Origin of the sequence: Natronomonas sp. CBA1123 (assembly GCF_009741925.1) — an archaeon.
Classification (GTDB): Archaea; Halobacteriota; Halobacteria; order Halobacteriales; family Haloarculaceae; genus Natronomonas.
Genome location: NZ_WPCC01000001.1, coordinates 55,860 through 169,619 on the forward strand (window position 1 = coordinate 55,860; position 113,760 = coordinate 169,619).

Annotated in this window: 114 protein-coding genes, 1 tRNA gene and 4 pseudogenes (2 of these 119 running past the window's edge); 50 read left to right on the top strand and 69 right to left on the bottom strand. The window is 58.5% G+C overall.

The window, feature by feature from the left end:
• Positions 1-38 carry the 5' portion of a prolyl oligopeptidase family serine peptidase gene (locus GJ631_RS00270; RefSeq protein ID WP_156707223.1) on the bottom strand. The gene continues 1,876 nt to the left of window position 1, outside the view, so the window shows 38 of its 1,914 coding nt (coding positions 1-38); its start codon is at positions 36-38; the stop codon falls past the left edge of the window.
• A gap of 131 nt (positions 39-169) precedes the next feature.
• Between GJ631_RS00270 and GJ631_RS00275 the strand changes: the two genes are divergently transcribed.
• Positions 170-1,252: an SDR family oxidoreductase gene (locus tag GJ631_RS00275; RefSeq protein ID WP_156707224.1), complete on the top strand. Its 1,083-nt coding sequence runs from the start codon at positions 170-172 to the stop codon at positions 1,250-1,252.
• Between the two features lie 120 nt (positions 1,253-1,372).
• On the opposite strand, the gene GJ631_RS00280 is transcribed toward GJ631_RS00275, so the two are convergent.
• From GJ631_RS00280 to GJ631_RS00290, 3 genes are all read right to left on the bottom strand, one after another.
• A complete protein-coding gene (locus GJ631_RS00280) occupies positions 1,373-1,816 on the bottom strand; it encodes a hypothetical protein (protein ID WP_197424680.1) in 444 nt (147 codons plus the stop codon).
• A gap of 132 nt (positions 1,817-1,948) precedes the next feature.
• On the bottom strand, positions 1,949-2,344 hold the full coding sequence (locus GJ631_RS00285) for a helix-turn-helix domain-containing protein (RefSeq protein WP_231753827.1): 396 nt from the start codon (positions 2,342-2,344) through the stop codon (positions 1,949-1,951).
• Between the two features lie 119 nt (positions 2,345-2,463).
• Positions 2,464-3,015, bottom strand: a complete 552-nt coding sequence (locus GJ631_RS00290; protein WP_156707225.1) for an NUDIX hydrolase — start codon at positions 3,013-3,015, stop codon at positions 2,464-2,466.
• 90 nt (positions 3,016-3,105) lie between these two features.
• On the opposite strand from GJ631_RS00290, the gene GJ631_RS00295 reads away from it, so the two are divergent.
• Positions 3,106-3,618, top strand: coding sequence for a sugar-specific transcriptional regulator TrmB (locus GJ631_RS00295; RefSeq protein ID WP_156707226.1), 513 nt, complete (start codon positions 3,106-3,108; stop codon positions 3,616-3,618).
• Positions 3,619-3,950: 332 nt separating this feature from the next.
• Here the strand turns inward: GJ631_RS00295 and GJ631_RS00300 are convergent, their stop codons facing one another.
• From GJ631_RS00300 to GJ631_RS00315, 4 genes are all read right to left on the bottom strand, one after another.
• The gene (locus GJ631_RS00300; protein ID WP_156707227.1) at positions 3,951-5,207 is read right to left on the bottom strand and encodes an RNA-guided endonuclease TnpB family protein; all 1,257 of its coding nucleotides are present in this window, start codon (positions 5,205-5,207) and stop codon (positions 3,951-3,953) included.
• A gap of 1 nt (position 5,208) precedes the next feature.
• Positions 5,209-5,601: an IS200/IS605-like element ISNph5 family transposase gene (gene tnpA, locus GJ631_RS00305; protein WP_156707228.1), complete on the bottom strand. Its 393-nt coding sequence runs from the start codon at positions 5,599-5,601 to the stop codon at positions 5,209-5,211.
• A gap of 236 nt (positions 5,602-5,837) precedes the next feature.
• Entirely contained in the window at positions 5,838-6,188 is a 351-nt protein-coding gene (locus tag GJ631_RS00310) for a CHY zinc finger protein (protein WP_370518509.1), read from the bottom strand.
• Between the two features lie 40 nt (positions 6,189-6,228).
• On the bottom strand, positions 6,229-6,945 hold the full coding sequence (locus GJ631_RS00315; RefSeq protein WP_370518523.1) for a hypothetical protein: 717 nt from the start codon (positions 6,943-6,945) through the stop codon (positions 6,229-6,231).
• Positions 6,946-7,100: 155 nt separating this feature from the next.
• Between GJ631_RS00315 and GJ631_RS00320 the strand changes: the two genes are divergently transcribed.
• From GJ631_RS00320 to GJ631_RS00385, 16 genes are all read left to right on the top strand, one after another.
• A complete protein-coding gene (locus GJ631_RS00320; protein WP_156707231.1) occupies positions 7,101-7,406 on the top strand; it encodes a glutathione S-transferase N-terminal domain-containing protein in 306 nt (101 codons plus the stop codon).
• A gap of 99 nt (positions 7,407-7,505) precedes the next feature.
• Positions 7,506-8,528 (top strand): HEAT repeat domain-containing protein, encoded by a 1,023-nt coding sequence (locus GJ631_RS00325; protein WP_156707232.1) that lies wholly within the window; start codon positions 7,506-7,508, stop codon positions 8,526-8,528.
• 67 nt (positions 8,529-8,595) lie between these two features.
• Positions 8,596-9,735, top strand: a complete 1,140-nt coding sequence (locus tag GJ631_RS00330) for an ABC transporter substrate-binding protein (protein ID WP_156707233.1) — start codon at positions 8,596-8,598, stop codon at positions 9,733-9,735.
• A 53-nt stretch (positions 9,736-9,788) separates the two neighbouring features.
• On the top strand, positions 9,789-10,742 hold the full coding sequence (locus tag GJ631_RS00335) for an NAD(P)/FAD-dependent oxidoreductase (RefSeq protein ID WP_370518510.1): 954 nt from the start codon (positions 9,789-9,791) through the stop codon (positions 10,740-10,742).
• Positions 10,732-11,853, top strand: coding sequence for an iron ABC transporter permease (locus tag GJ631_RS00340; protein ID WP_156707234.1), 1,122 nt, complete (start codon positions 10,732-10,734; stop codon positions 11,851-11,853). Before GJ631_RS00335 ends, GJ631_RS00340 begins: the two co-directional genes overlap by 11 nt.
• Position 11,854: 1 nt before the next feature.
• A complete protein-coding gene (locus GJ631_RS00345; protein WP_156707235.1) occupies positions 11,855-12,793 on the top strand; it encodes an ABC transporter ATP-binding protein in 939 nt (312 codons plus the stop codon).
• A 129-nt stretch (positions 12,794-12,922) separates the two neighbouring features.
• Positions 12,923-14,080: an ABC transporter substrate-binding protein gene (locus GJ631_RS00350; RefSeq protein ID WP_156707236.1), complete on the top strand. Its 1,158-nt coding sequence runs from the start codon at positions 12,923-12,925 to the stop codon at positions 14,078-14,080.
• Between the two features lie 2 nt (positions 14,081-14,082).
• Entirely contained in the window at positions 14,083-15,222 is a 1,140-nt protein-coding gene (locus GJ631_RS00355; protein ID WP_156707237.1) for an ABC transporter substrate-binding protein, read from the top strand.
• A gap of 2 nt (positions 15,223-15,224) precedes the next feature.
• Positions 15,225-16,376 carry an ABC transporter substrate-binding protein gene (locus GJ631_RS00360; RefSeq protein ID WP_156707238.1) on the top strand — a complete coding sequence of 384 codons (1,152 nt, stop codon included), beginning with the start codon at positions 15,225-15,227 and terminating at the stop codon, positions 16,374-16,376.
• Positions 16,377-16,550: a hypothetical protein gene (locus GJ631_RS18355; RefSeq protein ID WP_197424681.1), complete on the top strand. Its 174-nt coding sequence runs from the start codon at positions 16,377-16,379 to the stop codon at positions 16,548-16,550. It begins immediately after the preceding gene.
• A gap of 46 nt (positions 16,551-16,596) precedes the next feature.
• Complete coding sequence (locus tag GJ631_RS00365; RefSeq protein WP_156707239.1) at positions 16,597-17,508, top strand: hypothetical protein; 912 nt, start codon at positions 16,597-16,599, stop codon at positions 17,506-17,508.
• On the top strand, positions 17,505-18,311 hold the full coding sequence (locus GJ631_RS00370; protein ID WP_156707240.1) for a hypothetical protein: 807 nt from the start codon (positions 17,505-17,507) through the stop codon (positions 18,309-18,311). The genes GJ631_RS00365 and GJ631_RS00370 overlap by 4 nt, the downstream gene beginning before the upstream one ends.
• Positions 18,308-18,445 carry a hypothetical protein gene (locus tag GJ631_RS00375; RefSeq protein ID WP_156707241.1) on the top strand — a complete coding sequence of 46 codons (138 nt, stop codon included), beginning with the start codon at positions 18,308-18,310 and terminating at the stop codon, positions 18,443-18,445. Before GJ631_RS00370 ends, GJ631_RS00375 begins: the two co-directional genes overlap by 4 nt.
• A 1-nt stretch (position 18,446) precedes the next feature.
• Positions 18,447-18,848, top strand: coding sequence for a metal-dependent transcriptional regulator (locus tag GJ631_RS00380; protein WP_156707242.1), 402 nt, complete (start codon positions 18,447-18,449; stop codon positions 18,846-18,848).
• A 45-nt stretch (positions 18,849-18,893) separates the two neighbouring features.
• Entirely contained in the window at positions 18,894-19,061 is a 168-nt protein-coding gene (locus GJ631_RS18360; protein WP_197424682.1) for a hypothetical protein, read from the top strand.
• 6 nt (positions 19,062-19,067) lie between these two features.
• The gene (locus GJ631_RS00385) at positions 19,068-19,364 is read left to right on the top strand and encodes an amphi-Trp domain-containing protein (RefSeq protein WP_370518511.1); all 297 of its coding nucleotides are present in this window, start codon (positions 19,068-19,070) and stop codon (positions 19,362-19,364) included.
• A gap of 10 nt (positions 19,365-19,374) precedes the next feature.
• On the opposite strand, the gene dpsA is transcribed toward GJ631_RS00385, so the two are convergent.
• The 3 genes from dpsA to GJ631_RS00400 form a co-directional block, all read right to left on the bottom strand.
• Positions 19,375-19,920 (bottom strand): DNA starvation/stationary phase protection protein DpsA, encoded by a 546-nt coding sequence (gene dpsA / locus GJ631_RS00390; protein WP_156707243.1) that lies wholly within the window; start codon positions 19,918-19,920, stop codon positions 19,375-19,377.
• Positions 19,921-20,027: 107 nt separating this feature from the next.
• Positions 20,028-20,183 carry a hypothetical protein gene (locus GJ631_RS00395; RefSeq protein ID WP_156707244.1) on the bottom strand — a complete coding sequence of 52 codons (156 nt, stop codon included), beginning with the start codon at positions 20,181-20,183 and terminating at the stop codon, positions 20,028-20,030.
• 59 nt (positions 20,184-20,242) lie between these two features.
• Positions 20,243-20,971 carry a hypothetical protein gene (locus tag GJ631_RS00400; protein WP_197424683.1) on the bottom strand — a complete coding sequence of 243 codons (729 nt, stop codon included), beginning with the start codon at positions 20,969-20,971 and terminating at the stop codon, positions 20,243-20,245.
• Between the two features lie 128 nt (positions 20,972-21,099).
• On the opposite strand from GJ631_RS00400, the gene GJ631_RS00405 reads away from it, so the two are divergent.
• A complete protein-coding gene (locus GJ631_RS00405) occupies positions 21,100-21,417 on the top strand; it encodes a hypothetical protein (protein ID WP_156707245.1) in 318 nt (105 codons plus the stop codon).
• Between the two features lie 168 nt (positions 21,418-21,585).
• On the opposite strand, the gene GJ631_RS00410 is transcribed toward GJ631_RS00405, so the two are convergent.
• From GJ631_RS00410 to trmY, 9 genes are all read right to left on the bottom strand, one after another.
• A complete protein-coding gene (locus GJ631_RS00410) occupies positions 21,586-22,704 on the bottom strand; it encodes a hypothetical protein (protein WP_156707246.1) in 1,119 nt (372 codons plus the stop codon).
• 377 nt (positions 22,705-23,081) lie between these two features.
• On the bottom strand, positions 23,082-23,525 hold the full coding sequence (locus tag GJ631_RS00415; RefSeq protein ID WP_156707247.1) for a type IV pilin: 444 nt from the start codon (positions 23,523-23,525) through the stop codon (positions 23,082-23,084).
• A gap of 117 nt (positions 23,526-23,642) precedes the next feature.
• Positions 23,643-24,245 (bottom strand): hypothetical protein, encoded by a 603-nt coding sequence (locus tag GJ631_RS00420; protein ID WP_156707248.1) that lies wholly within the window; start codon positions 24,243-24,245, stop codon positions 23,643-23,645.
• Positions 24,246-24,488: 243 nt separating this feature from the next.
• Positions 24,489-24,938: a type IV pilin gene (locus GJ631_RS00425; RefSeq protein WP_156707249.1), complete on the bottom strand. Its 450-nt coding sequence runs from the start codon at positions 24,936-24,938 to the stop codon at positions 24,489-24,491.
• Positions 24,939-25,210: 272 nt separating this feature from the next.
• On the bottom strand, positions 25,211-25,696 hold the full coding sequence (locus GJ631_RS00430) for a type IV pilin (RefSeq protein ID WP_156707250.1): 486 nt from the start codon (positions 25,694-25,696) through the stop codon (positions 25,211-25,213).
• A gap of 21 nt (positions 25,697-25,717) precedes the next feature.
• A complete protein-coding gene (locus GJ631_RS00435) occupies positions 25,718-26,185 on the bottom strand; it encodes a type IV pilin (protein ID WP_156707251.1) in 468 nt (155 codons plus the stop codon).
• A gap of 466 nt (positions 26,186-26,651) precedes the next feature.
• Positions 26,652-26,724 (bottom strand) — tRNA-Pro (locus tag GJ631_RS00440).
• 51 nt (positions 26,725-26,775) lie between these two features.
• Positions 26,776-27,537: a hypothetical protein gene (locus GJ631_RS00445; protein ID WP_231753829.1), complete on the bottom strand. Its 762-nt coding sequence runs from the start codon at positions 27,535-27,537 to the stop codon at positions 26,776-26,778.
• Between the two features lie 58 nt (positions 27,538-27,595).
• Positions 27,596-28,189 carry a tRNA (pseudouridine(54)-N(1))-methyltransferase TrmY gene (trmY, locus tag GJ631_RS00450; protein WP_156707252.1) on the bottom strand — a complete coding sequence of 198 codons (594 nt, stop codon included), beginning with the start codon at positions 28,187-28,189 and terminating at the stop codon, positions 27,596-27,598.
• Positions 28,190-28,279: 90 nt separating this feature from the next.
• On the opposite strand from trmY, the gene GJ631_RS00455 reads away from it, so the two are divergent.
• Complete coding sequence (locus GJ631_RS00455) at positions 28,280-30,550, top strand: STT3 domain-containing protein (RefSeq protein WP_156707253.1); 2,271 nt, start codon at positions 28,280-28,282, stop codon at positions 30,548-30,550.
• On the opposite strand, the pseudogene aglM reads toward GJ631_RS00455, so the two are convergent.
• A pseudogene (aglM, locus tag GJ631_RS00460) lies at positions 30,551-31,850 on the bottom strand (UDP-glucose 6-dehydrogenase AglM). It lies immediately after the preceding gene.
• A gap of 95 nt (positions 31,851-31,945) precedes the next feature.
• Here aglM and GJ631_RS00465 point away from each other — a divergent pair.
• Complete coding sequence (locus GJ631_RS00465) at positions 31,946-32,839, top strand: DUF3267 domain-containing protein (RefSeq protein ID WP_156707254.1); 894 nt, start codon at positions 31,946-31,948, stop codon at positions 32,837-32,839.
• 47 nt (positions 32,840-32,886) lie between these two features.
• Here GJ631_RS00465 and GJ631_RS00470 read toward each other — a convergent pair whose 3' ends face one another.
• Entirely contained in the window at positions 32,887-34,296 is a 1,410-nt protein-coding gene (locus GJ631_RS00470; RefSeq protein WP_156707255.1) for a sulfatase-like hydrolase/transferase, read from the bottom strand.
• Between the two features lie 171 nt (positions 34,297-34,467).
• Between GJ631_RS00470 and GJ631_RS00475 the strand changes: the two genes are divergently transcribed.
• The gene (locus GJ631_RS00475) at positions 34,468-35,865 is read left to right on the top strand and encodes a sulfatase (protein ID WP_156707256.1); all 1,398 of its coding nucleotides are present in this window, start codon (positions 34,468-34,470) and stop codon (positions 35,863-35,865) included.
• A 32-nt stretch (positions 35,866-35,897) separates the two neighbouring features.
• On the top strand, positions 35,898-37,346 hold the full coding sequence (locus GJ631_RS00480) for a polysaccharide biosynthesis C-terminal domain-containing protein (protein WP_156707257.1): 1,449 nt from the start codon (positions 35,898-35,900) through the stop codon (positions 37,344-37,346).
• 8 nt (positions 37,347-37,354) lie between these two features.
• Here the strand turns inward: GJ631_RS00480 and GJ631_RS00485 are convergent, their stop codons facing one another.
• The 6 genes and pseudogenes from GJ631_RS00485 to GJ631_RS19310 form a co-directional block, all read right to left on the bottom strand.
• The gene (locus GJ631_RS00485) at positions 37,355-38,608 is read right to left on the bottom strand and encodes a glycosyltransferase family 4 protein (RefSeq protein WP_156707258.1); all 1,254 of its coding nucleotides are present in this window, start codon (positions 38,606-38,608) and stop codon (positions 37,355-37,357) included.
• Entirely contained in the window at positions 38,595-39,539 is a 945-nt protein-coding gene (locus GJ631_RS00490; protein ID WP_156707259.1) for an SDR family oxidoreductase, read from the bottom strand. The genes GJ631_RS00485 and GJ631_RS00490 overlap by 14 nt, the downstream gene beginning before the upstream one ends.
• Positions 39,540-39,590: 51 nt before the next feature.
• Positions 39,591-40,862: a nucleotide sugar dehydrogenase gene (locus GJ631_RS00495; protein WP_156707260.1), complete on the bottom strand. Its 1,272-nt coding sequence runs from the start codon at positions 40,860-40,862 to the stop codon at positions 39,591-39,593.
• A 55-nt stretch (positions 40,863-40,917) separates the two neighbouring features.
• Positions 40,918-41,835: a glucosyl-dolichyl phosphate glucuronosyltransferase gene (gene aglG, locus GJ631_RS00500; RefSeq protein WP_156707261.1), complete on the bottom strand. Its 918-nt coding sequence runs from the start codon at positions 41,833-41,835 to the stop codon at positions 40,918-40,920.
• Positions 41,836-41,974: 139 nt separating this feature from the next.
• On the bottom strand, positions 41,975-44,782 hold the full coding sequence (locus tag GJ631_RS19305) for a BGTF surface domain-containing protein (RefSeq protein WP_197424703.1): 2,808 nt from the start codon (positions 44,780-44,782) through the stop codon (positions 41,975-41,977).
• A gap of 324 nt (positions 44,783-45,106) precedes the next feature.
• Positions 45,107-45,199, bottom strand: a pseudogene (locus GJ631_RS19310) (surface glycoprotein); the annotation flags it as partial.
• Positions 45,200-45,605: 406 nt separating this feature from the next.
• On the opposite strand from GJ631_RS19310, the gene aglF reads away from it, so the two are divergent.
• From aglF to GJ631_RS00520, 3 genes are all read left to right on the top strand, one after another.
• Positions 45,606-46,358, top strand: coding sequence for a UTP--glucose-1-phosphate uridylyltransferase AglF (aglF, locus tag GJ631_RS00510; RefSeq protein WP_156707263.1), 753 nt, complete (start codon positions 45,606-45,608; stop codon positions 46,356-46,358).
• A gap of 42 nt (positions 46,359-46,400) precedes the next feature.
• Positions 46,401-47,390 (top strand): GDP-mannose 4,6-dehydratase, encoded by a 990-nt coding sequence (locus GJ631_RS00515; protein ID WP_156707264.1) that lies wholly within the window; start codon positions 46,401-46,403, stop codon positions 47,388-47,390.
• A 219-nt stretch (positions 47,391-47,609) separates the two neighbouring features.
• On the top strand, positions 47,610-49,241 hold the full coding sequence (locus tag GJ631_RS00520) for a vWA domain-containing protein (RefSeq protein ID WP_156707265.1): 1,632 nt from the start codon (positions 47,610-47,612) through the stop codon (positions 49,239-49,241).
• Positions 49,242-49,319: 78 nt separating this feature from the next.
• On the opposite strand, the gene GJ631_RS00525 is transcribed toward GJ631_RS00520, so the two are convergent.
• From GJ631_RS00525 to GJ631_RS00540, 4 genes are all read right to left on the bottom strand, one after another.
• On the bottom strand, positions 49,320-50,690 hold the full coding sequence (locus GJ631_RS00525) for a restriction endonuclease (protein WP_156707266.1): 1,371 nt from the start codon (positions 50,688-50,690) through the stop codon (positions 49,320-49,322).
• Between the two features lie 42 nt (positions 50,691-50,732).
• Positions 50,733-50,996 carry an AbrB/MazE/SpoVT family DNA-binding domain-containing protein gene (locus GJ631_RS00530; protein ID WP_156707267.1) on the bottom strand — a complete coding sequence of 88 codons (264 nt, stop codon included), beginning with the start codon at positions 50,994-50,996 and terminating at the stop codon, positions 50,733-50,735.
• A 129-nt stretch (positions 50,997-51,125) separates the two neighbouring features.
• Complete coding sequence (locus GJ631_RS00535; protein ID WP_156707268.1) at positions 51,126-52,853, bottom strand: heme peroxidase family protein; 1,728 nt, start codon at positions 52,851-52,853, stop codon at positions 51,126-51,128.
• Between the two features lie 58 nt (positions 52,854-52,911).
• Positions 52,912-54,156, bottom strand: a complete 1,245-nt coding sequence (locus GJ631_RS00540) for an MFS transporter (protein ID WP_370518512.1) — start codon at positions 54,154-54,156, stop codon at positions 52,912-52,914.
• A 183-nt stretch (positions 54,157-54,339) separates the two neighbouring features.
• On the opposite strand from GJ631_RS00540, the gene GJ631_RS00545 reads away from it, so the two are divergent.
• Together GJ631_RS00545 and GJ631_RS19315 are read left to right on the top strand one after the other, a co-directional pair.
• A complete protein-coding gene (locus tag GJ631_RS00545) occupies positions 54,340-54,873 on the top strand; it encodes a sugar-specific transcriptional regulator TrmB (RefSeq protein ID WP_156707269.1) in 534 nt (177 codons plus the stop codon).
• A complete protein-coding gene (locus tag GJ631_RS19315; protein ID WP_370518513.1) occupies positions 54,874-55,323 on the top strand; it encodes a hypothetical protein in 450 nt (149 codons plus the stop codon).
• Positions 55,324-55,439: 116 nt separating this feature from the next.
• On the opposite strand, the gene GJ631_RS00550 is transcribed toward GJ631_RS19315, so the two are convergent.
• From GJ631_RS00550 to GJ631_RS00565, 5 genes are all read right to left on the bottom strand, one after another.
• Positions 55,440-56,222, bottom strand: a complete 783-nt coding sequence (locus tag GJ631_RS00550) for a sulfite exporter TauE/SafE family protein (RefSeq protein WP_370518524.1) — start codon at positions 56,220-56,222, stop codon at positions 55,440-55,442.
• 145 nt (positions 56,223-56,367) lie between these two features.
• A complete protein-coding gene (locus tag GJ631_RS00555) occupies positions 56,368-58,317 on the bottom strand; it encodes a primary-amine oxidase (protein WP_156707271.1) in 1,950 nt (649 codons plus the stop codon).
• Positions 58,318-58,510: 193 nt separating this feature from the next.
• Positions 58,511-58,960, bottom strand: coding sequence for a hypothetical protein (locus tag GJ631_RS00560; protein WP_156707272.1), 450 nt, complete (start codon positions 58,958-58,960; stop codon positions 58,511-58,513).
• A 7-nt stretch (positions 58,961-58,967) separates the two neighbouring features.
• Entirely contained in the window at positions 58,968-59,315 is a 348-nt protein-coding gene (locus GJ631_RS18370) for a P-II family nitrogen regulator (protein WP_197424684.1), read from the bottom strand.
• Entirely contained in the window at positions 59,308-60,654 is a 1,347-nt protein-coding gene (locus GJ631_RS00565; RefSeq protein WP_197424685.1) for an ammonium transporter, read from the bottom strand. Before GJ631_RS00565 ends, GJ631_RS18370 begins: the two co-directional genes overlap by 8 nt.
• A gap of 361 nt (positions 60,655-61,015) precedes the next feature.
• Here GJ631_RS00565 and GJ631_RS00570 point away from each other — a divergent pair, with 361 nt between their 5' ends.
• Entirely contained in the window at positions 61,016-61,843 is an 828-nt protein-coding gene (locus GJ631_RS00570; RefSeq protein WP_156707273.1) for a TrmB family transcriptional regulator, read from the top strand.
• A 27-nt stretch (positions 61,844-61,870) separates the two neighbouring features.
• Here the strand turns inward: GJ631_RS00570 and GJ631_RS19320 are convergent.
• From GJ631_RS19320 to GJ631_RS00595, 5 genes and pseudogenes are all read right to left on the bottom strand, one after another.
• A pseudogene (locus GJ631_RS19320) lies at positions 61,871-62,077 on the bottom strand (hypothetical protein); the annotation flags it as partial.
• Positions 62,078-62,241: 164 nt separating this feature from the next.
• Positions 62,242-62,589 (bottom strand): type II toxin-antitoxin system VapC family toxin, encoded by a 348-nt coding sequence (locus GJ631_RS00580; RefSeq protein WP_370518514.1) that lies wholly within the window; start codon positions 62,587-62,589, stop codon positions 62,242-62,244.
• 40 nt (positions 62,590-62,629) lie between these two features.
• A complete protein-coding gene (locus tag GJ631_RS00585) occupies positions 62,630-62,905 on the bottom strand; it encodes an antitoxin VapB family protein (protein WP_156707275.1) in 276 nt (91 codons plus the stop codon).
• A gap of 441 nt (positions 62,906-63,346) precedes the next feature.
• Positions 63,347-65,818, bottom strand: a complete 2,472-nt coding sequence (locus tag GJ631_RS00590) for an RND family transporter (protein ID WP_156707276.1) — start codon at positions 65,816-65,818, stop codon at positions 63,347-63,349.
• Between the two features lie 3 nt (positions 65,819-65,821).
• The gene (locus GJ631_RS00595; RefSeq protein WP_197424686.1) at positions 65,822-67,480 is read right to left on the bottom strand and encodes a COG1361 S-layer family protein; all 1,659 of its coding nucleotides are present in this window, start codon (positions 67,478-67,480) and stop codon (positions 65,822-65,824) included.
• Between the two features lie 243 nt (positions 67,481-67,723).
• On the opposite strand from GJ631_RS00595, the gene GJ631_RS00600 reads away from it, so the two are divergent.
• Positions 67,724-68,368, top strand: a complete 645-nt coding sequence (locus tag GJ631_RS00600; RefSeq protein ID WP_156707277.1) for a TetR/AcrR family transcriptional regulator — start codon at positions 67,724-67,726, stop codon at positions 68,366-68,368.
• Between the two features lie 129 nt (positions 68,369-68,497).
• On the opposite strand, the gene GJ631_RS00605 is transcribed toward GJ631_RS00600, so the two are convergent.
• A complete protein-coding gene (locus GJ631_RS00605; RefSeq protein ID WP_156707278.1) occupies positions 68,498-69,097 on the bottom strand; it encodes a hypothetical protein in 600 nt (199 codons plus the stop codon).
• Between the two features lie 165 nt (positions 69,098-69,262).
• Positions 69,263-70,378, bottom strand: coding sequence for a DUF4330 family protein (locus tag GJ631_RS00610; protein ID WP_197424687.1), 1,116 nt, complete (start codon positions 70,376-70,378; stop codon positions 69,263-69,265).
• Positions 70,379-70,554: 176 nt separating this feature from the next.
• Here GJ631_RS00610 and GJ631_RS00615 point away from each other — a divergent pair.
• Positions 70,555-71,956, top strand: a pseudogene (locus tag GJ631_RS00615) (sugar transferase).
• Positions 71,957-71,995: 39 nt separating this feature from the next.
• Positions 71,996-73,081 (top strand): glycosyltransferase family 4 protein, encoded by a 1,086-nt coding sequence (locus GJ631_RS00620; protein WP_156707280.1) that lies wholly within the window; start codon positions 71,996-71,998, stop codon positions 73,079-73,081.
• 189 nt (positions 73,082-73,270) lie between these two features.
• Here the strand turns inward: GJ631_RS00620 and GJ631_RS00625 are convergent, their stop codons facing one another.
• Together GJ631_RS00625 and asnB are read right to left on the bottom strand one after the other, a co-directional pair.
• A complete protein-coding gene (locus GJ631_RS00625) occupies positions 73,271-74,542 on the bottom strand; it encodes a hypothetical protein (RefSeq protein ID WP_156707281.1) in 1,272 nt (423 codons plus the stop codon).
• A gap of 37 nt (positions 74,543-74,579) precedes the next feature.
• Positions 74,580-76,406: an asparagine synthase (glutamine-hydrolyzing) gene (gene asnB / locus GJ631_RS00630; protein WP_231753830.1), complete on the bottom strand. Its 1,827-nt coding sequence runs from the start codon at positions 76,404-76,406 to the stop codon at positions 74,580-74,582.
• A 196-nt stretch (positions 76,407-76,602) separates the two neighbouring features.
• Here asnB and GJ631_RS00635 point away from each other — a divergent pair, with 196 nt between their 5' ends.
• The gene (locus GJ631_RS00635) at positions 76,603-77,676 is read left to right on the top strand and encodes a glycosyltransferase family 4 protein (protein WP_156707283.1); all 1,074 of its coding nucleotides are present in this window, start codon (positions 76,603-76,605) and stop codon (positions 77,674-77,676) included.
• Positions 77,666-78,721 (top strand): polysialyltransferase family glycosyltransferase, encoded by a 1,056-nt coding sequence (locus GJ631_RS00640; protein WP_156707284.1) that lies wholly within the window; start codon positions 77,666-77,668, stop codon positions 78,719-78,721. Before GJ631_RS00635 ends, GJ631_RS00640 begins: the two co-directional genes overlap by 11 nt.
• A gap of 11 nt (positions 78,722-78,732) precedes the next feature.
• Here GJ631_RS00640 and GJ631_RS00645 read toward each other — a convergent pair whose 3' ends face one another.
• Positions 78,733-80,034, bottom strand: a complete 1,302-nt coding sequence (locus tag GJ631_RS00645) for a surface carbohydrate biosynthesis protein (protein WP_156707285.1) — start codon at positions 80,032-80,034, stop codon at positions 78,733-78,735.
• Positions 80,035-80,138: 104 nt separating this feature from the next.
• Here GJ631_RS00645 and GJ631_RS00650 point away from each other — a divergent pair, with 104 nt between their 5' ends.
• Genes GJ631_RS00650 through GJ631_RS00660 form a run of 3 tightly spaced genes read left to right on the top strand, consistent with a single transcriptional unit; the run spans position 80,139 to position 82,578 of the window.
• On the top strand, positions 80,139-80,885 hold the full coding sequence (locus GJ631_RS00650) for a cytidylyltransferase domain-containing protein (RefSeq protein ID WP_156707286.1): 747 nt from the start codon (positions 80,139-80,141) through the stop codon (positions 80,883-80,885).
• Positions 80,885-81,904, top strand: coding sequence for a UDP-2,4-diacetamido-2,4,6-trideoxy-beta-L-altropyranose hydrolase (gene pseG, locus GJ631_RS00655; protein ID WP_156707287.1), 1,020 nt, complete (start codon positions 80,885-80,887; stop codon positions 81,902-81,904). The genes GJ631_RS00650 and pseG overlap by 1 nt, the downstream gene beginning before the upstream one ends.
• On the top strand, positions 81,901-82,578 hold the full coding sequence (locus GJ631_RS00660; protein ID WP_156707288.1) for a methionyl-tRNA formyltransferase: 678 nt from the start codon (positions 81,901-81,903) through the stop codon (positions 82,576-82,578). The genes pseG and GJ631_RS00660 overlap by 4 nt, the downstream gene beginning before the upstream one ends.
• Here the strand turns inward: GJ631_RS00660 and GJ631_RS00665 are convergent, their stop codons facing one another.
• The 5 genes from GJ631_RS00665 to GJ631_RS00685 all read right to left on the bottom strand — a co-directional run bounded on the left by GJ631_RS00665 (position 82,579) and on the right by GJ631_RS00685 (position 88,686).
• A complete protein-coding gene (locus GJ631_RS00665; RefSeq protein ID WP_156707289.1) occupies positions 82,579-83,628 on the bottom strand; it encodes an N-acetylneuraminate synthase family protein in 1,050 nt (349 codons plus the stop codon).
• A 44-nt stretch (positions 83,629-83,672) separates the two neighbouring features.
• Positions 83,673-84,761 carry a DegT/DnrJ/EryC1/StrS family aminotransferase gene (locus tag GJ631_RS00670; protein ID WP_197424688.1) on the bottom strand — a complete coding sequence of 363 codons (1,089 nt, stop codon included), beginning with the start codon at positions 84,759-84,761 and terminating at the stop codon, positions 83,673-83,675.
• Positions 84,762-84,855: 94 nt separating this feature from the next.
• On the bottom strand, positions 84,856-85,809 hold the full coding sequence (locus GJ631_RS00675) for an NAD(P)-dependent oxidoreductase (protein WP_156707290.1): 954 nt from the start codon (positions 85,807-85,809) through the stop codon (positions 84,856-84,858).
• The gene (locus tag GJ631_RS00680) at positions 85,806-86,834 is read right to left on the bottom strand and encodes an SDR family NAD(P)-dependent oxidoreductase (RefSeq protein ID WP_156707291.1); all 1,029 of its coding nucleotides are present in this window, start codon (positions 86,832-86,834) and stop codon (positions 85,806-85,808) included. Before GJ631_RS00680 ends, GJ631_RS00675 begins: the two co-directional genes overlap by 4 nt.
• Positions 86,835-86,877: 43 nt before the next feature.
• Complete coding sequence (locus GJ631_RS00685; RefSeq protein ID WP_156707292.1) at positions 86,878-88,686, bottom strand: ABC transporter ATP-binding protein; 1,809 nt, start codon at positions 88,684-88,686, stop codon at positions 86,878-86,880.
• A 228-nt stretch (positions 88,687-88,914) separates the two neighbouring features.
• Here GJ631_RS00685 and GJ631_RS00690 point away from each other — a divergent pair, with 228 nt between their 5' ends.
• Positions 88,915-90,159, top strand: coding sequence for a polysaccharide pyruvyl transferase family protein (locus GJ631_RS00690; RefSeq protein ID WP_156707293.1), 1,245 nt, complete (start codon positions 88,915-88,917; stop codon positions 90,157-90,159).
• 433 nt (positions 90,160-90,592) lie between these two features.
• Here the strand turns inward: GJ631_RS00690 and GJ631_RS00695 are convergent, their stop codons facing one another.
• Positions 90,593-91,801, bottom strand: a complete 1,209-nt coding sequence (locus tag GJ631_RS00695; RefSeq protein ID WP_156707294.1) for an orc1/cdc6 family replication initiation protein — start codon at positions 91,799-91,801, stop codon at positions 90,593-90,595.
• Between the two features lie 945 nt (positions 91,802-92,746).
• Here GJ631_RS00695 and GJ631_RS00700 point away from each other — a divergent pair.
• From GJ631_RS00700 to GJ631_RS19325, 3 genes are all read left to right on the top strand, one after another.
• Positions 92,747-93,268 carry an ArsR family transcriptional regulator gene (locus GJ631_RS00700; RefSeq protein ID WP_156707295.1) on the top strand — a complete coding sequence of 174 codons (522 nt, stop codon included), beginning with the start codon at positions 92,747-92,749 and terminating at the stop codon, positions 93,266-93,268.
• Positions 93,269-94,053: 785 nt separating this feature from the next.
• A complete protein-coding gene (locus GJ631_RS00705) occupies positions 94,054-94,341 on the top strand; it encodes a DUF433 domain-containing protein (protein WP_156707296.1) in 288 nt (95 codons plus the stop codon).
• Position 94,342: 1 nt separating this feature from the next.
• Entirely contained in the window at positions 94,343-94,687 is a 345-nt protein-coding gene (locus tag GJ631_RS19325; protein ID WP_197424689.1) for a DUF5615 family PIN-like protein, read from the top strand.
• Positions 94,688-95,134: 447 nt separating this feature from the next.
• Here the strand turns inward: GJ631_RS19325 and GJ631_RS00715 are convergent, their stop codons facing one another.
• The 3 genes from GJ631_RS00715 to GJ631_RS00725 form a co-directional block, all read right to left on the bottom strand.
• The gene (locus GJ631_RS00715; RefSeq protein WP_156707298.1) at positions 95,135-96,199 is read right to left on the bottom strand and encodes a transcription initiation factor IIB family protein; all 1,065 of its coding nucleotides are present in this window, start codon (positions 96,197-96,199) and stop codon (positions 95,135-95,137) included.
• Between the two features lie 829 nt (positions 96,200-97,028).
• Positions 97,029-97,478 carry a DUF3368 domain-containing protein gene (locus GJ631_RS00720; RefSeq protein WP_231753831.1) on the bottom strand — a complete coding sequence of 150 codons (450 nt, stop codon included), beginning with the start codon at positions 97,476-97,478 and terminating at the stop codon, positions 97,029-97,031.
• Between the two features lie 31 nt (positions 97,479-97,509).
• Entirely contained in the window at positions 97,510-97,755 is a 246-nt protein-coding gene (locus GJ631_RS00725) for a UPF0175 family protein (RefSeq protein ID WP_156707300.1), read from the bottom strand.
• Between the two features lie 881 nt (positions 97,756-98,636).
• Here GJ631_RS00725 and GJ631_RS00730 point away from each other — a divergent pair.
• The 3 genes from GJ631_RS00730 to GJ631_RS00740 all read left to right on the top strand — a co-directional run bounded on the left by GJ631_RS00730 (position 98,637) and on the right by GJ631_RS00740 (position 101,627).
• Positions 98,637-99,725 carry a hypothetical protein gene (locus GJ631_RS00730; protein ID WP_197424690.1) on the top strand — a complete coding sequence of 363 codons (1,089 nt, stop codon included), beginning with the start codon at positions 98,637-98,639 and terminating at the stop codon, positions 99,723-99,725.
• 825 nt (positions 99,726-100,550) lie between these two features.
• Positions 100,551-101,141 (top strand): Rrf2 family transcriptional regulator, encoded by a 591-nt coding sequence (locus GJ631_RS00735; RefSeq protein WP_156707302.1) that lies wholly within the window; start codon positions 100,551-100,553, stop codon positions 101,139-101,141.
• A gap of 3 nt (positions 101,142-101,144) precedes the next feature.
• A complete protein-coding gene (locus GJ631_RS00740) occupies positions 101,145-101,627 on the top strand; it encodes a hypothetical protein (RefSeq protein ID WP_156707303.1) in 483 nt (160 codons plus the stop codon).
• A 47-nt stretch (positions 101,628-101,674) separates the two neighbouring features.
• Here the strand turns inward: GJ631_RS00740 and GJ631_RS00745 are convergent, their stop codons facing one another.
• Complete coding sequence (locus GJ631_RS00745) at positions 101,675-101,926, bottom strand: type II toxin-antitoxin system HicA family toxin (protein ID WP_156707304.1); 252 nt, start codon at positions 101,924-101,926, stop codon at positions 101,675-101,677.
• 3 nt (positions 101,927-101,929) lie between these two features.
• Positions 101,930-102,199 (bottom strand): type II toxin-antitoxin system HicB family antitoxin, encoded by a 270-nt coding sequence (locus GJ631_RS00750; RefSeq protein WP_156707305.1) that lies wholly within the window; start codon positions 102,197-102,199, stop codon positions 101,930-101,932.
• A gap of 364 nt (positions 102,200-102,563) precedes the next feature.
• Here GJ631_RS00750 and GJ631_RS00755 point away from each other — a divergent pair, with 364 nt between their 5' ends.
• The gene (locus GJ631_RS00755; protein WP_370518525.1) at positions 102,564-103,064 is read left to right on the top strand and encodes a DUF234 domain-containing protein; all 501 of its coding nucleotides are present in this window, start codon (positions 102,564-102,566) and stop codon (positions 103,062-103,064) included.
• A gap of 24 nt (positions 103,065-103,088) precedes the next feature.
• Here GJ631_RS00755 and GJ631_RS00760 read toward each other — a convergent pair whose 3' ends face one another.
• From GJ631_RS00760 to GJ631_RS00780, 5 genes are all read right to left on the bottom strand, one after another.
• Positions 103,089-104,018: a transcription initiation factor IIB family protein gene (locus tag GJ631_RS00760; protein ID WP_156707306.1), complete on the bottom strand. Its 930-nt coding sequence runs from the start codon at positions 104,016-104,018 to the stop codon at positions 103,089-103,091.
• A 175-nt stretch (positions 104,019-104,193) separates the two neighbouring features.
• The gene (locus GJ631_RS00765) at positions 104,194-104,628 is read right to left on the bottom strand and encodes a PIN domain-containing protein (RefSeq protein ID WP_156707307.1); all 435 of its coding nucleotides are present in this window, start codon (positions 104,626-104,628) and stop codon (positions 104,194-104,196) included.
• Positions 104,629-104,880, bottom strand: a complete 252-nt coding sequence (locus GJ631_RS00770; protein ID WP_156707308.1) for an AbrB/MazE/SpoVT family DNA-binding domain-containing protein — start codon at positions 104,878-104,880, stop codon at positions 104,629-104,631.
• 68 nt (positions 104,881-104,948) lie between these two features.
• Positions 104,949-106,109 (bottom strand): hypothetical protein, encoded by a 1,161-nt coding sequence (locus GJ631_RS00775; protein WP_156707309.1) that lies wholly within the window; start codon positions 106,107-106,109, stop codon positions 104,949-104,951.
• Positions 106,110-106,340: 231 nt separating this feature from the next.
• Positions 106,341-106,766 (bottom strand): TRAM domain-containing protein, encoded by a 426-nt coding sequence (locus GJ631_RS00780; RefSeq protein WP_197424691.1) that lies wholly within the window; start codon positions 106,764-106,766, stop codon positions 106,341-106,343.
• A 663-nt stretch (positions 106,767-107,429) separates the two neighbouring features.
• On the opposite strand from GJ631_RS00780, the gene GJ631_RS00785 reads away from it, so the two are divergent.
• Positions 107,430-107,732: a ribbon-helix-helix domain-containing protein gene (locus GJ631_RS00785; protein WP_156707310.1), complete on the top strand. Its 303-nt coding sequence runs from the start codon at positions 107,430-107,432 to the stop codon at positions 107,730-107,732.
• A 17-nt stretch (positions 107,733-107,749) separates the two neighbouring features.
• Positions 107,750-108,235 carry a hypothetical protein gene (locus GJ631_RS00790; RefSeq protein WP_156707311.1) on the top strand — a complete coding sequence of 162 codons (486 nt, stop codon included), beginning with the start codon at positions 107,750-107,752 and terminating at the stop codon, positions 108,233-108,235.
• 188 nt (positions 108,236-108,423) lie between these two features.
• Here the strand turns inward: GJ631_RS00790 and GJ631_RS00795 are convergent, their stop codons facing one another.
• Positions 108,424-108,951, bottom strand: a complete 528-nt coding sequence (locus GJ631_RS00795) for a hypothetical protein (protein WP_156707312.1) — start codon at positions 108,949-108,951, stop codon at positions 108,424-108,426.
• Between the two features lie 870 nt (positions 108,952-109,821).
• On the opposite strand from GJ631_RS00795, the gene GJ631_RS00800 reads away from it, so the two are divergent.
• Both GJ631_RS00800 and GJ631_RS00805 read left to right on the top strand, forming a co-directional pair.
• Entirely contained in the window at positions 109,822-110,097 is a 276-nt protein-coding gene (locus GJ631_RS00800) for a hypothetical protein (RefSeq protein WP_156707313.1), read from the top strand.
• On the top strand, positions 110,094-110,525 hold the full coding sequence (locus tag GJ631_RS00805) for a type II toxin-antitoxin system VapC family toxin (protein ID WP_156707314.1): 432 nt from the start codon (positions 110,094-110,096) through the stop codon (positions 110,523-110,525). The genes GJ631_RS00800 and GJ631_RS00805 overlap by 4 nt, the downstream gene beginning before the upstream one ends.
• Before the next feature lie 161 nt (positions 110,526-110,686).
• Here the strand turns inward: GJ631_RS00805 and GJ631_RS18380 are convergent, their stop codons facing one another.
• The 5 genes from GJ631_RS18380 to GJ631_RS00825 all read right to left on the bottom strand — a co-directional run bounded on the left by GJ631_RS18380 (position 110,687) and on the right by GJ631_RS00825 (position 112,489).
• Positions 110,687-110,857 carry a hypothetical protein gene (locus tag GJ631_RS18380; protein WP_197424692.1) on the bottom strand — a complete coding sequence of 57 codons (171 nt, stop codon included), beginning with the start codon at positions 110,855-110,857 and terminating at the stop codon, positions 110,687-110,689.
• A gap of 33 nt (positions 110,858-110,890) precedes the next feature.
• Positions 110,891-111,289: a type II toxin-antitoxin system death-on-curing family toxin gene (locus GJ631_RS00810; RefSeq protein WP_370518515.1), complete on the bottom strand. Its 399-nt coding sequence runs from the start codon at positions 111,287-111,289 to the stop codon at positions 110,891-110,893.
• 46 nt (positions 111,290-111,335) lie between these two features.
• Positions 111,336-111,539 carry an RPA12/RPB9/RPC11 RNA polymerase family protein gene (locus GJ631_RS00815; RefSeq protein ID WP_370518516.1) on the bottom strand — a complete coding sequence of 68 codons (204 nt, stop codon included), beginning with the start codon at positions 111,537-111,539 and terminating at the stop codon, positions 111,336-111,338.
• A gap of 258 nt (positions 111,540-111,797) precedes the next feature.
• Positions 111,798-112,139, bottom strand: coding sequence for a type II toxin-antitoxin system PemK/MazF family toxin (locus GJ631_RS00820; protein WP_197424693.1), 342 nt, complete (start codon positions 112,137-112,139; stop codon positions 111,798-111,800).
• A complete protein-coding gene (locus GJ631_RS00825; protein WP_156707316.1) occupies positions 112,136-112,489 on the bottom strand; it encodes a helix-turn-helix domain-containing protein in 354 nt (117 codons plus the stop codon). Before GJ631_RS00825 ends, GJ631_RS00820 begins: the two co-directional genes overlap by 4 nt.
• 610 nt (positions 112,490-113,099) lie before the next feature.
• Between GJ631_RS00825 and GJ631_RS00830 the strand changes: the two genes are divergently transcribed.
• Positions 113,100-113,760 carry the start of an ATP-binding protein gene (locus GJ631_RS00830; RefSeq protein WP_156707317.1) on the top strand. The gene runs 3,095 nt beyond the window's last position, so 661 of the gene's 3,756 nt are visible here — the first part of the coding sequence; it begins with the start codon at positions 113,100-113,102; its stop codon lies beyond the right edge, outside the window.

Here is a 113,760-nt window from a genome sequence, read left to right on the forward strand (position 1 = left end):
AGTGCTTCCAGTGGGTCCTGTTCAGAATCGAGCGACATAGCCGACACCTTGTGGCGGCGGCGATTTATCCGTTCGGCTCTCGGGACGCCCACGCCGAATAAGGCATCATAAACCCCACCTCGACACACCGGCACAACGTATAGGTGGGGTCCGCGAGTCGTGAGTTTCCATGACGACCGTATTCCTCACCGGCTTCCCCGGGTTTCTCGGGAGCGCACTCGTCGAACGATTGCTCGACCGGCACGACGACGAGACGACCGTCACCTGTCTCATTCAGTCGAAGTACCGCTCGCAGGCCGAAACGAAAGCCGAAGAAATCGAGGCCGAACACGACGCCGAGGGGCGCATCGAGTTGGTCGAGGGCGACATCACGGACGCCGACCTCGGGTTGGGCGAGGCCTACGACGACCTCCAGGCCGACAGCGTCGAAGTCTATCACCTCGCGGCCATCTACGATTTGACGATGGACCGCGAACCCGGCCGGCTGGTCAACATCGAGGGGACGCGGCACGTCCTCGATTTCGCCGAAGGTGGGAACGTCGACCGGCTGCACTACGTCAGTTCCGTCGTCGTCTCGGGCATCTACGAGGGCCGATTCACCGAGGACATGCTACAGGAGGGCCAGCAGTTCTGTAACTACTACGAGACGACCAAACACATGGCCGAGGTTCTCGTCCAACAGCGGATGGACGAGATACCGACGACCATCTATCGGCCGGGCGTCGCCGTCGGCGACAGCGAGACCGGCGAGACACAGAAGTACGACGGCCCCTACGCCTTCGTCGAGATGCTACTCGACCAGGGCGACAACGCCGTGATTCCCGCTCCCCGCGGCGCCAGCGATGCCGAGTTCAACCTCGTGCCCCGCGATTACGTCGTCGACGCACTCGGCTACCTCAGCGGTATCGAGGAATCCGAAGGGAAGGTGTATCATCTCGCGGACCCCGACCCGCCGACGACGACCGAACTCATCAAGACGTTCGGCGAGGCCGCCGGCAAGAGCCGAACCATCGTCGTCCCGTATCCGAAGGGTATCGTCAAGGGGCTCCTGGCGTCGTTATCGCCCGAGAGCGACCTGCTCAAAAGCGGCGGTCTGGAGTACCAGACGTGGGGGGCGAGCTTCGATTGTACCAACGCCGTCGAGGACCTCGAAGGGTCGGGCATCGAGTGTCCGTCCTTCGACTCCTACGCCGAGAACCTCGTCGATTTCGTCCGCGAGAACCCGGATATCGACGAAGGCGCGATGAACTAGGGGAGTTTCCAGTTCGACAGGAGAGTGCGCAGTCCGTCCGTATCGAGGTCTTATGCGAATCGACGGAATCCCGATTCTACGATGTCGTCCGCATCTCGAAGCAGTTGGTTTCCCGCCGCTTCAGGGGTTGTCCGATTCCTCCCAGATGATACCGAGTCGCTCGTCGACCCATGGGAGTACGACTGTCTCGAGGTGCGCTGTAACGTCGGTAGGGAAGGTTCTGTCTTCGGCGTTCGCCGTGCTGGCGTCCGGCAGCGGGTGGAAATGGTCCACACTGCTGTGGTTCTGGTCGTGACGATCCCATCGACATTGCCGTTGCTCGCCGAGATACGTCTCGAGGTACGAGCAATGGAACTCGCCGTTGGTGTACAGCCGAATTTCGAGCCGCACCGAGTCGATTGCTTCAGGGTAGTATGCAGTGTCCAGTTCGACGACGAGCGTCTCCTGTCGGTTCTTGGGGAACAGGGAGGTGCCAGCGATCTCCCTTCGCTGTCCGAAGAGTCCCGCGAGGTAGCGAAGCGTCTCGGCATCGACCCGGCGCTCGCCGTCTTCACTACCGTCCACAGTTAGGCGGCCTCCGACCCCGGGGCGGAGTTCCCCGACCGACGTTTTCGAACCGTTTCGAGCCGTTCGATTCGTCGCCGCACCGTTTTCCACTCGCTGAGGTCCATCCAGACGGCTTCGAGGTCGTCGTAATCAGCGTGAGCAAGCGCGTCGACGGCATCGGGGGGCGTCAGTATCGTACGTCTCGCGGAACTGGCGCTCGCGTGCGGTCAGCTCCTCGAGTCGCTGCTGGAGTTCCTCAGTCGAGAGTTCGTCGAGACGGTTCTGTTTCCGCCATTCGAAGTACGATTCGTTTCGTCGGTACGTTACGGGGTCCTCCGAAGCGACATCGAGCACCCCGATATCGGCAAGTCGCCGGAGATGCCGACGCGCCGTATCGGGAGCACAGTCCGCGCGGTCGGCGATTTCGGCGATTCGAGCCGGGTCATACAGCTGTAGTGCCACTCGGTAGACTCGCTCGTCGGCCGGTTCAGCCGCAAGCGTCTCGCTGATTCCCTCCGTCAGTTCGAACTCCGGTGGGGATGGCATAGCTGTCTTTCATCGTTGTAGACTAATATATTTTCCTTGGATAGAATTATTTAGTCTGTTCTGGATTTTCTGATGGCACCGTTCTCCAAGCGAAGGCCGTGGGTCGAGCTTCGTACGTCCTATTCAATTTTAAGCGCGTACTGCAACACCGCAAGCGCCGACCGCCCGTCTCTGAGGTCGCCGGTGACAGCCCGCTCCTGCAGTTCCGGGAAGGTCGTGGTCGTCACACGAATCGATTCGTTGTCGTCGAGGTCCTGTTCGGCCGTTGGCGTACACCCACGGGCGACGACGTAGTGAAACACTGAATCGAAGAGGCCGTTGGCCGGTTCGTACGTCGCCAGTCGTTCGATAGCGTCGGCCTCGTAACCGGTTTCCTCTCGCAGCTCGCGGTGGGCGGCCGCAAGAAGGTCGGTGTCGTCGTCTTCGAGGCCGCCTGCTGGCAGGCCGTAGTTGACGCGTTTGACGGCCTGTCGCCACTCCTCAATGACGACCACGTCGCCGTCGTCGGTGAACGGTAGCACGACGACCGACGGCGGTTCCGAGACGTAGTGAAACTCGGTGTCGGTGCCGTTCGGGAGGCGCACCTCGTCGCGAACCACGTCGAAGCCGGGGCAGGTGTAGTCGGTTTCAGAATCCAGCGTCTCCCACGCGAGGTCGTCTTCGTCTGCCATACCGTCTGTTGTGCGCCGGTAGTTGAAACAACTCTCGAAGAATTATTTCTTGACTAAAGGATTATATTCCATCAGACAGTAGTCAGCGGTATGGTACGCTCGAATGGAGAGTCGTTCGAGAACCCGTTTACCGAAACCGAATCGGCCGAAGAGCGCGTCTACGGTGCACTCCTACAGACGAGGGAGCCAGCTACCGCGAACGATATTGCGAATAGAGCCGACTGTGACCCGAAAACCGCTCGGAAGTATCTCGCGTGGTTCGGCAAACTCGGCATCGCTACCGAACACGATGGCGAGCCGACCACCTACGAACGAAACGACCAATACTTCGAATGGCGACGAGTGAACGACCTCGCGACGACACACTCCTCCGAGGAACTGCAACGCCGCGTCCAGGAGTTGCTCGACCGAATCGAGACCTACGAAGAGCGGTACGGAACCGACCGTCCGGGCGATGTCGACGCCCTCACACCGCCGGAAGGCGTTTCGACCGAAACCGCGTTCGCGGAGTTGACCGACTGGGCGACGGCGCGTGAAGAACTCCACCGCCACGAGCGCGCTCGTCGGCTACAGGCGAGTGACGCCGAATCCGCAGCACTGTGACGGATGGCTAATTCGTCCGACGAAGCAGACCGGAAGCCGCCCCGTATCGACCGTGCCATCCTCGAAGACATCGGAGACCGGCTCCGAACGACACCACAGTTCGACAGCGCACCCATCGTGACCGCCGATGGTCAAACGCGACTGAAAGCCGTCGTCGATTCAAATCGGAATCCACCCGAGGTCGAACAGCGGTATCTGGACATACGCTGGTATACGAACGACGATTTCCGCATTCACTATCACGAACGATGGGCAGATGAGACGTGGATGAAACGGTGGGGTGACATCCTCCGCGCCGTGAACGGCGCGGCTTCCCTGCATGGGAATACCGGCTACCTACCGGCAGTGGGTTCCGACCCGACCTCTCCGAGCGTCATTTGCCGTGGTTGGCTCTGCTCGGAGGGGGCCGTGGCGCTGTCACGGGCGCTCCCATCCCGTGAGATGTCATCGCCCGCCGGTTTCAGCGGCAGGCTCTCACCCCACGGGTCGTGGCGGTCAGCGATGTTAACCGCCGCATTGATGTCTGCGTGATACTCCGATACCCAACACTCCTCGTTCTGGCACCGGAACGCGTCACCGTTCCGGTGCCCGATGTGACCGCACTCGTGACACGTCTGACTCGTGTACCCCGGCCGAACGTATTCGACTGGGAGCCCAGCCTCTCGTGCTTTGTCTTCGATGCGCTCCTGCAAACGAGCGAACGCCCATGCGTGGAGGCGTCGGTTCATCCACTCGCCGTAATCGAGGTCGTCGCGGATGTGCGAGAGGTCTTCCAGCACGATTACAGGCTTCTCGAATCGCCGGGCGTACTCGACGGCCTGTCGAGATGCCTTCTCGATGTTGTCTGTGAGTGCGTTCTGGTAGCGGTCGAATCGCTCATCAATCCGCCACTCTGCGGCGTCACGCTCTTGGAGGCGCTTCAGCGTCGTGAACATCTCTTTGCGGAGGTGGCGAGCGCGGCCACCGTTGATGAGGAGTGGGTCGGTCGGAGTCCTCTGCTCGCAGGCACAGCCCGCGAGCAGGTGGGCTTCGCCAATATCGAAGCCGACTGGCGTCACGTCTTCGTCGGTCGGTTCGTAGTCCGGTTGTTCGACCGGGAACTCGACGGTGACGTGGAGCGTCCACGACGTGCGGTGACGTTGCAGGCGGAGTTGTCCCGCTGACGCCTCACCGTCCACGAGGTCGTGCCACAGCCCCTCTTGGGCGGGGTTGATACGAAGCGGTATCCAGAAGTTAGTGCCGCGACCGGGCTGTGGCACCCACCACGTAAACTCGTAGTCGCGTTCTGGCGAGTGGTCGAACTCGGCGGCTTGGTTGGTGAGGCGAGCCGGGTGGTTGTCGTCCAACTCCTGTGCATCGTAGGTGCCGTGCAGTTGCGGGACGTAGTTGCACAAGGCCGCCTTCGCCTGATACGGCAGGTCGTAGGGCGTCACCACATCGCTGGTGGCGGTCATCGTCTCGCATCCGGCCTTGAACGCCTCGTGGAGTACTGCTCGGTAGGTGTCAAGCAGGTCGCACAGTTTTTGCTTTTTGTGGGCTGTCGGCGGAGCGAGCGTCGCCTCCAGGGTTTTCGTGGTTGTCGCAGTCATGCTACTGGTTTTCCACGTAGTCCATCAGCACGTCGATGCTGACCTGCCCGGTCGTGGCGAGGAAATATCCCGGTTGCCAGAACGCATCTTCGAGCGTCTGTTTCACCTCCGGGTACTCTTGTCGAATCCGACGCGAGGTGACACCCTTGAGCGAGTTGATGAACTTCGTGAGGTCGGTGGTGGGTTTGGTCGCGAACAAGATGTGAACGTGGTCGGTGCCGCCGTCGACATTCTTGATGTCGGCCTCGAAGTCGTCTGCAATCTCGTGGGCGACTTCGGCGACGCGCTCCAGTCGCTCATCGGTGAGGATGTCGGCGCGATACTTCGTGACGGTCACGAAGTGATACTGGAGCGCGTAGACCGTGTGCGACCCGGATTGCAGGTGATACTCCATTTTGCCTCTTCGAAAATCGGACACCCAATTCCAATAACTCTTGTGCCGTTGGGTATTCAGTCGGACAGACTCGCGTTGACTGCCGCACCGGGCTTACTCCATTCACACCCGGCGAAGACCGGTCGTGGCCGGCAGACTACCGGGACGTGATGGCGCTCGTGCTGTCTGCCCTTGCCGACCGAAACGACGCCATCTGGGAGCAAGCCGACGACTGAAACCGAGTACCACCGAGCGTGCTACCGCCGGTCGGGCGTCTCCTCGACGCCCTCGAAGTAGAGGTGGTAGTGGTCGACGCAGGCTGGGTTGAACCGCGTGCCACACTCCGGGCAAGAGTCGACACCCATGTACTCTTGGGCGGCGAGTTCGGCGCCGCAAGCGCCACACAGCACAGCGGGTTCGTCGCGACGCTCCAGTGGCCACGGCTCGGCGTCGTGGTCGGTCGTCTCGGCGTGACAGCGGAAACAGGGGTAGTACGTCTCACAGCAGCCGAACTTCAGGGCGACGACATCGCGGTCGGTGCCGTAGTGTGCACACCGCGTCTCGCCGTCGACGCCGACGCCGCGGACCTCGTGGCCGTGAACGTTCACGGTCGGCGGTTGGGCCGCAGCGACAAAAACCGTCCGCCGACTACAGGCTGCCCCAGCGAATCCACACCATCGTGACGATGACGGCGAGTTGGAACAGGCCCTGAATCCCGCTGAGTTTCGCGTTGCGCATTCCGATATTGCTGATGACATCGGTGTCGGGATTGTCTGAGACCATCTCCCGATACATCCGCACCTCGCCGGGCATGAGCACGCCGAAGCCGAGGACGCTGAGGACGACGACGATGCCGAGTGCGATGGCGATGGAGGGTTCGGTCATCGCAAACGCCGGCAGCGTCGCGGCGAGATACCCACCGGAGCCGACGAGGACGACGGCGAAGACGGCCAGCCACCGCCAGTCACGGAAGGCGTCGAACTGCCAGCCGATGAGCGCCACCGCCGGCAGCAGCGAGGCGGCGGTGAACAACGCGAGCCACGGCTGTGGGTTCGGGAACACCTCCAACCGCAAGGCGAGGGTGATGCCGCCGGCGATGGTGACGAGCGCCAGCGTCGGCATCAGGAACGTCATCTTGGGCGTGAACCGCTGGAAGACGTTCGCTCGCTCCTCGACGGCCAGCCCGCCCAACACCGGGCCCAGCACCATCGCCATGAACAGGTCGATGCCGGTCCACAGCACGCCAGCCATCACGTGGACGTAGATGTGTTGTGGTCGATTCCCCCACTGAAGGACGTACACCAAGGCGAGAACGGGTATCGCGACAGCGCCGGCCGCAAACGCCGGATTCGCTCGATTTGCCATCCCCCGCACCGTCCCGCGAACAGTCGCAGCCATCGGGTTTTGCTCACTCGAAGGCGGCTCATAAACGCTGTGTCCTCGGCAGAAATACGGGGCGGCTGTGCGACCGCGGTACCGCATCGCGGCGGATTCAGGAGTCGCGAAGGACATCTTCAGGCATGGCCGACATCGAACTGTACGATTTGAACGGGTGTCCCTACTGTGCGAAGGTGCGGCGGGCGCTGGATGACCTCGAGTTGTCGTATGAAACCCACGCCGTCGCCGGACGGCGACGGAATCGCGAGGAGGTGTACGAGGTCAGCGGGCAGTACGGCGTGCCCGTGTTGGTCGACAACGCCAATGGCATCGAGGGGATGGCCGAGAGCGACGACATCGTGGCGTACCTCTATCGGGAGTACGGCGACGACGACCAGCAACTACCCGAGGGCGGACTGGTGTCGCGGCTGTTGTCGCGACTCACCTGAGTCAGCCGCCAGCAGCCGCGACCTCCGAGTCGGCCCCGGAGGCTCGGTGACGAACGCCGGGTGTTTTTACGCTGGTCGGCGATTCATGGGTCGAAGAACATGGGTGACGCATCCGACCCAGCGCCGAGCGACGACGTGGTTGACCGGCTGGAACGCGGCGAGGTAGAAGCGGCCACCGCGTCGCTCGATGAACTGCAGGCGGCCGACGCCGAGGCGCGAACGGAGGCGATACGGTCGCTACAGCGGTTTGCCGAGGAAGCCCCGGAGTCGTTCGAGCCGATTGTTTCGGCGCTGGCCCCGTTTCTGACGGACGAACAGCGCTCGATTCGGCTCTCGACGGCCAAACTGTTCGTGGCGGTGGCCCGAACGGCGCCGGAAGCGGCACTCGGAGGCGCCGACGCACTCGCCGCACGACTCGCCGACGACGAGGAGTTCTACTACGTTCGTGCGCGTTCGGCGGAGGCGCTCGGCTATCTCGCACTCGAAGCGCCCGAAGAAGTCGTCTCGCCGGATGTGCTGGCGGACCTCCGAGTCGGGTTGGAGTTCGACGAACCCGAGGTACGCGAGAAACTGGCGAAGGCGTTGGCCCAGGTGGCGGTGGCGAGTCCCGGTCGACTCCGACACCACGTTCCGACGCTCGCGGCCCACCTTGAGGACGACAGTGAGGAAATCCGCTATCACCTCGCGACGGCGCTGGTCGCGGTCAGCTGTCGGAAGCCCGAGGCCGTCACCGACGCAGTCGAGGAACTCTCGGCGCGGTTGGATGACGACTCCCCGTACGTCCGCGGGCGGGCGGCCGAAGCGGTGGGCCTCGTTGCCCGTGCTGGCACGTCGGCGGCGATACCCGAGTTGAAACTCGCCGCCATGGTCGAGGCTGCCGACGACGGTGACGACGACGAGGCGTTCGCGGTCGAACGCGTGCGGTTCGCACTCGCTGCGATTGAAGGGGCGGATTCGGAGGATTTCGACGAGGAAATCGGCTCGCTGGCAGCGGTCCGTGAACGCACGGACGAGATCATCGAAGCGATGCGGAGAACCGACGAGTCGACGTGTCCCCAGTGTGGCCTCGAACTACCCGAAGGCGGCCCGCCGATGTGTCCCGACTGCGGTTCACCCCGATGATTACACACCGTTTTAGGGCCGCCTAAGATTCGAAACTGCTTTAGTTCTTTAGGGAAGCCTAAACCACATGTCGAACGATTCGTGGCGCGACGCGGCACCGACACGGAGAGACACCATCAAGTATGGCGGGGCGGCACTCGGCGGTGGGCTTCTCGCGGGGTGTACCGACAACGTCGGCTACTCCGGTGCGGACACCGAGGGGAACTACTCGGTGACGATGGCGCCGGTTGGTACCGTCGAGTTCGAGGAAGCGCCGGAGCGCGTCGTCCACTACTTCCCCGACTACGGCGATATGGCGGTCGCGTTGGGCCACGGCGACTCGGTTCTCTCGATGGGGCTGCCTTCGCGGTTCCACACCACCCACTACGAGGAACTCGACGGCGTCAGCGTCGACGCGGAGTCGCTGACGCGACTAAGCGATAACGGCATCGACAGGGAGCTCTTCTACGAACTTGACGGGGACCTCCATCTCATCGACCCCCAGTGGCTCATCAACAACAGCGCGTTCAAACTCGAGGAAAGCGACATCGAGGAAGTCGGTAACACCGTCGCGCCGTTCATCGGGAATACGATTTTCCGCCGGACCGACGAGTGGCACGACTACCGGTATTACACGCTGTACGAGGCCTTCGAAAAGGTCGCCAAAATCTATCAGGAACAGGAGCGGTTCACCCAACTCAAGCAGTTCCACGACGACGTTCTCGCCGACGTTCAGGCCGACTTGCCGCCGGCCGACGACCGGCCGAACGCACTGTTGACCTTCGCCGCCGCGAACGAGCCCGAGGCCTTCTACCCCTACCGCGTGAGCGACCAGGGGACGAACAAGAAACAGTTCCGCGACCTCGGCATCACCGACGCACTCGCCGACACGGGAATCGAGGGGCTCTCGACGACCGAGCGGGGCCAAATCGACTACGAGACGATGCTGGAGGTCGACCCCGACTCCATCCTGATTCGCGGCCACGAGAACAAGAGCCGCGCGGAGTTCGAGGACACCGTCCTCGCGTTCATGAAAGACCACGGAACGGCTTCGGAGTTGACGGCCGTCCAAAACGACATGGTGTTCCGCGGCGGGCCGATTTACTCCGGGCCGCTGCATCACCTGTTCCTCCTCGAACGCTACGCGACGGGGTACTTCCCCGAGACGTACTCCGAGGAGTTGTTCGACCGCGAGGAACTCGCGGCTATCGTCACCGGTGAGGAGTAGATGACCGACTCGAATCGACCGTCTCACCGACACACCCAAGGGAGGTGTCGGCGGTGAGTTCGACCGACGACTACGACGTGGCCGTCGTCGGTGGCGGTCCCGCTGGGTGTTCGGCCACCGTCTTCCTCGCCCGCGAGGAACTCGACACCGTCGTCTTCGACCGCGGCCGGTCGTCCATTCGGAAGTGCGCCTACCTCGAGAACTACCTCGGCTTCCCCGACGGCATCGATGTCGAGACGTTCTACGAGTTGATGCACGACCACATCCGAGCGGCCGGGTGTGACCTCCGCTCGGACCTCGTCGAGTCGGTCGAACCCGACGGCGAGGGCTTCGTCGTCGTCCCACAGGAGAGTGAGTCGGTAACCGCGAGGCGGGTCGTCGCCGCGACCAGATACGACGGCGAGTACCTGCGCGGACTCGACGACGAGGAGGCGATGTTCGAAACCATCGAGCACGGCGAGGAGACGGTCGAGCAGTTCGACCGCGAGTACGCCGATACGGACGGAACGACGCCAATCGAAGGGCTGTACGTCGCCTCCCCTGCGACGGCCGCCGACAAACAGGCCATCATGGCCGCCGGTCGGGGCGCGCGGGTCGCCCATCGCGTCGTCGCCGACAGCAGACTCGACGACGGTTGGTGGCCCGAGGCCGCCGACCACAAAGACTGGATGCGACGGGCGGCCAGTCTCGACGACGAGTGGACCGACCGAGAGCAGTGGGTCGAGTGGTTCGAGGAGTACTACGGCGACGACGCGCCAGTCGACCCCGGCGAGGAGCGCTTCGAGCGCGTCAAGGACGCCTACATCGACGACCAGCGGGCGACGTATCTGACCGACGAGGAAATCGACGCGCGTGCGACGACCGGCCATGAGGCACTCGCGTCGGCACTCGAGGCCGACGCCATCGTGGACGGAGTCGGCGCCGAGACGCTCTTGGAAGCCATTGACGACGAGGCGATTCGTGACTATCGCAGCGACCAGCACGAGGAGGTCGCCAATGAGCAGTGAATCGGTCGAAGCCGGACGGCCGAGCGAGCGCCGCCGGAGCAGTCGGTTCGCGTGGCTGTTCGACCCGAGACTGCTGACGACTGCGGCAGGAAGCCTCGTGGTCGTCTTCCTCGGCGCGCTCGCACAGGTGAGCTTCGGCGCCTACTCGATGACGTTCGCACAGGCGTGGGGAGCGGTCTTCGACCCACAGGTCCTGTTCAACGCACAGGCGTGGAACGCCTTCCTGCTCGGTGGCGAACTGCCGGAGGTGAGCACCGAGAGCCTCATCGTCTGGAACATCAGGCTGCCGCGCGTGCTCGTCGGCATCATCGTCGGGATGAACCTCGCCGTCTCGGGCGCCATCTTCCAAGCCGTCACGCGCAACGAACTGGCGAGTCCGTTCATCCTCGGCGTCTCCTCCGGGGCCGGACTGATGATTCTGTTGACGCTCGTCGTGTTCGGTGGGCTGTCGGCGTTCCTGCCGCTCATCGCCGCGGCCGGCGGCGCGACGGCGTTTCTCATTGTCTACGCCATCGCCTGGAAGAACGGCACCTCGCCGGTCCGACTCGTCTTGGCGGGCGTCATCGTCGGCACCGTCTTCAACAGTCTCCAGACGGCGCTGTTCTTCTTCGCCGACGACATCGGCATCGTCCAGTCCGCCATCGCGTGGACGACCGGGTCGCTCACCGGCACCGACTGGGCGCAGGTCCGACTGGTGCTGCCGTGGTCGGTCGTCGCCATCCTGTTGGCCGTCATCGGCGCCCGACAGTGTAACGTGATGTTGCTCGGCGAACAGACCGCAAAATCGCTGGGGATGTCCATCGAGAAGGTCCGATTCGGGCTCTCTGGTGTGGCCGTGCTGGCGGCGGCCGCCAGCATCGCGGTGGCGGGCATCGTCGGCTTCGTCGGCCTCATCGTCCCGCACGTGGTCCGGAACTTGGTCGGTAGCGACTACAAGAAGGTCATCGTCGGCTGTCTGTTCGTCGGCCCGGCGTTGATGGTCGGCGCCGACGTGGGCGCCCGTCTCGCGTTGAACCCCGTCCAGATACCGGTCGGCATCGTCACCGGGCTGGTCGGAGGGCCGTACTTCCTGTATCTGATGCGGAAGAAGCAGAACATGGGTGAAATCTAACATGGTGTTCAACGTCGGTTCGCTACGAGCCTCGAACGGAAGCGAAGACGCTGGCGACGACACCCCGACATCGAACGCCGCCGAGGGCGGAGCGAGTGACCTCACCGGCGAGGAGCTAGTGCTGGGATACCCCACGATGGAGGACCCGGTCGTCGACGGCGAGAGTATCGTCGCCGAACCGGGGGCCGTGACGGCGCTCGTCGGCCCGAACGGCTCCGGGAAGAGCACGCTCCTGAAGGGGTTGGCGAAGCAACTCGACCCCGACGACGGCTCGGTGTTGCTCGACGGCCGTGACGTGCACTCGATGGGGACGAAGGAACTCGCCCGAAAGCTCGGTTTGCTCTCCCAAGAGAGCACTTCGCCCGACTCCATTACCGTCGAGGACCTCGTGTATCACGGCCGGTATCCGCACCGCGGCTTCTTCGAACACGTCACCGAGGAAGACCAACAAGCGGTCGACCGGGCCATCGAGTTGGCCGGCTGTGACCACCTCAGAGACCGAGAGGTCGGCAGCCTCAGCGGCGGCCAGAAGCAGCTGGCGTGGGTCGCGATGGTGCTGGCACAGGACACCGACGTGTTGTTGCTCGACGAGCCAACGACGTTTCTGGACCTCCATCACCAACTGGAGGTGATGGAGATAATCGAGACGCTGCGGGCGGACAGCGACATCACCGTCGTCGTCGTGCTCCATGACATCGAGCAGGCGGCGCGACTCGCCGACCGCGTGGTCGCACTCAAAGACGGCGAAATTCAGGCCAGGGGGTCGCCCGAGGAGGTCGTCACCGAGGAGCTGCTCGCGGAGGTGTTCCGCGTCGACGCCGAGGTGGTGCCGACCGACCGCGGGCCGCGAGTCACGCCGCTTCGCGCCCGACACGACGACGAGAACGACGCGGATGCGGTGGAGGCGGAGAACTCGACTGAAGGGGAGACACGGCGGTGACCGAGGAAGCGTTCGAACTGATAAGTCGAAGAGGCGACTAACGCACTCCTTCAACACGCTGTTTTAGCAGAGGTTTTAGGTAAGCCTAAAAATCGAAGCAGTTATAATATTTTAGGCTAGCCTAAAACCATGTCCGGAGACGACGCGATACGCGAGGGACCAACGCGCAGAGACACCATCAAGTACGGCAGTGCCGTCGCCGCAGGCGGCTTCTTCGCCGGCTGTGTCGGTGACACCGAACCCGCCGAGGAATCGGAGGGAGACGACGAGACCGACGCCTACACCGTCGAGATGGCGCCGATGGGCGAGGTGACCTTCGAATCCGTGCCCGAGCGGTGGGCGGCCTACGACGGCGGCTACGCTGATATGGCCGTCGCGCTTGGGCAGGCCGACGGCCTGACCGGCGTCGGTGGCGCCGACCGCTACTACACCTACGTCTACGACGAACTGCCCGGCGTCTCGGTCGACCGCGAGACGGTTGAGGCACATCCCAAAGTGAGGACGAAAGAGGAGTTCTACGAACTCGACAGCGACCTCCACCTCTACGACCCCGGGATGTTGCGCAACTGGTTCGATTGGAGCGACGACGACGTCGAGGAAATCCGGTCGAACGTCGCACCGTTCCTCGGGAACCTCATCTTCCGGCGCTCCGACGAGTGGCACGACTACCGGTACTACACGCTGTACGAGGCCTTCGAGAAAGTCGCGACAGCCTTCGACGAGACGGAGCGATACGAGGCGTTCGCGGCCTTCCACGACGAGTACATCGCCTCGATTCAGAGCCGCCTGCCGCCGGCCGACGACCGGCCGAACGTCTTTCTCACCTTCGAGGGGACGAACGAACCCGCGACGTTCTCGCCGTACCGCCTCAACGACAAGGGCACGAGCAAGAAGCAGTGGAACGACCTCGGCGTCACCGACGCCCTCGCCGGCACCGATATTGACAATCTCAGTACGACCGACCGCGGCGAACTCGACTACGAGAACCTCCTCGAAATCGACCCCGAGGTCATCCTCGTTCGCGGCCACGAACGCAAGTCCGCTACGGAGTTCCGCGACACCGTCCTCGCGTACATGAAAGACCACGACGTGGCGAGCGAACTCCGGGCCGTCCAAGCGGGCCGCGTCTACCGCGGTGGTTACCTCCATCAGGGGCCGATTCACAACCTGTTCCTCACCGAACGCGCCGCACAGCAACTGTACCCCGAGGAGTTCGGCGACGTAACGAGCGACGAGCAACTGTTCGACCGCCAGCGAGTGGCTGACATCATCAACGGAGACAACTGAACATGAGTGACGACACCACTACTGGACCGACCCGCAGAGACACCATCAAGTACGGGACGACCATCGCCGCCAGCGGCCTGTTGGCTGGCTGTACGGACGGCGACACCTCGGATGGCAGTCCCGAATCGACGCCGGCCGAAGAATCCGACGGCTACTCGGTGACGATGGAACCCGTCGGCACCGTCGAGTTCGATTCGGTTCCGGAGACCGTCGCGCCGTTCACCCCGGATTACATCGATATGATGGTGGCGTTGGGGCAGGCCGACGCGGCCGAAACGGTCTGGTATCAGAACCGGTACAAGACGAGACACTACGAGGAACTCCCCGATGTCGGCATCGACACGGACCGACTCACGCCGCTGTGGAACGACGGTATCTCGAAGGAGCTGTTGTACGAAATCGATGCCGACCTCCACCTCATCGACCCTCACTCGCTGACCCACTGGCTGGACGATTGGCCGGCCGAGGATATCGAGGAAATCGAGACGAACGTTGCGCCCTTCCTCGGCAACCTCATTTTCCGCCGGACCGACGAGTGGCACGACTACCGGTACTACACGCTGTACGAAGCCTTCGAGAAGGTCGCCGCGGTGTTTCAGGAGCGCGAGCGATTCGAGGCGATTCAGTCGCTGCACAGCGAGGTGGTCGCCGAAATCGAGGCCGAACTCCCACCGGCCGAGGAGCGACCCGATGGTGCGCTGCTGTTCGCCGGCGACGAACCGGACAGTTTCGCGCCGTATCGGGTCTCGGGAAAGGGAGCCAACAAGGAGCACTTCCACACGCTGGGTATCGACGATGCCTTCGAAGGCACGGAGGTCGAGGGGTATTCGGGGTCGCAGTCGGTCGACTACGAGACGCTGTTGGAAATCGACCCGGACTCACTGTTGCTCCGATATCACGGCAACAAGACGCGCGAGGAGTTCGAGGAGACGACGCTGGCGTACATGCGTGAGCACGACGTTGGGAGTCAGTTGACGGCTGTCCAAGAGGGGCGGGTGTTCCGCGGCAGCCCGATTTACTGCGGCCCGCTGCACAACCTCTTCATGCTGGAGCGGTACGCGACGGCGTACTTCCCCTCGCGGTTCGATGGCGAACTGTTCGACCGACAGGCCCTCGCGGACATCATCAACGGAGAGAGCTAACGATGAGCGACGACGAGACGATTCGACAGACGGCACCGACCCGCAGAGACGCCATCAAGTACGGCACCGCCCTCGTCGGGAGCGGATTGGTTGCCGGCTGTGTCGGCGACGGGTCGACGGGGACGCCGGACAATGGGACGCCGAACACCGACGAAGGGCATTCGGTGACGATGGAGCCGGTCGGCACCGTCGAATTTGACGCCGTGCCCGAAGAGTGGCTGGCCTACACCGGCGATTACGCCGACATGGGCGTCGCCTTGGGGCAGGCCGATGGCCTCGAAGCTATCGGGGTTCGCGCCCGCTTCGGCACCCACTACTACGAGGAACTGCCGGGCGTCGCCGTCGACGACGCAGAACTCACCCAACTGTGGAACGACGGCACCGACAAGGAGGTGTTCTACGAACTCGACCCCGATGTCAACGTCGTCGACCCGAACTTCATGGTCAACCGACTCGGGGTGAGCGAGGGCGACGTCGAGGAAATACGCGACAACGTCGCCCCGCTGGTCGGCAACACCGGCTTCACACGCGTGTACGACTGGCACGACGACTACCGGTATTACACGCTGTACGAGGCCTTCGAGAAGATGGCCGAATTGTTCGACGAGCAGGGCCGCTACGAGGCGTTCGTCGAACTCCACGACGAGGTTCTTGGAGACGTAGAGGACCGTCTTCCGGCGGAGTCGCCGGATATCGCGGTGCTGTACCCCGCGGGAGTGCCGCCGGAGTCGTTCTACCCGTATCTCGTCGGCGAGGGCTCTCAATCGAAGCAGTTCCGCGACCTCGACGTCGGCGACGCGCTGGCTGCCAACGGCGTCACCGACGCCCAAGTCGACGGCGGCACCATCGACTTCGAGACGCTGCTGGACATCGACCCCGACGCCCTGGCCGTTCGTCTGCAGGGCGAAATCACCGACGCGTACTTCGACCGCGAGATTCGCTCGCATCTCGAGGACCACGACGTAGCCAGCGAACTGACAGCGGTTCAGGAGGGACGCGTCTTCTACAGCGGGCTGACGTATCAGGGGCCGATAATCCAACTGTTCCAGCTGGAACGGGCGGCTCGGGGTATCTACCCCGAGGAGTTCGCCGCCGCCGACGACGAGCTGTTCGACCGCCAGCGTGTCGCGGATATCGTCAACGGTGATGTCTGAATGCGTGCGCGGACGTGGGCCATCGCGGGCTGTTACCGCGAGCCGGAGGATTACGGTATTCCGGCGCTGCCGGATTGGGAGGTCTGCCGACTGGAGTGTGGCAGTCTCGCCTTCGCCGAGGAGGGCGGCGAGCCGTTCATCACTGCCGAGAACCCGACGAAAGTGCGCCGCTGACCCGACAGGAGAGACCACCTGAACAACCCACCGCGAGAGACCAACCATGATAGGAACGACACTGGGCGACATTCGCGACCATATCGAATCGCTCGCCAGCGAGGACGGCCGCTACTACGTCGCCTGCGCGCGGACGGGATGTCGACCGGTCCCGGCCGACGAATTGGCCTTCGACAGTCGAGCGAGCGCCCGCGCGGCCGCACAGGCGACCGAACAGTACCGGGCGACGCTTCGAAGGTACGACCCGCAAGTCTCGTATCGCGACATCATCGTTCGCGAGGAGCTACCGGGCTGGGAAGCGTCGGACGGGACGCCACTGGCCGACCGAACGCGTGAGTTGCCGCCGACGCCGCCCGAAGGCGGAGGAACGGACGCTATCGAGTTCTGTCACACCGTCGCCAGCGTCGTCTTCGAGGCCATCGCGGGGTCGGCCCACGGCGACTTACAGGACGCTATCATGGACACGTATCTCGACGCCGCCGAGGCGGTCGCATCACCCGACGAACTCTGTCTGCGACTGCTCGAAAGCATCGCGACGGAACTCGACGCGCGGTTGGCGCCCGACGAACAGGCGGCGGTGTTGCGGGAGGCGGCCGCGAACTTGCCACGCGACGGCAGCGGTATTTTGGCGCCCGAACCGCTCGCGGAGACGCTTGACTCACTGGCGTCGGTCGGACTCGTCGACGACTATCGCATCGAGCGGTGTTCGGCAGCCTCGGGTGGCGAATCGCGGTCGTGGACGGTGCATATCGAGGGGTACAGCCTCGACGGGACGCCGGGTCGGGTCGTGACGCTGCCGTTGGTGGTGCAGCTGTTCGACCGGCTGGCGACGCGGTCGGTGACGATTTCGGGCGCAGAGCGTGTCGAAGGGTCGGGGTCGTGGCGGCTGTCTATCGAGACGAATACGACGGGGCGTGTCGGCGGCCTCGCTTGCGTGCCAACGGAGGGGTGTCCGTGAGCGGAATCATCGACCCGATTCGGGCGGCCATCGACCGTGTCGACGAGGAGGTGGCACACGTCGAAGCCACGTCGAGGGCTTTCGAGCGCTTCGACGCCGAGGTCCGAACCCTCGACCCGGCGTCGCTTCCGAACGGCGGTGGTGGCGTACCAGCCACTGGCGAAGTGACGCCAGCGTCGCCGGCAGTACGGCAGAGCGGACCGGCAACCGCAGGGGCCGACGAAGTTCGGTCGCTGTTCGAGGAGACCGTCCGCCCCTACAGCGTAGCCGACCTCGAGGAGTCGGAGCCGCTCACGGCGACGATGAGCGAGGAATTGGGCGAGGGCATCGCGGCGGTGTTGGACCCCTCGACACCCGGGCAGTTCACAGCCGAAGTCCAGCAGTCGATTCACAGTGCTGTCGAGCAGCGACAGGCCGAGCTGCGGGCGATGGAGCGAGCTCTCGACATCGAACGGGAGTCACTGGTCGAATCGCTCCAGGGGCTCGAAGCGACATGTGAGTGGCTCGATGCCGCCGATGACCGGCCACTGTCGGTACTCGGTTTCGAGACGCTTCGGGAGCGCCACGAGCGGCTCGAAACCCACCGAAATCGGTGTGAAACGATCGCCACAGACCGACAGGCGGTACTCGACCGAACGACGAGCGAGGGAGCGAAGACGGGCCTCACACATCGGTCGCTCGTTGTGTACTTGTCACAGGAGCGTTCGACCACGTTTCCGGTGTTGTCGGGGGCTGCTCGCCTTGACGCGATATGTACTGAGTGTCAACGAACCGTTCGCGACCATCTCACCAGACGCGCATGACCGACTCAGGACCTCGCAAACAGCGCGGTCGGGTGAAAGCGTGGCTGTATCTGGCGCTGTTCGGGTCGGATTCGGAGGGTGGCGTGGCTGACGAGGAGTCTGATGCCTCTGGCGAATCCACGGAGGGTGGCTGAGATGGCAAACGCTGTGCGGTATCTCCTCGTTATCTACATTGAGGGCGGTGAGAACTACCCCGTGTCGCCGGGGCGACTCGCCGAGAGACTGGAGAAGTCGCCGGCGGCGACGACCGAGATGCTTCAGCGCCTCGAAGCCGACGGGCTGGTGGTCCACGAACCCTACGAGGGCGCGACGCTGACCGACGACGGAAAGGAGACCGCCGAGGAGTTGTACGACACCTACTGCACGCTCTCGCAGTTCTTTCGGGACGTACTCGGGTTGGAGGACTCCGAAGCCGAGGCGATGCGGATGGCCGGGAGTGTCAGTCCGGTCGTCGCCGAGCGACTGGCCGCGACGCTGTTGGGTGATACTGCGAATTCCGAGCCGGTCGCGACGGCAAGCGAGGCGGGCGAGCGCTGACCGGGACCGAAAACGCTTTTACTTTAGGTATGCCTAAATCAGGTAATGACGGCGCGTGCCCGGCGGCGTTCGGAACGAGGCGTTGATTCCGACGCCGACTCCAGACCCGATGTGTGCCAGTGTGAGAGTTGTCCCGGCAAGTCCGTGTTCATCGAAACGGACAACAACGACGGCTGGATTGCGAGTGACCTGACGGTCGACGTTCGACGGTGAGTACTCGTGGACGATTCTGACTCAGCTACAGCCGACGAACGGACGACGATTCGGGCGGGGCGGGCGTTCGAAACCGAATACCGCCTTGACTCGAAGGAAGCCGGCGAGTTTCTAATCGCGCTGGGAGAACAACTCAGAGACGGCGACGAACTCACGCTCGTCGACGAGGAGTGGGAACTCCCGTTTGCTTTCGGCGAGCCAATCGACGTCGAAATCGATTTCGACGGCGTCGGCGACCAAGAGTTAGAAATCGAAGTAGAGATTCCGGGACGAAGCGACGAGTCGGCACCCGACGTTCGGTAGTCAGTCGGCGTTAGTTCGTCGCGGATTCGAGGACGAGCGAGTCGTCTTCGAGATAGTGTTCGATGTGGTGGGTGTGTTCTTCGAGCGTTTCGAGCTGTTCACGGAGCATCTCGCTGGTCGCGTAGTCGCCGAGGCCGTCGGCCAACTCGATGTGTTGCCGGTAGCTCTCGATCATGTCGCCCATCATCTCGAGGTCGTTCTCCAGCGACGTTCGGATGTCGTAGACGTCCTCGTCTTCGGGTTCGACGGTGGCGTTCTCGGCGAGCGTCGTCATGCTGGCGTGCGGAACGCCGCCCAGCGCCTGCAGGCGCTCGGCGAGTTCGTCGGCAGCGTCTTCGACGTCCTCGTACACCTCTTGGAGGAACACGTGGATGTCGAGGAACTCCGCACCCTCGACGTTCCAGTGGTGCTTGTGGAGTTGGTGATAGAGGACGTACGCGTCCGCGAGGTCGGTGTTCAGCGCGTCGATAATCTGTTCGGCTTTCTCGGTGTCGAGTCGGAGCGCGTTCTCTTCGACTGTGCCAGCCTGTTGACGGATGGTCTTCTGTGTGCTCATTACACCGGTAGTTGGGTCGCCAGCGACTTATAATTTATCAATATGCAAATATTTTTTCGCCTCGCCTAAATCCGGTTATCCGTCGGGACCGTCACTGCTGACAGCAGTCAGTCGTCGGCATCCAGCAACTCGACATCGACTGCGGCGTCGTCGTTCGCGAATTCGGGTGGTTCCGCTGAATCAGCAAGGTCGTCCTCGTCATCGTCTTCGGTCTGTTCGTAACGCCACTCTGCTGGTTCTGTGTCGAGCGTGTGATGGCACATATGTTGACGCCCCACACGATGTTTTGACTCCAGCCGCAAAACCCTCATGGCCAGTCGAGTCAGGTCTCGAAGGTGATGGTTTCGAGATCCAACTCCAATTCGGCGACATGGTCGTTGTAAGCGTCGACGAATCCCCCGAATCGGGGTGCGTACTCACGCACGTCAGCCGCAGAAGGTGGGCCATATTGGGAGAGGACGTACACGCCGCCTGAGCCGCCAGCACGGAGATACGACGCGCCGTCTTCGTCCCACTTTAGCTCCCAGCGGGTGCCGTCGATTCGGGCCGCAAAGCTGCCGTACTCGGTGCCCTCGTACCGTCGTAATTCGCCGGCCATCCGGTCACAACAGGCTTCGATCGCCTCGACGATGCGGTCGCGTTCGGTGACGACGCTCTCGGTGGATTCGACCTGTGGGAAGGATGCTTCAACCGAATCGAGCATGCCGGCCAGTGAGTCGACGTAGTCGTTGTACGCCGCGACGAAGGCGGGGTAGTCTTCGAGGGCCTCCGCCAGTGCCTTCGGTTCGGCCGGTTGTTGTGTCGAGATGACGTACGTCTCGCCGCCACCGCGTGGTTCGAAGCGGAGGTATTCGAGGTCTCCGGCCTCGTATTTGACCGTCCACTCGCCGTCGTCGGTCGAAAACGACCGCTGGCCGTAGTCGCCGCCGTCGACGCGGGCGATGTGGTAGGCGATGCGACCCGCGTGGTCACGGACCGCAGCGAGGAGTTCCTCGCGGCGCTCTGCGACTTCCTCGACGTCGGCGAGGTCCAAATCCGCAAATGAGGTCATACGTTCTGTGGGTCGGCATGGCTGATAACCTCCGTGGCTGTGAATCAAGGATTATCGAGCTGTCAGTGTCCCATAATGAGCTACGGCGAAGCGATTGATTTTTCGTGACCGACAAGAACACTCGTGGTATGGCTACACGTGGACCACAACCGACCGATGGGACCGTCGCTCGACTTCCTCATGTCGTGCCCTTCGACCTACCACAGGTGACGCGTCTGAGTTGGGAACTCGGCTCCAATGTCGTCAGTGACGCAGTCGAACTCGGCACGTGGGAGCGAGTGGGCGGTGCATGGACGCTCTCGATATTCCGCGCCACGAGCGAGACGGTCGTGCTCCGCCTCCAGACGCCGGCCGGTCGAGAGCGGTTTTACGGCGCCGCCGAGATGGATATTGAGTCGGTTCGGCCGGAGTTGGTTTCGGCACCAGAGTGGGAGCAATCGGAGTGAGGGTGACAGACTCGAACCGACGTTGAGGATGATTGCGTGAGAATAGCGGCATCCTTCACTCGTTCAGATTCGGAGTCGATGGGGTAGCATCCCAGCCAACTCAGTTTGTGGAGTTAGCCTTACGTCGCCAGCGTCGAATATCGGCGTGGTCTGCGTTAATCCGTTCTACTATGACGGAGTTGCGGTTCCGTCCGTACGCTCTCCGGAGCTCGAGTCATGGCGACTGCCAGCGTCGCTTGCACCCGCGCTTTCGGAGGCCCAGCCCATACTGCCACTTTGGAGGACCACACCGCCCTCAGTGGTGATCTCCACAGATGTCGGACTGGTAACGGGCGACACAGCACTCGAATCAGGCCGGTCAGCAGTCACCTGGAGTTCTTGCGACGACGTGTCGAAGTAGAGGTAGCGCCTGTCACCAGCCGATAAGGAACTGTTCAGACCCACCGTGTCAGTCGTCCCATTGGATGTCACTTGCACCGTCGTCCCACGTGGGACGGTGTCACCTTCGGAATGTTCGAGCACAAGATACGAGTTGTTTTCCACATTAACGGAGAGTTGGGTCTGCAGCGTCGCGCCTGGGGGAACGTCATTTACCCAGTCTGGTTTTTGAACGCGTTCGACACCGACTTGCTGCAGCTCGTAGCTATAGGACACTTGCTCGCCGTCCTGCGTCAGCGTAACCGTGAAATTCTGAATTTGGCCGGACTCGTTGACAACCAGGCGGCCCTCGAACTGCTCGAGATTCGCCATCGACGTGTTTGCTGGTGACGCACTGTCAGCAGTCAATACGACCATTCCATCGTCGGTTGTCTCGTTTGCAACCTCGAAATTGCCTGCTGAAAGGAATGTCTCCATCGAGGAAAGCATCGTGAGTCGATCGTCGTGTCCCTCAAGGACGCGATAGTTCGTCTGCTCGCCCGACGACGTGCGAACGAACTGCATTGTTTCGTTGCTCCATTGGTCGATTGACGTATCGGTATCCGGACTCACTGTCCCCGACCCCGAGAGGCGGTACGTCGAGAGATTCGCCCCGATAACGAGCCGAGCGTCGATATTCATCTCTCTCGAGGACTGATTGATCTGGACGGTCGCTCCATTTGTTGTCACCGCCTTCCGATTTGCTTGGATGAGCGCCGAGTCATTCGTGAGCGTCCCGTTCGTAACGCCAGGGACCTCTTCAGGTGAGCTATCTGCCGAGTCAGAGGGTGTCTCCGCACCCAGACCGCCAATACAACCCGCCAGCAAGAGTATTGGGACGAGTGCGAGGACTACTTTAAGTCGTGTCACACTCGATAATCTCCCGATGGATGCATAGGGGTTGAGTAAGCTCAAACGCCTCTTTGTGTGTGACCGTCCCACGTCTTGAGTGGGGACTCGGCATGCTGAGTGAACGAAGCATAGGTGAGGTACCAGTTTCCCAGCCAATCACCACCACCGAATGGAATTTCGACGGGTATTTACCAGTCAATCCAGAGACATGACCCATGCCCTGCGCAGAGTGCGGCCAAGAGTTTGAATACGACATCTAGGAAGGCCCGCAGCGGCTCGAAGAGGTGCTGACCCACTACCCCGCCGAGAACGACCTCGGCGAGTAGTGGGAATTCGATTCCGCTATCCGGCTTCAAATATCCAGAATATTGTCAGCAATACTCGAATAAACGAATTCAATTCGCGTCATACGTCGAGAGCGTGGACGATGACCCGCCGCCGTCAGCCGTCCAAACGAGGCGGTATGTGCCGCCAGCGTCTCCGGTGAGGATATTTCTGCAGGTATCGCCGGCAGTAATTTCAGCATTTGAATCGCTCCAGTCATTGTTTACGTCACAGTCGTTTGTCGAGTCGATGTTATCGCCGCCAGTCACGATCACCCGATCCACCGCGACTGTGTCGCCGCCTTGATGCGTCAGTTCAAGCTCGTCGGTGGCTGGCTGGTCCCACGTCCACTGGGCGTTCGGACTCGTCTGTTGGACTTGGTCGCCCAATCCAAGGACGAAGGTTCCGATGACAGCTGCGAGAATCACGGTTATGGCGACCATCAGGATGACGCCGATTACGGGCGAGACGGCACGGGTGTCGTCTTCTGCTGTGAATAGGTGGTTTAGGTTCATATTGAGTGCCAGTACAGGCTAGCCACTAGTGTGTGCTTGATCAATGCCCACGGGAGGCTATCTACCTATGACTTGCCTCAGATAGTGAGTTTGTGTCTCCCAAAACAGGGTACTACGTTACGATTCGTCGGTTCCGACGCCGAAATACAGCTGTTGCGCGGCGTCACCAACGATGTACACCGGGAACCCAGTCCCACGAATCTCCGAGTCATCCGCGACGACCCGTTCGAGCAGGGTTCGAAGGTCGCGATAGTAGCTTTTCGAGCGGTGTTCCTGCAGCTGGACTGCCTGTCCATCGTAGCGTTCGGTCGGCGTTGCTCTGAGCCGGACGTACGCCTGTGCGAACGCCGTTGCGATGTCGTCGGGGGCGAACTCCAAGTAGCGTGGGAATTGCGTCGCCAACGTGCTCTTATCGCCCTGCACGCCCGTCCAAGTGTGGAGCACGCGACCCAAGACCGTTTGGTGCTCAGTCGGCGTGTACTCCGGCGGCCGGTCCGAATTCGTACGCGTCTGGCGCACCGTGATTCCAACACCGCCCGTAAGTTCTTGGAACCAATCTTCGAGGTCGGGCTCGACGACGAAGTGGACCGCGAAGTCCTCGTGGATCGACCCGGAGGCACACACCCACGCCGCCAACTGATTCAGCGCTCGCGCGGTGTCGCTGTCCCACGACTCCAACACCCAGCCGTTTTTGAGGGGTCCTGGAGCCCACGGTAGCAATCGGGGCGGGAACCCTCCATCCAGGGCCGAATCCGAGATCGTGGGAGCTCAACCACCGACGATAGGGCCCCCGAGCCCTTGTTCGGGTGCTTGGCGCTCTCGCGTTGGACGCGCTCGAAGTCCTCAACGCAGTCCCACGGGTCGGCATAGCTCCGCGGGTTGTAGGTGCGGACCAGAGCGCGTTTGGCGGCGGCTGTATCTGTTGGTGTTTCGAGCAAAATACTGAAAATCGCAGGTTCGTCGTTAGTTCGCTTCGTAGGTCGACAGCGTGGACGAAGTCCCGCCGCCCTCTGCCGTCCAGATTAGCCGGTAGGTGCCATCAACGGTGTTGCCATCGTTGACAATATCACAGCTGGTACCGGCTGTGATTGTGGTACTACTCCAATCGCCCTGGCCACAGTCGTTGTCAACGGTGCCAGCGCCGGAATTCGTGACCTCAGTTCGAGCGGATTCAACCGAATCTCCACCTTCGTGAGTAAGTGTGAGATCTGGACTGGAATCGCCCGCAGTCCCTTGGTCCCAATTCCACTGTGCGTTCGGACTCGTCTGCTGGACCTGATCGCCTAGCCCCAGAACGAACGTCCCGATGACGGCGGCGAGGATGACGGTTATCGCGACCATCAGAATCACACCAATGACAGGCGATACGGCTCGTTCTGTGTCGTCTCCGGTGAATAAATGTTTTAATTCCATGGTTGGTCGGGCGTCACTCCCTTTGGTGGGTTAGTTGACGCGTAACGGAAGCAATAACAGCCTCAGTATTTAACATATATGATGGCTCACGGAATGAGTTGGGCAATATAATCCTCGCCAGAAGCAATAGTTTCTGCTCACCTAGGTTCGGCAGGGTAGAGACATTCGCCCGTTTTGCCAATGTGTTAACCGGGTTTCGCAAAAGGGTGCGTAATGCTGCCGCTGTGTCAGTATGTGTATCGCACCAAATACTGAGAAATATATTTCGTCGGTTAGGCGTCCGGGCCTTCCCACGTCGTCAGCGTACTGGAGCTGCCACCGCCTTCCGCAGTCCAGACGAGGCGAAGGGTCGCATCGTCGAACTCGCCTTGGTTATATGTGCCCGTTGTCGACGAATTGAATTCTGCACTGTCGCCGGCGGAAACGGTTGTGTCTGAACCAGTGCCCAAGGTTGCCCAACTGTAATCGCCACTACTGATGTTCGTGTCGGTACCGCCACTGAGAGCAACATTCAGCGTGCTTTCGGGAACATCATCGCCACTCGTGTGCGTAAGAACCCAACTCCCACTTGAGCCAGGGTCGTATTCCACGTCCCATTGTGCGTTCGGACTGGTTTGCTGCACCTGGTCGCCGAGGCCGAGGACGAACGTTCCAATCACGGCGGCGAGGATGACGGTTATCGCGACCATCAGGATGACGCCGATGACGGGCGATACTGCTCGTTCTTCGTCATTGTCGAAGAGTTCTGTGAGTTGCATTGTATTGGTCTCTATTGGGTTTTAGTTCGAAGTGTACGTCGAGAGAGTCGACGAAGAGCCACCGCCTTCAGCCGTCCAAATCAGGCGGAAAGTATTGTCCGTACCTGCATCACCTGCAACACGACAGGTATCACCTGCGGAGATCGTCGCTGAAGTCCACTCCAGGTTTCCACCGGATGCTTCCTCATTACAGACAATAGTGTCACTCCCGTCTTCATACGTTGTGACCGACGATGGACCAGTAACTTCGAGGAGGTTTGCCTCAACAGAGTCACCTCCTTCATGCGTTACGTTTAGGGCGGTACCATCAACTTCCCAATTCCACTGTGCGTTCGGGCTCGTTTGCTGAACTTGATCGCCCAGCCCGAGAACGAACGTCCCGATGACGGCGGCCAGAATTACGGTTATGGCGACCATCAGGATGACCCCGATGACGGGCGATACAGCACGGTTGTCGTCGTCTGTTGTGAGCAGGTGTTTCAATTCCATAGTTGGACAGCGCACACCCACTGCGGGTAGAGTACGCTTATCCTATCCAATCATAGCCATCTGTAATAAAGATGCAAGCCGACTCAAGCCGTGAGTTGCCCCGGTGAAACCCACAGACTACGCGGTGTTAGCATAGCACTTCGAAAAGTCACAAGAACAGCCCCGGCGGCTGGGGCTGTGGGTGTGACGCTGACCGCACCCGGCAGTGGGCGCACACCGACTTAGGGCATGGAATCTCCCCGCGGTGCATCAACACCTACTGCTGGAACACGCATAAAACACCCGGCCCGTTCTCACAAAGTGACGCCACGTCAAATACGTGCAGGAGGACAGTGTTAGTTCATTATCGCACTGATTCGCTAAGCAGTTCGATGGCCAAAAGAGACGGTGCTTAACCGAGCAAAAGTCGACCTCCGAAAAGATATTGCTCCTGTTACGTAGGGTACCGAAAAGCGGAAGCGGGCAATGGGCCGGCACGAATTTGAATCGTGGTTACGGCCACCCGAAGGCCGAAGGATACCAAGCTACCCCACCGGCCCGCACTCGATAGGAAGCCGGCACCGATTTTAAGACTTGTGATGCGACTCGCTTCAGAGCGCCTCGGGATCCGTACTCGGCTCTGCAGTCCCGCCGCCACGACCCGGCTTCTCGCCACGAACCTGCAGATAGGCGTCGGCGAGAATGCCGTAGCCGACGATGGAGAACACTGACGTGAGCGCGAGGCTCAGGATTTGTCCGGCGACGGGGCTGACGAAGGAGGCCACAGAGCCGATACTGCTTCCAACCGCCGTGACGACGCCGACGATGAGACCGAGCGCGAACAGGCCCCAGCGGTTGCCGCTGGCGAGTTCCCAACTGCGGCTCAGGCTGTCGATGGCACGTTCGTCCTCGACGCCGATGGCGAAGATGACGAAAATGAAGCTAATCGCGAGGAAGATACCGGGGACGAACAGCAGGATGAACCCGAGAGTGACCGCGATGGTGACGATGATGTTGGCACCGATGGATGAGATGAATGCCCGGCCCATTCGTCGAGTGAACAGCTCGCCAGGCAGGGAGTTCAACTCGGATTGTTCGCGGGTCAGCGCCCGCGTTGCCGCGATGTAAAGGACAACCCCGAAGGCCAGCCCGGCGACCGCGATGACACTGGCGACGGCCGCAGGAACCGGGAGTGCGAAAGCCAATTGCCCGGACTGCTGGGCCTCCGGCGGGAGGATGTCAGCAAACACCGCGTTGACCGATCCGAGGAACAACAGTTGATACACGAACGTCAGTACCATCAGGACGCCACCGCTGTACGTGAGCGACCGGCGAATACCGTCGCCGAGCGCGTCACCGATTTGGAGGGACATACGCGCTCGATTTTAACGGCAGTTAACTTAAATCCCCGTCTGAGACCGGGGATAGAGGTCAGTATATATCGAACCCGTCGGTATCGAGATAGTTGTGTGCGACTGTGATGGCGTGGTCGGCGTGGAGAGCCTCTGGACCGATCGAGACGCGTTCTTCGGCCGCCTCGGCGAGGAGCGCGGCTTCGCTGTCGGTGAAGTCGTGGTGGTCCGAGAGGACAAAGGCTGGGTCACTTGGCGGGTCGAGGTCGACGACCGGTTTGCCGTCCTCATGGAGTTCGACGAGCGTACTTTCCTCGGTGACAGAGCGGACGGTCGACTCGAAATCGCCTTTCCCGATGTAGACACCGGGAGAGGGGTTGGCCTCCATCGCGCCAATGGCACCCTCACGGGCGTCGAGCGCGCCGCGAATCAATGCTGCCGTCGAGCGCTCGTCAGGGTTGAGCCGCCGCAGTTCCGCGCCCTCGAAGCGGACGACGTACTCGTCGGCCAAGACGAGATGGACCCGAACGTCCTCGCGGAGTGCGTGTGAGAGAAAGAACGCACTGTTGATACACCGACACAGCACGTCGAGGCGGCCGGCACCGGGCAGGTCTTCGAGTGAGAAGTCAGGAATCGTCGGTGCGTCGTGGCCGAGGACAACGAATTGACGCATAGGGTTGCTGCGTGGGCTGATAATAAATGCCTCGCGCTTCGGTAGAGGACGGTGACTTTATCGCCTCGGGGTTGTCAGACGAGTGTATCTATGGACGCCCGCGAGGTGCGTGAGTTACTCGATGACCGCCCAGATCTCGAATCCGCCCTCGAAGCCGTGCGGGCGGTCGATCGCGAGAACGAGACCTGGGATTTCGAGGACGTGCCCATCGATTCGGGCGCATTCGGTGAGTTAGTCGGTAAAGACATCGTCGAGTCGATGGGCGACGAGTACCACATCGAAGACCCCGATGCGGTCGATGCGTTATTGCGCGGTGAGCGTGTCGACGACGACGGCGATGAGGAAAGCATCGACTTCGAGTTCCCCTCCATCGACGTCGTGGCCGCTGCCGGCCTCCTTGCAGCCGTGGCGGTGGCCGTTCTCATCCGTTCGTTACATTACGAGGCCGTCTTCCGCCAACAGGTCGTCTTTCTTGCAAACGACCCTTACAGTTATGCCCACTACGTGCATGCGGCCATCGAATCGGGATGGTCACTGAGCGACATTCCGGGGCCGCTTCAGGACGGTGAACCGCTGACGTTCCTCATCATGATGCTGTTCGCTCAGACAATCGGGGCCCTCGTCGGCGTCGACGTGGTATTGGCATGGTTGCCAGTTCTCGCGGGTGCCGTCACGGTCGCATTGACGTACCTGTTGGCGCTATCGGTCACCGACGACCGACGCATCGCGCTGGCGGCGGCATTCTGTCTGGCAGTCACTCCCGCCCACGCCGCCCGAACCGCGCTTGGGTTCATCGACCACCACGCCTTCGACTACGTGTGGCTCCCGATTGCCGCGATGGGGCTGATTAGCATCCTGACGCGGGACCGAATCGCCATCGACCGGCCAACTGCTGTGAGTGTCAGTTTGTTCACCATCGGTATCGCCGGTCAGGTGCTGTCGTGGGTCGCCGGTGTATTGCTCTTACTCCCCATCGCCATCGCCGTCGCCGCTGCCGGAGTGCTGTCGGTCCACGAGAACCGCACGTTCCTCCCCCGCGGCGCGGCGGTAGCCGCCGGAGCAGGTGCCGCGAGTCTCGTCGTGCTCGGCTTCCATGCCGTCTTCGGCTGGCACGAACTCTTGACGGCGCTGGTGTCGGTGGGGTTGACCACCGGTATTGTTGCTGTCGTCGGCGCCAGTGAGGCATGGCGTCGGGCTGAGTTGCCCGCATGGGGGCTTGCAGCTGGCGGCGTCGCTGTCACACTGGGGTCGGCCCTCGCAGTCCGGACACTCGCCCCGGGCGCGTGGACCACCATCACGGCCCAGGTGGGTCGGCTCTTCGGAACTGAAGGCATCACTGAGGCGCTGTCCCTGTTCGGACAGACCTATGGCTGGCTGCTGCACTTCGGATTGTTGTTGCTGTTCGCGCTGCTGTACGCCGCGGTTGCGACTGCGGCAGCGCTTCGCGGCGACCGAGCGTGGCTCGTCGCGGTGTCGTACTTTTGGACGCTGTTGGCCCTCGCCGCAGTACAGGCACGGTTCGCCGGCGAGTTCGCCGCCTTCGCCGCCGTCTTCGCGGGTACCGGCATCGTCCACATCGCCGGCGTCGTCGACGCCCTCGATGACGTGTCACCGTTCGACGGCGGTGTTCGGGCAGACCTGTCGGTTCCCGACACCAGGACACTCGGTGTCGTAGCCGTCCTCTTCATTTTCGTTGGGGGCCTCGCAGCGGCACAGGGCCCGCTGTTGATTCAGGGACTCACCATCGATGATGACCGCTATCAAGCGGCCACTTTCATCGACAGCCACGCCGCTGAGACGGGTCATGAGTACCCCGATAACTACGTTTTGAGTCCGTGGTCTTGGAACCGGATGTACAACTACCACGTCAACGGACAGGCAGCGTCGTACGGCTACGCCGACCGGACGTATCTCCCGTTCCTCGCGTCGACGGACCCCGCAAGAGCGGCAGAAATTCAATCGCGCGAAGACATCTACATCGTCATCGAACCCGCTGACGACCCGCCGCGAGGATCGATGTACAGCCGACTCCACGAACGCTACGGGAGTCGCGGGGACGGCGTTTCCGGACTCGGAACGTATCGAGCGCTGTACGACCGCAATGGAAACGTCATCGTTCGAGTCGTCGACGGCGCGACCGTCAGTGGTACCACAACACCGAATGCGACACTCACTCTGACGACCAACGTCTCTATCGAGGGGGCGTCGTTCACTTACGAACGACAGACGACCGCCGATGCGTCTGGGAGGTACAACGTCACCGTCGCCTATCCCGGCGAATACGACATCGACGGGACCGAAACTGAGAGCGTGACAATCTCCGAGAGAGCCGTCAGAAGCGGTGAGACAGTCCAGCCGTGATTACCACGTCAGTCCTTCATAGGTGAGCCCCTCCCGGCGACTGATGATACGCCGACCGTCGACGACGACGGGGTTGGCCATCGCGTCGAACTCCTCGTCGAGGTCGGTGAATTCGGGCCAGTCGGTGACAACAGCCACGCCGTGGGCGTCATCGAGGGCTTCGGCCGCCGAATCGGCGTATTCGATGTCGGGGTACTGTTCGGCCATCGACTCGTTGGCCAGTGGGTCATAGGCGACGATATCGGCGTCGCGGTCTTGCAGCCCTTCGATGACCGGCTTGGCACGGGAGCCACGGATGTCGTCCGTGCCGGCCTTGAACGCCAACCCGAGGATAGCGATGCGTTTGCCCCCGCTATCGACGTGAGAGTCGAGCAGTTCGAGCAGGCGCTCTGGTTGGCCGTCGTTGACCTCGATTGCGGCCTCTATCATCGCCGGCGTGTAGTCGTTATCACGGGCTGCCGCGGCGAGTGCGGCGGTGTCTTTCGGGAAGCAGCTACCCCCCCCCCCATCCTACCCCCGAGTTGAGGAACCGCTCGCCGATGCGGTCATCCATCCCCATCGCGTCGGCGACAGCGTAAGTGTCGACGCCGAACTCCTTGCAGACGTTGCCGAGGTCGTTGATGAGGCTCACTTTCGCCGCGAGGAAGGCGTTGCTGGCGTACTTTATCATCGCCGCCTCCCGACGCCCGGTTTCGACAGTTGGTACGTCCCAGTCGGTGATGAGCGGCTCGTACAACTCAGCGAGCAGCTGGAGTGCCCGTGCATCGCCCTCGGTGCCGATGACGATTCGGTCGGGGTCCATGAAGTCGTCGACGGCGCTGCCCTCACGCAGGAACTCAGGGTTGACCGCGACGCCGAAGCCCTCGCCGTCGGTTTTCCCAGAGGCGCGTTCGATTGCCGGGACGAGTTCGTCTTCGATAACGTCGGGGAGAACCGTCGATTTGACGACGACGAGATGATAGCCGTCTTTGTCGGCGATTGCTTCACCGACATCTTCGGCGGCCGCAAGGAGACCGCTTGGGTCGATAGAGCCGTCCTCGGTAGCGGGCGTCCCGACGGCGAGGAAAGTGAGATCAGTGTCAGCAGCGGCCGCGTGGTCGGTGGTCGTTTTGAGGCGCGAGCCGGCGTACGCCGAGACCAGCGGGTCGAGTCCGGGTTCGTGGATGGTCGTTTCACCAGCGTTGAGTCGTTCGACCGTCTCCTCGTCGACGTCGATAGCGGTGACATCGTGGCCGAGGTCGGCCAGACACGCCGACAGCGTGGTTCCGACGTAGCCGCTCCCGACGACGCTTACGTTCATGACTCCCGGTAGCGGGCGGGAGGGTTTGAGGCTTCGGCTTCCGCCGACGGTCGGGCGACCCCCATACTTACTCCGCTAGCCGTGGTCAACGGACTATGTCGACCTCCGAGTCCTTCGAAAACGTACTCGCCGAGTACACGCTGTCACGGTCCCTGGCGTTGCAGTGGACGGCCGTCTCCACGATGGGGTTCATCGCTGGACTGTTCGGCTTCGTCGGCGTCTACTACCTCGCGACGGGCGACAGCACAGCCTTCGCGTTCGGTATCGGAAGCGACGCCGGCTGGTGGAACGCTGGCTTGTCGATTCTCGCGTTTCTCGCCTTGGTGTTCGGCATCATCGTCCCGCACGAACTGGTCCACGGGCTGGCGATGCGACTGTACGGCGGGCGGCCGCGATACAGCGTCGGCCTCGCGTACTTCGTGTTCCCGTACGCCTACGCGACGGCTGAGGATCGATTCACGCGAAATCAGTTCCTCGTCATCACGCTCGCCCCATTGGTCGTGTTGACGCTGCTCGGCACACCGGTAATGGTCGGCCTGGAGTTGCCGTGGCTGGCCGTCCCGCTGGCGGCGAACGTCGGTGGCGCCGTCGGCGACGTGTGGATGGCGCTGACGCTGCTTGGCTATCCCTCGACGGTGTCGGTCCTCGACACGCGAACTGGACTGGCGGTGTACGGTCGGCCCGAAGAGGCACCGTCATCAAGCAATCCCTCGCCTCTTCGAGTGGTCTGGGACGTACTCCTAGGCACTGGAGCGGCCGCACTTGCCGTGCTGATCGTCGGCATCGTCGTGCCGTTGGTGTTGGGAGTGACCGGAGTAGGGTCGATACGACTCGGCATTCCGAACTCGCCGCTGTTCCTCTTCGCCTACGAGACGAGCGCCGACGGCTTCGCCTACAGTGTCGGGCCGTTGGGACTCGTCGTTGCGCCGGTTGTCGGGTTGATGTATGCGTTCATGCGTTCACGGGGACGGCAGCAAGACTCCTCGTGATTAACTATACGTTCCCTGACGAGGCATTTCACAAACCCGTCAGCAAGTTACCGCATATATCCGAGGGCCTCCAACCGATCTTCGATTTCATCATCTGTGTCCTTCGTTCCTATATGAACGTTCGCGTCGTCGAGTGAATTGAAAACGGCAGGTACCTCGTCAGGATACTCACGCGACGTAACAGACTGGTCTTGGGCGGAACGAATGGTGATAGTTGCACCATCGTCACCGTGCGTCGCTCGTTTGACGACACCTGAAGAGTCGTTCTCGTAAACCGCCCGCCACGGACCAACATAGTGGTCTCGATCAACCGTTTCGGGAAGCATATCTCCAGGTGCTGGTACCCGATAGGTAGAGGCGATTACCGGTCCGGATTCTGGAACAAACGAGCGTTTTCCACCATCGATTGTCTCGCGAACGACATCAGGAAACGCCGACAGGGTAGCCACTTCACTAATCTGTTCGGATTCTACTTGGCCCGGGTGTTTCACCACGAGTGGAACGTGGGTTTGCACCTCGTGAATTCCCCAACTGTGGTCACAGAGCCGAACTGATGGTGAAACCTGACTATACTCGCCAAAGGCTTCCCCATGGTCGCTCGTCACGACGATTAATGTGTCATCGTACTGGCCACGGTCCTTGAGGCCGCCTAGAAGCTGCTGTACACCATCATCGGCCTGTCTAATGCATTCGTCGTATAGGTCTTCGAGCGCAGCAAGCGCCCACCAACTACCATCTGAGAGGACCTGCTGTGAGATTGCCCCTTCGAAGTAGTCCGACAGTGCTCGGAGCTGGTCGTCGTCATGCAGTCTGAATTCCGGTTGGGCGACATAGGGATAGTGAGCATCCATCAGGTTCAGACATGCTGCCCACGGCTCGGTATCTTGATCTACCCAATCGAAGAACTCCGAAACGTAGGTGGCTGCTCGTTCTGCCTCTGGGTCGTTATCCGCGTGGTCGCGGAGCTGGCAGCCGACCCCATTGATCAGAGAGTGGAGTGGTCTGTCATGACGGAGGGCCTCTCGCAGGAATCTGGTTATCGGGACTTCGCCTTCGAGGTCAGCAGGGTCTAAGCCGGTATCCAAAGGCGTCCACCGCTGTGGGCCCTCAGTATGTTGGAAGTGGTCTGCGAGGTTCGATGCTTGCGCCACGACGGCGTTCGCTGTAAAGAGTCCCGTCCGATACCCCGACTCGGCCAGTTCTGGCCAGATACTCGCCGCTGGGTCGAGTTTCGTTTCGTGCTCGAATATCTGGTGTTCTTCGACTTCATACCCAGAGAAGAGACTCGCATGGCTCGCGATACTGTGGATACCAGGCGACCGGGCCTGTTCGTAGTGGGTCGCTACGTTTGCGAGCGAATCCAGAGTGGGTGTCGTCTCGATTGGATAGTCGTGTAAGCTCGTATTCTTTGCCCTCACACTGTCTAAGATGACAAGTAGAACGTTCGGGCGACTCATGCACTTGGGGTAACTGGTCCAGTCAGAGATATGAAGCTATTGATGTCGAAAGTTGCCCGGTCGTATATGGGCGTGCTGCAGTAAGTCGGCAGTCGCGACATCATTCGATGCTATTTTGCGGTGCTACTGGGAACGAAAATCGTTAAACCCGTTACAATCCCGTAGATAGCCATGGCGAGTGATTCCCCACCGAGTATTCTGTTTGTCACCGTCGACTCTCTCAGGGCAGACCACGTCGGGTGGCACGGCTACGACCGTGATACGACTCCCGTCCTCGATGAGAGAGCCGACGAAGCACAAACGTACTCAAACGCCTTTTCTCACGCTTGCCAAACGCCCTATTCGTTCCCTGCAATCCTCACTTCGACGTACTCCACGATGTACGGCGGTGGCAAGCGCCTCTCGGATAACCGGACGCTCATTTCTGAAGTGCTCGATGAAGCCGGCTACGCTACAGCAGGCTTCCATTCGAACCCGTATCTCTCCGAAGAGTTCAATTACAACCGCGGTTTCGACGAGTACTTCGATTCGATCGAGGATAAATCGCTCCCGGCGAAGGCACGCCAGTTCGTCAAAGATAATCTCGACGATGACGGCCTTCTGTATCAGCTGTTGTTTAAAGCATTCAAAGCGAGCGAACGCACCATGGGTGTCGAGGTGGGGTCACCGTTCGTCGATGCTGAAACCCTAACTGACCTCGCTATCGAGTGGATCGAAAGTAATCCCGCGGAACCGGCGTATCTATGGGTCCATTATATGGACGTTCACCACCCCTATTTGCCACCGGAGGAACACCAGCGTGCGATACGTGGTGAGGTTATTAGCGACCGTGAATCGGTCAAGCTCCGCCGTCGGATGTTGGATGAACTCGGCGACCTCGGGGCCGAAGACCGACAGAAAATCATCGATCTCTACGATGCCGAAATCCGGCATATGGATGCCGAAGTCGGTCGTCTGATAACGGCGGCGGAGTCGACATGGGGGGATGTCGTTACGGCGTTCACCTCCGACCACGGCGAAGAACTCGGCGATCATGGAGGATACAGCCACCACATGCCGAAATTCCTCGACGAGTACATCCACGTCCCCCTGTTCATCGATGCAGACACGGAGGGAGATAGCTACGACGAAGTCGTCGGCCTCGTGGACGTTGCCCCGACTCTCGTAGAATACGCTGGGACAACGCAACCCGAAACCTACATTGGAACCAGTCTCCGGCGCTTACAGGCAGGCGAAGAGTGGGAACGTGACCACGTCATTGCGGAGTGGGAAGACAACGAAACGGGTGATCGGAACTTCGCGTACCGCGATAGGGAATGGACCTACGTGTATCGCGAAAACGGCACCTGCTACGATGCCCAGACGGATGCTGCCGAGGAAGAGTTGTACGCGGTAGAGAACGCAGATGCCGTCAACGTTGTCGACGACCATCCAGGGGTGAGAGATGAACTACGCAGCGTTATCGATACCCACATCGAATTCGTTGAGAGCACAGAACCGGACGCCGCTGCTGTCGAGATGGGTGACGAAGTCCAACAGCGACTTCAAGATCTTGGATACAAGGAATAACTTTCCGTAATGAAACCCGCTTTCCCCTACCTATGAGGATCGGTCAAACCTCGTTTATCGTTTTTATCTCAAAACTAGGTGGGTCAGCGATTGGCTTTCTCGCGACCATCTATTTTGCGCGCGTTCTCGGAGCAGAGGTTTTGGGCTATTTTGCGCTGGCACTAGCGTTGGTGACTTGGCTAACGGTTCCGAGTGGGGCGGGCGTCGTGGGTGTGGGTGCCGCGATGAAGAAACGGATGAGCGAGGGGACGGATTCGGGAGAATACCTGACTGCAAGTCTCCTCATCGTTGGCGCTGTTACAGTAGCTATCGTCAGCACCGTCATACTACTCGGTGATTACGTTGACGCGTACGTGGGCCGCCCGGTCGCAAGTTTCGTGGCCGGTCTTCTCGCCGTACAAGTAATCTCAGAGTTCACGAGAGACATCCTGAGCGGCGAACAGAAGGTCCACATCAGCGGACTTCTGACGCCGGTGAAAATCAGCGGGCAGAGTCTCACGAAACTCGGCTTGGTCGTCCTCGGCTTCGAGTTGACGGGGCTCCTCATCGGTCACGCAGCCGGTGGGTTGCTCGTCGGAATCGTCGGGCTGTACTTCGTTTCGTCGGAGATAGCGCGGCCGCGGCGAGAGCACTTCGAGAGCCTGTTCGAATACGCACGCTTTTCGTGGCTTAGCGGCCTCAAGAACAAGTCGTTTGACGACGTGGACGTATTGGTCCTGGGTGTCTTCGTTCCGTCGGCACTGGTCGGGGTCTACTCGGTCGCCTGGAGTATCGCCACGTTCCTGACGCTGTTCGATACGGCGGTCAGCAGCGCCGTATTCCCGGAGCTCAGTAAGGCTGATGCCGAAGATAGCCGTCAAATCGTCTCGAAACTCGTCAATGATTCCCTTACGTACGGTGGCCTCATCGTTATCCCCGGATTATTCGGGAGTCTGATACTCGGTGAACGGTTGCTTCGCGTATACGGCCCAGAGTTCACACAGGGTGCAACCGTATTGTGGATACTCGTTTTCGCAAGCCTGCTGTACGGCTACCAGAAACAGTTGATGAACGCCCTGAACGCGGTTGACCGTCCGGACCTCGCGTTCCGGATTAATTTATTGTTCATCGCTGCCAACGTCGTATTGAACGTCGTACTCATCGCTGCGATAGGCTATGTCGGCGCAGCCATCGCGACCGCAATCTCGGCCGGATTCGGGATGGTAGTGTCGTTCTTCGTACTGCGAGCGCTGCTGTCGTTTTCGATTCCGCACGGCGAAATCGTACGACAATTTCTCGCTGCTGGTCTGATGGCCGGCATCGTTACGGCTGGACTGCGGGCGTTCGAAGCGATTGAATTCGGGTACAATATCATCGTGTTGCTTACACTCGTCAGCGTTGGCGCGGGCGTGTATTTCGTCACCCTTTATGGGTTGTCGACTGAATTCCGTTCAACTGTCGTCGCCAATAGTCCGGTGCGGATACCCCAAAGGTTGCGCTGACAAACTCACTACCCTTCGACCAAACATCGGATTTTATCACTGTACGCTTCGGCAATGGCGTCCCAAGAGTGGTTTTCGACCACATAGCGCCGTCCGTTCTCGCTGAATGCCTGCCGTTTTCCGGGGTTTTCCCGCAACTCTTTGACTGCTTCGAGAATCGCGTCTGCGTCGCCGGGTGTCGCAGCTATGCCAGCATCCGCCCGCGACAGTATCTCGACAGCATCACCACTTGCCCCCAGGACGACCGGTAATCCGGCACCGAGCGCTTCGTAGAGTTTCATCGGAATCATCGTCTCGAATGCCTCTTCCGACTCGGTGTGGATAAATGCGGCATCGGAGTGGTGCAGGTAGTTCGGAACCTCGGACATCGGACGGCGTCCCAAGAAGGCTATGTTGTCAAGATTCCGTGCCTCGGCGCGCTGTGCGAGGTCATTGTATCGACTCCCAAAGCCGATGAAGGCGAACAGGATATCGTCGTACTTGTCTGTGGCTTGCAACTGCTCTGCGACATCCAGAACAACGTCGAGTCCCTGTGCTTTTCCAACCGTACCGATGTACGACAGAACGAAGTTGTCCTCGAACAGCTCTGTCTCGTCGATACCTCCTGCATTCTCTCGGGCGAAAAAGGTATGATCGATACCATTGGTGTGCAGCCAAACGTCGTCCGGGTCGGCCCCGGCTTCAACGACCGTTTCTTTCATACCGGGGGCAACGACACTGACTCGGTCTGCATGGGTATAGAGGAAATTGGAAATCGTCCCTAACACGGAGATTACTGCTGTGTTGTCCACTTCTCCCATGGCAACCAAGCTTTCGGGCCACAGATCACGAATCTCGAAGACGAATGGAACACGGCGAAGGCGCGCAATCGTGAACCCTGCAAGACCGGCGAAGGGTTGGGGGGATGTCGCAAGTACGATATCACGTTTATTTAGCCAGAAGGTACCCACAAGTACCGCAATCGTTGTAAACCAGAGATATTTGATAGCTCTTCGGAGGAGATGGTCTGAAGGTGACGCAGGAAGGGACTTCGTTGTGACCACAGTAACACCATCGTGTTGCTCTCGTCGCAGCCACTCGTTGTGATACCCATCGTAGACTTCGCCATCCGGATAGTCGGGCGTGGTCGTGAGAACGGTCACGTCGTGCCCAAGACTGGCCCATCGAGTTGTCAAGGCCTCTAATCGGGTTGCTGCTGCGCCGGTTTCTGGTGGATATCGAAACGAAACCAGTAGTATCGATGGGAGATTATCGTCGGCCATCGTCTCGATAGTATTCGAGGGTATTCTCTAGTCCCTTTTCGAACCCGATGTGTGGCTCGTAGCCGAGTAGTTCTCTGGCCTTAGAGATATCCGCATGAGAATGCCGTACGTCCCCGGGACGTGGGTCATCGTGAACAGGGTCGATATCCGTCCCGAGTAGATCGTTCAGGATCTCGACTAGTTCGTTGACGGTGACGCGACCTCCCGTGCCGACGTTGAACGCCTCACCGGTTACGTCGGATTCGGCGGCTAAGATGTTTGCCTGAATCGCGTTGTCGATGTAGGTGAAATCCCGTGACTGCTCGCCATCGCCGTAGATGACGGGCTGTTCGCCGCTGAGCATCAAATCGATGAATTTCGGGATGACTGCGGCGTACTCGCCGTTGGGGTCCTGTCGGGGGCCAAAAATATTGAAGTAGCGAAGCGCGGCTGTGTCGATGTCGTAGAGGTCGCTACACTGGAGCGCGAGTTTCTCCGTGAAGTACTTCGAGAGGGCATACGGCGACTCGGGATTGGACTCCATCGTTTCGACTTTCGGCAGTTCCTCGCTGGAGCCGTACACCGACGACGAAGAGGCCACGACGACCGAATCCACGTCGTTCTTTCGTGCCGCATCTAATACGGTCGCTGTGCCAGTACAGTTAGCGTCGGTTGTCGTCACGGGGTCATCGACGCTCCGTGGCACCGAGGGGACCGCCGCTTGATGGAAGACGTAATCGACACCGTCTGAGAGGGCAGCCATAGCGTCTGCATCACGGATGTCGGCTTCCTCGAAGGTGAAGTCCTCGCGGCCTTTTAACTGCTCAAGGGCCACTTTGCGACCGGTTTCGAAGTTATCCATCCCACGGACGGTGTAGCCACGGTCCAGTAGGGCGTCCGCGAGGCTTGATCCAATGAAGCCAGCGGCGCCGGTGACGAGTGCAGTCGGCATATCGGTGCTCCTCGTGGTGGGCGGTTGAACGTGTCGACTCTAACTGAGAAATCAGAGTCTGACGACGTTGTCGGCATCGAGGTCGGCGGTCACGTTGCGGGTGTCGAACACCAACGCGGAGCGATCGACGATGCGCTCGATATCGAGTGCGGAGTGGTCGGTAACAATGATAGCACAGTCGGCCGCCTCGAGTCGTTCGTCAGTCAGCGGGACCGACTCGTAGGTTTCGTCGTCGACGGCAAGCGTCGGAACGTGAGGGTCGTGGTAGTCGACGGCAGCGTTCCACTCTTCGAGTTTGAGAACGATGTCGACGGCCGGTGACTCCCGTGTGTCCGAGACATCCGGTTTGTAGGCCGCACCAATGACGAGGATGTCAGCTGTCGAGAGCGCCACGCCGCGGTCGTTGAGCTGCTCGACGACGCGTTGGACGACGTGGTCGGGCATCTCGCGGTTGACCGTATCCGCGAGGTGGATAAATCGCGTATCGATGCCCTGTTCGTTGGCCTTCCAAGAGAGATAAAATGGGTCGATAGGGATGCAGTGGCCACCCAACCCGGGCCCAGGATAGAACGGCATGAAGCCGAACGGTTTGGTCTCGGCGGCGTCGATGGCATTCCAGATGTCAACGTCGAGTTCGTGAGCTACCTGTGCGAGTTCGTTGATGAGACCGATGTTGACCGCCCGGAAGGTGTTCTCCAGCAGTTTGACGAGTTCGGCCTCCGTCGCCGATTCGACGCGGACGACCTCGTCGAAGACGGGGGTATACAGTGCCTCGGCGTGGTCGCCACAAGCCGGCGTGACACCGCCGAGCACTTTCGGAATGTCTGTTGGGCCGTACTCCTTGTTGCCAGGGTCGATACGCTCCGGGGAGAAGGCGAGATATACATCTTCGCCGACAATCGCGCCATTTTCGGTGAGTGCGTCGCCGACCACCTCCTCGGTCGCACCGGGATAGACAGTGCTTTCGAGAATGACTGTACAGCCGTCCGGAATCACGCCCGCCAAGCGCTCTGCCGCATCGACGACAAAGGAAAGATCTGGAGTATCGGTCTTCCGGAGCGGCGTCGGGACACAGATGGAAACACCATCGACATCGCTCAGCGCCGCGTAGTCGGTCGTGAACGTGATACCTTCGGCGACGGCATCTGTGACTTCGGCGTCGCTCACGTCGCTGACAGTCGAATCACCGTTTCGGAGGTGTTCGACGGTATCGGGGTTAACGTCGACACCGACCACCTCGTGGCCGGCCCGATGCATCGCCAGCGCCAGCGGGAGGCCAACATAGCCCAACCCGATGATGCCGACCTGCGTCTGAGTACTCATTGGCGTAGTTCAGGAGCGTGGGGGCTTTCAGGGCATCGCTTGGGATGCGAATACTCTACCACTTCAACAGGCCGTAGAGGTAGCCGACACCGACCGTCGCCGTCAGCAGGAACAGCGTCACGAGCTGTTTGGCTTTCGTGCCGCTTGGGTCCGTGAGCAGGCCTTTCAACCGGGAGGGGACGAACTCGAAGACGAGTTGTTTGAGGAAGTCCGACTCCTCTTCGCTGGATTCCTCGGAAACGAGTGTCTCCATCGCCCGCTTGGAGTAGCCCTGCCAAAACGACCGCTCCAGCAGCCACCGTTTGTCGGTGCGCCACTCGAAGACCTTGTGGCCGACTTTCGCGTCGGGATTGTAGACGACGCCGCGGCCATACTCCTCGCGCATCCGGGCGCAGAACTCTGTCTCGTGAGCCTGGAGGTTCTTTTCGCCCTGTCGGCCGACCTGTGACTCGAAGCCGCCTAGCTCCTTCAGTACCTCCGTGTTGAAGGAGATGTTCGACCCGAAAGTGTTTCGCACCTCCTCGCCGGGTTCGGCGAAGCCGCGGTGGGTCACGCCGACGAGCCAGTAGAACTCCTCGGGCAGAAACTCGGGTTTGCCGGCCACCCACAGCGGTGTCATCTTCCCACCAGCGGCAATGGCATCAGTTGACTCGTAAACGGAGACGAGTTCCTCAATCCACTGTTCGTCGGCGATGGCGTCGTCGTCGATGAGTGCGACCACGTCACCGGAGACGAGTTCGAGGGCGTTGTTGCGGCTCGCGGAGAGCCCGACGTTCTCTTCGTTGCAGTGGAGTACCAGTTCCTCGTCGTCGCCGTAGTCGTTCTGGATTCGTTCGTACAGCGGCTCGTTGCCGTCGACGACGACGACGATCTCGATGTCATCGTACGTCTGTTCGCGGACGCTCTCGAGGGCATCCTCGAAGTGTTCGTACATCTCTTCGGTGTACGTACAGATGACAACCGAGACCTTCATCGGCCGAGGTTACCCACGAATGCCGAATAAGCGTTGTGTCTCGGTAGCTCTACGGAGGTACGGCTGTGTCGCCACTGGGAGTGTAGCGTTCGAAAAAATGGAAACCGCGGAACTGAATCGAACCGCTCGATTCAGTCAGTTAGAACGCGTTCCGTCGGGCAGCCAGCAGTGCTGCGCCGAGGAGCGCGATCAGAGCGATGACGGCACCGAAGCCGGGCTGATCCTCGGATTCGGTTTCCGTCGGCTCGTCAGTCTGCTCTGCGGTTGCGGTCGGCGTGGACTCCGGCGTTGCCGTCGGGGTCGCCGTCGGCGTCGGCGTCGACGTGTCGACCGTCAGCGTCGCGGAGTCGAGGACGATTTCGCCGTCAGCGTTGAGGTACGGAGCGTCGTCCTCACCTTCGCTGGAGACGAAGTCGTATTCTTCGTTGTCGTTCGAGTCCTCGTGCGGCATGGCGATGACCGTGCCATTGTCGCCTTCGTACGGCGTGTCGAGAGTGACTTCGACATCCGTGTTTTCGCCGGACTCGAGGTAGTCAGACGTGCCTCGGACACTGTCGAACGTCGCACCGTCGAGGAGCGTGCCGTCGTGGATGGTGACGAAGCCACCGTCCGGAACGTACACGCGGTCGACGGTAACGGTCGTGCCGTCAGACGTCTGGTTGGAGATTTCGACTTCAGCGTAGTCGCCTTCAACGACACGGCCGTCCGTCTCAGCGTTGTCCTCGAAGGACTGCTGGATGATGGATGCCGTGAAGTTCTGCGGCGGGTTGCTGACGGTGCCGAAGGAGTCCTCACCGGTGAACTCGGCCTCGAACGTGCCGTTTGCGGTCACGTTCGCGTCCGCGCTCTTGAGGAACGCTTCGCCACCTTCGTCGGCCGTCGCGCGGGCACGGACGTTGATTTCCGTACCGGGCGCGATGGTCGTCGTACCAGAGATGGTCTGGTTGTCGGCAGCCTGGACACGGACTTCCTCGTCAACCGTGTCGAAGGTCGCCTCTCGGTCGACGAATTCGAAGGTGTCGTTCACCGACTCGTCGTCGTCGGGGCTGTCGAGACTCTCCTCAGTGAACTGACTGAGGTAGGATGTCGTGACGTTGAACTGAACCTCGTACTCGTCTTCGGTTTGCGGGATCTGGTCACCCGAACCGCCTCGCTCGAATCGGAGCTGATCCGAGTCTGCGACGATGTAGATGGTGTTGTTCGTGTCGTCACGGACCAAGTGGAACGCACTCTCGACGTCCGTTGCGTCCGCATCAAGGTTGTAGGAGTCCCGGTTGGTGTCCGGGTTCTGCTGTTCAATCTGCAGCGTGAAGGCGTTACTATCCACGATATCCTGCACGGTTGGGTTAACCGGAAGTGCACCGAAGATACCGCTCACTTCGAGCTGGTGGATGATGACGTCGCCACGGCGCTGCGAGGAGCGGTCGGTTGCGTCCTCGGCGATGGCGATTTCATCAGATTCAGTGACGTTACCGGCTTCAATGCCGGCCAGAATCGTGTCGACGTTGTCGAAGTCACTGAAGTCGTTGCCGGGCGCGGTGTGGATGGTGATGTTATCCGTGGACCGCTCGCCCAGCGTCAGGACACCGAGGTCGTATTCCTCGGCACCCGATTCAAGGTCGTCAATGCTGTTGGTGTGTTCCTGAGCGATGAGATCGTAGGAGTCGGCCTCCACAACCTCATCGAGGGTCGTACCGTCTTCCGTGCCCTGGTGGACCGCAACTACTTCACCTTCCTGAGCAACGACGAGACTCTCACCGTACTGGGAGTCCAGGTTAACACTACCGATCTGGTCTTGGCCAGCCTGGTAGGTGTTGAAGAGCAGCGACACCTGACCCGTCTCGTTCGGCGAGACGGTGACGTTAGCCTGGTAGCCGACCTCATCAATGTTACCGATGATGAGGTCGAATTCGGCATCTTCGTTGTCGAGGTCACCTTCCGCCGTGATGTTAATCTCGGCGAGGTCACCGCGGTTCTGGACGAACTGGGCCTGGTCGAAGTCGGCGCCAGCGTCGACTTCCTTTTCGAGGCTGACACTAACGCTGTCTTCAGCCGTCGTGTCGACGACGTCGAAGTTGAACTCGTAGTCCTCAGCGTCAACGACATCCTCGTTGAACGTCAGCGACTTCTCGTCCTCGCTGTCGAGGCCACTAATCTGTGCGGTGTCTTCGTCAATCTCTGTGGCATCGCCGAAGATGCGCGAGAGGTCGTCACCGGAGAGATTACCGTTCTCCTCGGTGATGTTGACGGTGTAGCCGTTCCGGGCCGGCGAGTCGAACTCAACGGAAGTCGAGTCACCGACGCGGAGCGTTTCGTCCTCGTCACTGAGGTTGACCGTCAGGTCCTGGACAAGAACGTCGATGGCTTGCGCACTCCCACTGTCGCCACCACCGATGCTGGTTTCGGTACCTTGCTCGTCGGTGTCGACCATCTGAGCTTCCGAATTACCGTTCTTCGTCAGCGTGTAGGAACCTTCGAGGTTCGAGGTGTCGATCGAAGCGACCCAACTGCCGTCACCCGTACGGGTGAAGGTCGGCGAGATGACAACCGATCCGACCGGTTGTGCGGAGGTCGGGTCGTAGTTACGAAGGCGGTAATTGTTCTCAGACGGGTTCGACGTTGCCTCGAAGCGGAGGTTCTGACCTTGGAATGCAAGGTCACCGTCGACATACGGCGCGTCAGTCGATGGTTCGTCCGAGTAGCCACCGTCGCTGGACGCGGAGTTAATGTCGAAAGTTTGCGTCTGCATGCTCTCCGGCGTGGAGGAGCTTACAGCGTCATTCTGACCGTCCAGGTAGGGGTCTTTCGTCGAGCCCTCAGTAGCGCCGACAGCGTAGTCGACACCCGAAATGATGTTCGCGTTCGTGGTATCGATGTCGCTCAGCGTGAGGTCGAGCGTGAAGGTAGCGGCACCGGACTCCGGCAGTCCGGTAACTCGCGTCGTCACGACAGTTTCGCCCGAATTGGAGTTGGGCGAGCTGGATGCCGTGCTCGGACTTGCGCTACCATCGTACCCGCTCGGAGCCGTCGTAACGGTAGCATCGTAGCTACCTTGGCTGAGCGAGTCGAGGTCGACGTTCTGGTCACGCAGGTTAGTTACGCGGATGTACACGTAAGCGGTGCCATCCTGGAACCCGTCGGACTCAGTGACCTCAATGCCATTGATGTCCTGTGTTTCTGAATTCTGTCCAACTACCAAGTTCCCCGGAGCACCGCCCGCCTGAACGTTGGCGGTAGACTCTTGGGGACTTGAAGACGACTGCGCGGCAGCACCGCCCGCGAGCGCGACGGTTCCTGCGAAGACCCACAGGACCATCAGCGCGGCGAGAAGTACCGCACGCAGTTTTTGATTTGTGTCTGTCATGGTTTGCTTTCGAACTGCAACCGCACTGCATCGCACCACATCGACAGCGTCCCAGACGCCACAGATGCACTCGAGCCGTTCGTAACGCCCGCCGAGGCGTCCAACGCGTCGAGGGCTGACGACACCGAGTCATCGTGTGGGTACAGCGACACCGTCATGGGTAGGGGTACGCTCCAAACCACTCTTCCTTGGTATAAATGCTTTGTGGGGTCGAGAGGGTCGTGACAACGTATGACGCCCCCGAAATCAGCGGTTACAGCCCATTTGGTATATTGTAACACACCCGTCTGACGACTGTCGTTCATATATAAACGAGTTAGCATTCTGTACACTCCCTGTCGCGCATCCACGTTGATAGCTGAGATAGAGCCGAAAGCATTTATCGCGCGGTGGCACACGCGTGAGTATGCAAGCTGTCGTACTCGCGGCCGGTGAAGGAACCCGGTTGCGACCGCTCACCGAGGAGAAGCCGAAGGCGCTCGTCGAAGTCGACGGCCGGCCGATTTTGAGTCACTGCTTCGACCGCGTTGTCGAGTTGGGCGCAGACGAGCTGCTCGTCGTTGTTGGCTACAAGAAGGAGAAAATCATCGACTTCTATGGCGACGAATACGACGGTGTTCCGATTACGTACACCCACCAGCGCGAGCCGAAGGGACTCGCCCACGCAGTACTAACCGTCGAAGACCACGTCGATGACGACTTCATGCTCATTTTGGGCGACAACATCTTCGAGGCAAACCTCGACGACGTAGTCCGCCGCCAACGCGAGGACCGCGCCGACGCCGCCTTCCTCGTCGAGGAAGTGCCATACGAGGAGGCCTCCCGCTACGGCGTCTGTGACACCAACGACTACGGCGAAATCACCGAAGTCGTCGAAAAACCCGACGACCCGCCGACGAATCTCGTGATGACCGGGTTCTACACTTTCACCCCGGCCATCTTCCACGCCTGCCATCTCGTCCAGCCCTCCGACCGCGGCGAGTACGAGATTACCGACGCTATCAACCTGCTCTTACAGAGCGGTCGAACCATCGATGCTATTCGGTTGGACGGCTGGCGGATGGACATTGGCTATCCCGAGGATCGCGAGAAGGCCGAAACTCGATTACAAGAGGGGTACGATCCAGAGACCGACGAGGCAGTCGCGACCTCGGAGTAACGTTTCGACCGGCTTTTTGTTGACGCCCACGCGAGGGCATGCATGCACGTACTCGTTACGGGCGGTGCCGGTTTCATCGGCGGCCACCTCGCGGAAGCCTTCCTCGAGGACGGCCACGACGTGACCGTCCTCGACGTGATGGACCCGTTCTACGATTTGGGTATCAAAGAACACACCCTCGATGTCCACCACGAGACCGCCGATCGCGAAGGCGTCGCCTACGAGTTCGTCGAGGGCGACGTTCGGGACGAGGACCTCGTCACTGACCTCGTCACCGACGCCGACTACATCTATCATCAGGCGGCAAAGGCCGGTGTTCGACCGAGCGTCGAAGCGCCACGCGAGTACGACGAGGTGAACGTCGACGGGACGTTGAACCTCCTAGATGCGGCCCGTGAGTCGGATATCGAGCGGTTCGTGATGGCGTCGTCGTCATCGGTGTATGGCGGTCGCGAGGAGTACGTCCCCTTCTCCGAAACCGATCCGACACTCCCCGTCTCACCGTACGGCGCCTCGAAACTCGCCGCCGAGCGTTACGCGTGCGCGTATTACGAAGTGTATGACCTGCCGACCGTCGCGTTGCGGTACTTTACCGTCTACGGCCCGCGAATGCGCCCGAACATGGCCATATCGAATTTCGTCTCGCGGTGTTTGAACGGCGAGCCGCCGGTCGTCTACGGCGACGGTACCCAGACACGGGACTTCACGTTCATCGATGACGTTATTGAGGCGAATCGGACGCTGCTGTCGACCGACGCCGCCGACGGCGAAGCGGTCAACATCGGCTCGACAGACAACATCAAGATTCGGACGCTGGCCGAAGAGATTCGGGACCAACTGGCACCCGACTTGGAGTTGGAGTACGCCACGCGCTACGATGCCGACGCCGAGCATACCCACGCCGACACGTCGAAGGCCGAAGACCTGCTCACGTACGACCCCTCACATACGATTCGAGAGGGCGTCGCGAAGTTCATCGAATGGTACGAGGCGAACCGCGAGTGGTACGAGCCGCTCGTGTTGTCCTCGTGAGATAGGCGTTCAGAGACCAGCGTACACTCTCTCTAACCCGTTTTTGTTGATCTATAACTTGTTTTAACGAGTCTCTATCTAAGCGGTTGGTTGTGAAAGCTTAGCCCAACTCTCGGACGGCCGAGAGCGCATGGACATGTACGACCTCACGCCAACGCGCGACGACGACACGACCTCAGCATCGCCAATCGAACGCACACGCCCGGAGGGTAATTAGCGATGACTCCCAATCGCAGAAGAGGGGTTGCGGTTGTTTTCGCGACGCTGCTCGTCGTGAGCCTCTTGTCGACAGTTGCCCTCGCCGGCACGGCAACTGCACAGTCCGACAGCGCCGACATCGTGTTCGTCTTTGACAAAACCGACAGCATGGACCCCCACAGAGAGGCCCTCCAAGATGACATCGGGAACGTCGCCGACGAGTTCGAATCCAAAGGCATCGACGCCCGCTACGGACTCGTGACCTACGAAGAAGACTGGAACACCGAGGTTCGCCAGCCGCTGACGAGTGATACCGGAGAGCTGAAGGAATCGCTCAACTTCGAGACCAGCGGCAACATGGAGAACGCCTCACACGGGATTCTCACGGCGCTGGATATGGAATACCGTGACGACGCCCAGAAAATCGTCGTCGTCATCACCAACGAGGACGACGACGGCGCGAATAACAACACCGCGGTAAAGGAGCGAGCGCTCCAGCGCATCGACGACGAAAACGCGTGTCTCGTGGCGTTTTCGCCCGATAGCGACCGTGACTACAATGATCTCAACACCTACACCGAGGAGGTTGAGTGTGGCCACTGGTCGAACTTCGATACTGAGTCGTTCACTGACGTTGCGGCAGTCATCGAAGAGGAAGCCAGCGATGGAACAACCGACGACTCCGAACAGACGACGGCACCGAGACAGTCCTACCCAGATTTCGACATTATTGAGAAATCGGTCAGCAGCAACACAGTCTACACCAACGAGACGTTTACCACAAAAGTCGTCGTGGAAAACGTCGGCTCGACTGACGGCACGTACCACGCACTGATTACCGATATCGACCAGAGCCTCTACAGTAAACGAGTCGAGTTGGATCCCGGGGAGAGCCACACCTTCAGAGCGCCCATATCGTACACTAAACCTGACGAATATCGGCTCCGAATCAATCACCGCACCCTTGACCGCGTGACGGTTATTGATCGTCAGCTGGCCGACGAGAACGTTGCAGTCATCGAGAGATCGGTGAAACGGTCGGTTGTCATGCCTGGGGAGAACTATGACGTGTCGGTAACCGTCGAGAATACCGGCAACCACTCAGGCTATGCGACCGTGCCATTCGCTGCAGGCGAAGACGCGAACAACACGACCCATGTCGCCAACGAGACGGTCTATCTCGCATCGGGCGAAACGAAGACGGTAACCCACGAGGCCACCGCTGACGCGAACGCCTCTGGAACCAATCAGATATGGGCAGTCGAGAACACCACGCTCGGGAACGTATCGGTACTCGACGAAAACGACTCGCAGGTAGGTATCGACGCCTACGCCACACCGGGGGCCGTCGAACCGAACGAGTCCTACGACGTGACGGGCGTCGTCTACAACAACGCCAACGAATCACGGATGGTCACAGTCAACGTCGCCCCAGAACACGGGGAGCTGGGTGCACTCCGGATGGTTGCTGTTGGTTCAGACGAGTCGGTGGCAGTGCGACACAGCACCCAGGCTCCGTCTCCACCCGACAACACCTATGACCTCGGTCAAACGAACACGACCGAGCGCGCGAGCACCGAACGAATGAGCGAAACGTGGTGGGTCAACGACCAGCGAGTGAACGTCACCGTCATCACTGGCCCCTCGAACTGAAGCTGCTTCGAGACGGACTGGTTTGAACCGTTTTCTGTTGAAATTTCACGTGAGATCCAAACGAGAGTCAAGGGGTCGTCAAATCAACCCGACCGACCCAGCAGTCACGACGACTGTCAGAAAAATCGCCACCAGCGTTCCGACGACGAGCGGCTTGTTCTCCATCGCTTTCTCGTGGAGGGGCATCGCGTCGTACTCAGCCCGGAACGCTTCGAGGTTCTCGCTGTCGTAGAAGTATTTCGTCTTGAACGCGAAGCGTTCGGTCACGGCACAGCCGGTACAGACCGGCGAGCCTTCGAGACGTTCGGTTTCGATGTGGTCACCACAGTTGATGCTGCCGCAATTGGCACAGTAGGTGTACTGCCCGTCGCCGCCAGCCGTGTCACAATGCACACAGCGATGAATCCCGTCTTCGATAGTAGCCCGCGAGGGCCCCGCAGCGTAGTACTCGTAGGGGTAGGAATAGGATTGTAGCGTGACCGTCATTCGGACTTGTGGCAGATACACCGGATCGATGGACTGGATGGAGATGTCGGATTGCCTCGGGTCGCAGGTCTTGTTGTAGGTGACGTTGTTGTCGCCGGTGTAGGTGACCGTCGTCGTATGCCGTGTTTGGAGCCGGTCGACCGCCCACTCCTTGTACTCGGTTTGGGTCTGCCCGAAGCGGCCTTCCTCGATGTCGTCGAACACCTCGCGTAGGTCCGCGCGTCGCTCTTCGAGGTCGATGGTCGCGTGGCGGTTCTCGGTGACCAGCGTTCGGACAGTGCTGTTCGTGATCTCCGGCTGGCCGCGGCCAGCGTAGGCGACGAACCGAGAGCGGTCGTCGATGCGGTGGATGACGCCGACCGACGTTTCGAAGACGGCGTTGACCTCGGCGGTAATCGTCACGATCGGGTTGAACGTCACGCTCGCACGCGGGGACGGAACCTCGTCGGAGTCGATGTTGTCGATGTCCCGAAACGCCGTCCTGACCGGAGCGTCGATAGTGCCGGGGCGTTCGTACGGCCGGAGCGATTCCGAACAGAGGATTTCGATGCGGCCGTTGTACAAATCGAGACCGATGTCGTCGGCGATATCACGTAAATCCGTCCCGTCGACGAGTTCGATCATATAGGGGTCGTCGTTGCTGCGGAGACGTTGGGCGTACTCCTCGGCGGGCCCGCTGAACCGGCCAGTCGTGACGACCATCCCGCGTTTCGGGCCGTCGTAGTCGTAGGTGGCGATGGCCGAGTGGAGTTTCTGGACGACCGGACGGCCGACCGAGCCGGTGTGTTTGCATTCGACGACCACTGCCCGCCGAGTACCGTCGACGACTTCTTCCATCAGGATGTCGCGGCCCTCGTCGGCGCTCCGAGCCGCTTGCCGAACGTTTTCGTAACCGAGGTTTCGGAAGACGTCCTCCATGAGGTCCTCGAACTCGTAGCCGGAGAGCTCGTCCAGCACTGCCATCGGGATACGACGAGTGTCTCGTGGCGTCGGTATATACGTTGGCTACTCTTCGGAGTCTTGGTCCGCTATTCCGGATTCGATATCGGCTTTCGCTGTGGAGATGGCTTGATTCGATAGCTCTTCGCTGCTCACACCCTCAAAAGCGTCCCCGACAGCCTCATGTACGCCTTCGAGTGGGTCTTCATCTATCGGAATGAGTGCGACGTATTGGGGTCGCTGGACGATTCGGTACTCCTCGCCGTACTGATCTCGAACGTCTTCCGGGAGCTGGATTCGACCCTCCTCGTCAAGCAGAACCTTTGTCATTGTCACTTCACGTTTCCCTCGTGCTTGAGTATTATATCCTTTCGGCGGCTTCTGGGTGTCTTTCGACCGGTACGTCATCTATCGAAAGTCCCACTCCATACCCCGGAAGTTCGGGCTTCTTAATCCGGCTCAGTCCTCGCCGAGTGCGAACTCGAGGAGGTCGGCCACCGAGAAGTCGTCTTGGCCGCTGTTCGGCGCCGGCAGCGAGGGCGTCCAGCCGGGCTGGACGGTCAGGAACGAACTCGGGTCCGAACCGATGAGGCCGACGAGCGTCTCGGCGACGATGCGGCTTCCGACGGGCCCGAGGTGGTCGCCGCCGCTGGCCACGCGCGCCTCCGCCAGCACGTAGTACCACAGCGGTGCTTCCGTGTCGGGGTGTTGGTCGTGGGCGTCCAGAATCTCGTCGAACCCGAGTTCAGCGTTCGAAAGCGGGTCCAGCCCCATCGCGCGGGCGATCGCTTGCCCACTTGGCAGGCCGAGGCGGTAGCCGCGGACGAGATTGCGGGAGGCGAGCGAGGCACGCCAGTCGCCACTGCCGATGAAGGGAAGGTCCAGCAGGTCCGGCGACATGAGTGAGTCGATAGCTCTGGCTCGCTGGGGGGTGATCGCAGGGTCTTTGAGGTCGAACAGATATCGCCAGTCGACGGCGTCCTCAGCAGACGGGGCTTCGAATCCCATCCCGAAGGCGTCGTCACCGTGGCCGAACAGCGCCTTCTCCGTGTGCTCGTTGACCCGATACTGCTCGCGAATCTGGCTGTGACCGTACCGATAGGCAGCGCCGGCAAACTCGATCGGCAGGTACGGTTCCGTGCTCTGACCGACGGTGTAGTGGTGTCGCTCCTCGCGGATGTCGTCGACGACGTCGGGGTCACACACCGTCGGGAGGAACTCCTCGAGGACGATCCAGTGGTAGTGCCACCGCGCCAGTTGGTTGGCGTGTTCGAAGGCGTCCTTGCAGTCCTCGCCGACCCACTCGATGATGGCGTTGTGGAACTCCAGCATCGCGTACTGGAACTGCGAGATGAGGTGGTTCTCGTCGTTGCGGTGGTCGCCGATGAGGGCGACGGCTTCGGCGTTGCGTGGCACGTCCGCCCGCCCGTCGGTGGCGACCAGCAGGCGTTCGTGATTGCCGCCCTGCAGCGGTGACTCGTACAGGTACGGCGATGTCTCGGGGCCGGACCCATAGACGGAGTCGAGGTCGAGATGCGGCGTCCGGAAGTTTCGAAGGGCATCCGGGTCGTTTCGCTGGGCGAGACTCGATAGCGGGTCCAGCGTGATGTCGTGGTCGATGAACTGCCCGAGGATAGCAAACCCAGCCGGCACGGACGACTCACCGACCGAGCGGTCGTGCGTGGTCTCATCGAGTGGCCCACCCGGCTTCCCGAGTTCCTGTAAAAACGACACATCGTGGTCGGCTGCCTCCAGATACGGGAACATCCGTCCGAACCGGCCGTGGCCGGGATGGAACGGGTCACGCGGGGTGTTGTTCATCCCGCGTTGGTCCGACATTCCGTGGTGCATGTTGCACATTGCGTCCACCATATCGTCCATCGATGGCTCGGTGGGCCGGTCGACCGTGATTTCGACGGTCGCCGTCGGATTGGCGTCGACTTCCTGGTGGTGGAGTAGCGACCCGTCGCGGAATAGGTACAGATGCGTCTCGGGTGTGCCCTCCTGTGGCCCGCCGAGATCAGCTTGACTCGCCGAGAGCTCGAAGGAGCCATCCGGCCGAACCGCCATCGCACCCAGTGGGTCGTCAGGACTGCTGTCGGCATCGACCGCCATCGCCGTCAACCCAACCGCAGCGACGCCATCCCCGTAGGTTACACGTCCACTAACTGTGAATTCATCCCCCATGACGAACGATATCACAAATCACGACTACATAAAATTTTGTTGTGATGAGATGTAATGTTCAGTCTCGCGTCACGAGTAGCACTGCGAACGTCCCCGCGAGCGTCGAGAAGGCGGCCAAGGCGAGAAACACCGTCGACATCGACCCGTAGGTGCGTACCGTGCCGATAATCGCCGCACCGAGGGCGCCGACGCCGAAGATGGCGAGATACGTATAGCCGAAGGAAAGCCCGCGAGAGCCGGCCAGCGAGTACTTCGCGATAGTGGCCTGCGAGAGCGGTTGCATCGCGAACAGTGCGAACCCGAGCAGGAAGCTGACGGCCAACAGTCCCCACAGCCCCGTTTCGGCGGCCGGGACGAACAGCAGCGCGAAGGTGGTCAGACAGACGAGCATCAACAACATCCCGCGGTCGGGTTCGATGCGCTCGGTGAGGCGGCCACCGAGGTACTGCCCGCCGATGCCGACCATCAGCAGGGCGACGTACAGATACTGTGCGAGGTCGAACTCCTCGGCCATCGGGCTGTCGGGGTCGAAGAGGCCGAGGCGGGCGTCGCCGATAGTCGCGGTGAGAAAGTCACCGAGTAACTCAGGCAGGAACGTCACAACGCCGCGGTAGTACAGGCCGTTGAACGCGACGATGACGAACACGAGCGCGAAGCCGACGGTGAACAACTGTCTTGTCTCGGCGAGGAACGCCGAGAGCGAGGACGGTGGCTGGCGCTCGTGGCCGCCGTCGGTCATCTCGACGGCTGCCGTCGGGTCGAACTCGATGGAGAGACCGGCGACGGCCGCGATGAGTGCCGGAATCGCGAGGATGACGACGACGGTTTCCCACGGGAAAACGAGGAGGAGCAGCGCCGTCACGAGTGGCCCCGCCGCGATACCGACGTTGCCGGCCATGCCATGGTAGGCGAACCCGCGGCCGCGGTCGCGGACGCCGTTGCTGATGAGCGTCAGGCCCGCGGGGTGATAGACGCTGGCTGCGGCGCCCCAGATGGCGATCGCTGCCGTGATGCCGACGATACCCGGCGAGACGCTCAGGATGAGAAACGAGACGCCCATTCCGGCGAGACAGAGGGTGATGAGTCGCCGGGAGCCGAAGCGGTCGACGAGGAGGCCGCCCGGCAAGGCACCGACGCCGAAGAGGCCGTAGCCGACAGCGACTGCCGTGCCCAGTACGGCTGTCGTCGTCGAGAATTCGAGCAGCCACACCGTCATCAGAATCGGAATCGAGAGTTCGTAGATGTGGACCATCGCGTGGCCAGCCATCACGAACCCGACGATAGAACGGTCGTTGTCGTCCACAGGGAGTGAGACTGCGTTGCGGTTGTAAATATATTCTATTGTGAGTCGTTGACAGCAGCGAGCGTACGGCGGGCGACCGCATCCGAGTACGTTCTACCTGTCCACGCCTTCTCCAGTCGCGACAGCGTCTGCATATATTTGTACCTTCCAAAATTATATTGCGTGTTAGTGACTAGTACCTCCATGGACGAGTTCGACCCCGTTCCATCAGGAGACTCCACCGATGGGTCCCGACGGTGGCAAAAGGGCACGGATACGTTCGGTCGGGTGTATGCCGTTCTTCTCGGAACCTCGACACCAACACCCTACACGGAAATAGCGGAGACTGCGGACTGTTCGCCAAACGCCGCCAAGAAGCACTTAGACAGGCTCACTGAGATGGGTATCGCGGAAGCTGACACCGATGGCCGACCGGCGAAATACGCGCGCAATGACGGATATCTCGAATGGCAGGAAGCCAGTCGAATCGCCAACGCTCTCTCGGTCGAAGAAATCCGCGACCGTGTGCGGGAGTTGGAGGCCCAACGCACAGCCTACGAGGAACGCTTCGAAACCACGGATCCAGCGACGCTGTCTGCAGTCGATGCAAAATCCCACGACGCTATTCACGACCGAATGGAGGCATTGAGTGACTGGCGGAGTATCATTCGAGACGTTCGGCTGTATGACCTCGCTCGACGGCTCGCCGAAAACGACGGCCATCTCATTCCGGTATAAATGGTCCCACCAACAGAGGCCCTCACTGGAGGGACGGGGCCAGTTGACCGACAAACCCTCCGACTCCTCGAGACACACCTCGTCGACGACCCGCTAGTGGAGACGACCGGCTTCGACCCCGACCCGCATGAGCCACGTGTACTGACCGCCACGCTCGATACGGGTCGATATCCGGCATCGGTAGCGACTGCTCGTATTGACATTCGGTGGTTCACCAGTGGTGATTTTTCCATCCACTACCTTGAAACCGAATCGTCGGGAGGACACTGGGAGTGTCGATGGGACCGACATCCCAGCGACCACAATACACGCCTCCACTTCCATATCCCTCCGAACGGAAGGAACGTGCGAGATATTCCGGAACTGTCCGAGCATCCGCTCGAAGTATATTCGACCGTTCTTACAGCAATCGACGAACGAATTGAGGCGCTATGGTCGGAAAACGACTGATCGTGTCGATGAGGCCGCGCTCCTCGGTTAGAGGCACCAGCTGCTTGAGCACCTGTTTCCGGGTCGGTGGAGAATGACACCGAGACGCTTCGCGTCGCGGACCACTTGACGAGAAGTCATTCCCGCCCAAGCTCGGTGGGCAAGTAGTGGGGCAGTTCCGGGTGTGGGATATGGATTCCCAGTGCCATCAGGCCGTGTGCGAGCAGCACGTAACCGAGAGCGACGAAAATCGCGCCGAGGAGACGATGGACACGACCCGTCCGGAGGGTGTCGAATGTGCCCAGTGTAGTGCCATAGAAGAGGACGGCTGGGACCGTCCCAAGTCCGAAGGCAGCGAGGGCTGCGATGCCGACGACTGGTGACCCAACTGCGAAGACGTAGACGAACGCTGCATACAGCATCGGGCAAGGAACCAACCCATGAAGCAACCCGAGGCCGACGATTCCGGGCCCATCAGCCAGCCGAGTGAGTCGGGTCGAGGCGCTGTTTAGCAGCCGGCCGATGGAGACGCCCGGAAGCGGGAGTCGCTGAAGGACGCTCGTGTGCTGTCCGAAAGCCGAACTGAGTCCATGGACGATGATGAGGATGCCGAGGGCGACGCCGACCGTTCCACGAAGGACGTTCGTCACCGCCAGCAGGGTATCGGCCGTCAGATACAGCAGCCCGCCCAGCGCGCCGAAGAGTCCACCGAGGAGGGCGTAACTCGTCGTCCGGCCGAGGTTGAAGAGGCCGTGATGATAGAGTACGTCCCGGGTGCTCCCAACCGACCCCCCATCCGTTCGTGCCTTGTCGTACATCGAGACGACCGGGCCGCACATACCGATACAGTGGGCCCCGCCGAGGACGCCGATACCGAAGAACAACACGAGGTCGACGCGGGCAACTGACGCGAAATCAATCATCGATGGCTACCATGGTTGGAATGTGTTGAAGCAGGCGCATACAGTACTCACAGCGGGTCGGTGGCACGGTCTCTCGTCACCACTCGACCGTTGTCGGGTGGCGATGACAACCGAGAGACTGACTGGAAAGCCGACGACGCCGTTAGTCGTCGCTTGGGCTGGTAATCTCGTAATCGGTGTGGCAGGGTTCGGGCGGCAACGAGATCGAGGGGTTGCTGTCGAGGAATCCCTCGGGTTTGAGGTGGAAGCTGGCGATTTCGACCGGGAGAATCGGCCAGTCCTCCGCACTGGGGACGTGGTTGACACCCTGTGTGTACCAGACGACGAGGTCCTCGTCGACGAGCGACCGGTCCTGTTCGGTCCATTCGGGCAGCCCCGTCGTGTCGTCGTTGAGGTTCGGATAATCGCCTGCGGCGAAGCGCTCGTCGTCGTCGTACGGCGTCACCCAGAAGTTGTTCTGGATGAATCCCGACCGCTCCATGTAACTCGAGGTGGGCTTCATCGGCGCCGAGACGTTCGAGTGCGGTTCGAGTTTGTACCCACAGCTGCGGCCGTAGGAGTTCTCGGTTTCACTGCTGGCGATCCGCCAGTAGCGGCCACGGAGCGGGTCGATGTCCTGTCGGGCTTCGTTCTCTCGCTCTAAGAGGGTCTCCTTCGCACGGAAGGCGTTCTTCCGGTTGCGCTCGCTGCCCGTCGGTTCGTTGTGGACCTCGTAGGCCCGCATCGGGCTCTCGTCGATGTCGAAATCCAACCGGAAGTTGAAGAAGTGCTGGTGGATGGGCGCTTTGACCTGTGGCGCGACGAGGGCGTACTGGCCGTAGGTGTCCTCCGCGGTCTCGTCGGCGGGAACGACGCCGTTGGAGTCGACACCGGTCAGCCGAACCTCGGCCTCGATACTGCCGTCGGGGTAGAAGTACCAGTAGAACCCGTAGTCGTAGTTGTACACCGTCGCGATGAAGGAGATGACGAGGCGACGGCGGCGGCGGACCTCGGTGTGGGGCTTTCGCTCCTCGGTGTGTTTCCAGAGGATGCCGTCGTCCTCCTCGTGCATGCAGATGGCACTTTCGAGGGTCTCGGATTCACCCTCGATGGTGTTCATCTCCACGTCGAAGTACTTCATCACGCCGAGACAGTCACAGCCCTCCGTGAGTCGGTTGGCCATCCGCCCGACGTGGTACTCGCCGATGTCGAAAGCGTTCTTCCAGGAGTGATTCGGATCGGGGTCGCCGTAGGGGACGGCCATCTCACAGGCCGAGGCGCGGTGGAGGACTCGCCGGGACTCATCGCCGTCGTCGAACTTCACGTCGTGGAAGACGAGCCCTTCGCGGGCGGTCCAGCCGATCTGCATCTCCCAGTCGAGCCACTCGACCTTGTTCCCCTCGACTTCCCAACTCGGGCCGTCCGGCTGGATGACATCGAGGTGTTCGAAGTCGTCACGTGTCTCGACGCGGTCGGCGCGGTAATCCGCGTCTTCGGGCGGGAGCGGGTTGTCGGGGTCGGGAACGCCGTTGTCCTCGATGTCGACGACCTCCATCTCGTCGAGGTCGACGAACGCGAAGAGCCCCTCGATGGGGCGTGCGCGGCCGTTGTCGTCCTCGCTGGTTCGAATCCACGACAGGGCACGACAGAGCCGTTTGCCCTCGTGTTCTTCGGGTTCGAACCCGCTTGCCGACCACGGGTCGACCATGACGAGGTCGAAGTTCTCGACGCCGCGTTTCGCTGCTGCCTCCTGCCACTCGGGGTCGTTTTTGACGGTCTCCCGTGCAGCCTCGATCTCCTCGGGCATCACCGCCGGTTCGACATCCGGCACGTGCTCGCAGTCGAGCAGCGTTTCCTCGGTGAGCGATACCGTTCCCTCGTAGGTTTCGCCGTCCTCGCGAGCGACGAGCGTCGCCGTCCGGTCGATATCATCGCCGGGTTCGAAGCTCCGAACGACCGCCTTTGGCGGCTCCTCAAGGACGACGTTGTGGTACTGTATCTCCTCGCCGAGATCGGAGGCCGATTCGAAGATCTCGACGGCCGCTTCGATCTCGTCGGCAGTGAGTGGGTCGAGCGGGTGGTCCACCGCCGCGGTTGTTTGTTGCTTGCTCATGGGTTAATCTGGCCCGATCACCGAACGTTCGTCAGGTGAACGAGCCGACAATCCACTCGATGTTCGATTCCGTATTGGTGGTTGTTTACAACCCAAGTGTAGTAACCGAGCAGCTGGGGCCGAACTGCCGCGAGCTGCTGCTATCGACCGTACGAAAAGGGAAGGATTTCGTCGAATCGGCGGGCTGCCCGCGTTACCCCTCAATCTGGGGGTCGGGAGACGCCTCGTCGATGGGCACCCCTTCCACGACGACCTCCTCGACGGAATCAATCGCCACGGACCGAACTTCGGGGGCCAACAGCAACTCCTTGAGACAGGCGCCGACCGCGCGTTCGCTCGGGAACTTCGCGACCGCGAACACGTTCGGGGAATCGGAGATTTCGTACACCGTGACGAAGCCGGGACGCGTTCGGAGTCGCTCGATGCAGTCGTCGACCACGTCGAGTTTGACGGTCAGCCAGACGAGGACGGTACGATAGTCGAATGCGTCGTAATCGATGCGGATGGTCACGTCATCGAGCCTCTCGTCGTCGATGAGGCCCAACCGCTTCTGGATGAGAGCCGACCCATCCGTGCGGTCATCGTCGGGTCCTTCGACCGTCAGTCCATCACTATCGACCGCGTGGTCGTCCGATTCGGACATCGATGAGTCAGACAGCGTCGGGCCCGACTTCGCCGGTCCGAATCTGATACGCTTCCGCGACCGGGAGGACGAACACCTTGCCGTCGCCGGACTCGCCGGTGTGTGCGGCGTCGGCGATGGCTTCCGCGACATCCTCGCTCGGGATGTCGGCGACGACACACTCGAGTTTCACCTTCTGGTGGAGGTCGACGCTGTACTCTTCGCCCCGCCACTGTCCTTTCTTGACGGGTTGGGAGCCGCGCCCCGAGACGTTCGAGACCGTCAGCGATGGCGCGCCGACCTCGGAGAGGCTCTGTTTCACCTCGCTCAGTTTATCCGGCCGGAGATACGCGATGACCATCTCGATGTCAGTCATCGTCGCTCACCTCACCACCGTCGGCGGTGGGTGTCTTTCCCGGCGTGGGGCTGGGCGAGCCGACGTCGTTGACGACGTTGCCGCCGAATTCGGGATAGGTCTCGATGCCGTGTTCGGAGGCGTCGAGGCCGTCGATTTCCTCATCTTTGGAGACGCGTGCCCAGCCGACCAGTTTCAATCCACCGTAGACGACGAGTGTGATGCCGGCGGCCCACGCCGCGAGGACGACGACGCCGACGACCTGCGTTCCGAGTTGCGCCAGACTGAACGCCGAGGTGGTGTCGACGAATGGGTAGGCGAGCGCACTGAGGACGCCGGCGGAGCCGTGAACCGGGAACACCGCACAGACGTCGTCGATGCCGACCCGTTCGAGCAGCTCGAAGACGAGTGGGACCTGTACGCCGGCGATGAAGCCGACGACGAGCGTTCCGGTCCAACTCGAGACGGCGGCGATACTGCAGACGCTGACGAGGCCGGCCAACAGCCCGTTGGCCGTCATGAGGGTGTCGACCTTCCCGCGTCGTACGTAGCCGACGAGCGCGGCACCGATGGACCCCGCACCCATCACGAGCGCCGTGTTGAGCGCGACGCGGCCAGCGTAGGCGTAGTCGGCGAGTGCCAACTCGCCCCCGTCACCGATTTGGAACACCTCGACTGCGGTCCCGACGTTGAAACCGAACCAGCCGAAGGCGAGGATCAACGTCCCGAGGACGGCGTAGGGCAGCGAGTGGCCAGGAATGACGTTCGCGGAGCCGTCGTCGTTGTACTTGCCGAGACGGGGGCCGAGGACGTAGGCGGCGGTCAGCCCACAGACGCCGCCGGTCATGTGAACGACGGCGGCGCCGGCAAAGTCCTGGAAGCCGAGCTGGGCGAGGAAGCCGCCGCCCCACGTCAGCCCGGTCGCGACTGGATAGATGAGCGCGCCGACGAAGACGGTGAAGACGAGGTAGCCGCCGAGTTGGGCGCGTTCGGCGACGGCACCCGAGACGATGGACGCAGCCACCATCGAGAACGCCGCCCCGAATAGCCAACTCGCCCACGCGGTCGATCCGCCGTTGATGTAGGCGAATGCTCCGGCCGTGCTCCCGCCGGACGTGAGTGCGGCGACTAGCGCCGACACCCCGGCCCCGACGATGAAGTAGGCGATGACGCCGACGCCCCACGTCAGGAGGTTCTTCGTCAGTTGGTTGGCGACGTTCTTCGAGCGGACCTGCCCGGACTCCAACATCCCGAACCCGGCGTGCATGAAGAACACGAGGAACGCCGCGATAAGTACCCACACGAGATTGACCCCTTCCATAATAACCTCGGGGTCGGCCTGCAGTGGCAGCTCTAGCATGCTTTCACCTGGCCCGGTTCACGTTCGGACCGACCGACGGACTGTCCGTCACGGCCGCCCGATTTCACCGACCCAATTTTACGAACGACATGTGATTCGAATTCTATCCCATTGTTTACCCTGACTTTTAGATATTGTCGGAACATTTGGGCACTTCAGTCATACAGATAGGGGAGTGTGTGTTATACACTGGTTACAACTGGCTAGTAGTTATCTCCGCCGACGGTCGAACAGACATACGTTTTCTATAGCCGGCGTGAAAAAGACGTTGATGAAGTATTTGGAAGAAGCTTACCACTTATAGAATACTAATTCCCCTAAAGGGCAAAATACTTCAACCGACTGTTGGCCACGTTGGTGTATGGGAACCGAACCGTCGATGTATCTCAAGGAACTCGGCTTATCGAAATACGAGGCCTGTGCGTACACCTGTCTCCTGCAACGTGGCATTTCGACGGCACAGGAGGTCTCCGATGGAGGCGACGTTCCGCAGCCACGCGTGTACGACGCTCTCGATTCCTTATCAGAGAAAGGGTTCGTCGAGATTCAGCCGGGGCGACCGAAGAAGTTCGGCCCGGTCGACCCCGACCTCGCAATCGAGCGGTTCCGCGAGTACAAACAGCGTCAGTACGATGAGGAACTCTCCGAGATGCAGCGTCTCGGCGACCAGTTCGCAAACGCGGTCGAGAACACAACGGGGGCTACCGAGGGCTCTGAAATCTGCTGGACGTACTCCGACCGACACCACATCCTCGAGAAGCTTTCCGAGCTCACGACGACGGCGACTTCGGAGATTCGAATGATTACGACGCCTATCAGTTTCGAACACATTCTCAATCACCACGTCGAAGAGCTGACGCGGAAGGCCGAGACCGGAACGACGATTCGGGCCGTCGTCTCCGAGGACGGCGTCGTCCCCGCGGCGATTTACGAGCGTGCCGAGAAAATCATGGACATCCGACGCGTCGAGAACATCGAAGGCCGAATCTACCTCTACGACAACGCCCACGTTCTCGTGGCTTTCGCCGCGGACAACGACGACGGCTACGTCGGTATCTCCACGACGAGCGATACGCTGTACAGAACTCAGTCACAGCTGTTCGATTTGCTCTGGGCGAACGGTCACGAGATGAACCGGGCGTCCACCCACGCGAACACCTCCGTTCGAACTGGTGACGAAAGCGTTTGACCGCCAACCTCCCTCGAACTCGACTGGCTACTTGTTTTCGAGAGCGTCGAGGATACACGCTGCCGCGATAACCGCTTCCTTCGGCACGTCGCTTGCGTCGTCGATGGTTACCGTGTAGGCGTCCCGCATGGAGAACTTGCCCTCGATGTCGCCGACGTGGCCGCCATCGGCGTCGAAGATTTCGTATTTGTTCGGGACGAGGTTCGCAGCCGAAAAGAGGTGCCGAAGCGCCGACTATTCGACCACGTAGTCATCGTCATTGAGGTCGGTTGTGGAGATGTCGTACGGAAAGAAGGCCGCTGCGATGGGCGAATGGCGGAACTCTCGTAAGAATGCCTTCTACCCGACTGGATGGTTTTCGTTCGCAATTACCCCAGACGATAGCGAGCGAGAATCGGTTAGTATGACTCAACGGAGACGCCATCAAGCAACTCGAAGTCGTCTCTGTTCCGCGTGACGACCGTCGCCCCGGTTGCTTTTGCAACGGCGGCAATCAGGACATCACCGGCGAGGGAGTTGATCTTCTCCTGATTGATTTGCTCATCCCGGTGAAGTGCGGCTTCTAACTCGCCTGCAAGAACCGCATGCTCCGATTGAAACGGGATAATTCGCACCCATCCGAACTGTGATTGGATTTCGAAGGGATCCAGTTTTCCTTGTAGCTCCCGGCCGACAGCGATCTCCTTGATATTCAACGCCGTCGTCACGAACTCCTCATCCTCGTGGCGCTCCAAGTAGTCTGCCACGGCGTCTCGACCCGCCCAATGGTGGATGAGAAACGTCGTATCAAGCAGTTTCATCATCGTCGTCCCCTGCCAGCGCCTCGAGCGCCTCCTGTTGTCGGTCGGCCATGCCCGTGCCCAGCTGCTCACGGGAGCGGTCAACAAGTGCTTCGAGCTCGTCAGCATCGTCTTCCGAGAGTGTCCCGAACCCTTCACGCCAATCGATGGACGCTTCTTCTAAGAGTCGGGTCACCAAGTCGCTAAAGCTTTCATCCTCTCGTTTTCGTGCCTTCAGCTCCTCATACACGTCGTCTCGGATGCCGATGGTTTTCGTCCCCATATTTTGTGTTTGTATACACAAACACAAATGCATTACTCGACCTCTATCCACGAATGACGGAGAAATCGAGGTGGATGCCACTCCCTTCAGGGCGGAGAAAATGTCAATATAAAAACTGATTTGCGACTGGAATATAGCTGCTTGGAGAGCCGTCTGGAGCGGTTTCCACTGGCCGGGTCGGTTGAATTCACGCACCACAGCCCTTCTAAACCCCTGTAGTCTCAACTTCCCTGTCCTCGGTGGCGCCGCCGTTGTCGTCGAAGATCTCGTACTCGTTCGGGGCGAAAATAGGGACCGGTGAAGCATGGCAACCGGTGGTCAGTCGTTCCCGATTGGGGAAACACGAGACAGACGGTGCGTGCCGCCACACCTGCTGAAGGTTCGGGACCATCGGAGCAATCGGAAGAAAGCGACGGGGTGTTCGGCGGAGTTAGCGACCAATCAAGCTGTCGTCGAGGTACCTGGAGTAGACCAGAGACCGCGATACCGCTCCCAGAGCAACACCGCTGGCGGGAGCGCAACGACGGTGAATACGAACGAGTAGAGCACGCTCAACGCCATCAAGAGGCCGAAATCACCGAGGACTGGCGTGATGGCGAGGGCCAACGCACCAGTCCCGAGCGACGTGGTAAGCATGCTCCCGAGGAGTGCACCACCTGTACCGGTCAGCGTCGAAAGCATCGCGTCGTAGGCGTCCGAACTCTCGTTGAATTCGTCAATAAACCGGTGGGTCGCGTGGACCGAGTATGCGATTCCCAGCCCGATGGAGATCGAGAGGATCGTCGCGGTCAAGGCGTTGAGTGACATCCCAAGGAACCGCATCGTCCCGATAAGGAACGCGATTGCTATCAGTATCGGGAAGACGTTGACGATTCCCAACATCGGTTTGCGTTCCAACACCGCGTAGGCGATGACGAGAAACAGGGCCGTCAGTCCGACGGCAAGGAGCATCCCCTGAATCGCCGATTGGAAGATGACATCCGTCACCGCATCGAAAACGACGAGTTGGCCGGTTGCCGTCGCGTCGAACCGAAAGTCGTCGGCGAACGACCGTGCGTCGACAGCGGCTTCAGCCTGAGTGGCGTCGGACTTGATGGCGTAGGAAACCTGTGCACTCCCGCGGTCGGGGGTGAGATACTGTGCGGCCCGGTCACCAGCAGGTGAAGCGAACAGCTCGTCGTATATGCGATCGAGATTGTGCTCGGGAATCCCGTCGCCGTTGCGGTCATTGCGGGCGACGAGGGCCCCGAATCGCGGGTCTCGGTCGGCGTACGATTGGATGACCGTCACGATGCTTTGTGGCCGTGCTGCCCCACCGTCACCGACGGCGAGTGCGTCGGGTGGGTTCGAATTCGGCTCTGCTAACGCTGTCAAGGCGTGGTCCTCTTCGAAGTTCCCCTCGACGTATAACTTCACGGACTGGTCTTGGCTTGTGGCGAAACGGTCTTCGAGTAAGTTGATTGTCGCCGCTGTGGTGTACTCCCCAGGAGCGAACGGTTCCGGCAGCGACGTGACATACTCAGGTTGTTCCTCCGGTGGAAGGAAGTCCTCCGTCTCGAAGGACGTGTCCACGCTGCTGCCGTATGCAGCCGCGACGCCGCCGGATAGCAACAGCACGAGGACGAACGCGACTGGCGCGTACTGACTGGCTCGTGCCGGGAACGAGAGGAGTTTACCCAGCGCCGACTCCTCCGAGGAGATCGGCTTCGAATTAAACTCGGGAAGGCCATATCGGTCGCGGAACCCGTCAACTTCGAGTTTCGCCGCCGGAAGGAAGATGCCGAAGATGAGGAAGGTAAAGACGATTCCGACCGCCGATGCCAGCCCCAGGTTCCGAATCGGCGCGAGGTCGGAGATGATGTTCGCGCCGAACCCGAAGACGGTCGTGACTGTGACGATGACGAACGCAATGATGAGTTGGTTGTTCGCGGTCCGCATCGCCGCAATTGGGTCGTACCCCTTGACGGTCTCCTCACGATAGCGGTTGATGATGTGAATTCCGAAGTCAACCCCGACAGCGAGCAGGAGAACTGGAACCGAAATCATCTGTTGATTGAATGGAATCCCCGAGTATCCGAGGAACCCGAACGTCCAGATAACGGTCATCAGCAGAGACAACAGTCCGAGTGAGAGGTCTATCGGATCTCGATAGGCAACGATCAAGAACAGCAACAACAGGACGACGACGACCGGCATCACGATCGTCAGTGAGTCACCGATGACTTGCGCTGTCTCGGCGCTTGTTATCCCGGACCCGAACGCTCGGATGTCACCCGGTTGTTCCTCGGCAATCGTTCGGATCTCGGTTTGGATTGCGGTGAGGTCATTCGAGGTAAACCCGGCCGGGACATCGTGAGAGACGACCGTAATCGAGGCCGACGCGGAGGCGCTCGTCGGGTTAAAGTCAGTCGAGAGGCTCCGGCTGAATCGTTGGTTGTCCTGGAGTTCGCGGACGGTCGCTCTGATTTCGGTGTTCGTCGCTGATTCAACGACGCGTCGCTGGTCGCTAATCGACGTTGCCGAGGGGTCAAGCGTCTGTGCGACGACCGTGGCCGGCCCGTTTGCCGTCTCCAAGCGGAGGTCAGACCGAGACTCGATGCGTTCAAGCACGCGGAGGTCCCGGACCATCGCCTCTTTCGTAAGGACGTTCCCGCCTGTGTGAATGAGCTGTGTCGATTCACTGTCGGCTGCGAAGGGGTCTTCGAACTCCGCGTTGACCGCGTCGAGTGCCTCCTGCTCTTCGAGGCCCTCTGTGAACGAATCGGTCGCCTCCGTGTCGGTGGTGACGAGTCCGATGCCCGCGGTGAACACGACGGTCATGACGAGGAACACGGCGATGACCTGACGTGGATGGTCGACGATGACACCGTTGAGCTGCCGCATCGCCGCTTCGATTCGCTCGCCGAAGCTCATCAGCTACTGCCTCCGGTACCAGACAACGCCGCCGACGGCGGCGAGAGCGGTCAGAAGCGACCCGCCGATGAACGGCAGTGAGAACCCGTCGTCGGCACTCTCGGTGACGTCGACCGGGGCGCGAATCGTATTGGATAGCTGGCTATCGCCATCGGAATCGTCAAATCGGAAGTCAAAGGAGATGGGATAGGTGCTACCAGGTGTGGCCGACCCGCTTGCAGCCAAGTCGAATCGCATGGTAACCGTCTCGCCCGGGTCGATAGACTGGACGTAGCCAGTGTCGGTGTTCCCCGTACTCATCGGATCATCGGCAAACATCCGCGCCTCGACGTCGTTCACCGTCTCGTTGAGGTTGTTCGTTACGTCGACCGAAAGCGTCCGCGTGCCGCCAGTCTCGATTGTGCGGTTTGTGACCGCGACATCGAATCGGTCGCGTTTAGGGTCGACATCGAACAGGAGTTCGAGTTCGCGGTAGGTCTTGGCGTCGAAGTCCTCGTCACGGTACTGAACGACGATATTTGCCGAACGGGTGATCGCTTCCGCCTCGCTGCTCACCTCGATGGGTAGACGGAACTCACCGGATGCACCGGCTTCAAGCGTCCCGACAGCCACCGAATCCTCGAGCGGGACGATATTCGGCGATTGCCCTGCGTATTTGACGACGACGTTTCGAGCGGCCAGGGGGCCCTGGTTGGTCACGGTGCCGCGGATGTGGCCCGACTCGCCGACGTAGAGATCAGACGCGATGTCACGAATCGAGAATTGCTGTTCTGCGACCGGGCTGACGCTCGTTGTCGGCCCGTCGTCGACGCGTTGGAGCCCGTCCGGCGTCTCGAAACTCACGGTCCCGTCGAGAACGTACTCACGAATGGGTGTATTGGGGGCAAAGCCAACGTCGTAGGTGACCGTGCCCGTTTCATTGGGCTCGAGTTCGCCGAGGCGAGAGGAGTCACTCGCGGCGCCGCTACCAAAACTAAGACCGGCGCTTTGGGATTCGAGGGCGACGTTGATGTCACGGGCGGTTTCCGACCCCGTGTTCTTGATTGTGGCTTCGAGTGTGCCCGTATCGCCGACTTGGGCGTCTGTTGTAGCCTCGACGATTTCGAAGCGTGCGTCCTCGGACACCTTTAGACCGACCGAGAAATCATCCGATTCTTCGTCATCGTCGGTGAACGTAGTCTGCTGGTTCGTGTAGGAATACTCGACATCAAGGTTGAGGTCGTATTTTCCAGGCTCAATTCCTTCGGGGACACGCACAGCAAACGTCACCTCACCGGGCCGTGATTCGGTGACGCTCCCGATTGCTATCGTACCGGATTCGACCGTAAGCGGACCGTCAGCCTTCGCCTTGACGCGGACGTTCCGAGCTGTCGTCACGACGCTACGGAGGCTGGATGGGCCGTACGCAACCTCCCCATCGTTGGTGATTTGGACGGTCACCTGGTTGATTTCTCCCGGCGTTAGTCTGGGGCTCGGGACGTTCGCATCCAGCTCTGGAGACCCCTTAATCGGCGGGCTTTGCTGTTGGGCGAACGTTGAGTCAGCAGTGGTCGCGCTGGCAGTCGTTGCGTCGGCCCCACCAACCGGGGCACCCACGACTGCGACGGTGCCGGATGTCACGACGGCGACGACGAGTACCGCCAACAGGATGCGGTCCTTCACGCGTCAGCCCTCACGGGAACATGAGCAGCCAGAGGGGTAACGCTGCAGAACCTATCAACAGACCGCTGAGAGGCGTTTCGGACCGACTCCGGTCGTACTGTCGGAAAATAATTGGAACTGGATCGGGGTCGCTTCACACTAGATTGAGGAATTCAAAAACAGATAATGTTTTCGTTCTTGAGTTCATAGACCTACTATGAAAATTCATGACTGTTATTCCGAATCGGCGCATCACCACGGACAATGAGCCGGTTCAGTGAAGACGACCGCCGCCGGATTCGAGCGGAGCTGATCGAGGCCGGGACTGAGCTATTCACCAAATTCGGTCTTGAGCGCACGCGTATCAAGGACATCACCGAAGAGGTCGGCATCGGCACGAGCACGTTCTACCAGTTCTACGACTCAAAAGAAATGCTGTACGTCGAAGTGCTGGCAAACAAGCGCGAACAACTCGTCGAACGGGTCGACGCGGCCGTTGCCGACGCGGCGACGCCACGCGAGGAAGCCCGGATGATGCTACAGACCATGTTCAGCGAGGTCCGAGACGACCCCTTGATCTCTCGGTTGATCGTCGAGAACGAACTACAGACACTAACTGACCAACTCTCTGCAGACGAGCGCGAGCAATTGACGGCTGAAACGGCTGACGACGGGTTAGGATACGTCGAAGAATGGGTCCAATTGGACACGTTCAGGTTCGACGACCCCGCGCTCGTCCGAGATATGTTTACATCGCTTATCTTCACTACCCGGTCGAAAGAGGTCGTCGCTGATGGCAGTGAGTCCATCGACCCAACGGTGGCCGACGCAGCGTTAATCGAGACTGTCGTCGACGGACTGTTCAGCTGCGGCGGGAATGGCGACGTGTTGGGCGCTGACCGCGAGTAGCTGGCATTTCGATTTCCGGTCGATTATCGGGCAGGCGAGAATCAACCCCCATTTATTGTGGAAGTGTCTGCCTTGGTGGTGTTCAAAATTGTGAGCTAATTCGGCGTCACTGGCCAGTTACGGCCAACCTCACTTGTTCTCCAGTGCGTCCAGAATACACGCCGCGGTGATGACCGCCTCTTTCGGAATGTCGCTTGCGTCATCGATTGTGACCGTGTAGGCGTCCCGCATCGAGAACTTGCCCTCGATATCACCGACGTGGCCGCCGTCGGCGTCGAAGATTTCGTATTTGTTCGGGACGAGGTTCGCGGCCGAAAAGAGGTGCCGAAGCGCCGACAGCAGTTTGTTCTTCGATTTGATGGTCGCCAGCGTCTCGCCCGTATCGGGGTCGCGGATGGTCCAGTTCTCGACGAACAGCGAGTAGTCTTCATCGAGGACGACGACATCCTCGCCAGTGCCGGAGTCCGTGATGGTGTAGTTGCCCGCGATGTCCATGATGCTGCCAGCCTTCACGCTGAAGGCATCCTCGTCGTCACCGGTGACGAACGGGAACTCCTCTTTCAGTTTGAACATCTTCTGTTTCCCGCGCAGGACGACGTCGCCGTCGCTGTCGCGGACGACGTACTTGTTCCGAATCATCGACTGTTTGACTTCGTACCGGTCATCGTCGAGGTCGACTGTGGAGATATCGTAACGGGAGGACGAGTCAGACGGGGAGGACTTACTCATACCTGATTGGTGCGTAAGGGGCTGGAAAAAGCCTTCTGGTCAGACGACAATCAAGCTGAACTGCTGCCGTCTTGGACAGGAGACGGTCCCGATTGTTTATCAAGGAACGCGTCTTTGAGTACGGTCTAATTAGTGTGGCATTCGTTACAGTCGTCATTCGGATGCTCATTCCGAAGAGACATCAACGACTGTCGGTCGAATCATAATATGACCGAGATCAAGCATGATTTGCTCACCGATACGGAGTGACTGTCCTTTGAATTGAGTTCCGAGTGCCGTTTCTCGAACGGCCAATTCGGTCGTCACCCGCACATCAACCTCAGTTGGATGTTCACGCAACAGGACCTCCCCATCATCACTTGTCACGACGACTGTCGAAGGAGTTTGGTCAACAGCAATGACATCGGCAATCGTCTCACCTCGAACGGTTTCGGACTGCCCCACCTGAATGGCAGCGGCCGTTTGCTGCTCAACGTGTTCGAGTTCGACAGTCACCTCCCGGGTCCGCCGTTGACCACGCGGTTCGACAGTACCGAGCCGAACCACCGTACCGTCGAACCGATAGCTGCTGTGTCGGAACGGAAGTGTTGCACCGGCTTCGACCGGTGTCTGTCCGAAGCGCGGGGTGCCACTTGGCTCGTACGTTCGATACGTCAGGCCGATATATGCGAGTCGACGATCCGGGTTCTGGGTACCGTATACCTCAATCGTGCGCACGGTCGCAAGCGTTGACTCACCTAGGCGATACTGATCCCCAAACGAGAGCTGTTCGGCATCGCTTGTATCCAGGGTTGTCCGGACGACGACATCAGTCTTGGTGACGGCAAGCGTCGAATCTACTTTGTCGACAGCCGTGATTTGTCCCTGTGTCTCGTAGGACTCTGTTTGCAGTGTGAGTTCACGGCCGAGTCGTAGCGGTTCTCCCGCGTGCCTGAAACGGTCCTCGGTGACTGTCCCGTTGACCGCGATCCGGGCAAAAACATGAGGATTCCCATCCAATCGGGTCCGATACACATCCGTGATACTTCGGTTCCCTCTGCCATCTGCAGTCAATATTTCACCTTCGGAAATACGGTCGGCGATATAGGTGGGTTGTTCACCCAAATCAAGCGTCACATATCGCGTTTCCGAGGATTTTTCCGGTTCCGGTCCAACACCGTAGACGAGCGAGACCCCGGCAATCAGGAAAGCGAGCGCAAACACGACGACCACTGCATCTACGGCGTTGATAACACCGAATAGTCGACCTTCTTCATCGATTATCGACACGTCATCCCCCACGGAGCAACCATACCGAGGGTGGGTCTCACTGATGGAAAAACATTGTGTCATGGACGAGAATCTCGGTTTAAAATAAGAAATCTAAACACTGCCTCGTAGGAGCCACCTCAGTAACGTATGGCAGTTGACAGCCACAGTCGGAGCGTTTATTCCCGTGCCAACCAGACGACGGGATAATGGCGAGTGGGTGGCGCTACCGGAGTGGGAGTTTTTTCGGAGCCATCAGTTTGGCTGTCTTCGCAGTCTGGGTTGCCAATATTGAGGCCATCCAAGCCGGCTTTCGGTTGCTGCCGGTGATTGGTCACTTGCCCTTCGATCCCGCTCGGGGATCGGAGTTCGCTTTCGAGGCAGGAACGACGGCCGTTGTCCTTGTCGCCGCCCTTATTCCGTTGTATAAGCCGCGTCCCAGACGGATTTTTGGATACCGCCGAGTTGGCCTCTCGTCGTGTACTGCTTGCGTGTATCGCGCTGGCTGGCATCGGCTATTTCGATTACACGTATCGCCTGCCGCGGGCGACATTGCTCGTCGTCTCGGCGCTATTGTTCCTCACCGTGCCCGCGTGGTTCGTCGCAATTCGACGCCGGCCACGCGGTGCCGACGGCCGGACCGTCATCGTCGGTGACAACCCCGAGACGATGGCCGACATCCTCGAGGCGGTCGACAGCGACGTGATTGGCTACGTCTCACCGCCATCGGCGTACTTCGGGTCGGGCGAGCCACGGCGTGAAATCCCCGCGAGTGCCGACGGTGGGACCCACGAGCGGTTGGACGAGTTGGCCTGCCTCGGCGGGCTCTCTCGACTGGATGAAGTGCTCGTCGAGTACGACATTGACACCGTCGCGTTGGCCTTTACCCACACCGACCGCGCGGAGTTCTTCGGCGCGCTCGATACCTGTTTCGAACATGGTGTCGCCGCGAAAGCCCACCGCGACCACGCCGACGTGGTGCTCTTAGATGGGACCGCATCGGGTGAGTTGGTCGACGTTGATCTGGAACCCTGGGACCCACTGGATCACGTGACGAAGCGGCTCTTCGACGTGGCGTTTTCGGGCGTTGGGTTAGTTGCGTTGTCGCCCGTGATGTTGGCGATCACGGTGGCGATCAAGGTGGATGACGGTGGGTCGATACTGTACAAACAGGAGCGGACGGCCGCGTTTGGGGATACGTTCCGGGTGTGTAAATTCCGGAGTATGGCGGAGGACGTTGAGGACGCCGAGCCCGTCGACGACGAGGAGAACCCATACATCACGCGTGTCGGTGCGGTGATTCGGCGGACGCATCTCGACGAAATCCCACAGCTGTGGTCCATTTTCAAAGGCGACATGAGCGTTGTCGGGCCACGGGCCGCGTGGGTCGAAGAGGAACCGGAATTGGAATCGGTTACTGATGACTGGCGTAAACGCTGGTTCGTCAAGCCCGGATTGACCGGGTTAGCGCAGATTAACGGTGTGACGAGTACCGACCCTGAAGAGAAGTTGCGGTACGATATCGAGTACATTCGTCGGCGGTCATTCTGGTTCGATCTGAAAATCGTTGTTCGGCAGGTGTGGTCGGTGCTTGTGGACTTGGTAGAATAGAAGGGGTTTTCTGGTTTGGTAGATACGATTCAACAACCGATGCGGATTCTTCGAATTGCTCAGAAAGTGTATCCGGACGTGACGGGCGGTGGCCCCTATCACGTCCACGCCATGAGTCGCGATCAAGCTGCGATGGGCCACGACGTAACCGTCCTCACCGTCGGGGAGGGCGCACGTCAGGAAGAGCGAGACGGCTACACCATCGTCCGGCGACCAGCAATCGCGAAGCCGCTCGGAAACGCCATCGCGCCGGGAATTGCGCGATTCCTCCGGACAGCCGATGGCTATGATGTTATTCATGCCCACTCACATCTGTACGCCTCGACGAATCTCGCCGCAGTCGCCCGGCGGTTCGGGGAGACTCCGCTGGCCGTCACGAATCACGGCCTCTATTCCCAGACAGCACCGGAGTGGGTCTTCGATATTTACCTGAAGACACTCGGCCGCTGGACGTTCAATCGCGCCGATGTGGTGTTTTGTTACACCGACGCCGACCGACAGCGCCTCCGAAACCGTAGTGTAACGGCCCCCATTGAAGTAGTCTCAAATGGTATCGATACCGGTCGATTCAGTTCTGATGGGCCGGAAAGCGAACTCATTGAATCGACGGGGCCAGTCGTGCTGTTTGTCGGCCGTCTAGTTGATGGAAAGCGGCCGGAGGTCGCCGTCGAAGCCTTCGCGAAAGTACGGGACGTATATCCCGATGCCCAACTCTACCTTTGCGGAGACGGTCCTCTCAGAGACGATCTCGAAAAGCAGACCAAGCAGAGTGGTATCGAGTCTGCCGTGACATTTCTGGGGCACCTCTCCTACGACGAGATGCCTGCGGTGTACCGAAGCGTCGATGTGTTAGTGTTGCCAAGTCGTGCTGAGGGTCTGCCGCGTACCGTGCTGGAAGCGATGGCTTCGGGTGTGTCCGTCGTGGTGAGCGATCTCGAACAGATACAAGAAATAGTCGGTGCTGGTTGTCGACCTGTCGATGGTGATGCCGATGAGTTTGCAGATGCGATTACGGCGTCAATTCGGACGAACAATGTCAGGGGAAGCGAGCGTGTAGAGGAGTATCAATGGTCCGACACCGTCGCCCAAACGACCGAGGTGCTGGAATCAATTCGAGGATCGTAGCGGAGAGGAGTCGGTGATTCGACCTGTACGATAACGGCTAAGTATGCATATTCGTTAGTGTAGATTATGGTACAGCCCATTGAGATTCTACGAAATTCACGAACGTATCAGTTCGTGATGCGTCTCCGAGGATGGGCCAGCAACAGCGTCATCGGCCGGCTTCTGGACGACGAACGGGTTCTGGTTGGGCTACTCGGCTTGATTACCGTTATCAGTCTGATTCGGATTCTGGTCTCGAATATGCATGCCACGGTCAAATTCCTCAGTTTCGCGCTCCTGTTCGTGGCTCTGACTGTGGTGACCTGGAACTACACCGATCCATTTCCGGACAGTTAGCTCCCAACGGCGGATTACGGGTGCGGCCATGATAACGAGTAAGAACTCAAAAGCGATCCGATGGCGGACGTTGGTCCCGAAATTGGAGTTGATCGCTCCATATCCGGCGATACCTGCGAGATAAACCACGACGAGTAGCATTGCGACCGTTTCGTCGCATTTTCCTTCGTAGAGGGAACGTGCGGCGCTCACGAAGAGCACGATTACGATGGGGGTCGCGCTGAAAGCTAGTAGATGAAAAGCGGATTCGACGTGGAGTGGGAACGGTGCAAACTGGAAGTAGATTGCACGGCCCGGTAGTGCAAACAGGAAATCGAACCATGAAGTGTACTGCATCCCGTCGAGGTAGACGGCACCGCCGCGGGAGCGAGTAACCAGTTCGGTATTGACAGCCGCAAACGGATAGAGAAGCCCGGCAAAGAGACCGAACCCGATGGCACCGAGCGGTGATAGAGCGATACCGAGCTTCGAAGCGGAGATATCGCTTTCCATCCCACGGAGTCCTTCTGTGATCGTCGCGGCAATACCCCCGAGCAGCGATATCAGCGCGAGTTCCGGACGAAGCAGGAACAACATTCCCCAGAGCGGAACGAGCGGAACCGCGAGAAGTGGCTGTCTACTCAACAATGCTCGGAGCGCGATGGCGATCAAGCTGAAGAACAAGAACAGTGTGAAGGTATCACGCATCGGAACGCTGAGCAGAAAAAAGGGCAGTGGGAGAAAAAGAACCAGCGTCATCACACCGTAATGGTCGTCAGGCATACTGGGATAGAGCTGCTGGCAGAGGTATCGAATCGGGATGAAGAGCAGGATGGCCAAGATTCCATTTAATGCTCCGAGTGTCGTAGGTTGTGATGAAAAAATCGAATAGAGAATCGACTGAACTCCGCCGAAGGAGGCCACAGTTGAAGATTCAATTGGAAGGTTTCCTGAGAGTATCGTGAGTGTGGTTTGGTGGAAGGCTCCAATATCCCAAGTGTATGGAACCGCCGGGATCAATGCGAAAGAAACGACGATATGACCGACGAAGGCTAATATTGCAGCAGCGCGATAGAAGGCATCACCATAGAATTTCAAGACTGTAATCAATAGGAAAAGCGAGACAACTACAGCGAGAACTCCCATTAGTCGTGGCTAACTCCGGATGGGTAAAATAGCCTCGCTATTCTTCGAGATACCCTTGACGCTGCATCCGTGTGTGCCACCGAGCGAACACAAAGACGTTCCAGAGAAACCACTCGTAGTCCCGTCTTCCGGACGTGTGTCTGTCGTGCATCTCCAGTATCGTCTCGCTATCGAGAAGCGCTGTATCTGATTCACGTACAGTGCGTCTGAACTGGTCCGATAGGTCATCTTTGAGCCACTCACCGATGGGCATCTCGAAGCCCTGTTTCGAACGGTTCTGAATCTCTTTCGGGAGTAGGTCATCGAACGCCTCTTTCAGGACGCGCTTTCGGTCCCGCGCGGTAATCTTGTAGTCAGTCGGCAGTCCGAGGGCGAACTCGACAACACCAGTGTCGAGGAACGGAACCCGGACTTCGAGGGAGTTGTACATGCTTGCTCGGTCGACCTTCCGAAGCAGCTGATCAGGAAGCCCGAAGAACGTATCCACACCCAGCATTCGTGCCATGTCATCCGAGCGCTCCTGGGGCAGCAGGGACTCAATCGTATCGTGCTCTCGTTGAAGAACCTCGGCACCCGCTTCGAACGGCTTACAATCTCGATAGGCGGCATCTGATTCCTTTGGTGCCTTCTGAATCCATTCGAAATGTCGAGCCGGCAGATCGCCATCATCAACACGCGTGAAATCCTGGGCCTTCCTGAAGGCTTCGCCGAGCGCCGACCCCCGCGTCGCAGGGAGCCGGTTCATTGCGGGTTCTATGAGCATCGAGCGGGCCGTCCTCGGAAGCGACCGATAGAACCGCGAATAGTACTCGCCACGGTATCGGTTGTATCCGGCAAAGAGTTCGTCGGCCCCATCACCTGATAGAGCGACTTTCACGTCATTGCTCGTCTCGCGGGAGACGATATAGGTCGGGATGACAGATGGGTCCGCGAACGGTTCGCCTAGGCGGTCCAAGACGGACGGGATAACCTCCCTTACGTCGTCGATCGAAACGGTGTACTCCGCGTGGTCGGTGTCGTGGAACTCCGCGACCGCTCGTGCCGCGTCGGACTCGTCGAATCGCTCGCTCTCGAAGCCGACAGTGAATGTCCGGACGGGTGTTTCGGATTGCTGGGCCATTACGCCGGCGATGATACTTGAGTCGATACCGCCGCTCAGAAACGCGCCAAGGGGCACGTCACTCATCAGGCGTTTATCGACAGCTTCGACGACCCGTTGCCGGACGCTCTCCACAGCGTCTTCAAATGATTCGTCGATTGTGTCGATCGACGGTTGGTAGTACTGCCAGCGCTCTATGCTTCCGTCCGATACGGTCACCATCTCGCCCGGGGATACCTTATTGATGTTCTGAAACGCGGTCCGGGGCGCGGGAACGTAACCGAGGGTGAAATACTCAGACATCGCTCGGTTATCGAGGCCTCCTTGCTTGACGGGCGATTCCAAAAGCGCGGGCAATTCCGAGGCGAAGCCGATTCGGTCTCCGTCCTCGGCGAGAAACAGCGGCTTGATGCCCATCCGATCGCGGGCCAAGAGGAGGCGTTCGGCATCCCGGTCCCAAAGGGCGAAGGCGAACATTCCTTCGAGGCGTTGTACGAACGAGGAGCCGTGTTCCTCGTAGAGGTGGATCAGAACTTCTGTATCGGTGTCGGTTTCGAAGTCGTGCCCTGAAAGTGATCGACGTAACTGCTGATGGTTGTAAATTTCACCGTTGAAGACGATGGCGACTGTTCCGTCTTCGTTTGATAGAGGTTGGGGCGGTGCGTCGGGGTCGATGATAGAAAGACGGCGATGGACGAGACCAACGGACCCATCAACTTGGATTCCGGAATCGTCCGGCCCCCGATGGACGAGAGATTCACTCATCGCCGATAGTTCGTCGTTGGAGGGGGATGTCGTCGTATCGAAGAGGCCGGCGATTCCGCACACAGTAGTCAGGGATTGTGTTATCTTCCGAATATCAGTTCCGATTGACGCACCATCAACCAGACATCTTGCTGTGCTCCCTGTCTGATGTCGAATATGAGAAGGTGTATTATCATTCGGATAGTACCCGATTTCGATGAAGGAGCCTGTAAGACTCGTCTATCTAATCAACTCTCTCAATGTCGGTGGGGCAGAAACCGGTATGTGTCGGCTTCTCAATGGGTTAGATGAGGAACGGTATGAAGTTACTGTGGTCGCATTAAATGAAATATCAAACGAGCTTGATGACCAGATTCCCACCTGGGTACGGATTCTTCGTCTCTACTCCGATTCTCCGGACCTCCGTGAAACCATAGATTTCATACAGGCCGCACGGAAAGCCGACGTAATCGTGGGTTCTCTGTTTCACGCTGCGATGGTGGCGAAGCTTGTGGGAGTTCTAAACCGCGATGCGACTGTAGCTACGTGGCGACATGCCTGTCCGTTTAAAACACGCTTCCGAAAGACGGTATTCAAACTGACCACAGGATTAACTGACGTGATACTCGCTGACTCAACAGCAGTTGCCGATACGCTCACCGATGAAGTTGGACTTGACATATCCAAGGTACATACTGTCCCCATTGCCGGTCTTGATTTAAGCGAGTACACGATGGTTGATCACCAACAGTCATCGGACATAACTGTTGGTTCTGTTGGGCGTCTAACCGAACCGAAGAATTTTGAAACGGTTCTGTTAGTTGCGGAGCGGTTACAGGAGACAGGAATCACATTCGAAATCGCTGGAGATGGAAAGCAGTACGAAGAGCTGGAGCAAATTATCGATGAAAGGTCCATCTCAAATGTGACTCTTTGCGGGTTCGTAGATGATGTTCCACGATTCCTTTCGCAGTTAGATATATATTTTCAGCCGTCCCGCTGGGAGGGACTGTGTATAACAGTACTGGAGGCGATGGCTACCGGGTTACCCGTCGTGGGCAGTAATGTAGGTGGAATTGAGCAAAACATTGAACATAACTTGACAGGACTTCTCTTTTCCCCAAATGATGTGGGTGGATTTGCCCAAGGTATAAGGAAACTATCGACTAATCCACAGAAGCGTAATGAATTTGGGAAAAGAGCACGACAGATTGTGACTAATCAATTTACAAGGAAGGTATTAGTATCAGATTTTGAGAGATCGATTGACACATATAGTAATGAGAGGTGACAAACCACAAAAATCGAATATGAAAAATCTATATTATGCCGCAACACCGTATCATGTTATTCTTTCCATAGCAATTGCAGAAGAACGTCCGCATCAGAAACATATTCTCTATATCCGATCAGGTAGTGGAGGAATGTCAAAGCTTGTTACGTCTATTAAATCCGATATCCCAATTTTCAACAGCGTGATAAAAAAATATGATATCTCTAAAAGAGGCTTAAATCAAAGTCGGCTGCGTAAGGCGCAGGCAGCAGTAGATTTGATAAAGAGAGTATATAGAGATGATATCGACCGTTTATTCATATTTAATGATATTTCTGGAGACGCACAATCGATTATGTTTTTTTCCCAGATGTCCGCCGAGATATGTCATGTTGAGGATGGGTCGGCAGCATATAATAAGTCCTCACGTAACTGGACCATGGATAATATATTGGCTCGAAAACTCCTTTTCGGTCCTTGGTGGAGGCCGATTAAGGTTCTCGGAACTAGTGGATATGGAGACAAAATCTGGGTTACACATCCAAGCGCGGTTCGGGATGAATTACATCAAATGGAAAAACTCCAGATCAACCCAGATAATGTACAAAAGCATTCGCAATGGGCGAGACGTTATATAAAAAATACCGGTATTAATACAAAATTGGACACAATATCGACGGTTGTCTTTCTCCCCCACTCTAGTCTAATTAGTGAAAAAGCACAGTATCTGACAAATATTAAGTCTATTTTAGATAACTATTCGTCAGAAGGAAAAACCGGAATAAAGTATCATCCCAGAGAACAGGAAACACCGGGGTTCAATTTCGGTAGCAATACTTTTGAAATCCCAAGAGAAATCCCAGCTGAACTCCTCTACTTGGCTTCTAATTCTATAGAAACGGTTTTAGGTGATGTATCTACCAGTTTGATATCTGCATTATGGCTACGGAATGACATCAGGGTGATTTCGTATGCTCTTAATCTAAATGATCACGATGCGAATTTATTCTCAGCATTTGACAAGATTGGGATTACTCTTGTGAGCGGAAGAGATATTGAATAGTTCAGCCAAATCTACTCTTGCGTGAGTAAGAACGTATTCTCCAATTGAAGGAACCTATTAATATTAATTCCGACATTGGGTACAAACTGAGAAAACAGTTCAATTTGAGACTCAATCTCATTCGTTGGAGTGTAGGGGAAGGCCTGATTTGAGTAGCTCCAATGTTCCTGCAAGTTCGTCTTCCTTATTCGAGTTATATTTTCATCCCCAAATAGACGAATTGAAATTCTCTTCGCACGTGTTCTAAGTTCCGGGATATAATTTTCAGAGTTACTACTGTTATCAATGTTGGATATTTCTCGACATATACGGTCTACAGCGGGGGGCTTTGTGTTGATATACTTATTTAGGTACTCTTCATCAGCTGCCTCTAATTGGTATGTCTTCCCTGCTTTGTCTTTAACCAATTCAATTAACTTTTTCTGTGAATCGACAGAAATACTGACCCTATTTGGAAGATCCATGTCGTATTTGGTAGATTTTGGCTTATAAGCAAAGGTCTGAACACCCATAAGTGAGGATTCAATACCAGTTGTGCAACTGTTATGTATAACTGCTTCGGATCCTAAAATCCATTTTCTAACATTTCCTACATATTCCACATACACTCCGTCTATGTTTGAAAAATGGTTTTTATATGTTTTGTAATTCTCTGATGGGTGAGGTCGGATAATCACGTTAAATTTTGTCTCTTTCGATAACTCTTCTGCGAGGTCAGCAAATCGGGATGCTCGATATATATCCCAATCACCTCTTGAGACTACTTTTTGAGGCACCTTATTGATATCTTTAGGCTCGTCTCCTTCGTAATTACCGATTGAAAAATTCGTGTTGATTAATATATAATCTCCGAATTTTTCCTTAAGATTTTCTGCATCATCTTTATATATGGTTCTTAATGGCTCGTATAACAAATCGAATCGAGGGTTTCCAGTAATTGTTAGTTTCGTATTTTTAGTGGTGTTTTCTTTTAGCATGTGTTTTACTTTCTCCCCCCAACAAAAAACATGATTTACGTTTTCTACGATGGATGGATACACTCTTTGAACATATTCCTCGTCCTCCTGAAAAACGCCTCCTTCGGTATCTAAATATATTGTATATATCCCGAGGTTTCGGTACTGCTCAAGCCTCCGCGGCTTAAACGCACTAGTGAATATCATTACATCTGGCTTAGTAACATCAGGGCTAGGATAGACGGATGTACCCTTCCCTACCACGACTTCATGTCCTTTATTCAATAAATTTAGGGCGAGCCATAGTTTTCCGTTGAGCTCTCGTGACTTGATTTCAACCGGTAGACAAACTCTCATGGCTTCGTTTATTGACTCAAAAGAGATTACACTTTTGTTATGCGAATCTCGTATCAGTAATGAAAGTCCCAAATACTTGTGAAATGAAGTGATAGCATCACACTATGAAAACCATTGTAGCAAACATTCAGGCTCGAATGGGCTCAACCCGCCTTCCGGGAAAGATTATGCTCCCGCTCGGAAAGGAACATATTCTAACCCACGATATACAACGAGTGAATAGGTCTGAATTAGTTGACCACACGATAGTAGCAACCTCAGACAAGACCCCCGATGATATCGTAGATCGATATAGCCGTCGCGGTGGAGCAGACGTTTTCCGTGGCAGCGAGTCGGACGTGCTCGACAGGATGTTCAAGGCTGCAAAGCAGGCTAATGCAGACGTAGTTGTCAGAATCACCAGTGATTGTCCGCTCATCTCTCCAGAAACCATTGACGCCGTTATCGAACAACTCCTCGAAACGGATGCCGATTACAGCGCGAATATCCTTGATCGGACGTTTCCACGCGGTCTCGACGTGGAGGCGTTCACGTTCGAGAGTTTCGAACAGGTACACCGGGACGCAACTGATCTATCACATCGAGAACACGTGACACCCTATTACCGAGAGAACCCGGAGAAGTTTGAGTTGGTCAATGTCACGTCCAACCAGGTATTCGACGAACCATGGATGCAGGACCGTACCGACCTCCGGCTGACACTAGATGAGGCCGACGATTATGAAGTGCTCCGTGAGATATACGAAAACGTCTCGTATGAGGGCATACTCGATATCCGAGATGCCGTTCGATATGTCGATAAACACGATTTAATGGCCCTCAACACGGACGTTTCACAGAAATCCACCTGATGCACGTAACGATTCGAGCAGACGGTGGCCCAGAGATTGGCTACGGCCATCTCATACGCTCTAGTGCGCTCGCTGAGGAACTTCTCACTAGAGGTCATACCGTCAGCTACGTTACGACGACGCCGGAGCATGCTGCTGAGGTCTGCCCGGATGCTGCTGAGATTACGCAGTTACCCTCACGAACCGACGTCGAACCCTTCGTTGAGTGGCTTGATAGTACCGATGTCGATTTTGTATTCACCGATGCGTACCCTGTAGATACCGAGTATCAGCGAACTGTTCGAGATCATACTCCTCTCGCTGTTCTCCAAGACGATGCTCGACATACTGTCTGCGCTGATGTCTTCGTCAATGGAAACCTCTATGCTGAAAAACTCGATTACCACTGCATCGACTCTGCTCTCCGCAAGTGTCTCGGTCCCTCGTATCTACTGTTGCGCCGTGAAGTGAGTGAGCTAGCCGAACAAAACCCTCCGTGGCATGAAGAGCCCGAACGGGCGATTGTGACGATGGGCGGTAGTGATACAGCCAATCTAACTCCCAAGATACTACGGGCGTTCGACGGACGAGATTTCCGAGTCGATGCAATCGTTGGGCCAGGATTCTCAGAACGGCAGGAACAAGAAATCCGACAGACTGCGAATGAGGTTTCCACCGAAGTGGCCATTGTTAGGAACCCTGAAGACCTCTACAAACGCATGTTTGCGGCCGACTTCGCAGTTAGCACGTCCAGTAGTACGACGTACGAATTACTCGCACTCGGTACGCCGATTATCAGCTGTCCTGTCGCTTCAAATCAGGAACTGATTGCATCGGTGCTGCAAGAGAGAAACCTCGCGACAGTCCTTGAGGCCGACTGTCCAGCCGCCTCGTTTAGAGATGCTATCGAACTTTATCTCAATCAGTCAGTACTCCGGAAAGAACGCCGTCGAACTGGTCGGGATCTCGTCGACGGAAAAGGAGCGACGCGCGTCTGCGAGGAACTACTATCATACTCGAACCAGAACATTGAGCCATGACCCACGACTGCGACGTAATCTTCCTCGGCATAAACGACGCTGGAATGCGCGTCTACGAGTGGCTCTGTGAGCAGGACGACATTTTTGTCCACTCACTTTTGACGACCAGAGAGCAACTGTCTGTCGTTGAATCCGTCAAGCCGGATTACCTCGTTTCGTGTGGCTACCGCCATATAGTTCCCGAGGAGGTTCTCAGCATCCCTTCGGAGGGTTGTCTTAATCTCCATCCCGCATATCTCCCGTATAATCGGGGCGCGAATCCGAACGTCTGGAGTATCGTTGATGGAACCCCGGCCGGTGTCACCCTTCACTATATGGACCCTGGAATCGATACCGGCAATATCATCGCTCGGCGGACAGTCGAGACTGATTTTTCGGACACGGGAAAGGACCTCTACGAACGACTTGGAGACGCTCAGGTAGAGTTGTTTCAGGACGTGTGGCCAGACATTGTTGAAAAGAACGTCGACGTAATTGAGCAGGATGCAGACGCGGGTACGTATCACGAGACGAGCGATTTCAAAGACCTCTGTCACCTTGACCCACATGAGGAGGTCAAGGTAAAGGAGTTGCTGAATCGACTTCGAGCCTTGACTTTTCCACCGTATGATAACGCCGAGATCGAAATCGATGGCGATACCTACTACATCGAAATCGACATCGAGAGGGCGTAATCAGTCTTCGACATCGGACCACTGAATCCCCTTTCCTTTCGTTATTTTGCGCACCGTTGTCGCGCCGAGTAACTCTTCGTAGAACTTGGGGGGGAGTCCGGTTTCACGTTCGCCGGGACGAAGTATCTTGAGATGGTCTTCGGTTAACGTCTCTCCTTTCTCAATATCAGTCGCTGCGTGAATCGCCCGACGGGCCTTTTCGTAGAGTTCTTCCTCCACATCGAGGACTCGCTTTTCGCCCGTTCCAAGTGCCGTCACCGTCTTTCGAATTGCTGTCACCATCCGGTCAAGCTGGTCGGGCTCCAGCGCGAATTCGTGGTCCGGCCCCTCCATCGACTTATCGAGTGTGAAGTGCTTCTCGACGATGCTCGCCCCGAGTGCGACGGCTGTACTTGGAGCTGTTACGGGGTCGAGTGTGTGGTCCGAAAGGCCCGACGGATAGCCGAATTCTTCCTGTAGCGTTCGGACCACCTGAACGTTAATTTCCGACAAGGGTGTCGGATATGCGGCAACACACTGAAGCAAAGCGAGGTCATCAGCTCCGGCTTCCTCCAGAACGTCCACGGATTCTCGCACCTCCCCAAATTCGTGAGCGCCTGTGGACATGATAATCGGCTTGTCGGTTCCAGCCAAGTGCTGCAGGAACGGGTGGTGGCTGCTCGTGTAGCTCGCCACCTTCCAAGCAGGCACATACTCATCCAACTCCTCGGCAGAGCGCTCGTCGAACGGCGTAGACATAAAGTAGATGTCTCGCTGGCGGCAGTAGTCGTGGAGTTCTGGAATCCACTCGTAGGGCATCTCCATAGACTCAATAATCTCGTAGATTGTACGGTCGTCATTGAGGTATTCAACCTCTCCGCTATCTTCTACGTACAAGTCCTCGGCACGAAACGTCTGGAATTTCACCGCATCCCCTCCGGCATCGGCGGCGACATCAATCAGTTCCTTGGCAATTTCCAAGTCACCGTTGTGATTCGACCCCGCCTCAGCGATGACGAACGTCGACTCGTCGGGACCTACTGGCCGGTCGCCAATATAGAATTCAGCCATACCAACACTCGGGATGTGCCGAGAGATAAATCCTCTTTCTGCTGTCAGGCGTGATGCGCCCGCAGGCGCTCGATTGCTTGAATCACGTCTGTCACGTCATCACCGTCCATCTCAGGATGCAGTGGCAAACTAACTAGACCGTCGTACACTCGCTCGGCTTTGGGGAACATGCCTTGTTCATAGCCGAACTCCTTTTGCAAAAGCGGGTGGTAATGTAATGGCACGTAGTGGACCTGCACACCGATATTCTCCGCGTGCAACGCGTTTACGAACTCCTCTCGGTCGCAGCCGAATTCATCTCGAATCTCGACCGCATAGAGATGGTACATCGGGTCGGAATTGACCGGTTTCGGTGGGGTCCGAATACCAGCTACGTCTTCGAAGGCCTCGTTATATCGAGCGATAATCTCGTCACGGCGTTCTTTGAATTCGTCCAACCGATCGAGTTGCGCGAGTCCGAGCGCGGCTTGCAGATCGGTCACATTGTAGTTGTAGCCGACGCCCTCGGCTACCTGATACCACGGCTCCGATTCGTGCCCCTCTGGCTCGTAGTTCATGTCGAACGACCGGAGTCGCCGAACCCGCTTTGCCAGTTCATCGTCGTCGGTGACGACCATCCCGCCCTCGCCGGTCGTGATGTTCTTGACGGGATGGAAACTGAACACAGCCATATCTCGCTGGGCGCCGATTGGCTCGCCTTGCCAATGCCCGCCAAAGGCGTGGCAGGCGTCCCAAATAATCGTCAGATCGTGCTCGTCGGCGATTACCAGTAGTTCCTCGATATCAGCCGGATGGCCTCCATAATGCATCGGAATCAACCCGGTGGTATCGTCGGTTATCTGCTGTAGGACCGCATCCGGGTCGAGCGTTCGGCGATGTGGGTCAATTTCGGCTAGGACCGGTGTCGCTCCACAATAAGTCGCGGCGTGGGCCGTCGAGACGAACGTCAGCGGTGTGGTAACGACCTCATCGCCCGATTCGAATCCCGCCGCTCGCCCGGCAAGATGGAGTGCCGTCGTACCCGATGTAGTCGCGATGGCATGGTCGACGCCGACGAACTCGGCCACCCGCTCCTCGAACTCGTCGACCGTCGGACCACGGGTGATGTAGTCGCCTTCGAGGGACTCCAGCACGGCCTGCTTTTCTGTTTTAGAGATGCTCTGCCCCCGTATCCCAACACGTCCTCACGGATTGGTTCACCCCCGTATTTTGCAGGCGTCTCGTCGGTCATGCTGTCTCCTGTTGTTCCTTGAGCCACTCGCGGAGCCGTCCAACGCCTTCCTCAAGGGAAACTTCCGGTTCCCAGCCCAACAGCTCGTTTGCCTTCTCGGGATTACAGAGAAGCTTCTGGACCTCGCTTTGAGGGTGATGGTGTTCGACGTGGTTGATTTCGGTTCCCTCTGTGGCAATCAACTTGGCCAACTCGTTGATCGAAATATCCGAACCGGTACCGGCGTTGATGACTTCACCGATGGCCGCGTTGGAGAACGTCCCATCCACGATGAACCGCGCACAGTCGGTCACGTACATGAGATCCCGCGTCTGGGTGCCGTCGCCGAATATCTTCAGTGGCTCACCCTGAATGTCCCGATTTGTAAAGATGGAAACCACACCACCGGCCATCCCGGTCTTCTGGAATGGGCCGTAGGTGTTGAACGGACGAAGTATCTTCACCGGCAGGTCGTAGCCGTGGTAGTAGCTTTCCGCGAGATTCTCCGCTGCGAGCTTCGTTCCGGCATATGGAGACGCCGGTTTTACTGGGTGATCTTCGTCGATGCCCTCCTCGGAATCGACCATGTCGTACACCATGCAGGTGCCGACGAGGCCAAGCCGTGTCTCAGTCGCTCGACACGCCTCAAGGACCCGCTCGGTCCCGACGATGTTCGATTCGAAATGGGTACGCGGTTCATCCAGACTCTCCTGGACGTCTATTTCGGCCGCCAGATGGATGCAGGCATCAGTGTCATCGTCTATGAGTTCCTCGACGGTTTCTCGACCGGCGACGTCACCAACGGTCAGTTCAAATTCCTCTGCGGACTCGAATTCGGCGACGTTCCGCCGTGATCCATTCGAGAGGTCGTCGAGGCCGCGAACCGTATACCCGCGGTCCAAGAGTTCGCTGACGACCCATCGGCCGATGAACCCCGCTGCGCCAGTTACCGCAACTGTTCCTCGTGTCATCGTGCAATTCCCTCCTCAAACTCCGTCCGAAGAAGGTTAATTATTTCTTCACGAGACAACTTCTCGGCGGTTCCAGATGACCGAACGACGTCATTGACTGGTTCGAAGCCTTCGATCCCGTCGTGAGTCAAATAGCCGTTCTCTCCCGACTGTTCAGGGTGAATCGCGTACAGAGACTCGTTTTCGACGGTCCGAGGAACCTCTCGTTCAGTCATGATCTCCTCATCGAACGTTTCCCCAACACGGCGACCGGTAAGCGTAATCTCGATTTCCTCTGAGTCGTAGCCGTTCACGGGGGCAAAGACGTCTATCATCGCCTCGGCCAAGTCTTCGATTCGCACGGCATCCATCTTGTGAACGAACACCTCCCCGCCCTGCGTGTGCTCCATTGCGTCGATGACCAACTCGGCCACGTCATCGTACGTGAGGAAAAAGCGGGTCATCTTCGGGTCCGTTAATGTAATCGGTCCTCCCTTCTCGATTTGCTCTTGGAACAGTGGGATTACGGATTGAGAGGAATTCACAACGTTTCCGAACCGAACTGAGGCGAGTCGGATGTCGTGGCCACCGCTGTACTTGTTGGCCGCTGTTACCAACTTCTCGCCCAGTAGTTTCGTCGTTCCCATCGTGTTCGCCGGATGGACTGCCTTGTCGCTACTCGTGAACACGAGTTGGTCAACATCGGCATCGATTGAAACATCGATGAGGTTCTGCAAACCCATCACGTTGGTTTTGACCGCCTCGAATGGGTTGTACTCACAGACATCGACGTGCTTCATCGCGGCAGTATGGATGACGAGGTCGATACCGTCGACGGCGCGCTTCAATCGGTCCTTGTCACGGACGTCCCCCGCGAGGAACCGACATCGGTCGTCCTGTAGTTCGGTTTTGAGGGCGGCGAGGCCGGGTTCGCTCTGGTCGAAAATTCGAATGACGTTCGGATCTCGTTTGAGAAGTCGTCGAACGAGAATCCGGCCGACGGAACCGGCGCCGCCAGTTATGAGGATATTCTTATCTGAAATCATTTATTCTGGGTCTGAAGCTATTGGTAAATAGGTCCGTAATCCGTTATCCGCTTTGTGATTGAATCGCGTAAAGGTCGGCGTACTGCCCCTCCTCATTGATCAATTCTTCGTGAGACCCAGTCTCGATAATCTCGCCCGCTTCAACAGTATAAATCCGGTCGGCGTTCTTGACCGTCGATAGCCGGTGTGCAATCCCGACAATTGCGTAATCGCGCTCCATACTTTCGATGGACGACTGAACCTGTTTCTCCAGATTCGAGTCGAGGTCGCTCGTAGCCTCGTCCAGTACCAACACCTCGGCGTCCTTCAACAACGCCCGAGCCAGCGCAACACGCTGTCGTTGCCCACCAGATAATCGGACTCCCTCGTCACCGAGTTGAGTATCGTAGCCCTCTGGTAGTTCGTCGAGGAACTCGTCGACCTTCGCAACACGAGTGACCCGGTCCAGCTCCTCGTCGGAAACCTCCCGATTCCCGATTGTGAGGTTGTATCGGAGCGTGTCGTTGAAGATGAATGGATCTTGCCGAACGACCGCGACCTTCGAGCGCCATTCGTCGATTTCCATCTCGTGGATCGACCGATCGTTCGCCCGAATCTCCCCGGAATCGGGTTCGTACATCCGAGCGAGTAGCGACACAATCGTCGATTTCCCGGCTCCAGACTGGCCAACGAAGCCGATGAACTCACCCTTCTCGAACTCGAACGATACCTCCGAAAGTGCCTCTTCATCCTGTCCTTGGTAAGAGAAGCGCACATCATCAAATTCGATGGTTTCCACAGTTTCTGGAATGTCTTCGGTTACAGTATCGGGCTCTCGGCTTTGCTTGAGCTCGTCGACGAAGTTCTGAGTTCGAACGAGATGTGGAAGGTTATTTTCGACCTTGTAGAGAAGTCGATTCAGGTTACTCGCCTTTGGCCCGAGTCGGAACATGGCGAAGAGGAAGACACCGAGTGCACCCAGAGACATATTGGCGAAGACGATTGCGAGGTAAATAAGCACGAACACCGAGACAGCAGTCAAGAGGTTATAGAAATTGTTTATCGCCTGTTCGTTCCGTCTAAGCCTGATACTTGACGCCGCGAACTGGTTTACAGCATTTAGAAAGTCCTCGTACAGCTCGCTCTTTAGACCGAAGAGCTTCGTGTCCCTGATGCCTTGCGTTCCGGCTTGCGCCGCCTGCTGGACGCGTTCGTTAGCGTCAGCGACCTTGTCGCCGAGTTCGTAGCCTGGTTCTACGACGTAGCGGAACAGCACTGCGAAGCCGCCGAGAAACACGAGCACGAATAGCGTAAGATACGGTGCGATAATGAGCGCTACCAAAAAATACAGCGCCGCCAGAAAGCCCTGCTCAAGGAAATCAATAACGTACCGTATCGTCCGTCCAGCGTACTCCGCCTGTGTCACAATCGCGTTTAGAATATCGTCCGATCCTTCCTGGTCGAAGTACTCGATTTTCGCGCCCAGTGCGTTATCGAAGGATTTCTTCTGCAGTTCTCGCGTGTAATCAACGACCAGCGCGTCCCGGAGATAGCGTACAAAGAACGTTGCTGTCCACCGCACCGTCAAAATCGCACTCACACCGACGATAACGAACCCGAGGGTGAATGGGATTCCCAGGAACTGATAGGCGGCGACAAAAAGTGACATCACGCCTTCGGCTTCCTGTGCGGGGTTGCCGGGCGATTGGACGGTTTCTACGATCGGCAGGATAAAGCTCAGTCCGATGCCTTCCAGTAGCGCAGCGAAAACACCACCCGCGACGATGCCAATAGTGAGGAGCCGCCGGTATCTAGCCACCTCTACCAGCGCGTGGAGTTGCACACGTCTGCTGGTCGGTTCGTCCTCACTCATTATTGCAACACTTTCTACCGTGCTGATTTATGAGCGTCGGTCTTGCCTCGTTCAGATATTACCTCAAAATCACCTTTTATATATGGTGATGGCTCGAACGTTCGAGAATGGATTAATGTCGAAGACAACTGCCGTGCCACCGATACGGTTCGGAGGAACGAAATATCGGCGACGTGTACTGCGTCGGGGGGTGGTAAGGAACGAGCGAATCTAGAGGTCGCTCACGCAGTGCTTGATGCGGTCAATGCTAATAGCAATAGGGTTCTGTCGCGGGAAGAAACGCGGTTTTTATTAGTAGAGTACCTCCACCTTTCTCTTATGTATACAATCTTGTCAACGTTTCCACCACATTCCTCCGGAAATGTTGGAGACAAACTCCTTGAGGAGCAAGTCCAGCACCTCATCCAGAAAGAACGTGGTGTTGGTGACTTCAACGTAGTATTCCGTGAACACGATTTTTCCGCAACGCTTGATCAACTCAATGCATCGGATGCAATCATACTACCTGCGTTTGCCATCCGAGAGCCGCTCTACCCTCAAGTATACCGACTCGCCGAGAACATTGACGAAATTCAACCTCCGATTATCCCGTTGGCGTCGAATTGGTCGCACTATCCCGGAGACCAACTTGGCAACGAAACCCACGAGTATCAGACTGAAACTCTCCAGTTCCTTCAGCGACTAGCTAATCAGCCCGAACTTGACGGCTTTACTACTCGCGACATATACACGAAACGGATTCTTGAACGCCATGGGTTTGAGGCCCGGCTCGTTGGTGACCTTGGCTGGTACCACGACGACTACCTCGGTCATGAGATGCGCGTACCGGACAGCATTGATCACATCGTCATGACCACCCCGCACAACGCCCACTATGTGGACCAGGCTGAGGGCGTGATGGACATGCTCATTGAACGGTATCCGGACGCGACACTTACCTGTTCGTTCCATAGCCGCCTCACAGATTCCGACCGCCAACTCCGAGAGCTTGCTAAAGATCGCGGCTTCAAGGTCGTGTTGGCGAGCCACGATACCAAAAATATCGAGTTCTATAACGACTGTGATCTCCATGTCGGCTATCGCCTCCACGGCCACATCAGCTTCCTCCGCCGGCGATTGCCGTCGGTGCTCATCGGCGAGGATGGCCGTGGAAACGGCTTCAACGCTACTCTCGGTACTGCGGGATTCCCGGCGACTCAGAGGCGGCTTGGCCCGCGGACGGCCAAGCTGGTGCAGTCATTCGCTGGGGCGTTGCCCGGGAAAGGACTTCGTAAGTTCATCCAGCACAGGGGTCTGTCGGAACGGCCATTCCATACTCTGATTGCACCACCAGATCCAAAAGTACCCGAAAAAATCAACGCGTTCCTTCAGGAAGAACAGACAAACGGCTTCAAGAGCTACAAGGCGGTCCCTGAGTTGTTTGATGAGACATATGAAAATTCAATGAAGCCATTTCTCAAGAAGCTACCATAACAGTCTTGAAGCAGGTCTCATCGAATTCGTCGAAAATCGACCAGGACGCGACCAACGATACGCGCTTGACAACACCAAACTCGAGGCACTCGGGTGGGAGCCTTTCTAGACTTTCGAAGAAGGATTCTAGCAGGCTGTTGAGTACTATCTAGGGTCGGAAACCAGCTCATAATAGAGGACTATATATTGTCGACCGACGCTGACGCTCTAGAGACACCACACTGCTTCAAGTGAAGCCGTCGGCGAGTCTGAATGGGATTATTGGGAAATAACCAACAGAGAGACACCCCACCATGTCGAGTGTTCTACACTCCAAAGACACCCCCGAACTGCCTACTTAGAGAGATATCTCGAACCACCCCACTTTGTCGAATGCTATCTACCAAACCACCACCCACACCCCACCATGTCGAGTGTTCCGCTAGGTTCCAAGTCAGGTGTGCCGAGCAACAGTATCAGGTACGGAAATCCCCTCGAGATCGCCAACAACCTCACACACCGTCGTCAAATCGACCTTGAATTCGTACTCGTAGTACTGCCCACCAGCACGGCCCTCGTTACGAGCCCACCGATCGAGAATGCCGAGCATGGCGAGATCGGCGAGGTGGTCGTGCATCCGACGGCGAACGAGGGGGTCAGCACCAGAGCGTTCGGCAATCGTTCGATACCGTGGAAAGATGTCCCGCACACGCGCCGGCGTTTCGTCCTGCAATGCCAAATCCAACGTCGCGACTAATGCGAGATGGCCATGCCGTGTGAGTTCGCGCATCCCGTGTTCAATTTGACTCTGTTCGAGGGCATCTCGGGCCTCATGCACGTGACACTCAGTAATCGTCGACTCGCCAGCGGCGCGGGCTAACTCACCAGCCTTGTACAGGAGATTGAGTGCCTGCCGTGCACTCCCAGTGTCCTGTGCTGATAACGCCGCACACAAGGAAATCACACCGGACGCAGTCGCACCGTCGTACAAGGCGCCCTCAACGCGTCGTTGCAGAATCGCTTCCAGTTCCGGTGCCTGATACGGCGGAAAGTGAATCTCTTCCTCGCAGAGTGTGTCTTTGACCTTTGGCGAAAGCTCATCTCGGAACCCGAAATCGTTGCTAATCCCGATTACACCCGGTTTGACCGACTCAAGATTCCCATTCGACCGAGCGCGGGGCAACTCATACAGAATCTCGTCATCACTCCCGATGTGGTCGATTTCGTCGAACACGAGGAGAATCGTCCCACCAATCGATTCGAGTTCCTCGTACAGAAGATCGAACACACGCTGCTGTGGATACCCGGTCGTACTAATCTGCTTTCCAGCTGGTCGAAGCTCGTTGACGAGATTCACCGCCACCTGGTACGATGATGAAAGATTTGTGCAGTTCAGCCAGACCACAGAAAGATCGACATCGTCGTACTCAGCGGTATCTTCTTGGAGCCGATTCAGCAAGTACCGAGAGACTGCTGTTTTCCCGACACCGGTCTTGCCATACAGGAATATGTTCCGAGGCTGAGCACCGTTGACGATGGGCTGGAGCGCGGTTTTGTACGCCTCTAGCTCCTCTTCTCGTGCGGTAATCGACTCCGGTTGGTAATCTTCCCGGAGCATATCCTCGTCACGGAAGATTTCGGTATCCCGACTGAATGTCGACATTCGATACCGGATTGTGAATCCGATAATACATAAAACCATCGCGTTAAGTGCGTCGAGTGCGTCGAGTGTTATTCAACAAGACCCCTCGAACATAACACTCGACACAGTGGGGTGTGGTAGGGGACCTCCGCTACACGATAACCCAAACAGCCGAATTACTCCATTAGGAGGACATTTTCCGCCAATACTCCTATTCTCAGTTAATAAGAAGGTTCGAGGGGGCCCGCTTTCGTGATACAATACTTCTCGCAGAACACTCGACACAGTGGGGTGTGGGAATGGCGGATTCAGTTCCGATTCGATGGACATGCTCGATTGGTGTTCACTTCACAGGAGAGAATCGACCACCATCGCGAGATACACCACGATGTCGAGTGTTCTTTTAATTGGGTGCACCAATTCATAAACCCCATTATTAGACGCTTAGAGAACGATTTATTGACGAGAATCACTTGAAACAGTGGGGTGTCCCTCCACTGTCCGGACGAGCGTCACACCACCAGAAATTCTAGCTCGATTCGGCGTGTGGGACCGGCTGAATAGACACGAATATCTTCGATCGTCCCTATCTTTCTGAGGCCTCCTGTTCGACGAGAGTCTGCAGCATCGATACGAGAGACCGAAGCACCACTGTTTGGTCGACACTCGCCGCCGACTCATCACCTCCGAAACCCCGCTCGTAGGCGCGAACGCTGTGGGTCAGTGCGCGTCGGTCGCGAGATATCGCTCGTCGCGAACCCCACGCATCCTCGACCTCTAGGGCATCTAAATGGTTCGAACAGAAGTCAACGCCTCTAACCATCTCAAATAAACGATTTCGGAGATACTGTCTCACTCGGGTGCAGCATGCAATTCGTACAAAAAAATATATTCTGGGTTAGAAGAATATATTACACAAGGGCAACCACCGAGGAACCCGACCCGCAAACCCAACGGAGAGAATACATGACCGTCGAGGCCCCACCACCATACGAGGATGTAAACGAGGCAGCAATCGAGGAGTGGAAACAGGACACGACGACGAGAGAGCGTATTCGGGCTGTTATCCAACGGATTCAGGAGCCGACAGCAGCGTCTACCATCGCCGAGCAAGCGCGAGCAAGCCAGCCAGTGGTTCGCGATACGCTCGCGGACTTGGCGAATCTTGGCGTCGTTGAAACCCTCGAAACGCCGCAGGGGACGCTCTACAAGCGTGATGACCGGATGGCTATCTACAACCAAATCATTCAGCTCCAAGAAGCGTATGATAAAGACGAGCTCGTGGCTGAACTCCAGAACCTCAAAGGGATGGTCAATGGGTTTAGAGACCAGTACGGAGTCGAGTCGCCAACAGAACTCGCCCAAGAGTTGGAACCGGATGATACAGCCGGTTGGGAGGACCACACAGTGTGGCAAACCGCACAAAAGAACCTCTATCTTGCCAAGGCAGCGATCAGTTTCTCCGACGCCCGAAAGGCCCTCGCGTAGCAATGACTGGCTTGCTGGGCGATACGGGCCCCATCGAATACAGTGCGCTTGGGAAAATCCGAGACGTCTTCCGTACCGCTGAACCGTTAGTGATCCATCACAGTCTTGCAGGTCGTCTTGACCCAAACCCGGAACTGAATGTCACGGTCGATGCTGGCTTTGGCTCCAGTGCGTGTGGACGGTTCGATGTCAGGTGGACCGAGAACAATTGCTATAGCTTTCATTACACCGAGGAAGACGGAATCGAGTTTCGGTTCGACCGGCACCCTGAGCCGAATGCACCGCCCAAGCATTTCCACGAACCGCCGAATGCAACGGCACGAGTTCCCTCGTGTATCGAGGTCGAAACGCCGGAGTTGGTCACCCGGGCAGTGTTGAAGTGCTGGCGGACAGCCTTGAGCAAGGATGACCCTTCCAAACTCAACGCTCGATCGAATCCACCCTGACGCCCCGACATGCGCGTGATATCGAGGCAGCCAAAGACAACTCATCGCATTCGCCGCCAAAGTGAAATGTCCTATCGATATTTCTTGATAAAATGAGTGTACACTACGGTTTTGACCGTTATACGGGACTCTACCTGCTAATCTCTGTCACCAGCTTGTGTATCATGTGCCATCTCACAGACCAAGATTCGTCACTTGGCTCGTTGCCGTATGAAGCAGTGCTCCTACGAACGCTATTGTCCGTCTGATTCCACTGGTTGTTCACTTGAAGAGGTAGGTATCTCTGTGTCTTGCCCAATACTTTAAATCGGATAGGGGGCCTATTTCAGGTGAGACACGATGGCAACCCAACAATACGGAATCGTTCCGGCGTCGGACTCCGATATCCACGACGAGCCACATCTTCCGGGGAGCCGCATCACGGTCCGTGACATCCAACGCCGCGTCGAAGAGCGCGGTGATGCCCCGATTCGTGTCGCCGAACGGTTCGATATCGATATCGCGGCCGTCTACGAGGCGCTGGCATACTACCACGCCAATCCGGAAGCGATGCGAGCGGCTGAGGCCCGACATGCACGTGCTGTCGAAGCAGCCAAAGACGACTCATCGCTTTCGCCGCCAGAGTGAGATGTCCTATCGACTACTTCTTGACGAAAACATTGAACACGAGGTCGGACACCGACTCGAACACTATGGTCACGATGTCGTCCATGTCGACTTTGAACCGGAACTCGGGAAGGGATCGACGGACCAATCGCTTGCTGCCTACACTCGTTCGAAAGACAGGATTCTCGTCACTTACGATGACGATTTCGTCCTCTCGTTGGATAGCTCCGAGTTCAGAGCGGCTTTCTACCTCGCTGATGCATCGCTCCCAGCCGAAACTGTCGCCGATATTATCCACGAGGTTTCGAAGCACTACCCCCAAACCGAGGTAGACGGCCTCGAGCACCTGGGAATCGAATGGCTCTGAGGAACGTCTGACTCATGTAGTATCGCTTCTCAATGCACAAGACGGGAGTGCAAGTAGGGCTCATTAACATCCTCCCAACCCTACTCGCCCACTGCTGATGCGGTTCGCTCCTTGAGGGTGGGGCTTCCTGCTTCCATGGCACGGACCTCGTCCGCCGCTTCGATGATGTCGTAGAAGGTCATACTCTGTGTAATCATTATCTGGATAATGACCGTCGAATTCTGGCGGGATTGTAGCTCATCAAACGCTTCACCTCACTTGCTGGTGAGACATCCCGGTATCGAGGTTGTGGCTGCGCGCACAGCGACCGCGAGACGCGACCGCAGGGAGCGTCTCGGGCAGTGCGAACGGTGAGCGAAGCGAGCCGTGAGTACAAGCGAGCACGGAGCGGAGGGTGGGGCGGCGGGCGTGGCGTGGAGGGCGCAAAAACCGAGGGAGAGGTCTCCCTCAGTCGGCCTGCACCAGCCCCGGTAGCGCGTCGTTCGACAGCGACTGGAATCGTGCCTGCCCAATGTCGTGGACTTCTCGCGAGTAGCTCCGAATCTGGCTCTTCGACGTTGGCACGACCGCCGACGCCGCCTCGACCACCTCGGCTTGCGTCAGATGTTTCTCGCTTGTCAGCCGATCGGCCGCGTACACCGCCGCGCCGGCCATCGCCGTTCGATGCGTGCCTGGCCCGATGCCCTCGCTATCGGCCACGGCCAACAACCGCTCGCCGACACGCACCAACTCGATCGCCGCCTCGACATCGAGGACGTCGTCCAGCGCTGCGACGACTTGATCGACCGCCCGGTCACGCACCGGTGGGGCATCCACATCCGTCTCGATGCGAATCTTCCGCGCGCCGGCACACACTCGATCCAGCGACGCTTTCGCGTACTGGGCAACATCCGAAGGGTCGCGCTCGATGCCGGCCTTGCGGGCTGCTAACTGCACGGCCCCCGCCGCCAGCGCCTCCCAGGGCATCCGGCCAGCGGGCAATCGCTCGCGTTTGGCCGCCTTCAGATACCAGCCGGCTTCGGTCTGGACGTGTTCGGGAATCCCGAGATTCGCCCCGAGCATCCCGATATCGCGCATCCCCTCATTCAACCGCTGGTTCCGCCGGTCGTGCATCGTGAAGCGCTTGTGTCGCCGCCGCAGTCGCTCCATCTTGTCCTTCCGCTCCGACGACAACGTGTTGCCCTTTCCGTCCGTCGAGAGGAAGAACGTCGTCACGAGGCCCTTGTCGACCCGGAGTTGATTCGTTGGCTCACACGCCCACTCACCGCTTCGATCGTCCGTCGTCGGTGCATGGTCCTTCAGCGTCGGCGTCCGATCCAGCGTCTCGACGCGCACGACCAATCCACAGTCCGCACACACCGACTCGTGACCCCGCTTACGCACCCGGCCGTCACACTCTGGACACGTCGCCTGCCACTCGGCGCCACGCACGTCGACGACGCGCTCCGCGTCCGTCTCGTTTGTTTCCGATTCGACCGAATCTTCAAGTTCGATAATTGCCTTAGAACTCATTGGGACATCGCTCCCGAAGGCGCTCACTGAGCGCCCGACGCCCCGTGTCCTCGCACGGGGATTTTCCTCACAACCGACCCGACCAGTCACGACTGGACTGCGCGCTCTCGCTCGCGCCTTCGCGAGCGCCCCCTGGGCGCGAGCGAGAGCGCGCCACAGACGGGGAAGAAACAAGCCGCGCGCGGGCGTCCTGCCGAGCGAAGCGAGGCAGGGCTCGGAAGACGAACGAAGTGAGTCTTCCGGCGACCTGAGCGGTGCGCTCGTCCAGCGGAGTAAGCGTCGGGGGTGAGCATTTGCGCAACCCCCGGCGCTTACCCGCTGGCGTCGAGACCATATTCATTTCAGCCCGGAACGGGCGCGAGCGGTGCGGAGAGCGCCCGCATGCCCGGAATGGTCGGTCGCGAGAGCGCACCGCCAGCAGCGCCGAGCGCGGCGAACCGAGAGCTACTCACCGAGCGAACCAATGCTTGTGCCCGACTGGCTGACGAACAGGAGCTCTCCTATGAACCGCTTGGCGAATTAACCAACGTTCGGGAATACTGTTGGTTAACACGAGGGATAACACCCAATAGAGTCGGAGTTTCACGGGATGAACGGACTCCCGTTCGTTACATATCAAATTTAGCAACAGAGTAGAATATCAAGCCCTTTCGGAACGTGTGTAATTAGCGGCCAAATCGGCCAAATAAGTAAACAGTCTGCGGAGACTGTTTACTTAGTTTCGTAGGAAACCCCCATAGCGAGTTTCAAGAATTTTTCTCTTGGATTTTAATGTAAATCACCACAGTTGGTTAATTGAGCTGCCATCGAACGAGGTCTAACGAGTTGATTACTTTTCAGCGTTCTTTAGGACCTGCGAATATAGCGCATCAGAAATCCAGAAACCTGCTTCACGGAGGGCGGCAAGCTCTCGCTCTAAGTCCACGTTGCCGGCGTTAGCTCCCTTGAGCAATACACCGATTACTCCCGTGACAGTCAAGCCATGATCGCGAGCGACGCGTCGGCCTTCTTTCTCATCCAAGAGGATGAGCTCGGCATCCTGCCCTATCGCGTAACAAATCGCGGCTGTTTCACCACGATCCAATTGCCGAAGTATTTCGATGAACAGGTCCGAGCGCTCCACCTCAACCACGTTTAGGAATCCTTCGTCTCGCAGCTCACGGAGAGCGTTCAACCCGGCATCTCCTTCAGTGAGTTCACCCCAAACCTGATCCGGAATCGAAATACCGCTAAATTGGGCTCTGAGAAGGTCGAGTTGATCGATGAGTGCGAGATTCAAGAGTGGTGATGTATCCGAGACCACAAGATCACTACTGGGCATATTCGAAGTCTTCAGCAAGTTCAGCTTCGGTGTAGTGTCGAGGGATTTCTCGTTCGCCGAGGAGAGAATGGAACTCGCGTTTAGACATCTCGGCTAACGCACGGGCTTTGCCAAACGAGAGAATATCGCGTGCGTAGAGTGACACTGCTAACTCCTGCTTCATTGCCTTCGATCGCTCTCCTTCAGGAATTCGCAACGCGTCATACACCTCATCGTCAATTTCGATGGTGGCCATAGATAAATATGGGATTACATGATTCTTGAGTGTTTGGCCCTCAGTGCTGGCGCGACCGCGCACTTGAGATCGAGAGAGTGGGATCGCAAACAGTACCCACTCCGACGACTCAGTCATATCTGACTGCTGCCCACCAGGCCGACGGGCTGAAGCCCGAGAACGTTCCTGCGTAGAGAACGCCCATATCGATCAGCAGACGCACCTATACAGGACCTAGTCGATATCGTCTTCATCCGTTTCAGTGCCGGAACTGACTCGGCCTTCTTGCATGCGTCGTTTGTCCTCATCAGAAAGCGGGACCGTCGACTCGCGTAATGATCTCTTGCGGCTGACCAACGATACAGACGTTCTTTGGTTGCACGACAATTATGGCGATTCGGGGCTCATCGTATACGACGAATAAATCTTTCGCGTCCTTCCGCCGCAATATCAACACATCACCGGTGGCACCCACAACCTGAGGGGCGAGACGCAAAGCACGAGCGATGTGGGGGCACCATTTCTTTCAACGATAAACAATTAGTATAATCGCCTGAAGGTTTCGCCCAACGATGTCGTCCACTGACAGCGGTGACACAGCGCCGGAACTCACACTCGGTCGGGATCCCGATGCTCTCGGTAAAACGGTGGCGCTGCCGCCTGGCGCGCTCGATGGCGGCTGTTACGTCGCCGGCAACCGCGACCAGAGGACTGCCATCGTTCAGCGATGGTGTGTCGAATTGGCAGCAGCGGGACGCGGATTTTGTTATATCCACCCGTCTGACCCATCGCCACGCGACCTTCTGGCTCGACTTCCCCAGGAACGCCTCGAAGACGTCGTCTGGATCGACGTGGGTCGATGGCAAGTGGCCTCGCAGTTAGATGTGCCAGCGGTAGCGCGCGTGGCGATCAACCCATTCGAGGCACCGCCAGATCAGGACGCGTTCACGACCGATCCGGTCGCCATCAGAGTGAATGCGTACATGGATGCGGCAACAGTGTGGGACCGGTTCGACACCGCTGTCGCTCCCATCCTCTCGGCGATCCTGCCCGCGTTGTTCGAGGGTAAGGAGCCGCATTACGAGTATACGAAGGCGCTCAGGGAGCCCGATCTCAAGGATTCCTTCGAAGCCCTCGAGGAACTCGAAGCCCTGGATTCGTTGACACCGTTCGAGCTGGCCCAAACACGCGAAGGCCAACCTTTACGGCTTGCAGCATCACTCATCAGCGGGCCGCTCGACCCCGCCCCAAGCAATCCACTGCTCGGTGACTCGACCTACGATCCGGCTCGGGCCCTCACGGAGAACGAGATCATCTTGATTACAGGTGACATCGACCCGTTCAAAGAGACGAATCCAACGATTGATGGCACTCTCAGCACCCACCTCTTGGTGGCGGCTGTGTGCTGTCGGCTCTGTGAGGGCGCCCAAACGACAGCGACCGACAGCACCTTTCCGGTCGTCGTCGATGGTGTCGATACACTGGTTCCCGGGGACGGTGATCTGTTCCGGAAGCTCCTCGCCGACCCCATGTCGCTAGCTCCTGTCTACGCCGGCCCCCCGGCGAGGACGCTTGCAGAGCCGGTCCACATCAGTGTCGAGGAACACGCCGAGACCCGCGTCGTCGTCACGGGCGGCGCCGGAAGTGAGCCTGAATCACGGGACCGAAATCAGGAAATCAAAGCCGCCCTCTCGAACGGGTCGCTGGACGCCGTCGAACACTACTTCGAACAGGAGGAGACCGGAACGGTTGGGGACGGCCCGCTCTGTTGGCTCCGGACGAACGCCGCCGGGCGATTGGTTGGACCCGAGGGGGCACAGCAGTCGATGCGGCCGGCGCTGGCTCCCGACCCGCCAGACACCCGGCGCGGCCAGGAGGCTGTCGCCGCGGCGATCACACGAAGCATCGATCGCTACGGCGGAGAGTTACAAACGGTGCCCGAGGAATCAAAATCACGGGCTCGCGAGCGATACAACGATTCCAGTCGCTAGCCACGCGCCGACACCACTATTCGTTTTGCTGTCCTGTTCTCTCTGAAAGCGGCTGGAATCAATCTCTCCGTGTTAACCAACAAAAACAGTTACTATGTTGGTTAATTTGCTAGCCACAGATTCCTGCTGCGGCTGTTACTGGTTTCTCGACGTGTTTTCGCCGGTCTGAGAGGATCCCCGACAACAGTCTTCGAGATCCTTCTCGCGCATCGCCTCTCGTCCACAGGCCCGACACCGAACGTACGACTCCCCGGTGGGATTCCCATGCTTGTCGAGTTCCTGCAGCGGGCCTTCGATCCGGCCACGGGTGGGTACTTGGGAAGGATCTCTCACAGATTCCTTCACGCCACCATCCGCACGTGGGCGTTCTGGAAGCCGACCGTCCGGCGTTGGAACGGTTCGGTTCTGAATCTCCATGTCGACTCGTCGGAGATGTTTACACCGTTCGACAGCTGTTTTCTGTTGATCCGGGCAGGTGCACCCCTTACGGAGTACATCGACGCGATACACGTTTCCGGATTCCGACTGCACCGTGTATATGCCGCCCGTTCGACGGAGGGTGACCGTCATATCCTCCGTTCGTGCTCGTTTCGTCCGCTTCTTGATGTCGTCTTGGCTGTCTAGTTCGTCTCCTTGCATGGAATCACGGGTGCAGGGCTGGACTCGCCTGCGCCCGCCCGTCGGGCGCACGACAAAATGGAGCCAGTACGTCACGCGCCGAATATTTATCAGCGCCAGGTGGATGGCAACTCAGCCGACCACACCTTATTTAGGAAAATAATGCTTCACCAAAATACTATATTACTCTACCTCTTGTGTAACTGCATGAACGACCGAACGCCACCAGACGAGTTCACAGACATCAATGAGGCGGTCGGTGAGGAGTGGGCATCGGAGACGACACCGTACGAGCGTATTCGTCACGTCATCGCCCACACCTACAGCCCGACGTCGGCCGATACAGTTGCTGAAGCCGCACGAACGGCTCCAAAAACGGCCCGTAAGCATCTGAATACACTGGCGGATGAGGGCTTCGTGAAGACGACGACCGGCGAGAACGGGGGGATGCTGTATCGCCGGTCTCCCGAATCGTTGGTCGTCGAACAGGCTGCGGATATCCTTGAGCATCTCTCGACTGACGAACTCGCAACGCGGATTCGAGAGATGCGAGCCCAGCTCACCGAGTATCAGTCCGAATTCGGTGTCGACTCCCCCGAAGCGCTTGCCGTCGACCAGACGAACCAAACACTCTCTGACTCCGACTCCCCAGACAGTGAAATCGATTCGGAGACGATTCGGGAGTGGAAAACCCTTCGTCGCAATCTCGCATTCGCGAACGCTGCCCTTTCGATCGGGAATGCAGAGCGATTCATCGACGGCGACCGCCGCTCAAGCGATGATAGCGTCCCGGTGTGAGCGATGCGGGGCTCTCCGAACGAATCCGAAGCACATACACTCCGCGGAGCGACGGATCGTCCGGCGCTGCTCACGATTCGTGATACCATCCAAGAGATGGAGCCGCTTGCGACAGCCGAACTTGACGAGTATCTCAATCCATCGGTCCTGACGGTTGCCTTCGACGACGGCCTGTGTGAGGCCGGTGAGGCTCGATTCGACATCCAGTGGACGACACAGGACGACTACGAATACCACTATACGGACGCAGAGGGAGTGAATCTTCGCTGGGGAGCTCATCCACATGGAGGCGACTATATTCACGTTCCCGGACTCGAACACTACCACCCGCCACCCACTGCGATCTCAACGCCTGACGAGGTCGAAAAGTCGTGTATCACACAGACACCCGAAGTGTTAGTCACTCGCGCCGTACTCAAACTCTGGCGGGTTGCCTATCATACTGAGTCATATCTACCGTTGAACTCCGGAAGTAACCCACCGTGAGAGTTGTTCGGCCAGAGTGAGAGTCCACGCCATGAGACACGTCCCTGTCAGGCGTGCCGGTCGATCCACTCACAGAATGCGGCGAAGTCGTGTGCCCCCGCACTCTCGGCGATGTCGCGAAGTGTCCCGGTACGGAGTTCGTCGTGCAGAGGGACTGTCACTTGCCGGCGGTCTTCCTTGTTTGACGGGTGTTCGTAGTACAGTTGCGCGTGGTCACCGGTCGTCCGTCGCCACTCGAAGCCTCCTGTATTCACGAGTACTTTCACGACCTCCATGCCGGAGAATGTCCGCCGCCCCATCAGTTAGTCGAGCACGTCCGGAGGGTCTTGGTCGCCTGTGACGTTGTCTGCAGGATCGATGCCCGCTGCCCGAAGCTCATCGTCGCTCGGGGCCCGACCACGCTCGCCGTTGTACAACCCCACAGCGTCGTCGAGGTTCTCTAAGGCTGTCTCCCGGGACTCACCCTGCGTGGTGACGCCCGTGTCAACGTCTTTGGCGATCCACCAGTCGTCCTCCTGCCAGAGTCGGATCTCTCCGTCGTGGAACTCCCCGTCCTGGGTCGAACTGGCCATCTCGCGTGATATTGGGCGACGGGCCGTATAAGCGTTCGGCGAACGCTCCTCGCGATGAATCATGAGCACCGATGGATGAACGGCAACGTGACCGATTTACACAGATACTCGAAGTGTAAGTCACTCGCGCCGTACTCAAACTATGGCGGGTTGCATATCATATGGACTCGTATCTGCCGTTGAACTCCGGAAGTAACCCACCGTGAAAGTTGTTCGGCCAGAGTGAGAGTCCACGCTCTGACATCCTCCCACGGCTATATCCGTGGGATTTCGCCTCGCTAGCTCTGTGAATGCCGCCCGTTCGACGGATGGTGACCGTCATCTGCTTCGCTCGTGCTCGTTTCGTCCGCTGGTCAATGTCGTTGTGACTGTCTGGTTCGTCTCCTTGCATGGATTCAAGGGAGCAGGGCTGGATTCCCCTGCGCCCGCCCGTCGGGCGCACGACAAAACGGAACCGGTACATCGGGCGCTAAATAATGATACTATAGAGTATCATACTTCGGAGTATCATACTTCGGAGTACGATTTCCAAAAGTACTATTCCGAGTACACGATCACGAACACGGGACAATGGTGGTATGGCGAACACGAGATCGACGCCGTCGGCCTGACCACCGGCGAGACACTGATCGTCGGTGAATGCAAATTCCAACAGTCACCCCTCGGATACGATGCGTTATCGAATCTAGAGGATCACACCGACGAACTTCAATGGTCTCCACAAAGCGGGAGTGACCGGGTCGTCGAGTACGCCCTCTTCTCCCGAAGGGGGTTCAAACAATCGGTCACGGAAGCAGCCAGTCAACGAGACGACCTACGTTTGTTCAGCCTCACAGATGTCGTGACTGCACTCACAGAAACTTAGGCCTAGGCCAGGCTTTGAGCCGACTCAATTCGCCGTACGTTCGATTTCTCGATACCGTTCCCGAACCGTCACTTTAGACACGTCCGCCGCATCCGCGATTTCGGCTTGCGTCAGGTTCTCTCCGGTGTCCTGACCAGCGACGTACAAGGCGCCTGCTGCAGCGCCCGCGGGATTACAGCCGTTCCTCAGGACTTCGCCCAATGCATCTTCGAGAAGCCTCCGCGCTTGACACTCCGTCTCATTGCTCACATCGGTTTCCGATGCAATCTGTGGGAGATACTGCTTCGGGCCAGCCGGTGGCACGGGTAACTCGAGCTCCCGATTCAACACGGTGTACCCCAACCGGACCTTCCCGTCATCGAGTTTCGACACTCGAGCGATCTCCTCGAACGTCCGCGGATACTCGTTGAGTCGGCAGACCGCATACACGCTCCCGGAGGCAATCGTTTCGATCGACCGACCTCGAAGCACATCTTCGTTCTGTGCCGTTCGGAACAGCTGACACGCCTGGTTTCGAAGACTCTCCGAGAAACCGAGGGCAGACGTCATCCGCCGAATCTCGACCAGCCCCGACAGGAGATTCCGATTCGCTTTCGAGCCGATTTTCGCTCGTGTATGCTCGCGACGCAACCGACCGAGTTGCCGCCGTTTCTTCCCGCCGATCGTTCGCCCCTCGGAATCTTTCTTCCACCCGATTTCACTCCCGATACCGTGGTCGTGCCGGGCGACCGTGTTCGGCGCCCCTGTCCGTCGTCGTTCCGAGGCGTTTTCGTCGGCCTTGCAGTACTGCGGGCCGTGGTCCAGTGCTTCGTCGTTGAGAATGAGTCCACAGTCGTCACAAACCGTCTCGTGAGCGTTCGTCGTGACACGCCCATCACATTCCGGGCAACTGTTCTGTTCGTCTTCCTGTACGTCCTCATCGAACGTCTGCTCGTAGATGTTTCTCGAAGCCATCACAGATCACGAGGCACGCGTTCCTGCGCCCCTCGCCCGTCAGGGGCCAATAAAACACAACGGCGGTGCTGCTACGGACGTCTCGGTGCGGAGAACTGTCGCTTGCCTCGCTCTATTCGAGACTCTGTGGAGAGACTGAACACAGAGGTTCCAGTCTCAGTTTCGCTGCCACTGATCAACTCGGGTCGTAGGGATTCGTCGCTGTATCGAGTCGATAGATATCATCGACGGCATCGAAGTCGTCGTCAAACGCATACAGATACCCGAGTCCCTCGGTTTGCATATACGCAATAATACAGGCGTCAACGAACGAGAGGGGTTCGTGCTGCCTGAACAGGGATTTCCCTGTCGCGAAGGCAGCAGTACTGAGTGACTCGATATGGAACCGTGCGTTTTCCTCGATTCGATCAAGGAGATCGACAGCAGCCTCGTGACCGGCATGGGTTGTGAGGCCATTCAGCGTTTCCGCGAGGACGTACTCAAGAACGACTGCCTCTGGAAGCGATCCAGTGTCGACACCACGAATGACCGGCAGTGCGGTATCATGGGAACTATCGCGTCGATACGCTGCCGCAAAGAGGACTGTCGTATCGATGAGTGCGCGCGGCATCTATTCGGTTTCGACGCCCCAAGCGTCATGCTCGTCCACTACATCGGTTGTCGCTTCGCCATCGTAGCCATCGAACTCGGCGAACGTTCCCGCCCGTTGTTGGACGACTTCGACACGGACACTACCATCGGCCTCGAGATGCCAACGAAGTTGGTCACCATCATCAATATCGAGTTCACGTCGAATCCGTGCAGGGATGTTCGCCTGATTCCCTGATACCTTACTTTCGGCGTCGATTCGGTCGCTGCTCATATCCACCAGTACGTCCTCGGCCGTCAAAAATCTAGTGTGACATCACACTATATGGAAATTTAACCGGCTCAGTCAGCTGCCTCAGCGAAGCGCTCTCGGAGTTCAGCTTCCCGCTCTTCGAACGTTTCGGCTTTCTCACGGACGCCCTCACTCAACTGCTCGATTTGGGCGAGTGCAACTTGGCTCTCCAAGCCGGTCTGTCCGTCGCCATCTGTTTCCGCTTGGGACTGCTGTTCGTACTCGCGTTCGACGCGTTCAAGGGTCCCATCGGGGTTGAACAGGATGTCGTTGGCTGTCCGGACGTAGCTGTCGAGTGAATTACCCTCTTTGCCGCGGAAGAAGTGCGTCAGCGCGTACGTTGCACCCGAATGCAGTGTCCACATGTCGATTTCGAACGGATCAGCGGCGTTCGCTCGGGCATCACTCGCCGCCTGTTGGGCGAGATACTCCGGAAAGCCAAGCAGTTCGTAGAAGCCCTCGAGGTCGAACGGTACATCGGGGAATGAGACGGTGAGGTCCTGAGCGTCAGTGATGAATCCCAACAGGTCGTCTGCGACGAGTTCGAGTTGTTCGAGGACGGATTCCCACCACGGGCCGAAGCCATCCACATTGCCCACGTGCTTGACGACTTCTCTGTCGGTTAGTGAACGAATCGAGTTCGCACAGTAGCTATCTCGGGCAAATCCTTCGACGTAGACCGCGTTGTTTCCGAAGAAATCGTAGCCGGAAGTGACGCCCATTGTAATCGGCTCGTTTCGCCCAGGAAGCGTCACTGAGAGGCCATCGAACATGATGTCCATGTGGACCTCACCGCCGCCGCGGTACTGTCTGATCTCGCCGAAAACGAGTTCCGAGAGTGGAGTATCCTCGTAGGTTTCTGCACGCAGGACGTCTTCGAGTGCACCGTACACGTCAGTGGGATTGATGATGGCGTAACTATCCGTCGGAATATTGAACAACGGCGTTTCGGCATCAGCGTCTTCGTTCGCTTGGTCGATGAGTCGATTCGGTTCGACGACCGCGTTGAAGCGGTCCGTCTCAACCCATTCGCCCGTGTAGGGGTTTTCGTAGCCGACCTTGGTCTCGGTCGCCCGTGGAAGCTCTCGGATCGCTTCGGCAAAGGTCATCACGTCGTCGGTGTCTTGTCGTGCCTCGTACCACTCCGGAAGGTCGGTATCTGTTCTCGGGTCGACGCCAGCGAACACGGTGGATGTCTCTGGAGATTTCATTCGATCTCACGAGGGACTGCTTCGAGCGCCCCTCGCCCGTCAGGGGCCAATAAACCTCAACAGTCCCGTGGAAGTGCTCACTTAGTGAGCGGCTTCACCAGTGTGCTGAATTGAGGGTGCGTCTCTCACACGGAGATTGGTTTGGGTTTGCTAGAAGGAATCGGTCGATACAGGTATTACAGACAACGGTCAGTACAGTCTCTGTCTTCAGCATGCCACTCGACGAGTGCGTCAGTCGTAGTAACTCAGGCGCTCAACAACGTCCGAGAAGGCAACGTTCTCACGTACATCAGTAATCTCGATGGCGACACGTTCGCCCTGTTCAGTATCGGGAACGATGACGACGAACCCACGCTCGACACGGGTGATACCGTCGCCTTGATCGCCAATACCATCAATCTCCACGCGTCGGGTTTCGCCTTCCTCCACGGGTGGTTTCTCGGGATCGGTCTGACTGCCTTGTCGAATCTCTGTATCTGCGATCTCGCTCTCGTCCGCTTCGTTCGATGGTGACGGAAAAACCGCCACGCGGTACGTCTCACCCTGCTGAAGGTTGTCAAGTCGAATCTCTTGTTCTGGTACTTCAATCAAATATGAGTCAGCTCGCTTTTCGACAGTGGCAGAGAACAGACAGCGAAGGTGATCGGAAATTTCCATCAGTGGTCTCTTCAACGAGATACCGAGACAGAACACTTCATTCTACTGTCTGACGTATTACAGCGCTAAACCAGCCTCACTAGCCGGACAGTCGATCCAGGCTTCACCTGGTTCCACGTTCAATTCAGGAAACTCACGAATCGATCGATCCGTTGAACTACCTGGTCGTTGTCACGAACGGCGTGCGAGATACAGCGGGTACACTGATTGAGTTTCGCTGGTCCACCCACTCGACGAACAGTGGATCGAACGTCAGCAGCACGCCAATCCGAACGACTCGGCGTTCATCGTCCCCGTTGCCCTCGAGGACGAACCCCTTCCAGCTTCGGCGGCGACGGCGCTCGCGACGCGGCCGATCTCGTTGACGAGTGGCACGGGAGCGACGAATCGGTCAGGCTCGTCGATGCTCCGTGCAGTCAGCAGGACACAGATAGCTGACCCAGTTGACACACCAACCGGGACGGTCGCAGCCGAGTATTTCCGCCCTGCCCCTCGGGCCATTTTTGTTCGCCATTATCGGCGAACACGAAGCTTGTTCGCCCCAATAGCCGAACACATCTCCGATCACAACAATCATCGGTATCCAGAGTATGATATTCTACGATTCACCAAACGCTTTTGAATATGTACATACAACGTACTTACAATAAGGGACGTTGTGCTATGGGCAATACGAGAGTAAACTTCCGGCTTCCGGACGATCTGGTGGAGAAAGCGGATGTCGCAGCGGCGGTCAACAGGAAAAATCGGACTGAGATCGTCAAGGAGGCGCTTCGAGACTACCTTGAAGAAATCGAGGACGACGAGACATTCAAGGAAGCAGTCGTTGAGCTCTACCTTGACGGCCAAATCGGATTCGACGTTCTAGCGGAATTTATCGGGCGTCAAGACGCTGAATCCGTTCGAGCATCGAAGGCCCTGCTTGACCAAGGCGAGGACGTGGCCGAGGATATGGCCAATCTCTAGAGGGACCTCGATATCGAATGATTGTCGCTGACACAAGCGCTCTCATCTCTCTCGCTTCGATCGGTATTCTCGACATCTGTCTCACCGAATTCGAGACGCACACTACGGACACAGTGCGACAGGAGCTCGAGGAAACAAGTGAATACGAAGATAGCCACGCCAACGCCGCTGACACCGTACTCGAGAGCATCGATCGGAAAGCGATTCACCAAGTCAACAGTGAATTCACATCATCCCGCGTGGACAAGGGTGAAGGGAGTTGTGCAGTACTCACGAACGAACTGAAGGCGGAATTCCTGATTACCGATGACCTTCGGGCACTCCCAGAGCTCCAGACGCTTACCGACGCTCAAGTCGCGATTTCACCGATCGTGTTGAAAGCTCTCGTCAAGAGAGGCGAACTAGAACATGACGGGGCGGTGTCAAAACTGGAACAACTTGCCGATGCGCGTGACTGGCTCGGTGCACCCATCTATCGGCGCGCGAAGAATCTCTTCGAGTAGCGCATACCGGAGCTCTATCGCAACTGGTCGTGGCTGCGCGCGCAGCGAGACGCGACTACAGGGAGAGTCTCGGGCAGTGCGATCGGTGAGCGAAGCGAGCCGTGAGCACGAGCGAGCACGGAGCGGTGGGTGGGGAGGCGGTTGGCGGGTGGAGGCCACAATAAAAAAGAAAAGAGCTGCCTACGCGCTCACCACCAAGCCGCTCGTTCGGGGAAGTGAACCATCGACCGTCCGGTGAGCGCGAGTGACGCCCGGCCTTGGTACCAGCTTACCGCCGCATCCCGGATACGCACCGTCTGACCTTCCGCGATGAGAGGTTGCTTCGATCGCTTCCACACCGTCAACTTGGTTTTCCCTGTCTCGTCTTCGAGCAAGCCGACTTGTTGCATCGAGGGACTGCTGGGTTCCCACAGCGTCTCGACTGTCGCTTCGACATCCACCCACTTGCGACCCACCTGCACCAACTCACCGAGCGCCACGATCGCCCCCGGCGCCGCCTGTACGTCCTCGACCATGTCCAACACAGCGTCCTGCATCGATCGCCCGCTCTGGACCCGGGCGGCCAACTCTCGTTCGATGGCTTCGACACCGAGACCACCGCAACACTTTCCGTCCAACCGGATGGCCTGTTTCTCGACCTCCCGCCGCGTCTCGACGTCCAACTGCTCACGTGGATCTGCTTCACTGGACAGCCCACAGTGTTTCGCCTGCGTCATCTCCCGGCACAGCTCCTCCCGCCGACTCGTCTGCGCGCAATCTTCACGTTCACGAGTCCGCCGTTTCTCAGCTTCTCGCGCTTCCCACTTCTCCTGAGCTTCCAGCGTCATTCCGTGTGGGTGGTCCTGTTCGTCAGCCGCCGCGATTGCATCACGAACGTCCGAGTCAATTTTCGCTTGGGTCTGCAACTCCACCGTTGGTCGCAGCTCCGGGGTGTCCTCGACTACGTCTTGTTCTGATTCCTGTTCGACCGAGACCTTTTCACGAATTGGGTTGTTACGTTGCATTGGATCTCTCCGATCCGAAGGCGCTCACAGAGCGTCCGACGCCCGCGACCTCACTCGCGGGTTTTCCACACAATCGAACCGACCAGTCACGACTGCGCGCTCTCGCTCGCGCCTTCGCGAGCGCCCCTTGGGCGCGAGCGAGAGCGCGCCACAGACGGTGCACACAACCAGCCGCGCGCGCCGACCCGCCCGGAACGCGCGTCCAGCGGAGTAAGCGTGGGGGGGGGGGTGAGCAGCCACGCCGCGCAACCCCTCGCGCTTACCCGCTGGCGTCGAGACCATATGCACTTCAGCCCGGAACGGGCGCGGGCGGGGCGGAGAGCGCCCGCATGCCCGGAATGGTCGGTCGCGAGCGCGTGGAGGGCGGCAGCGCCGAGCGCGGCGAGCCGGCTACCACTCACGGGGTAACCGTCGATTCCAGCCGGCCAGCTAACGAATGAAAACACGTCTGCTAATTAACCAACATACTCGGGAGTCGTTGGTTAAGACGAAGGGTACCGATTCCGTGCTTCTGCGGTCGAGCTTCGATGCCACCGTAGTGGTCGTGGAAACGTTTACACAGTTTCAGACGAAACTTTCAGTATGGCAACGGCGGTCAAAGTTGACGAGGAGGCGAAATCCCGTCTCGAGGAGCTACAGGCAGAAATCAAGCTCCGGACTGGCGAGAAGGTCACGCAACAGGAGCTTCTGACCCGCCTGATTGACGATGCCTACGAGTCCCGAGAGGCGGTTATCGATTCGTTTCGTGAGTCGACGGTCCCGCTATCGGAGGCCGAAAAAGAGGCGATGCAAGCAGGTCGGATCAGCTCCGGCGTCGAGACGGACGAAGACGACATCGACGACATCCTCTACGGATGACGGTGCTGATCGATACAGGCGTGGTATACGCCGACCACGACACGGACGCGACAAGGCACGAGGCTGCCAGCCGTGCACTCGACGCCGTATATGACGGGGAGTTCGGCCATCCCTACCTGACCGACTATATCTTCGACGAAGCCATCACGCTCACCCGAAAACGAACAGGGTCGTACTGTGCAGCGAAGCAATTGAGCGACCGGCTTCTGGGAGAGGGGCAGTATCCGTCAGTTTACGAGATACTACACGTCTCGAAGGCGGGGTTCGGTGACGCCGTCGACATTTTCGAGCGATACGACGACCAAGCGTTGAGCTTCACGGATGCGACGATCGTCGCCGTCGCCGAGCGGTTCGACATCGATCAGGTGTTGAGTTTCGATGCCCACTTCGATGGGGTCGTTCCGCGAGTCGACCCCGGAGATATATGACTACCATCCTCCTGTTCTCTCCGTAGCTCGACCGTGGCTGTGCGGGCAACGACAGTGAGACGCGACCGAAGGGAGCGTCTCGAAAGCGAACGGCGAGCGGTTCGTGGTCGACCGACGGGAGACCACGACAGCGAGCGGGGAACGCAGTGACCCGCGAGCGCTCACTCGTTTTCGAGTGCAGCGTAAATCTCCGCATGACGGCGTCCATCAAGCTCGCCCATCTCAAGGGCGATTTCGCGGCGTTCGGCGTCGCTTTCGGCTGCCTGATACCGCTCATACAACTGGCGGACCTCATCATCGACAGCCGTTGAGGAATCAGTACTGGACGCCATTGCTTTACTGAATATTCTCGGTGGGCCCGTTTATCAGTTGCGGCGAGCGCACGAGCGAAAGTAGATGACTGCAGTGTCTGTATCGACCGCTGCTTCGTCGGTTGCGAAGCGGTGCAAGAGGGTCCGAACTTCGTCACCGTAGTCGAATGTGTAGCCGTTCAATATGTAGAAAACGACCACAGTTCGGAGCGCTGTTCGTTTGTTTCCGTCGACGAATGGATGCTCCGCAACGAGCAGTCGCATCAGATGGACCGCTTTGTGGTGAATCGTCTCAGGCACCTCCCCGAAGAACCCCTCCGAAATGTACTGAAGTACGGATGCAATCGCGTCCTCTGACCGGACTCCTGGCTCTGTGTCGTCGCCTTCTGTCACGATTTGCTCGTGAAGGTCGAGGATGAGTCCGACAGAGGGGTACGCGATATCGTCAGGCACGCGCTTGGTCTTTTCAAGCCCTACTTAATTATTGGTTTCGTCCCGTTCAGTCCCGCCGCCACTGGTACCCACAGTCGGTACAGATGTACAGCTCCGTCGGTGCTTCGTCACTCGACCGGAGTTGCTTGATATCCCAGTACGCCTCATCGTGGTTACAGTCGGGACACGGTACATCGGTCGTCGGCAAGCCGCGTTCGGTGTCGTCACCACGGATGGTGAGTGTCCGTTCCTGCTGCGTGTTGGTCGTCACGAAGGCACTTGTCTCCGATTTCGAAAAGGAATTCCCACAGTTTCGACAGTGCCAGGTCATGTCCATCGGCTACCGGAGTGACCCACAGAAGTCACACAGCGGGCCACTAAGACAACTAGTTGACGCCGATTCGACTGCTCTGGAATGTTCGACTCAGGACATCGGTTGCAACCGCGGGCATGACGATGCGCCCGCGGCCGTCAGGGCGCATAAGAAGCTAAGACGAAGGTAATGGCTGTTCTCGACTGGAGTCCGTTCTCAGGGCGACACGTAGTCTATCACCTGGTTCGTCACGTCCTCGATACGTTCGTCGACGAGAGCGGTCAGACGGTGCTCGACGTCTGCCGCATTGTTGAGAGTTATAAGCGACCAGGGGAGGACGTGACTTCGTTCCCCGAGTGGTTGGCCTTCGTAGTCGTCGTCTCTGAGTCTGAATGACTCCTCGTGATAGGTCTTCGTAGAAATGAGGGCCGTGATGATCTGGGTTCCGTGATTCGGGAGTTGCGGGGCCCCGAGCACGAGCATCGGGCGACCTTTCTCCGAGAGAGGATCACTCGCCCACACGATGTCACCGCGTGCTAAATCTTTGAACGCAGTCACTGAACGTCCTCCATCTCGTCGGTCTGGAGGTCCTCAAGCCGCTCCTCGCCGTACTCCTCGTCCGCCGTCTCGTGGTGTCGGTGGAGCTGGTAGGCAGCTTGGAGTCGCTCCTCGTCGTCCGTGATCGCCCAGTATGGGCGCTTGTGCCGGACGAGCCCTCGTTCTTTCAGCCGCGACAGGATCGCGCTGACAGCGTCGGTCTCCAGTTCAAGTCGCTCCGCGATGGTTGCCGCCTTCCACGCCCGGTCGTCGTGCTCGTCGAGGAACAGCACGATTCGCTCGGTGTCGTTCCGCACTTCAAACTCGTCAGCGTCCTCGAACTCCTCGATATCGATGGTGTCACTGGACATACGTTACTGTTGGGGCTGTGGGAACATAGCCATTTGGTTCGTTTGCTGTTTGGTTAGAGTGGTTCTGTGCCCAACGATGCGGGATAGAGTTACTCCGCCGACGTTGTGACGAGATGTAACTCGAGGTCCCCTGTCCAGTACGTCGTGAGCCCACCCGGGCTACAGCGGGCGCACAGCTGTAGTGGGCTTCCAGGTGGCCGAGTTCGACACGGAATGGTGTGAGGCGGCAGCGCTGATCGCGGTGAACCGAATGCTACTCACCGCGCAACAGTTTCCCCGCCCCATGGGCTGAACAAACGAAAAGACTTGACGAACCTCGGGATTGATTAACCAACATCAGGGAGCGTTTTTAGTTAAGAAAGAAGGGATCGGCTCCGGCGTATCATGCGGGAGATCACAGACGACCTCAACGCTGCCCCGATTGAGCACGACACCGTGAATCGCCTGTGCTAGCTCCCTCTCGACCGACATATCAGTTCATCACGCCGCCATATTTATAATCTATTTGAAATAGACAAATTTAATCGCAATTCGTAGTGCACTATATGGCGAAGGGATACAGAACGCGGCCAGTTACGAAACCCCGAGCCACTCCACCATAGCGATCATCATGTTAGGAACGCCTCCGCTGACTCAGTCTCGAACCTATCTGGAGATTCGACCCGCAGACGAACCGCTCAAAGCAGACACCGTCACCCGCTCGATCACCGACCTCCATCGGTCGGTCGGCGACAGCGGGTTGCTCGGCGGCACCGAGTACCCGACCTACGAGATGCTGATCGCCGCCACCGGCACCACCGGCGACACCGGCCAGCGCTCGCTGGCGTGGTACGTTGGCGTCGACACGCCCGAACACCTCGATGCGACGCGTCGGGCGCTCACCGCCTGCCTTCCACACTCCTACGACATCGTCAAAACCGACTGTACCTACGCCGACCTGCTCAACCTCCCTGAGGTCGGAGACGATACAAGCACCGACGCCGACACACTGGCCACAGACGGCACGCTGACCGCAGAAGGTTCGATAGCCGACTCCAACCATAGAACAACCGACGACCCAGCTGAAACGGCACCACTCGCGGACTGGGACGTCGCGGCCGTCGACTACCACGGTGTGGGTGACCGGCCGCGAGACTGGCAGTGTCCCATGAAACCGATCGAGGAGTTCGTCGGCGCCGACGAGAGCACCGCCGACTGGCCGCTGTCGAGGGTTTTCAACGCGCTCGCCACCGGCGACGCGCCGGCGCTCGTTCAGTTCATCATCCAGCCGA

Excerpts from the sequence above, each read along its gene's own strand:
- GJ631_RS00640 (WP_156707284.1), top strand. The coding sequence starts at position 77,666 with ATGAGAGGTGACAAACCACAAAAATCGAATATGAAAAATCTATATTAT.
- GJ631_RS00445 (WP_231753829.1), bottom strand. The coding sequence starts at position 27,537 with ATGTCCCTCCAAATCGGTGACGCGCTCGGCGACGGTATTCGCCGGTCG.
- GJ631_RS00480 (WP_156707257.1), top strand. The coding sequence starts at position 35,898 with ATGAGGATCGGTCAAACCTCGTTTATCGTTTTTATCTCAAAACTAGGT.
- GJ631_RS00485 (WP_156707258.1), bottom strand. The coding sequence starts at position 38,608 with ATGGCCGACGATAATCTCCCATCGATACTACTGGTTTCGTTTCGATAT.
- GJ631_RS00325 (WP_156707232.1), top strand. The coding sequence starts at position 7,506 with ATGGGTGACGCATCCGACCCAGCGCCGAGCGACGACGTGGTTGACCGG.
- GJ631_RS00765 (WP_156707307.1), bottom strand. The coding sequence starts at position 104,628 with ATGCCGCGCGCACTCATCGATACGACAGTCCTCTTTGCGGCAGCGTAT.
- GJ631_RS00395 (WP_156707244.1), bottom strand. The coding sequence starts at position 20,183 with ATGTGCCATCACACGCTCGACACAGAACCAGCAGAGTGGCGTTACGAA.
- GJ631_RS00695 (WP_156707294.1), bottom strand. The coding sequence starts at position 91,801 with ATGTCGACATTCAGTCGGGATACCGAAATCTTCCGTGACGAGGATATG.
- GJ631_RS00530 (WP_156707267.1), bottom strand. The coding sequence starts at position 50,996 with ATGACAAAGGTTCTGCTTGACGAGGAGGGTCGAATCCAGCTCCCGGAA.
- trmY (WP_156707252.1), bottom strand. The coding sequence starts at position 28,189 with ATGCGTCAATTCGTTGTCCTCGGCCACGACGCACCGACGATTCCTGAC.
- GJ631_RS00825 (WP_156707316.1), bottom strand. The coding sequence starts at position 112,489 with ATGTCCAGTGACACCATCGATATCGAGGAGTTCGAGGACGCTGACGAG.
- GJ631_RS00285 (WP_231753827.1), bottom strand. The coding sequence starts at position 2,344 with ATGCCATCCCCACCGGAGTTCGAACTGACGGAGGGAATCAGCGAGACG.
- GJ631_RS00365 (WP_156707239.1), top strand. The coding sequence starts at position 16,597 with ATGATAGGAACGACACTGGGCGACATTCGCGACCATATCGAATCGCTC.
- GJ631_RS00360 (WP_156707238.1), top strand. The coding sequence starts at position 15,225 with ATGAGCGACGACGAGACGATTCGACAGACGGCACCGACCCGCAGAGAC.
- GJ631_RS00560 (WP_156707272.1), bottom strand. The coding sequence starts at position 58,960 with ATGTCCGAATCGGACGACCACGCGGTCGATAGTGATGGACTGACGGTC.
- GJ631_RS00435 (WP_156707251.1), bottom strand. The coding sequence starts at position 26,185 with ATGGAATTGAAACACCTGCTCACAACAGACGACGACAACCGTGCTGTA.
- GJ631_RS19325 (WP_197424689.1), top strand. The coding sequence starts at position 94,343 with ATGTCCTATCGACTACTTCTTGACGAAAACATTGAACACGAGGTCGGA.
- GJ631_RS00700 (WP_156707295.1), top strand. The coding sequence starts at position 92,747 with ATGACCGTCGAGGCCCCACCACCATACGAGGATGTAAACGAGGCAGCA.
- GJ631_RS00515 (WP_156707264.1), top strand. The coding sequence starts at position 46,401 with ATGCACGTACTCGTTACGGGCGGTGCCGGTTTCATCGGCGGCCACCTC.
- GJ631_RS00340 (WP_156707234.1), top strand. The coding sequence starts at position 10,732 with ATGAGCAGTGAATCGGTCGAAGCCGGACGGCCGAGCGAGCGCCGCCGG.
- GJ631_RS00355 (WP_156707237.1), top strand. The coding sequence starts at position 14,083 with ATGAGTGACGACACCACTACTGGACCGACCCGCAGAGACACCATCAAG.
- GJ631_RS00565 (WP_197424685.1), bottom strand. The coding sequence starts at position 60,654 with ATGCTAGAGCTGCCACTGCAGGCCGACCCCGAGGTTATTATGGAAGGG.
- GJ631_RS00675 (WP_156707290.1), bottom strand. The coding sequence starts at position 85,809 with ATGACACGAGGAACAGTTGCGGTAACTGGCGCAGCGGGGTTCATCGGC.
- aglG (WP_156707261.1), bottom strand. The coding sequence starts at position 41,835 with ATGAAGGTCTCGGTTGTCATCTGTACGTACACCGAAGAGATGTACGAA.
- GJ631_RS00705 (WP_156707296.1), top strand. The coding sequence starts at position 94,054 with ATGGCAACCCAACAATACGGAATCGTTCCGGCGTCGGACTCCGATATC.
- GJ631_RS19315 (WP_370518513.1), top strand. The coding sequence starts at position 54,874 with ATGGTCCCACCAACAGAGGCCCTCACTGGAGGGACGGGGCCAGTTGAC.
- GJ631_RS00650 (WP_156707286.1), top strand. The coding sequence starts at position 80,139 with ATGAAAACCATTGTAGCAAACATTCAGGCTCGAATGGGCTCAACCCGC.
- GJ631_RS00320 (WP_156707231.1), top strand. The coding sequence starts at position 7,101 with ATGGCCGACATCGAACTGTACGATTTGAACGGGTGTCCCTACTGTGCG.
- GJ631_RS00295 (WP_156707226.1), top strand. The coding sequence starts at position 3,106 with ATGGTACGCTCGAATGGAGAGTCGTTCGAGAACCCGTTTACCGAAACC.
- tnpA (WP_156707228.1), bottom strand. The coding sequence starts at position 5,601 with ATGGAGTATCACCTGCAATCCGGGTCGCACACGGTCTACGCGCTCCAG.
- GJ631_RS00775 (WP_156707309.1), bottom strand. The coding sequence starts at position 106,109 with ATGAAATCTCCAGAGACATCCACCGTGTTCGCTGGCGTCGACCCGAGA.
- GJ631_RS00600 (WP_156707277.1), top strand. The coding sequence starts at position 67,724 with ATGAGCCGGTTCAGTGAAGACGACCGCCGCCGGATTCGAGCGGAGCTG.
- GJ631_RS00475 (WP_156707256.1), top strand. The coding sequence starts at position 34,468 with ATGGCGAGTGATTCCCCACCGAGTATTCTGTTTGTCACCGTCGACTCT.
- GJ631_RS00520 (WP_156707265.1), top strand. The coding sequence starts at position 47,610 with ATGACTCCCAATCGCAGAAGAGGGGTTGCGGTTGTTTTCGCGACGCTG.
- GJ631_RS18370 (WP_197424684.1), bottom strand. The coding sequence starts at position 59,315 with ATGACTGACATCGAGATGGTCATCGCGTATCTCCGGCCGGATAAACTG.
- GJ631_RS00805 (WP_156707314.1), top strand. The coding sequence starts at position 110,094 with ATGACGGTGCTGATCGATACAGGCGTGGTATACGCCGACCACGACACG.
- GJ631_RS00495 (WP_156707260.1), bottom strand. The coding sequence starts at position 40,862 with ATGAGTACTCAGACGCAGGTCGGCATCATCGGGTTGGGCTATGTTGGC.
- GJ631_RS00415 (WP_156707247.1), bottom strand. The coding sequence starts at position 23,525 with ATGAACCTAAACCACCTATTCACAGCAGAAGACGACACCCGTGCCGTC.
- GJ631_RS00660 (WP_156707288.1), top strand. The coding sequence starts at position 81,901 with ATGACCCACGACTGCGACGTAATCTTCCTCGGCATAAACGACGCTGGA.
- GJ631_RS00780 (WP_197424691.1), bottom strand. The coding sequence starts at position 106,766 with ATGGAAATTTCCGATCACCTTCGCTGTCTGTTCTCTGCCACTGTCGAA.
- GJ631_RS00725 (WP_156707300.1), bottom strand. The coding sequence starts at position 97,755 with ATGGCCACCATCGAAATTGACGATGAGGTGTATGACGCGTTGCGAATT.
- GJ631_RS18360 (WP_197424682.1), top strand. The coding sequence starts at position 18,894 with ATGACGGCGCGTGCCCGGCGGCGTTCGGAACGAGGCGTTGATTCCGAC.
- GJ631_RS00685 (WP_156707292.1), bottom strand. The coding sequence starts at position 88,686 with ATGAGTGAGGACGAACCGACCAGCAGACGTGTGCAACTCCACGCGCTG.
- GJ631_RS00665 (WP_156707289.1), bottom strand. The coding sequence starts at position 83,628 with ATGGCTGAATTCTATATTGGCGACCGGCCAGTAGGTCCCGACGAGTCG.
- GJ631_RS00555 (WP_156707271.1), bottom strand. The coding sequence starts at position 58,317 with ATGAGCAAGCAACAAACAACCGCGGCGGTGGACCACCCGCTCGACCCA.
- GJ631_RS00535 (WP_156707268.1), bottom strand. The coding sequence starts at position 52,853 with ATGGGGGATGAATTCACAGTTAGTGGACGTGTAACCTACGGGGATGGC.
- GJ631_RS00635 (WP_156707283.1), top strand. The coding sequence starts at position 76,603 with ATGAAGGAGCCTGTAAGACTCGTCTATCTAATCAACTCTCTCAATGTC.
- GJ631_RS00790 (WP_156707311.1), top strand. The coding sequence starts at position 107,750 with ATGATTGTCGCTGACACAAGCGCTCTCATCTCTCTCGCTTCGATCGGT.
- GJ631_RS00680 (WP_156707291.1), bottom strand. The coding sequence starts at position 86,834 with ATGATTTCAGATAAGAATATCCTCATAACTGGCGGCGCCGGTTCCGTC.
- GJ631_RS00405 (WP_156707245.1), top strand. The coding sequence starts at position 21,100 with ATGGCTACACGTGGACCACAACCGACCGATGGGACCGTCGCTCGACTT.
- GJ631_RS00570 (WP_156707273.1), top strand. The coding sequence starts at position 61,016 with ATGGGAACCGAACCGTCGATGTATCTCAAGGAACTCGGCTTATCGAAA.
- GJ631_RS00275 (WP_156707224.1), top strand. The coding sequence starts at position 170 with ATGACGACCGTATTCCTCACCGGCTTCCCCGGGTTTCTCGGGAGCGCA.
- GJ631_RS00350 (WP_156707236.1), top strand. The coding sequence starts at position 12,923 with ATGTCCGGAGACGACGCGATACGCGAGGGACCAACGCGCAGAGACACC.
- dpsA (WP_156707243.1), bottom strand. The coding sequence starts at position 19,920 with ATGAGCACACAGAAGACCATCCGTCAACAGGCTGGCACAGTCGAAGAG.
- pseG (WP_156707287.1), top strand. The coding sequence starts at position 80,885 with ATGCACGTAACGATTCGAGCAGACGGTGGCCCAGAGATTGGCTACGGC.
- GJ631_RS00605 (WP_156707278.1), bottom strand. The coding sequence starts at position 69,097 with ATGAGTAAGTCCTCCCCGTCTGACTCGTCCTCCCGTTACGATATCTCC.
- aglF (WP_156707263.1), top strand. The coding sequence starts at position 45,606 with ATGCAAGCTGTCGTACTCGCGGCCGGTGAAGGAACCCGGTTGCGACCG.
- GJ631_RS00735 (WP_156707302.1), top strand. The coding sequence starts at position 100,551 with ATGAACGACCGAACGCCACCAGACGAGTTCACAGACATCAATGAGGCG.
- GJ631_RS00795 (WP_156707312.1), bottom strand. The coding sequence starts at position 108,951 with ATGACGCAGGCGAAACACTGTGGGCTGTCCAGTGAAGCAGATCCACGT.
- GJ631_RS00330 (WP_156707233.1), top strand. The coding sequence starts at position 8,596 with ATGTCGAACGATTCGTGGCGCGACGCGGCACCGACACGGAGAGACACC.
- GJ631_RS00425 (WP_156707249.1), bottom strand. The coding sequence starts at position 24,938 with ATGGAATTAAAACATTTATTCACCGGAGACGACACAGAACGAGCCGTA.
- GJ631_RS00760 (WP_156707306.1), bottom strand. The coding sequence starts at position 104,018 with ATGGCTTCGAGAAACATCTACGAGCAGACGTTCGATGAGGACGTACAG.
- GJ631_RS00585 (WP_156707275.1), bottom strand. The coding sequence starts at position 62,905 with ATGGGGACGAAAACCATCGGCATCCGAGACGACGTGTATGAGGAGCTG.
- GJ631_RS00300 (WP_156707227.1), bottom strand. The coding sequence starts at position 5,207 with ATGACTGCGACAACCACGAAAACCCTGGAGGCGACGCTCGCTCCGCCG.
- GJ631_RS00590 (WP_156707276.1), bottom strand. The coding sequence starts at position 65,818 with ATGAGCTTCGGCGAGCGAATCGAAGCGGCGATGCGGCAGCTCAACGGT.
- GJ631_RS00645 (WP_156707285.1), bottom strand. The coding sequence starts at position 80,034 with ATGAGAGTTTGTCTACCGGTTGAAATCAAGTCACGAGAGCTCAACGGA.
- GJ631_RS00625 (WP_156707281.1), bottom strand. The coding sequence starts at position 74,542 with ATGGGAGTTCTCGCTGTAGTTGTCTCGCTTTTCCTATTGATTACAGTC.
- GJ631_RS00455 (WP_156707253.1), top strand. The coding sequence starts at position 28,280 with ATGGACGCCCGCGAGGTGCGTGAGTTACTCGATGACCGCCCAGATCTC.
- GJ631_RS00800 (WP_156707313.1), top strand. The coding sequence starts at position 109,822 with ATGGCAACGGCGGTCAAAGTTGACGAGGAGGCGAAATCCCGTCTCGAG.
- GJ631_RS00750 (WP_156707305.1), bottom strand. The coding sequence starts at position 102,199 with ATGGCCAGTTCGACCCAGGACGGGGAGTTCCACGACGGAGAGATCCGA.
- GJ631_RS18355 (WP_197424681.1), top strand. The coding sequence starts at position 16,377 with ATGCGTGCGCGGACGTGGGCCATCGCGGGCTGTTACCGCGAGCCGGAG.
- GJ631_RS00545 (WP_156707269.1), top strand. The coding sequence starts at position 54,340 with ATGGACGAGTTCGACCCCGTTCCATCAGGAGACTCCACCGATGGGTCC.
- GJ631_RS00465 (WP_156707254.1), top strand. The coding sequence starts at position 31,946 with ATGTCGACCTCCGAGTCCTTCGAAAACGTACTCGCCGAGTACACGCTG.
- GJ631_RS00400 (WP_197424683.1), bottom strand. The coding sequence starts at position 20,971 with ATGACCTCATTTGCGGATTTGGACCTCGCCGACGTCGAGGAAGTCGCA.
- GJ631_RS00430 (WP_156707250.1), bottom strand. The coding sequence starts at position 25,696 with ATGCAACTCACAGAACTCTTCGACAATGACGAAGAACGAGCAGTATCG.
- GJ631_RS00490 (WP_156707259.1), bottom strand. The coding sequence starts at position 39,539 with ATGCCGACTGCACTCGTCACCGGCGCCGCTGGCTTCATTGGATCAAGC.
- GJ631_RS00345 (WP_156707235.1), top strand. The coding sequence starts at position 11,855 with ATGGTGTTCAACGTCGGTTCGCTACGAGCCTCGAACGGAAGCGAAGAC.
- GJ631_RS00785 (WP_156707310.1), top strand. The coding sequence starts at position 107,430 with ATGGGCAATACGAGAGTAAACTTCCGGCTTCCGGACGATCTGGTGGAG.
- GJ631_RS00290 (WP_156707225.1), bottom strand. The coding sequence starts at position 3,015 with ATGGCAGACGAAGACGACCTCGCGTGGGAGACGCTGGATTCTGAAACC.
- GJ631_RS00525 (WP_156707266.1), bottom strand. The coding sequence starts at position 50,690 with ATGGCAGTGCTGGACGAGCTCTCCGGCTACGAGTTCGAGGACCTCATG.
- GJ631_RS00740 (WP_156707303.1), top strand. The coding sequence starts at position 101,145 with ATGCGGGGCTCTCCGAACGAATCCGAAGCACATACACTCCGCGGAGCG.
- GJ631_RS00375 (WP_156707241.1), top strand. The coding sequence starts at position 18,308 with ATGACCGACTCAGGACCTCGCAAACAGCGCGGTCGGGTGAAAGCGTGG.
- GJ631_RS00770 (WP_156707308.1), bottom strand. The coding sequence starts at position 104,880 with ATGAGCAGCGACCGAATCGACGCCGAAAGTAAGGTATCAGGGAATCAG.
- GJ631_RS00470 (WP_156707255.1), bottom strand. The coding sequence starts at position 34,296 with ATGAGTCGCCCGAACGTTCTACTTGTCATCTTAGACAGTGTGAGGGCA.
- GJ631_RS00620 (WP_156707280.1), top strand. The coding sequence starts at position 71,996 with ATGCGGATTCTTCGAATTGCTCAGAAAGTGTATCCGGACGTGACGGGC.
- GJ631_RS00715 (WP_156707298.1), bottom strand. The coding sequence starts at position 96,199 with ATGAGTTCTAAGGCAATTATCGAACTTGAAGATTCGGTCGAATCGGAA.
- GJ631_RS00745 (WP_156707304.1), bottom strand. The coding sequence starts at position 101,926 with ATGGGGCGGCGGACATTCTCCGGCATGGAGGTCGTGAAAGTACTCGTG.
- GJ631_RS18380 (WP_197424692.1), bottom strand. The coding sequence starts at position 110,857 with ATGGCGTCCAGTACTGATTCCTCAACGGCTGTCGATGATGAGGTCCGC.
- GJ631_RS00380 (WP_156707242.1), top strand. The coding sequence starts at position 18,447 with ATGGCAAACGCTGTGCGGTATCTCCTCGTTATCTACATTGAGGGCGGT.
- GJ631_RS00315 (WP_370518523.1), bottom strand. The coding sequence starts at position 6,945 with ATGGCAAATCGAGCGAATCCGGCGTTTGCGGCCGGCGCTGTCGCGATA.
- asnB (WP_231753830.1), bottom strand. The coding sequence starts at position 76,406 with ATGAGTGAATCTCTCGTCCATCGGGGGCCGGACGATTCCGGAATCCAA.